We start from the raw sequence: 115,343 nt of genomic DNA on the forward strand, positions 1-115,343 counted from the left end.
TCAAATTTTAACACAAAAATCTCATACAGTGTAGCTGGCGGATACCATGCAATCCAAAGCAAGACCACAATTACAATAATTCCAACAATTTTTCCGACCAGTACTTTTTTCCGTTCAGATGCCTGGTTGTTAATGAATTTTCCATATATGTCATTTGAAATAAGCGCAGAAAAGCTTAATAATACCGAGTCTGCGGTTGAAACAATCGCAGCAACAATCCCTCCAAAAAAGAGAACCATCAACCAATAATATAACCCATTAATAGCGGCAACTTCATTGGCAATCATTCCGATTAACTGCTCGGATCCATCCCTGTCAAGCCCTGGAAAGAGGGCAATTCCTATAATTCCGACAATAAAGACCAAGCCGGTCGTAATCGGAGGCATCCAAGCCATTCGCGCAAAAGAACGCTTTAGAGTACGTTCACTTTCCGCGGAATAAATTCGCTGAACCGCATGGGGATAAATCGCCGCTCCAAATCCAATCAACAGAAACATACTAAACCAATTTATCAATGTCATCATGTCGGGAACACCAACTTTGGCCGGTTCCGATTCTGCGATCATTTTAGTCGTGCTGACAAAATCACCGCCAACTAAATATAATGACCCTGCAAGTAAAGTGATAATACCTGCCATTAAGACGATACCTTGCATCACATCCGTGAACGCGACCGCTTTCATTCCTCCTAGCCACTCGTAAGTTAACATGACGAAAACGAAAGCAACGACGGCAATTTGATACGGTATGGTTCCCCCTGTCAGACCCGACACCGCTTGTCCAATGGCCACTAGTTGCTCAAGCAAATAATTGCCCAGTCCCCAAAGCATGAGAAAAATGCTCAACAATGTAACCGCTTTCGATCGAAAGCGATAATCGATCCAATCCGTAGGAGTAACAAAGTTCTCTCTTTTTGAAATCACATACAGCCTTGGTGCGAAAAGCAAGTACACCCCGATAATAATCGTCATGAACGGCACCGATTGTAGCCATGAAAACCCTGTCCGGTACGCAGTTGGGGCATAACCAACCACCGTATTCCCACTGTATTGTGTGGCATAAAGGGTGAAGAAAAGGGCTATAATCCCAAGATTTTTTCCAGCCAAATAGTAACCGCTTAAACTATTATGTAAATCCTTTTCTCCACGTCCTGACCAATATCCGATCAGCAACATAATAAGTGCGTAAACAACAAGAATAATAATGCCATCCGTACCGGAAAACGTAAGACTCATTCCTTCACCTCCTTTTCCTTTTCTTCGATGTCTTCGACAATATGCCATTCATTCAAACATAGCCAGCTTAAATAAAAAGATAGAATGATCGCAAAGACTGCGGAAATAAATGCCCAAAAAGGAAAACCAAGAATAAACGGTTCAATGGAGCCAGTCGGCAAATACCACGGCACACCCCCAAGCAAGATCAGCACCAGCACAATCCAAATCCACTTTTTTTTGATGGGTTCTTTAATTTGGACTTTTCTCATATCTATCCCCTTTCTTTTCTATTACAACCCTATATGACAGACTTAAAAATTAAAGCGATTTTCCCCCTCCCTCCTTAGCCAATGACAGACCATTAAATAATTGTTTTTTTCATTAATTCGTGAAGTTTTTCCTCACTATAATCAAGTAAACCCTTGTATATTTCTTGATTATGCTTGCCCCTCACTTCAGAGCCGGGATGTTTCACCTTCCCCGGAGTTCTTCCAAGCTTTGGGACGATCCCCGGCATAGGAAACTTTCCCAGCACCGGGTGGTCCACATCAATGATCATTTCTCTCGCCTTATATTGCGGATCTTGCACTATGTCTTTTGCCGAATAAATCAATCCGGAAGGCACACCCTTTTCAGCCAATATTTCAAGAGCTTCACTTGCCGACATTGTTTTTGTCCACTGTTCAATCCTAAAATCGAGTTCTTTCATATTTTGTCCGCGCGCAGCATGTGTCGCAAATTTTGAGTCCGCGGTCAGTTCCGGAGTTCCCATTGCTTCGGCAAGCCTGCGAAATACCCCATCCGCATTCGCGCCCATGACAATATACGTTCCGTCTTTCGTCGCATAAATATTGGAGGGCGCAATGCCGGGTAAAATATTTCCCGTGCGTTCACGAACATGGCCAGCCAGCAAATAGTCCGGAATTACACTTTCCATTACAGAAAAAACAGCTTCATACAAAGCCGTGTCCACAACTTGTCCTTTCCCGGAACGCTGTCGTTCTTGCAGGGCGATCAGACTTCCGATTGTGGCATATAATGCCGCCAGTGTGTCACCTATAGAAATCCCCACTCTTGTAGGCGGCCGATCAGGAAAGCCTGTTACATAGCGAAGCCCGCCCATCGCCTCACCCACGCTTCCAAACCCTGCCCGCCCCTTATAAGGACCCGTTTGTCCGAATCCGGATGTGCGAGCCATAATAATTCCTGGATTGATTTCGGATAAAACCTCATATGATAAATTCCATCTTTCCATCGTTCCAGGCCGGAAATTTTCAATGATAATATCCGACTTTTCCACTAGCTCTTTAAAAATTTCTTGTCCCTCTTCAACCCTTAAATTGAGTGTAATTGATTTTTTATTTCGTGATTGAATCGGCCACCATAATCCGTGTCCATCTTTTTGTTTTCCCCATATTCTCATCGGATCTTCTTTGTCTGGAGCTTCGATTTTGACTACTTCTGCACCAAAATCTCCGAGTAACCGGCCTGTAAACGGACCGGCAAGCAGTGTCCCCAATTCTAGTACCCGTATCCCTTCCAAAGGCAACCTATCTTCACTCTTCATTTCATAAACCTCCATTTTTATCATGTTTGATGCTCGTTAAACACAGCGGTATCGACACATTTCTGATTGTCATGAACATCCGGGGTCTTTCGGGGCGTAACAGGATTGCTGCACTACTTATTCTCTATTTCACTTATCATAGCAGTTTGTATACAAACCAGCAATGCTATTTTTTGTAATATGTAAATTTTCAGATAAACAGCTTATATAATCATCACAACTGTTTTATTTCGTTAAAAATGAGAAGTGTTTACCATTAAAATTTGATGTCTGTTTTCTCATTGTATACAATAAGGTTTATCTACAGCAATGGCGAGGTGTCGGAATGGAACCTTACAACCTAATAAAAGATGCCATTATAACGGGCAGGTTTGAACCGGGTAAAAGATTAACCGAGGAGGCATTGGCCGAAGAATATCATGTCAGCCGGACTCCTATTCGTGAAGCCATTAAAAAATTGGAAAATGATGGTTTAGTCACCCCTCTCAAACGTGGTGTCATTGTTCGAACATTTACCAAAGATGATATTCGCCAAATCTATGATTTACGGGCTCTTTTGGAAAGCTATGTTGCGAGCGAAGCCGCATTCTACCGTTCAGATGAAGATTTATGGAAAATGAAAGAATCCAATTCTTTATACAAAAAAGCAATTGACCAATATACAGAGGCGGATATTTCCAGCATTAAGAAAATTGTTCAAGCTAATAAACAATTTCATCAAGCCATCCTATCAGCGGCGAAAAATGAACACTTGGGTTTTCACTTGGCAAAAGTCGTTGTCGTCCCACTCGTTTTCCGCTCTTTCTACTCGTATCATGACCGTCAACTATACCGTTCGTATGAAGTCCATAACACCATTATGGAAGCCATTCGAAACCAGGAATTTGAAAGGGCAAAATCCGCCATGCAGGAGCATGTTTACGGGGCGCGCGATCATGTGTTGACCTTTTTGGAAAATAATTCAATGGAAAAGTGAAAGGAACGTTTATATGATTCGAATTTGTGAAGTTGGACCTCATGATGGCATTCAAAAAACCAAGCAAGAAGTTCAGTTCATTTCTACACTCAATGCTGGAATCAAAAATTCGAAGCGGTTTCATTTGTCAATCCTAAAGTCGTTCCACAAATGACCGATGCCAGAAGTGATGAAGCTTGTTCCAAGGGGAAACGGAGTTACACATATGCCGGCCTCGTTTTAAGCCGGTCAGGTCTTGAACACGCATTACATACAAGCGTTTTTACCTTGTGGTAGTTGGAAGCCACACCGAGAACAATGTGGCCGTTTTACATATGTTGCCGAACAGGCAGCTTTTTCCGAAATGAGGGAATAAAAAGCCCCGGCTGGTGCCACGCCTGACGGTATGGGCTGCCTGAAATGAATTCATCGCCCGTTTGCAACAGTCGATCAAGCAATTTGACCGATTGTATAATATAGGGACCTTTATTTAACATCACTGCATCCGCCCGCTTTCCGTAAGAAGCGTCTGTTATTTCCGAACGGGCCGGGATGCCCTTCTTCGTCAATCGTTCCAAGATTCCTGTAGCCCATATCACCGGAATATGCGCGGCAGTACACATCGCCAAAATTTCATCCTGTATATGAGATAAATGCTCGGGCCCGGTTTCAATCACCAAGTCGCCCCTGGCGATCATTACAGCGAAACGCTGGAAGTTTAACCCTTCGATGATAATCCGGGCAAGGTGCTGAAAAGCTGATTCTTGAAAGTCTTTTTCCGTAATGGCCGGCACATTCAAATCCACTAGTGAATCCGGCAAATTAATCCCTTTCCCCTCTTTCACTTTCGCATAGCCAATCGTTGGAAATTGAATTTTTACATCAATAAAATCTTTTTGTACTTGATGGACAACACCATTGATTTTGCCATCATCAATAAAAATTCGGTCATCGGGCATCACATTTCGGAACGCTTTTGGCAAAGTAACGGGAACGCCGGCGGGTTCATGTTCGGTTGCCGCGTGTCCAGGACGTGCCTCATTCAGATACAATCGCAATATGTCTCCTCTTTTTACTTTTATTTCAACAGGACTGGGATGGATGGAATGAATCGAAAACTTGCCTGCTTTATGTTGAAAAACAACATGTTCATCAATCAGTGATGTTTGATCCACCGTAACTTTCATGCGGCTGTGACTGACACATTCATCAATTTTGAGTGTTCGCGGCCGATTTTTAACATCACGAAAAAAAATGTCATCTCCCTTTTGCGCTTCTTTGAACATATCCTTATTTCTTACAGCCAACACGAAAGTATTTTGGCCATCTATTCCTTTCATCACCTTCGATTCCGGGGCGGATAGATCAAGAAAACCAGAAACTTCCTTCCATTTTCCAGATAGGTCTGTAGGAACCTGTATTTTTAATGGCTTTTTTTCTTTATGAAAAGCTCCCAGTCTCACTTTGGGCCCTGCTAAGTCCATATATATTTTGCATGGAATGTGAAGCCTTTGTTCAGATTCCCGAACCATTTGTATGAGCGACTCCCAAATGTCCGGATGATCATGGGCACAATTAATCCGGGCAATTTCCATTCCATTGATTAATAAATGGTCCATTATGGATGGTTGATCAAGCATTCGCGAATCAAGGGTCACCATAATTCTTGTATGGCGGCCACCGACAATATTCCCAAGGGCGAGATCGGTTCTGATCCGGGAAATCAGTCTGGCCTCAAACGGTGACAAAGCCGAAAGATGAGATGGAGGTAAAAAATGCACGCCCAGATTTTCCATTATTTTTTGTAACGTATACATGATATGAGGCAGTGACTCCCGAACAGATGAAAGTCCACGCTCCTTTAAAAGCATTTCCAAATCATTGATCGGATGCTTTTGAAGAGCATGGTATGCCAATAAGTTGTTCCTGCTTTTTTCACCTTGGCGTACCGGATACTGGGCAATAGCACGTTCCACTTCGGTCACCACTTGTTCATACAGAGATTGGATGCGGCTTGCCAGATCGGTCATTGTTCATATCACCTCCAGACGATTTCCCTGTCTAACGACATCCTATTTACATCATATGCTTTTCGAATGTTGTCCTTTATCCTTCTGCAAATGACAAACAAAAAAAGAGGCTTTTTTTGGCCTCTATGAATGTATTCACTGTCCGTTATCCCCTTCTGCGCCTTCTTCGTTCATTTTCACTTTTTTACATCCAACATAAATGCAGGAAAACAGATCCAATCCTTCTTGTGCTTTCATCATGCCTTTTAGATACGGTGTAAGCAAATCTTTAAAGTCTGCTTCCACACCTTCTTCCTCCAGAATGCCGTATACGTACATTTTTTTTTCAGCAAATAAAAAAGCAACATTTCCGACGGCGCGTTCTTTTGAATCCACAACATTTAACACTTGAAAATGGGGTGTCATAATCTCCGGTGAAAAATAAATTTCCATCTGGCATACATACTCCTTTACGTAAACTTTAATTGTTCAAACAGCGTATCCCGTTTGTTGGAAGTCTCTTTTTTCCCCACTCTGATGAAAAACAGGCAAAGTATGGCCGCAAATAGCGTTAAACCAGCCGTTGTTAAAAACATTCCCGTCCGTGACCAATCCATTAAGGCACTGTACACGGGAGGTCCGACCGCCACGCCCAAAAATCTGACTGAGCCATACAATGACGTGACAAACCCTCTCCGATTGGCTGACACCGATCCGGTAATAAAGCTGTTGATGCAGGGAAGGACAAGTCCGGTTCCGATACTGCTAAACACGAGAATAGAGAAAAAGGGAATCAAGCTTTTAAAAAAAATCAGTGTGGAAAAAGAAGCGGTCATTAAAATAAGGCCGATGACAATAAGAGTCTTCATCAACTTCATCTTTTTGCCAATTTTGCTTCCCGTAAAATAAGAGGTTGTTGTCATAAACAATAAGGGAATCGCCAAAATCCCGCCTTTTAACAAGCCGTTAATGTCATAATCCTTTTCAAGAATATCTGAAATATAAAACAAAATGCCAAATAGTGTAAACAGGCAGGCTGCCCCTGCAAAGTAAGCAACAAACAACCAGCGCCCTTCCGTTTTGAAAACAGACAATAATCCCTTCACATATGTTCCTGCTGAAGGGGGTTTTTCTTCCTTCTTCTTTTCTTTGACAAAGAAAATGGTTAATAGTATGGAAATGAGACAGAAAATCGGGAAAGCAAAAAAGGCTGCATACCAAATAATGAGTGCCAACAAAGAGCCAAGAATCGGGCTAATCACTTTGCCAAACCCGTTGGATGCTTCCACCAGCCCCAAGACCTTGCTTTGTTCCCCGCCCTTAAACAGATCTCCCGTCAATGCCATCGCAATGGGCGCCGTTCCTGCTGCTCCGACCCCTTGCATTATCCGGCCCGCCAGCACCCATATGTACGCATTGGAAAACCAGGCTGATGCGGCACCGGCTAAAAGTCCCCCGCTTCCATATAAGATCAGGGCCGGGATGATAACGGCTTTTCGGCTGAATCGATCAGATAAATAGCCCAATACTGGAATCGCGATGGCTGCCGCCATGGAAAAGACAGTAATGACAAGGCTGACTTTAAATTGTGAAATATCCAGTTCTGCTTTCATCTTGGGCAGAATAGGTATTAACATGGAATTCCCCAGGACTAAAATAAGCGGGATTGAACTGATGGCAAGGATGGTCAACCCCTTGTTTCTTTTCTCAGGCATTTTCATTGTCCCTCGCTTTGGCGAAAAAAATTGTCCCGGTTATTATTTGATTTCCGCTTTCTTTTTATGCAGACGGCCAATGTCCTATCACCACATAATGATATACACGTTCAACCATATTTTGAATATCCTATCCTAGAATTACGGAGGAGGCGCTACCAATGGAGTTTCTATCTTTACCTGTAAGAACTTCAGGAAAAAGAACCTATGGCATTACATCCATAGCTGATTTTGGAATACCCACTGGACAACTGGAAAACATATTGGCGGATTTCGGACAATTCATTGATATCGCCAAGTTGGCAATCGGCTCGGCCTATATTACTCCCAACATCAAGAAAAAAATAAATCTTTATCAACAATATGAAATCGATGTGTACTGTGGAGGGACATTGTTCGAAAAATGTTTTGTACAACATAAAATCCCCGAATATGCTTCTTATTTAAAAGAATTGGGTATTCACTGGATTGAAATATCTAACGGAACGATCGATATTCCGCTTCAAGACAGGCTGCGCCTCATCCAAGAATTGGAAGAAGAATTCCACATTATTGCCGAAGTCGGTTCAAAAGACGCGAATAAAGAAATGTCGGTATGTGACTGGAAAATGGAAATGGCGCAATTATTAGAGGCAGGCTGCGACTATGTGATTACAGAAGGAAGGGATTCGGGGACATCGGGAATTTACGAAAAAAGCGGGGATATTAAATCTTATTTGATTCAAGAGTTGCTAAAAGAAATTGACAGCAAAAAGATTATTTTTGAAGCTCCCTTGCCCAAGCATCAAATGTATTTTATAAATGAAATTGGTCCGAATGTCAACTTGGGGAATGTGAAACCTGCGGATGTCTTGGTTCTGGAGGCGCAGCGCTGCGGGCTGCGTTGTGAAACATTTTATGTGGAGGAGCGTGCATGCAAGTTAACATTTTAAGGCATCTTCCCACTGAATGGAATACACTGGGGAAGCTGCAAGGCAGACGAGATATACCCATCGCACCGGTAACACGGGAAGTACAAAGACAAATTGCCAAAAACCAAAGAAGCCTTTCTCGGCTCGGACCGTTTAGTAAAGTGCTGGCCAGCACATTGCAACGAACAGTTCAAACAGCCGAGCAATACGGTTATCGACCCACCATTGACCCGTTGCTGGATGAATTGGATTTCGGTCCATTTGAAGGTATGCAAAAATCTATATTATTTGAAACCTTTGGCGATAGATGGACCAGCAATCCGAAAGAGATTCAATTGGGGGAATCATTGAATGATCTAAAACAACGAATTGAATTATGTTTGGAAAAATATAAAAACCAAAAAAACGTGTTGATTTTTGGCCACGGTTCATGGGCGCGAGCTTTGATTTCGTACTATAATACCGGAGATATAAATGAAATGAACAAAATATCTTTTGATAATAATGAGTTTATGACGCTCAATTTCAATCATCGGACATTGGGGATCTTTTAAGATCTCCTTCTTTTTTACACGCGAGTGTCCATGTTCCAGCCAAGCTTTTTATTTTTTTCTCCAATAGGGGGTTAAAGCCAACATTTTGTGAAAGTTCAGCCCGTATATAAAATCAATGATGTTTGTGGATATCAATTGACAGACAATCGCAAAAATGACAATCTTATAATCTATCACGAGCGATGTAAGCAAAAAAATGCCCAAATTAATACACATCATCACTTTTCCAGGGCTCCAGTTTTTATGAAAGGCAATCATGAGTGCCGGTATGACCATTCCTCCGCTCGATGCCCCCGCCCTGATCAGCAGCCCCACTCCCAATCCAAAAAACAAGCTGCCAGCCAATAGATCGATTACAATATGCCCGTGGGGAAAAGTGACTTGGGCTGTTAAAACACTGATGGTCGCTGAGGTCGTGGCAACAGAAAGGATCGTTCGAAACGTCCATGTATAACCAAAATAATTTAAGGCAAACAACAAAAATACGGCATTGGCGAGCCATAGAGAAAATCCGAGTGTTAAATCAAACCAGTGATTCAATAACAACGCTATGCCGGCTGCCCCTCCGGAAGGAATAGAATGTGGAAAAAGAAAGATGGACATGGACATCCCTTGCAAAAAAGCGCCGCCAAATAAACAAGCATATGTTAGGAATAGACGTCTCATAAGAAGTGGTCATTACCTTTTAAACGGACATTTATATCTTCCACATCGTTTCCCCTCCGAAAAAATTTCCTTCCTTGTCCATTTTATGAGCAAGTAAGAAGATTATGAAACATCGAGGAAATCTTACGGCTTTTCTTATTCATATACATCATCGGCGTTTTTGTAGCGCATCTTCTCAGATTGGACAGACTTGCGGTTTTTTCTTTTAGTGTTTGTTGTCGCGTCGTCATGGTGAAATGGTTGTTTGCTTGTTTGCTTTTCACTACCCGCCTTACGTTTCATAAAAAAACCTCCTCCTTTTCGGAATGGGATTATTATTTCCGGTTTTTTTAATTTTACCCATAATCAAAAACCATCACATCAGCAATTTATCGTTTAAGTAGTCCCGAACAGACGACAATACAATGAGTTGTCAAGTATGTTATCTACATGGCGGGAGCCATGTTAATCGTCTTTTGTTCAGAAGCTTTTCCACTATATTTTTGTTAAAAGCATAATAGGCGATTTGAATGATTAAAAAATGAGTATCTCATCCTTGTGAAATACTCATCCAAATTATTTTTCAATAAAATGCAATTTCGTTAAGTTCAATAGTAGCAACAATTCTGGCCGCCAAATCCTTTGAGCTTGGAAAAAAGCGCTTTAAGATTTGTATCTTTCATTTGTCGATGAACATGATTAACCTCATCATCGAGCCTATGGATCACATAGCAATAAACTCTTGCATGCCTGGCAACAGCTTGGATATCTCGGCGTTTGGATTGAGGGCTTATTTTTGCAACGGTGAAAATTCATGTACCCACACTTTCATCTTGGGAGACCACGGCATGCCTGGATGCAGCTTCAATATATTTTCTTTATACTTTTCCAGACTTTCATAGCCTTCTTGTTGCGCATGCTCGTCCTTCATCTCTCCCAGTGATTGGGAATATACATTATGAACGACAAATTGATATCCATTCAAATCCATCACTTCGCCAATGTCTGCATATCGTCCATTTCTTCGTGTTGCGGTTTTGATTCCTTTAATGACATTTTCAACATCTCTTTTTACAGTAACAAGTCTTTCAATCGTACATGTTTTTGGGGGAAGCTCTCGATTTTTATCTGTAGTCGTCATGTCAATCACCTTATTTCTTTTATTATTTAAGATATATTTTAACATAGCCGAAATATAAAGAGTCATTAAACAAAGGGCTATGCTACTCTTAGGCTTGCTACTTCATGTTCCACCTTTTTGATATGTGCGGGTGTTCTCCAGTAGGTTGACCTTATAAGCCGTTTGCCTATTGGCTTTTGGCGGATTTCTTCTATCCGAGCTTTTACTTTTCCAGTTGCGAAAGCAGTTCTTTTAGTTCGCGGTAGATTGCGGCTATTTCAACGATTTTCATGCGGACTAGGCCACTCGAAGAAGGCGCGACAAAATCAATTGTTCCAGGGACAACCGAACGCTGTTGCTTCCCCCAGGGAATGTTCTTTTGCCTGCTGAATTGCTCATAGACTCCCTTCCCAACAAAACAAGCGATCTTCGGCTTATATCGGCTTATTTTTTGGATTAATGCTTTTCTACCCGCCTCATATTCTGCTTTTGTAAGTTCCGCGGCATTTTTCGTCGGTTTTGCCACAATATTTGTCAAGCCATATCCTAAATCAAGAAGTTTGTAATCTTCTTCAGACGAGTATTTCCTTTCCGTAAGCCCCGACAGTTGTAATATAGTCCAAAAGCGATTTGTCGGATTCGCATAATGGTGTCCTGTCTCACCGGAGCGAATACTGGGGTTAAAGCCAATAAACAACACTCGCAAATTTTCTTTTATATGGTCTGGTATCGATTCCAATTACATGCCTCCCTTGAATGGAAAAAGCCTCCGAAGCACATATTTCAGCTTTTTAGAGGCTTTATTTTTTCGTTATTGAACTGTCACTCGCCAACCAAATGGATCTTCGACCTTACCTGTTTGTATGCCGGTTAACGCATCATATATTTTTTTGGCCAACTCTCCCGTTTTTCCATCGTTAATGATAAGCTTTTCGCTTTTCCAAAATAACTCGCCAATAGGTGAAATAACGGCTGCAGTACCGGTTCCAAACGCTTCTTCGAGCTGTCCGTTTTTATACGCATCATAAATGTCGTCAATCGAAATTTTTCGTTCCGATACAGGGACATTCCAATGTTTCAGCAATTCGATGACCGATTTTCGCGTAATACCTTCCAAAATGCTGCCGCTTAGTTCCGGGGTTACCACTTCCCCGTTTATTTTGAAAAATACATTCATGCTGCCGACTTCTTCGATATATTTATTTTCTTTACCGTCCAGCCACAAAACTTGCGAATAGCCGGATTTTCCGGATTGCTTTTGGGCGAGCATGGCTCCGGCATAATTCCCGGCTGTTTTGGCATTTCCCGTTCCGCCCCTGACCGCCCGGACATACTCTTGCTCAACCGCTATCTTTACAGGATTTATCCCCTCTTTGTAAAAAGCACCAACAGGCGAAAGGATGATCATGAATGTATACGATTTTGACGGAGTCACGTCCAAATTGGGCTCCGTAGAAATGATGAACGGACGAATATAAAGGGCCATCCCTTCGACATTCGGAATCCATTCCCGGTCAATGTCAACAAGCTTCTGTAAAGCTTCCAAGGCAATTTCCTCATCGACCTGCGGGATACAGAGTCGTTCACATGACCGATTTAACCTTTTGATATTTTCTTCTGGTCTAAAAAGAAAGACTTCTTCATTTTCTGACAAATATGCTTTTAGTCCCTCAAAAACGGTTTGTCCGTAGTGAAAGATGGTTGCTGCTGGATCGAGCGTGATCGGTTGGTAAGGAACAATTCTTGGATGATGCCAACCTTGATCTTCCGTATAATCCATGACAAACATATGGTCCGTGAACGTTTTTCCAAATTGAAGGCTCGAAAAGGCGGGTTTTTCCTTTCGATTATCGCTAATTTCAACGGTAATTTGATTACTTTTCAAGATACTATCTCCTTCTCTCATAATCTGCTTATCTCTATTTAATCATTTTATTCCCGGATTTGTCCATCTCCATAAACATAAAACTTGGATGAGGTGAGGGCTTTTAATCCCATGGGACCCCGCGCGTGCAATTTTTGTGTGCTGATGCCAATTTCGGCCCCGTAACCAAATTCAAACCCATCTGTAAAACGGGTAGAAGCGTTGTGGTAAACCGCAGAGGCGTCTACGCTGCTTAAAAATTTCTCGGCATTGGCTTCGTTGTTGGTCACAATTGCTTCGGAGTGTTTTGTTCCGTATGTGTTAATATGGGCAATGGCCTCATCTACGGATTGAACAGTCTTTACACTGACTTGCAGGCCCAAGTATTCTGCTGCCCAGTCTTCTTCAGTGGCGCGTTTCGCACTTGGAAAGCTGGAACACACTTGCTCATCACCATAGATTTCCACTTGTTGTTCAGCAAGTTTTTCCAAAATCCCCTTGCCATTTTGCCGCAACCAATGCTCATGTATCAAAATGGACTCGGCCGCATTACATACTGAAGGCCTTTGTAATTTTGCATTTAAGACAATCTTTTCCGCCATAGTCTTATCAGCATGTTCATCAATATAGATATGACAATTTCCGGCACCTGTTTCAATGACTGGCACGGTAGATTCCCGAATGACTGTTTCAATGAGGTTTTTACCTCCACGGGGAATTAATACATCCAAATATTGGTTCAAACGAAAAAGTTCCCTCGCCGTTTCCCTGCTCGTATCCTCGATCAATTGCACCCCATCTGCCGGAATACTGCTTTTGTCAAGTGCTTGATGAATGATCTTGACGAGTGCCATATTCGAATATTTGGCAGATGAGCTTCCTCTTAAAATCACTGCGTTTCCAGTTTTCAGCGAGAGCGTGGCCGCATCGATGGTCACATTGGGTCTCGCTTCGTACACCATGCCGATCACACCGATGGGAACCCGTTTTTTCTGGATGGACAGACCGTTATCTTTTTGAATCGTCTCCAATGTTTCACCAATCGGATCTTGTAATTCAGTAAGCAACCTTACAGCATGCGCCATATCATTGATTCTTTTTTCATTGAGCATGATTCTGTCCAACACGGCATCGGACAAACCATTTTCTTTTCCCACCTGCAAATCCTTGGCATTTTCCGTCAAAATCAAGGCTTGTTGCGCCAACAACTGTTCTGCGATCAACTCCAAACCTTTGTTTTTCTCTGCCGTTGACAAATTCACCATCTTTAGGCTAGCCGCTTTTGCGGCCTTTCCCTTCCTCTTCACTTCGCCCGCTGTTACCTGTTCCATAATATCCATGTTTTTCATCCCCCTTTAAATTGATTAAACACTGACCCAACGGTTTCTATGAATAACCTCAACGGTCGGTATCAATGTTCTTTTGTTTATATTCGCTCGTTTACTTTGAATAAAATCTCGTAACTCATCCGCGGAACATTCCACCTCGCCCCGGCCAAGCAAGCCGCTGACACCAAATACTTCTACAACATCCCCTTTTTGAAATGTTCCTTTTACTTGATCTACGCCTGCGGGCAATAAACTACTGCCCCTATACAAAATGGCTTCCTCCGCCCCTTCATCAACGTAGATTTTTCCAGAAGTCTCGGAGTGGAGCGCGATCCACTGGCGAATCGCATTAATAGAGCCGAGCGATTCATTTGTAATATAAGTTCCGTCTCCGCATCCCTTTAAAATCTGAAGCAGTTTATCTGTTCCTTCCCCTTTGCCGATAAAAACGGGAACTCCCAAAGATAACGCCGTTTTTGCCGCCAACAGCTTTGATTTCATGCCTCCTGTTCCGACCTTCGAACCCGTTCCGTTCGCCAAGGCAAGCAGTTCATCCGTAATTTCCTCGATTTTGTCAAATCTTTTGGCGTGTGGATTCGTCTGAGGGTTTGAATCATACAGACCGTTGATGTCCGTTAAAATAATCAGCATATCCGCATGAATAAAGCCGCTCACGAGGCTTGAGAGCATGTCATTGTCCCCGAATGTCAATTCATCCACAGCAACCGTATCGTTTTCATTAATAATCGGCAATAAACCGCGATCCAATAATTCTGTAATCGTGGCAAACGCATTTCTAAACCGCGATCTGTCCGCAAAGTCGCTCCTCGTTAAAAGCAGTTGGGCAGGAACAATGTGAAATTCGCTCAATTTTTCTGAATATAATTGGATGAGAAGGCTTTGTCCAACAGCAGCGGCAGCTTGGCGGCCTTTGACCGTAACAGGGCGGGTCGGATATCCCAGCTTTTTAAAACCTGCCGCCACCGCCCCCGAAGAAACCAATATAACCTCATGTTTAGCCTTTTTTAAAGCTGCCAATGCGTACACATGATCCATAAACTTTGTTTGATCTATTTCCCCTTGGTCGTTTGTCAAGGAGCTGCTCCCTATTTTGACGACAATTCTTTTCTTTTTCATGATCCTTCTCCTCGTACATGATCCTTCAGTAAATAAATGGAAAATAAAATAGCCCTTCCATCCTTCCATAAGGACGAAAGAGCTTCTTCCGCGGTACCACCATTATTTGAGCGCCCGCAGGCACTCCTCTTACCCTGATAACGCCAGGACGCGCCCGTGTTTGCACGGGACTCGGGAGGCAGGTTCGGCGGTTTTCTTGTGACGAAATCTTCCAGCTTATAAATTTCGCTCTCTTGCACAGAAAGATCCGCTTACTGATCCTCCGTTAACGTTCATAGTTTGTAACTCATTATGATGATTATCACGAAAAAAGTCAAGGGGCATTAGTTGACGAGAGCGCTTTTTTCCTTCTGTTGATCACTTTTCATATTTTATCCAGCAACTGCTTTAGTCTGGATCTCATATCTTCTGCCAGTTCGGGGATGGAGACCGCTCTTTCCAGTTCAGGCTTGTTAGTACGGTCGAAGAAAAACAAATGGTTTAAGTGAGCAACGGTCATCGCTGATTCCAGACGATCAGCCAATTTCACCGGACTATTTTCCGTAACTGTCCCCTCTTTAAGCACCCTTGCAAAATAACCTGTTTTTCCTGTTTGAATCACTTTATAAAACATGCCATTGACACGGTTAAAAATATCGATTTTGGCACATGGTATGCGGCCATGAGTAATTTGGACAGCCGCTTCGCCAATTTCTATTACATCTCCCACACATGCTTCGGTTTCCGGAAAATGGGCAATCGTGATGTTTTCGCCAAAAGCCGGTATGGAAAGCTCTCTTTCAACCAAATCGTTCCATTCTTCATAGTGTTCATATGGATAAAAACAAACCGCCCGATCATCCCCGCCATGATTCGCTTTATCAGCGACATCATCCCCTTGGAATCCGTTTTTTGCAAGGAAGACGGAGGCGACCGGCTTTTTTCGAATGCCAGACTTCACGACTTGTCCCTTTTGATTACTGACCAACTGGGGCAGGCCTACATTTAACGAATAAATCTTCAATTTAAGCACCTCCCGGTCATTTTTTCGACCAAATCGCAAACTATTATTTGATTATACCTTCTTTGGTGCATGAAGACGACATGTATGCTTCCATAAAACAGAAATAGCCGGCAAAAAACGCCGGCGAACGATCTTATGATCCGGAAATCCGCTTAGACGGACGCTTCCGCCCCCTGTTTCCACTTGTTATACCCGCCTGACAAATTAACGACATCTTTGATCCCTTGCGCTTGCAAAATACTGGCGGCTATTGCCGAACGGAAACCAGAAGCGCAATAAACAACAATCGGCTCCTCTTCCGGAATTTCATTCAGCCGTTTTGGCAATTGTCCCAGTGGAATATGAAGCGCGCCGGATATATGCCCCTGCTCCCACTCTTTTACATTACGAACGTCAAGGAAAGCGTATTTTTTAACATTTGAGCTGTTTTGAATATGATCAAGCTCCACGTTATCGAACGTTTCCAATTCTAAATATTTTCTTAATGCAGTGTGAACATTCATATATCCCGCTATAGAATCGATACCAATTGATGAAAGGACTTGCGCGATTTCCGCGAACTTTCCGTCAGCCGCCAATATATATAGCGGTTTGTCATAATCGATCAGCCAGCCTGCCCAATTGGCAAAACTTTGATTGAATGGGAGGTTGATGGAGCCCGGAACATGCCCGTTGCCAAAATCTTCCGCTGGCCTTGTGTCGACTACCGTTCCTTTTTTCAGCCAACTGTATAAAGAGCCCGCGTCATTGACTTTTACAGGAGAGCAAAGGTGCTTTAATAATGGAGGGCCTGATTGGTTCACTTTTTTCATAATAGAAAAATAAGGTGGTGGTTCGGGCTGACCCGCCATCAAATCCTTGGCAAATATTCGGATATCATCATACTGCAAAGCCCAATTATACATTTTTTCATAGCCGACAGTTGAGCTTGGGATCGCGCCCAAAGCTTTTCCACATGCGCTTCCGGCGCCGTGAGCCGGCCAAACTTGTAAATAGTCCGGCAATGCCTTAAAACGTTCAAGTGAACGAAACATTGCTTTCGCCCCATCTAATGCCGCCCCTTCAACTCCTATCGCCGTTTCCAAAAGATCCGGGCGGCCGACATCCCCGACAAACACGAAATCTCCCGTAAATATACCGACCGGCGCCTCTTTTCCATCAGATGTATCTGTCAATATCAAGGAAATACTTTCAGGTGTATGTCCCGGGGTATGAATGACCATTAATTCCAGACTCCCGATTTGCAGTGTGTCTCCTTCCTTTACTAGCTGATGGCTCACATGTTCGAGGTTTTTGTATTGCCAATACTCGCCACCTTCATCTGATAAATACAATGTCGCGCCATATTGATCAGCCAGCTCACGGGAGCCGGAAACGAAATCGGCATGGATATGTGTCTCGACCGCCGCCGTCAATGTCAAGCGCTGCTGCTCGGCCACTGTGACATACGGATCAATATGCCGCGCCGGGTCAATGACAATCGCCTCCCCTGTTTTTTGACAACCGACCAAATAAGAGGCATGGGCAAGGTATTCATCATAAAAATAGCGCATAAACAAGACCATTACACTTCCTTTCTATTTTCTTCCGCTGGAAGAACATAGATCAATGCTTGCACATAAGCTAAAAGCTTTTGCACTTTCGGCTCCTTCATCCATTTCATGACGGTAAACAGGGTGATTTGCTTTTCGTTGTTTTCGGCCATTTGTTTGACTTGTTCCCAAAGTTGCTTCCCTTCTGCCACTTTGTCAGTGGCATCGGACAAATATTCTTCCATATTCCTTTGTAAATAGCTCAGGGACTGTTCATCTTTTAAAACACTTTCGATAAATCTGATGAAAGTCTCTAGCCGATCCGCCACTTCCACAAGAAATGGCAATTTCTCAAGTAAACGGATCGCGGCTGTAATCGTTCCAATATCGAAATTGGAATGATCCAAGAACAATTTGACTTTGTGTAATGTCTCGTCGTCTTTCAGCAGTGTCTCACCAAAAGAGGCGGCCCGATTCATTTTTTCGATATGATCTGCCAGTTCGGGCAGTTGCTTCAAAATGTTTTGCAACGCCTCTTGCGTGTCGGGATCAATTTGATCCAGCCAATCTTTATTCGAAACGATTGTCTTGGCCATCACGCTTCCCCTTTCTACTTTACAACGTTCCTTTCAGCATCCCATTCCAATACATAATGGGTAAAACGTCCTTTTTTAACATATACATGCTCTTCCGTTCCTTCGCCTGATCTATTGGAAATGATTCAACCGGCTCTTTATCATAATTAAATTCAGCCAGAATCAAAGAGTTATATCCCGTTACCAACGGACAAGAAGTATATCCGTCATATGTGGCGGCAGGCACTTCCCCTTTCATCATTGCAATGATATTCTCCGTGACTACTGGAGCCTGCTTACGAATGGCAGCACCGGTTTTCGAAGTTGGCAAATTGGAACAATCACCGAGAGAAAAAATATTCTCATATTTTGTATGCTGGAGCGTACGCGGGTGTACATCGACCCATCCCGCTTCATCCGCGATGGGACTGTTTCTAATAAAGGAAGGCGACCGCATCGGAGGAGTAACATGCAGCATTTCATAGCGAATAACAGCTTCTTCTTTTGTTTCAATATGTTCAAATACCGCCTCTTTTGCATCAGGGCGTACTTCTGTCAAATTCATCAGGAACCGGGCATCGATTTTTTTCCGATCCAAAACTTTTTCGAGCGCTTTCCGATATTTGACAACATCAAATATGGCCGGGTTGGCTGATGCAAAAATGACATTCGTTTTATGCCTAATACCTGTTTGGGTAAAATAATCTTCCGCCAAGTATGCTATTTTCTGCGGTGCCCCTCCGCATTTAATAGGTGTTGCCGGTTGGGTAAACACGGCATTTCCCCCATTAAAGCCGCGAATCACCTCCCACGTATAATCGGTATACTCGTAGGAATAGTTGGTGCAAACACCGCCTTTGCCAATCGATTCTCGCAATCCTTTAATTCCGCCCCAGTCTATTTCAATGCCAGCTGCCACAACCAAATAATCATAAGAAACTTTGGAGCCATCCGCCAGATCAATGACATTCTCTTCCGGATAAAACGAAACTGCCGCATCTTTCATCAAAACGGCTCCATCCGGAACGAGTTGGCCCATGCTTCTGACCGTATCTTCCTTTTTAGCCGCACCGCCGCCAACCAGTGTCCAAAGCGGCTGATAATAATGCTTGTCAGACGGATCAATCACCGCAATCTCTCCGGACAGGTTTTTCAATTCTTTCAACAGCCTTGCCGCCGTACTAATTCCGGCGGTGCCGCCGCCAATGATGACAACCCGATAATGCTCGCCCACATAGTTCCCCCCCAGGCTTTACTTTGAAAAAAAGCTTTGCAAATGAAATCTTGCCTTTACTAATATAGTGGCTGTTACAGAAATTTATGCCGTCTTTGCGTGAAATCCATTTCGATCAAGAAAAGCGCCAACACCAACCCTTTAACTGCTATATGCCGGGAGAAATTTCATGTTTACTTCATTAAATAACTTTTGTGCCAACATCTGCTACCCACTAAAAATCCGTTGCATGCAATGAATGAATAATATTCAATTATGTTTTTTGATTTCAAGGTGATGAATGCAATTCAATTGCATCATGAAGTATTATGACCTACCATAAATATCAGAAGCCTTTTTATGACCTGGTCATGATGCCGCAACTGCCCACCTTCAACATTATATGAAAATAACTTTTCTGTCTTTCTGTTGTTTTCACTCTATTCAAACACCTTCTGGATTTCACTTTTTTATCATAAAGACGAGATGAATTTGCCACACAATATCCGTTCCAAAAAAGAAAATGAGGGTATGATAAGAATAGAGGTGATGTGTTTTGTATAAAAAACATGAACGTTATTTGATCGGACTTGCATTTGGTGTTGCGATCATCATGCTATTATCACTCCTCGGCCGGATATTTAGTTAAACGAAAAGGGTGAATAGGATTGATCAACGAAGATGCGTTATTTTATAGCCGAGTTTTGACGGAGCTTACTCTATCTTTTCACATTATTTATGCCACTATCGGTGTTGGAGTTCCTTTAATGATTATGATCGCCCAATGGGTCGGGATCAAAAAGAACGATGAGCATTATATTTTGCTCGCAAGAAGATGGACACGCGGTTTCGTTATTACGGTCGCGGTTGGTGTTGTCACCGGGACAGCCATTGGTTTGCAATTATCGCTCCTATGGCCCAACTTTATGGAATTGGCGGGCAACGTAATTGCTTTGCCGTTATTTATGGAAACTTTCGCCTTTTTCTTTGAGGCCATTTTCTTAGGGATCTATTTATATACTTGGGATCGGTTTGAAAACCAGCGCAAGCATTTATTGCTGCTCATTCCGGTTGCCATCGGCGCCTCGTTTTCAGCTGTATTTATCACGATGGTAAACTCATTTATGAATGCGCCGCAAGGGTTTGACATTGTGAATGGAGAGCTTGTAAACATCAATCCAATTCTCGCCATGTTCAACCCGGCCATGCCGACGAAGGTGGCTCACGTTGTCGCAAGCGCCTATATGACCTCCGCGTTTGTATTGGCAGCCATTGCCGCATTCCGATTGATAAAAGGCTCCGATCATATTTATCATAAAAAAGCACTTTATTTAACGATGAAGCTTGGGTTGATTTTTTCGATTGCGACTGCAGTGATCGGAGATTTCTCTGGTAAATATTTGGCGGAATATCAACCGGAAAAATTGGCTGCGGCCGAATGGCATTTTGAAACAGAAGCCGATGCACCCCTTATCTTATATGGGACGCTGGAAAATGGAGAAGTAAAATACGCCATTGAAATTCCAAAGGCACTCAGCATTTTGGCGCATGGAATACCTTCTGCAGAAGTGATAGGTCTGGAGGAATTTCCGGAGGATGAGATCCCTCCATTATATATTCACTATCTCTTTGACATTATGGTAACGATCGGCGTATGGATGATGTTTTTGTCCTTCCTCTATTGGTTGGGCACAAAGAGGTCATGGGCATTCATTCATACAAAGTGGTTCCGCTGGTTGATCGTTCTTGGCGGACCGTTATCGATAATCGCCATCGAAATGGGCTGGTGGCTGGCGGAAGTCGGAAGACAACCGTGGGTTCTCCGGGGTATCATGCGTACGGCCGAAGCAGCCACTTCAAGCGACCAAGTTGATTTAATGCTCATATTATTCGCAGGGCTATACGTGATTCTTGCGATTGGCAGTGTCGTCATTTTAAGCCGGATGTTTAGACGAAACCCGGTCGAACGCGAGTTGGAAGACCGCGAGGCGGAAAAAGGCGGTGTCATTCAATGAATCTTGAAATTATCGGAATCATGGTGCTTTGGACGTTTCTGTTCGGTTATGTCATCGTCGCTTCCATAGACTTCGGTGCGGGCTTTTTCAACGCATACAGTTTATTTACAGGAAAGCAGCATATTTTAACCAACATTATTCAGCGTTATTTGTCTCCCGTTTGGGAAGTGACCAACGTTTTTCTCGTTTTCTTTTTCGTCGGTATCGTTGGGTTTTTTCCCAAGACAGCCTTCTATTATGGAACAACACTGCTTGTCCCGGTGAGCATTTCGATTCTGTTGTTGGCGATCAGGGGCTCGTATTACGCATTTGAAACATACGGTTCGCGAGGACATAAAGGATACTCGTTCATGTATGGATTATCCGGCCTGTTCCTCCCGGCTTCCCTGTCGATCGTGCTCACCATTTCTGAAGGCGGGTTCGTATCCATCGAAAATGGCCAACCTGTACTTGATTACTTGGCTCTTTTCAAGAGTCCGCTCACGTGGAGCATCGTGGTTCTTAGTGTCGTGGCCGTTCTCTATATTTCAGCTGTTTTTCTAACCTGGTACGCGAACAAAGCCAATGACACAAAAGCAACAGAATTGATGCGCAAGTATGCGCTCATCTGGTCTTTGCCTTTAATTATCACGGCCTCCGGAATTATCGTTGAGCTTCGGCGTCATAACATAGAACATTTTGACAGAATGCTCGATGTATGGTGGATGTTTGCCCTTTCTTTCTTGCTGTTTCTAAATACAGTATGGCTCATTTGGAAAAGAAAACATTACGGCAGAGCGTTCTGGCTGCTTGTAGGCCAATTTGCTCTTGCATTTTATGCATATGGCATCTCTCATTATCCGTATTTGCTGTATCCGCATTTAACACTTTATGACAGTTTTACAAATGAAGCCATGGCCATTTCGCTGATCATCGCTTTCATAGCGGGCCTTGGATTATTGATCCCATCCCTGTACCTGCTATTGCGGCTGTTCCTTTTTGATAAAAATTATGTAAAAGGCGATAAGAAAAACAAAGCTTAAACGGGGGTTCTAACATGCAACAATTTTTTATCTTTTATGCTCCATTTATCGTTTTGATTGTTTCTATCATTGCTGCCTTTTGGTCGGCGCCAAAAGATGACGCCGTCAAAAAATAATTGAGGATTCGTAGCCCAAAGACGAAGAGGGATTCGTTCTTTGGGCTCATTTTATTTCCCTTTTCACCTGTCACTTAGCCAACGATTGAATTGGATAAATTCCAGCTTGATTCTGACCCTCCCTCCTTTAGCTGATGAAGCTTTCCCGAATAATTGCCAGCTTCGCCGCTCCGTAAAAAAATGAATTACAACACATACATTCATCCTATTGAAATAAAAAAGCTTGCAGAGCACTTTTTCTACAAGCTGAACAATTTTCACTTTTTTATTTTCTAAATGATCTGATGATAATGGATATCCCATTCACTGCCAACAAGGCAACTAATACTAGCGTAAGCAAAGCGATATCAGCAGCAAATAATGTGATCGAATGCCACGGGGAGCCTGTACTATAAATGAACAATGGAATAATGGCAATGGATAAACCTAACAGGATGACTCCGGAAATACGCCACAACTTTCTTTTGCGAACTGTTCCTGATTTCACCTTGACTAACTGATAAATACACATGGCAAGAAGCAAACATATGATTCCAAGCATGATAAATTGAACAGTAGGTGTGTATTCAGGAACTTCAACAGGTTCTTCTCCATGTAAAATGTTGATGATCCCTTGCTTCAGGTAGATGAGTGCCTCTTCTTCTAAAATATGATTTTTATTCGTAAGAATCGCTCCACCCCAACCGGTTTCTGGCATAAAGAACACCTCAGCATGCGAATCAGGGGTTGAGCCTGAATGCCAGATTATTTCTTCTGTAGAATCTGGGTTTGTAATCCTTATTCCAAGACCATAATACCGATGTTCACCGGTTTGAACATAAGGAGTTGTATAAAGGTCCATCGTCTTCTTGCTTAAAAAAGGACTTTCCTGCTGACGAAGCAACGATATAAAATGGACCATATCTTCCGCACTCGCAGTTATGTATCCATAAGGCGCGCCTCCATTATCATAAGCCACGGCACTCTTTCGGGGAATTCCAAACCATGATTGGTAACCGGCCAAATATCCTTTTTCATACGCCGAACGCTTATCAGCCGCTGCATGCTTCATCCCCAATGGCGAAAAAACTTGCTGTTCCATGTACTCAGAATAAGTTTGATCTGTCACTTCTTCAATGATAGCGGCAAGAATTAAGAAGTTGGCATTGCTATACTGGTGTTTTTCACCGGGTTTGGCGGTTAGCGCAACATTCGACAAACTTTTTGTATTCTCCCGGATCATGCCCATATCTTGAGATTCTTGATCCGATATAGATAGACCTGAATATGTACTCATTCCGCTTGTTTGCGTTAATAAATGTTTAATAGTGATTTGCGAGGCGGCTTGGCGATCTTTTAGTGTAAACCATGGAAGATATTGTTGGACCGGGTCCTCCAAGTTCACAGCACCTTCTTCTATTAATCTCATGATGGCTAGTCCAGTCAATGACTTACTGATTGATCCTATCGTAAAAGGTGTCTTAGTCGTTACTTTTTCCCCCGATTCTCCTGTTATACCCCACGCTTTAGAATAAAAGAGGTTATTTTCATGTACAATAGCAATAGCGGCCCCCGGAATCCGTTGTTCTTCTAAATAGGCTTCTACATAATTGTCTATCTCAACCTGAATATCTCGTTCGGCGGAGACATTCGCGACCGGCAGAAATAACATGAACGGATTTAATAATAAGCATACAAAAACGACTTTCACTTGCAGTATTTTCATGCTTTTTTCACCTGTATCCTTTTATTTTTCGCATAGAAAACACCACAAGCGCGGAAACGAGCAAGGATGCAGATATGCTAATCATCATGAGTAAGACATTCCACCATGAATGTTCCGAAATCCGATAAAAAATATGATAATCAAAGGAGTTATATGTTTTTTGCGGGTTAAAGGCTTCTGTTAAAAACATCGATAGTATAAGCTGAGAGCAGAGATAAGCCAGTATAAAAGCAAAGAGGCCTGTCACCCATAACAATCCTGGCCTGCTTTTGAATTTTTGTATTTGCTTCATTTTAGAATGGAGATCTATGCCATTCACTTCTAAAAAATCCTTGACAAATGTTGTCGGCTCCCCCAAATCTTGGATACTGTCTTGGCCGTGTTCACGCGATTCTTGGATATGCTCCAGAAGCTGCAGTCTAATATTTCTTCTATCCTTTGAATGTATTTGATATTGCTTGAGTTCTGTCATCACTTCATGTAAAAATTGCTTTTCTGCCAAGGTTAAGTGAATGTTCATTCTAAAAGCTCTCCTTTCAACCCTTTTCGCAGTAAGGATTTAATATCCATTTGCAGTTCCAACCATTCAATGATCTTCTTTTGAAGGTACAATTTCCCTTTTTCATTGATTTCATAATAAACTCTCACCTTGCCGCTTTCTGTCATTTCACGATGTGTATGGACCCATTCTTGCTCTTTGAGCTTCGTCAAGATGGGATAAATGCTTCCCACTCCTTTCAATTTCAAATTGTGTTCTTCCAACTTTTTCATTATTTCATACCCATAGCTTTTTTCCTTTGATAAAATCGATAATACACACATTTCTAAATGGCCTTTGATTAAACTTGTCCTATCCATGGGATAAATGTAACAGAAATATATATTTCAATCAAGTATATATTTTTTACAAATATATACTATGCTTTTTTTCCATCAAAAAAAGCGCTCCCCTCAGGAACCGCTTCAAGAAAGACTACATAGCTGCCCCAACCTCTTTAACTTCTTCCGGTATGGTTACGTTATGGACAGTAATTTCTGGCCGGCTTCCAATCCGGATATTCACACCTGTTTGGCCGAGGCCTTCGTTGATATAGAACGGCCGTTCTTTGTAGTGGTGCAACCCTTTGACCATATTCATTTTTACTAATTTTCCCATTTTTACAAGATGGTATGGTTTTGGCCAATGAATTTGCCCGCCGTGGAAATGGCCGGAAAGAAGATAGTCGAAATGATATTCTTCTTTCATCGAAAGGACAACATTCGGGTCATGGGTGAAAACGAGATTATATCCATTTCCCACTCCTTTATAAGACTCTTTTAAGTTGCTGCGCTTGGTGCTGAAGTCATCGATGCCAATAATATTGATCCGTTTGTTTCCGATTTGAATCAGGTCATTTTGATTTTGCAGCGTTTTTAAGCCAAAATCATTCAGTATTTTTTTAAGCTGATGAAAGTATTTGTCTTTTAAGACATAATCATGGTTGCCAAAAACAGCATATGAGCCGTATGAGGGATTTAATTTATTGAGAACTTTCAAGTATGGGATGAGCTTTGGAAGGCTGCGCTTTCGGTCTAAAAAATCACCCGTCACCGCAACGAGGTCAATGTCGAGTTTTTTTACACGATGATATAGCGTGTTTGGGCAAATTGAAATATTTTCAAGATGCAGGTCGGATAAATGCAAGATTTTCAGTGAACTGCCGCCAGCACGATCAGCAGAACGATGATTTATATGAATTTCGTTCATAACGACAGAATGAGTATTTTGATAGCCTTTATAGATGACAATCCCGATGAGGATGGCCATCATGATGGTAACAATGAACATTCATGATCCTCCTCTCACCACTCCATTATAAAGAGAAATGAGAGGAGTTTTAACCTGTAATTTATGGATATTTATTGGGAGCAGACGAAACGAACTGTTTCAACGTCGGATCTTGCAGGAAGCGAAAATGTTTGCTGATAAGTTTCCGTTCCTTTTCCAGTGATCACGATCCAGTCTCCTTTACGGGCATTTTTGACAGCATACTCGATGGCTAACGTTCGATCAGGGATCACAATTCCTTTATTCGCCTCATTTAGCAAGTGAAGCTGACCAACCATTTCCTCATATAAAATGCCGTTTAAGTCGTCTAATGTAAGAATGATAAAATCACTTAATCGCGAAGACATTTTCACCATTTGCTGTCTCTTGCTCTCATCACGGCTTCCCCTAAATCCAAACACATGAATAATTCGTTTTGCGCCATTATAACGTGCGGTGTTCAAACAATGAAAAAAAGCGTCGGCTGTATGGGCATAGTCAATCACAATAATCGCTTCACTTTGATGTAGAAACAGTTCAAGTCTGCCGGGAACTCCTTTGAACGACGCTAAAAAGGAAATGATTTCTTCTTCGTTCAAATCCAGCATTCTTGCCGTCCAAAACGCCATCGCAGCATTGTAAAGATTATGGATGCCCAACACGCCAGGCTTTAACTCCAGTGATTTCTCCTTTGTCTTCATCAAAGCGATGGGACGCTCCTTTTGATTGTTACGGATAATTTGCAACGGATACTCTTCGTCGCCAATGACATGGGTGGCTTGTCCTCTGGATCGCAATTCCTGAACGACCTTTTTTCCCCACTCGTTATAGGCATTCACAATCGCTTTTCCTTTTGGCTTTAACTGTTGAAAAAGTTTGCTTTTCACATGAAAGTACTCATCCATGTCTTTATGATAGTCAAGATGCTCATGATCCAGATTTGTAAATAAACAATAATCAAACTCAATTCCCTCAACCCGGAACTGGGCCATTCCATGTGACGAAACCTCAATAATAATCACATCATCCCGGCTGTCTGAAAGCAGCTTATACAGGTTAAGAGGATCTATCGTTGTCAAGGATGAGGCCCGTTTTTGTCCATTTATCATGTTCTGGACACTGGTAAACATGGAGCAGGAAATACCCGCTTGTTCCAATATATGCTTAATCATAAAACATGTTGTTGTTTTTCCGTTCGTTCCTGTTACACCTATCAACACTTTTTTCTCTAACGGCGGCCGATAATAAGCTTTTGCTAATCTGGCAAGAGCCTTCCGGCTGTTTTCCGCCTTCATATACGGAATTGTCCGGAGTCGGAGATCTTTTTCTCCAATAACTGCCGCCGCACCAGCTTTGACAGCTTCCGGTATAAATTGATGGCCATCATGGCGATAACCACTGATCGCAATAAATAAATCGTTCTGTTGTATGAGCTTTGAATTTGTGGCGATGCCATTTACCTCTATATGATGAAATGGCCTCCATTCATCATGTTCGTCTATCGTTTCCAACAATTGACTTAATTTCATTTTTCGGGACTTCTCCCTTTTCGGCATATTTTTATTGATATTTTTGTACTGAAGGAAGAAAATATGAATGGAAATACAAGGGGGTAAAAAAGAATACGATAAGGGGTGCATATCATTGTTCCGTATCCTGTTTTTGCCTTTATTGAACATTCCTTCGGGTCATCACCATGTTGCCGATGTCATGAAAAGGCAATTGGAGACTTGCGAAACAGAGATACAGTGTGAAAAAGTTGATCTATTGTCATTTAGCTACGGAAAACTTGAAAATCTTGTATCCTCCGCTTATCTGTATTGGATTCATCGCTTTCCAAACCTATACAGCTCCCTTTATAAATTTGCGGCGGTAAAAGAAAGAAAAGCGGAACATCGCTTCTTTGCATATGAGTTGTTCTTTTTAGCAAAAATGAAGCAACTGATTGATGAAGCCAAACCGGATGCCATTATCTGCACCCATGCTTTTCCCTCCTATTTGTTATCCCGCCTTAAACAAATGAGGATATGGGACGGACTGGCCATCAATGTCTATACTGATTATTTTGTCAACAGTTTATGGGGGATGAAATGGATCGATTATCATTTCGCTCCCAGCGTTCATGTAAAAAACCATTTGGCAAGAATGGGAATTAAGGAAAGCCAAATTTATATTACAGGCATTCCGATCGATCCCGTGTTCCAGACTCAACGGGAGAACCGGGACAAAAAAGAAAAGCTTACTGTTTTAGTATCTGGAGGAAATATGGGGGCAGGTTCCATACGCCGGTTTATTTTCATGTTGCAGCCATCGGGCAATATTCAATATAAAGTTCTTTGCGGAACGAATGAAAAGCTTTTCCAATATGTTAAGCAACACAACGACCCATACATTGAACCCTTGACTTATATTACATCAAAAGAAGAGATGAACCGGCTGTATGAAGAAGCCGACGCTATTATAACGAAGCCGGGAGGTGTAACAATCAGCGAGTGCATCGCAAAAGATTTGCCCATTTTTGTATATGATGCCCTGCCCGGCCAAGAAGAACAAAATTTGCGTTTTTTAAAAGAGGAATGCTTAGTACAAGAATTAAGCAATTGGGACAGAGGCATCAATCCCGAAAAAGAAATGTTAAGGGTATTAAAAAGCGATATAAAGGATCATCAGTCAAAAAAAGAGCAGTACAAACAGCAAATCGAGCTTACCGATCCACACTCCTTTATTATCCATCATTTAAAGAAGCTGAAAAGAGCCTGAGCCTCATGGACCCAGACTCCCTCTACACTTGTTCATGAAAGCGGGATCTCGCAAACGAAGCAACATCTTCAGGCACTTTATATGTAAGCGGCTCCTGATGAAGCGCCTGGAAAAAGTTGATATCGCTTGTATGTAATGCGCCAATCGTTAACCGGGGAATAAGCCTGGCGTGGATCGGGCTTTTTCCCTTGGGATCAGCCGATAAAATAAAGTTGAAGCTCGAAAAGCCCTGTTCCCGCATAGCAGAAAAAATGGCCTGCAGTCCGGCTGCAAAATGATCCCAGTCAGCTTCTGTAATCGAATCAAAAGTGTGGCACCCCTTAAAAAGAGCCACGTAATCATGATGGCTTTTGGGAGCAAAGGCATGCATCCAGGCAACATTTCCTTTTTCCCCAATCCACCGTTCTCCTATCGTCTTTTCCGCATCATAAAGCGCTGTAAAAAATTCCTTTCCTGTTTCTTTTTCAAATGAATCGGCTTTGCTTCCTGTCAATGCTTGGTAATTTGTCCCGGTCTCTGAAATAATGACATGCAGATGAGGATGGATGATGCTGCCGCCTGATGTCGGAAGATAGTTCCAATTAATGGAAGCATATGTTGCTGTTGGATCGAAGGCTGCGGCTCTTTGTATGTATGTCTGCGCGGCCATGAAGGCATCCTTTATCAATTGGCGTGTAAATTCTTCTAAACGCACATAATGTTGGCGCGACATGACTACAACACCATTATGTTTGCTATACGGAAACAGGTTGGGAAATAAAGTCGCTTCACCTTTTACGATCCGCCCGGTTTCTGTCATTTCTTTTGAAAAGACAGGTGTCATTTTCATAATGTTTTCCGGGCAAAAAGGACATTTGGCACCTTCTGTTTGTTCGGCCGCCTTCTGATAATCAGCCGGGGTAATGTGTAAGCCGGGATCAAAAACAAGCCGGGATGATTCCCCTGTCAACGGATCGAAACGCACCTCCGTTTTGCGCTCAATTGTGTTTCCTTCACCATCATAAAACGTAAATATTTCGGGTTCCATTCTAAACGTAATCGCCACAAAAATTCCTCCTCTCCCTTTTAATATATCATGTTACAATTAAAAAGTCTGTAAATTCAATCTAATAAAAAACCCGCACTTCCTGCGGGTTTGCAAACAATTCAAAAGGTGCTGTAAATATTCGGACATTCTTCTCCCGTCGGCTCATAAAAACAGTGTGATTTATACCGAGCGACAAGCGGCTGGCCATACCATTGAGCGGGACAGTCTCCTTCCGGGCGGAAATACCATAAGCTGTATTTGGCGGGCCATTGTCTCTCCCCCCGGATCGCTCTTCTCGCCAACCTTCTTTCACTTTCCCTTGCCCTTTGGTAAAAATAACCATGTATTACCGCTTCAAACGCATGGGGCTGGTAGATCATTTGCGGAACTGTTCTAATTCCAACAAAATCAGAGCAATTTGCCCGGATTCTGTTCACTCCAACCGCTCCTACATGCAACATGCCTTGGATTCCTTCACCCTCTGCTTCAGCCCTTAAAAGTCTTGCCAGCAAATCGATATCAGACTCCCTGGCTTTTACGACCGCCATGCCATCACCTCCGAATTCACTTTGCGATCCATGAATAGTATATTGACACGCGCCCGGTTTGTTGAATGGTGAAACAGGCTGTTCTTCCTCATGACAGAAAGCATAAAAAACGAGGGACGGTATATTCATCCCCCAACAAATTAAAGCGAAGTCGGATACTCAACTTTGATTTTTCGATCCTGTTCATAAGGAGTTTCTTGGTAAACGTAATAATTTAACCAGTTAGAAAACAGCAAGTGGCTATGGGATCTCCACGTGTTGACAGGTTCTTCGTTTGCATTATTATTTGGAAAATAATTTTCTGGAACGCGAATATCCAGTCCTTTTTTGATGTCACGTTCATATTCGGTTGCCAGTGTGTCTGTATCATATTCAAGATGCCCGGTAATCATAATATGCTTTTCATCCTTCGATATGATTAAAAACGGCCCCGCCTCTCCATCCGAAAGCAAAATCAGTTCGGGATGGTCATGAATTTCTTTGCGGCTGATGCTTGTATAACGCGAATGAGGAGCCAAAAATATATCATCAAAACCTCTGACAAGCTTTATTTTATGATCAGACACCTTATGTTTGTATACACCGGAACACTTGCTCGGCAATTCGAATTTTCCGATTCCGTAATGGTAAAAAAGCGCGGCTTGTGCTCCCCAACAAATGTGCATGACAGATGTTACATGTTCCTTGGACCACTCCATAATCGCTTTTAATTCTTCCCAATAATTCACCTTTTCAAATGGCAGATGCTCAATAGGCGCCCCCGTAATGATCAATCCATCGAAATAGTATTTTTCAACATCGGAAAACGTTTGATAAAACTGTTCCAAGTGCGATTTGCTCACATTTTTAGACTGGTGGGTTTCCATGCGTAAAAAAGTAATATTCACTTGGAGCGGCGTATTGCCCAAAAGCCTTAGCAATTGAACTTCTGTTTTTTCTTTTTCGGGCATCAAATTTAAAATAAGTATATTAAGAGGACGGATATCTTGCGTACTGGCCCTTTCCTCATCCATCACAAATATTTTTTCTTTGTCAAGAATTTCCCGCGCCGGCATTTCCTTCGGAATATTAATTGGCAATCAAAACCCCTCCTGCTTTCACAAGCTAATAAAACTTATTATAAAGCTGAATGAAAATTTCAGCAACGGTTATTCCATTTTAAGTTAAGAATTTTCATTTCTGTTTAACATTTGGAAAAGCTACTAGACGAAAAGCGGCACGTTTTGAGATTGAATGGTTCATTTCAAAGGACGAAGCTTATTTTGATCACCACACTTCAGTCTATGTATTAAAGAGGAAGGAACCAGACATAAAAGGATTTAAAAAGATTAACAAGCTACATATAGAGCTGTTTCGTGCACGGACATTCATCAGGGGTTCACAAAAGGCTGGGTCACAACTAAATCAGCTGATGAAAAAACGAACAATAAAGTGAAACTCCATTCAGTAGGAGTTTTCTTCCATCTCCTACTGGATGTTAGTTGAACCAATCGGGCATTTAGGTGCCGTTTTCTTCCACTTAGACCTTTTGTATTCACTCAAGATTTTGAAGTGGGAGTCTTACGGCACCTTACATGCCGGATAAATTGTCCAGTGTATAATACGCAACGTTTTAGCGTAGTCAAAATAGGTAGACTCCTGCGGGAATAGCTCGAGCTGAAGATCCCGCAGGAAAGCGACTTTTGCTTTCCAAGGAAGCTGAAGAAACCTGCGGAAAGCGAACTATGTTGACGTAGCGATGATAGGGATTTTTTTGAAAGCTGATTCATATTCGTAAAAATCGCGAAAATAAAACCGCGTGAAATCAAGGGGTAACCACCCCGTTTTTAAACTTGATTCCATGCGGTTTATTTCATTTTACAGGGTTTTGTCCCGACCCCTTTTGCTGTTCCGTATTTGCTTATTTCCCAGCACCGTTTGGCAAAATTGATTCGTCAGTTCAAGCAAAACACTCTTGAAGTCGGTTAAATCTGCTCATCAATCCAAGCTACAGGTGGATAACCTATGCACTAGGAACTGACATATTTAGGCATCGATCAAAACTGCACGGTTACCTTCATTCCGTAATTCCCAAGCAATTCTTGCACTTTCTTCTAATTCTTCCAAGCAATAAAACGCGGTCATTAAATCTTTTCCGCCTACAACGGGGCCGTGATTTTGTAAAATATAGCCATCACTATCATGAACCCGATCTCTAAAATGACGAAACAGTGTTTCGGAGCCGGGCTTCCCATATGGAATTAATCCAATTGTTCCGATCATCATTTTTAAATAAGGAGTGTATGATGGCATAATATCTTTTTCATTTTCATGCTTTAAACAAGACCAAAGAGTTGAGTAAATACTATGGGTATGAATGACCGCTTTAGTGGCGGAATCTTTCTCGTAAAGCGTTCGATGAAGAGGAAGCTCCTTACTTGGCTTTACTCCCGCAACATGCTCCCCTTCCATAGTCAATATCGCAAAATCTGATTCATTCAAGTTGCCAAAGCATGTTCCACTTCCCGTAATATACATCTTATGATCGTGTAAAAAACTCATATTCGCGGAAGACCCTGTTGCTTTTCCCCGGTCAAACAGAACTTTTCCAATCCAAATGGCTTCCTCATATTTTGATTGCAAATCAGCCATTTATATCACCTCTTGTCATTTCCACCGCTTTAATGAAAAAGTCCTTATCACCAAAATTGCCAGATTTTAATACAAGACGTACTTTTTTATTTTCAACCGGCACCATAATCGGTACGCCGGGAGCAATACTATCTCCTACATAGTAAGCATTATATCCCAAGATCCTGGTTACTGCGCCGGACGTTTCTCCCCCTGCGACAATAACTCGGAAAAAGCCGTTTTCGACCGCTTTTTTTGCTATGTACGCCGTAGTGCTTTCCAATATGGCAGATATCTTTTCCATCCCGGCTTCTTGCGCTTCCTTCACTTTTTCAGGGCGATCAGAACTATAGATTAATATTTTTTCTTCTTGTAAGCTTTGAATTTCTTTCCATAAATCCTCTTTTGATAGTGTGCCGGAAAGCAATTGTAACGGTTCAATTTTGATTGCTTTGCCTCCAGAATTTATAAATTCTTCGATTTGCCGCAACGTTGCCGCGGAACAGCTTCCAGCCAAAATAATCGCTTTTCCGGAAGTCCCGCTTGTAATAATGTTCGTTTGATCGTTATCTTTTTTATATTTTTTTCCTAGCTCGCCCATCAAGCCGGACCCGCCAGTTAAGAACGGCAAATCTCCAAAAAGCTCTACGATTTTTTGCGCATGCTTTTCTTCCATATAATCAGGGATAACATAAAAATGTTTCTTATCCTTGCCGAATTCATCCATCATTTCCATAATTTCTTCTTTAGAACGCTCAAGACTTTCATAATTGAGCTTAATACTCGGATACTTGCCTTGTGGTTCCAGTAGACGGGCAAGATCTGAATCCCACATTGGTGTTAATGGATGATGTTTCATATGAGTCTCATGTAAAGGGACACCATTCACAATTAATTGCCCGTTTTTAACGATTCTCCCATTGATAGGAAGCGCCGGAGCAATAATCGTATATTTGATTCCATACGTTTCTAATACTTCGTCTATGATTGGCCCGATATTGCCTTCCTTTGTGGAATCAAATGTGGAGCAGTATTTAGCATAAAGCTGTTCTGCGCCATGATCCCGAAGCCATTGAAAAGCTTTCATGGATTCATCGACTGCTTTTTGCTTCTCAGCTGTCCTTGTTTTCAGCGCAATAACAACAGCTACATTGTCTTCCATTTTCTGCTCATGCAGTTCGGGAATCCCATTATACAAAAATGTTTTAATCCCTTGTTTCACCAAGAAAGAGGCTGCATCACTCCCCCCTGAAAAATCATCTGCTACAATTCCTAAAATGATCTTCCCCATAATACATTCCCTTCTTCACTTGATTTTGTTCATCATATTAACTGCCAGTAAGCAACCCCCGCCTAAAGAAGTCGAGAAAAAACACTCATGCAAGTAAGGGGGCAACTGCCGGTAAAAGTTCGATTGATTCGAGGCAAAAGAACAAGAAAAGCTTCGATAGTATCGTGATCGCACGAAAAAAAGCATAAGTTTTTTCGAAGAAGCCGGTCACAAAGAGGTCCAGTACGAGCGCAAGCGAAGCGAGTGGATGTCGCTGCCTAAGCTGCCAACAGGACGTTTGCGATCATAGTCTTAGCTCCCCTTCTCATCACCGGATTAAAGCACCGCATGAATCTTGTCTATTGAATAACCATTGTTGTTATTCCTGGAATAAAGGTAATGAGTAACAGAACAGTGATCATAATAAGCCAAAACGGCATTAATTTTTTTGCAAGCCGCATGATAGGAACCCCTGAAACATTGCTGGCAACATACATGGACGTGCCAACTGGCGGTGTCAATAAGCCAATTGTAAGGTTAATCACCATTATGATTCCGAACTGTACCATATCCACACCTAAACTCTGGGCAACAGGAGCCAATATAGGAGCCAATAACATAATGGCCGGGCCGCTGTCCAAAAACATACCTACGATTAATAACAGTAGATTGATAATAAGAAGCAACAAGATGGGATTATCGGTTATGCCCAATAGAAAAGCAGTAATCTTTTGCGGAATTTGTTCACTGGATAATAACCACCCAAACAAAGATGTAGAAGCAATGATTGTCGATATGACCGCCGTACTAAGTGCCGCATCGTAGAAAATTTTAGGGATGTCTTTTAATTTGATTTCTTTATAAATAAAGGCACTAATGAAAAAAGCATAAACGGAAATAATCGCTCCGCCTTCAGTCGCGGTGAAAACGCCCCCACGAATTCCTAATATGATGATAACAGGCATTAACAGGGACCAGACCGCTTTTTTAAAGCTTGTCCAAACACCTTTAGCACTTACTTTTCCTTCCTTGGGATAATCCTTCTTGCGTGCCACAAAATAGGAATAAATAAAGAAACCCACTCCAATGGCGACACCTGGAATAATCCCCGCAACGAAGAGATCGCCAATGGATGATTGGGTTGTCACACCATAAATAATTAAGGCAATACTCGGTGGAATAATAAGTCCTATGCTTCCAGATGCTGCCACTAAAGCCGCGGAAAAACCAGCATCATACTTTCTTTTTTTCATCTCGGGAACCATCACCGCTCCCAAAGCAGCCGTATCAGCCACCCCGGAACCAGAAATACCACCCATCATGATCCCACTCGTGGCAACAACATGAGCCAACGCTCCTTTAATATTTCCAAATATGGATAGGGCAAAATCCACAATTCTTTTCGTTATACCTCCGTGGCTCATAATGGAGCCTGCCAGCATAAAAAGCGGGATGGCCATAAACGGAAATGAATCCAATGCTGTAAAAAGGCGCTGACTCAATATAACAAGTGGATAATCTGCTGAGAACATGGCGCCGACAGACGATAGTGCCAAAACAAATCCAATTGGCACACCCAGTATTAAAAGCACGAGAAATAAGCCAAACAATATTGCCGCCATTACACGCCATCCTCCTTCCCTATGACCACTTGGATTGTTTCACTTAATACAAAGTAAATGAGCAGCAGTCCGGAAATTGGAATGACTATGTATACAATATCCATTGGCAAACCCAGTGATGGACTATGTTGTCTCGCTCCCAATTCAACTAAGTTAAATCCACTAATCGTTAAAAAAACGGCAAAAATAAGAACAAGCAGGTTATTAAATACCGCAAGAATTTTTCTGCTCAATCCTTTTAATGCTCGTACTAACATATCCAGGGCAATATGTGAACCGATTTTAATAGCTGCCGCCATACCTAAAAAAGATACCCAAACAAAAGTATATCTACCCAGCTCTTCTGTCCAAGAAAATGGATTGTCAAATACATACCTGGAAACAACTTGAGCTGTAACGACTGCGGTCATTAAAAACATTAAAAAGCCACAAATATAAAACAGTAATTTTACAAGAATACCATCAAGTTTTTTCATGGGAAATCCCCCCAACTATCGAAATGAAAAATGAAGGGAGCAAAGATAGACTCTACTCCCATTACTTTTTATCATTCAAGTTCTTTCATGATTTTATGGTAAAGATCCAGGTCAACTGTTTTTGCAAAGTCCTCATGTGTGGCTCTTGCCGCCTCTGCAAACTCGTCAATATTCGGTTTTGTTACTTCCAACCCTTCACCTTTCATTTCGTCGAGTAATTTCTCAGTTTGCTCACTAACTAATTTATTCTCAAATTCCGTAGCTTTCTCAGCAGCTTGCTCAATTATTTTTTGTTGTTCTTTCGTTAGTTTGGACCAAGTGCTGTCACTCATCGCCAATGTGACATACTCATATTTGTGCGCCGTTAAAGCAATATACTTTTGCACCTCATGAATTCGGCCACCATAAATAAATGGAATCGGGTTTTCTTGTGCTTCTATTACGTTTTGTTCCAATCCTGTATAAACCTCATTCCATGCCATCGTGGTCGGAGCAGCGCCCAGTCCTTTCCATGTATGCTCCATTGCTTTTATTTCTGGTATTCTCATTTTCAAGCCTTGCAGATCATCCAATGTATTGATTGGTTTATTGGCTGTAATATGGCGCGGGCCACGTTCCCAAAAGTCCAATATCCGAATATCGGAAGCTTTTAGAACTCGATCAACAATTTCCTGTCCAACTTCTCCATTGACGATTTTTTGATAATCTTCTTCATTGCGGAAAATATAAGGCAACTCCAATAACTGAATTGAGGGTTCAAAATTCCCTAAAACTCCAGCAATCAAGGCAAAGTCAACCGTTCCTACTTGCAATCCTTCTGCCATATCTCTATCTCCGCCAAGGGTAGAGTTAGGATAAATTTCAATTTTGATTTTTCCATCAGAAGCTTCTTCCACTTCTTCTTTAAACTTTTCAGCTCCATCTTGCCATAGGTCATTTTCTGATTGAATGTGACCTAGCTTTAACACTAACACATCATCTTTTCCATCCTTGGAGGATGACTTATCATTAGAACATCCCGCTATGATGAGACCAACCAAAATCATTAATGCGATTAACTTGTAAGATATTTTTTTCATGATGCTGCTTCCTTCCTGATTATTGATTTACTTCAACGATTACTTTTACTACGTTTTCTTTTTTCTCGCTTAGAATATCCAAGGCTTGTTGTGATTGATTTAGTGGCAAACGCTGCGTTATGAAATCACTAATATCAAGCCCCTCATTGATTAGCTTACATGCTTTTTTAAAGTCTTTTGTTTCATAAGTCATAGCGCCAAACAACGAGATTTCGTTAAAAACAAATTGATATGTATTTACTGGGATTTGCTGCGTAATCATGGCCACAATCCCAACTTCCCCTCTTTTTCTCACAATCGACGCAGCTTGATCCACAATCACCTTGGAATCTGCCGCTACAATCGCTACATCTACTCCCCTCCCGTTTGTAAACTCTAAAATCTTAGCCGCCACATCTTCCTCTAAAGGATTTAAAGCCAATGCAGCTCCATGCCTTTCTGCCATTTTCAAGTTAAATGGCTGAGTATCTGTACAAATAATGTGCTTGTACCCTGCTTCCCTCGCAGCAACCAATGTGAGCAGTCCGATCGTTCCAGAGCCAAGAATAGCAATTGTGTCTCTTTCTGGAACAGAAATTCGCTCGATAGCATGAATTCCAACTGCAAGCGGCTCTATTAAAGTAGCAATTTCGTCACTTATATGATCGGCTATTTTATACACTTTGTTTTGGGGAGCGTTAAAGTAATCAGCAAACGTACCACCCCAGCTCTCCGTTCCGGGAACACATTTATTGCTACATAAATTAATGAGGTTTTTTATACAGTACTCGCACTTGCCACAGCCAATATGTGGTTCAACCGTGACACGATCACCCACTTTAAAATTCGTGACATCATTTCCTATCTTAATGATTTCACCTGCTACTTCATGTCCTAAAACCGCAGGAGGCTTTCTAAATGCATGGGTTCCTTTAAATAAATGCAGATCTGAACCACAGACACCAACTGTTTTCACTTTAATTAATACTTCATCACCCTTTATTTCTGGAATACCAATATCTTGGATTTCCACTTTATTCGGTTCAACTACTACTGCAGCTTTCATCCATTTCCCTCCAACACGTACTAGATTACAAAATATATTATGTATGACATGTTTCACAATTTCATTTTAGCACACAACCAAATGCTTTCTAGCACATATACAGTGTTTTTTGTATCAAATTGAAACATTTTGCGATTTTTACTAACAAAATTTTCCATTGATCTGTTTTAATTTGATACTATAATGAAAATATGGTTAGTATGTTACGATAGGAAAAAGTCAAATAGATGGAGGGAGGCAGCATCATGAATAAAATAAAAATTCTGGTAATTGCGCCGTATAACGGAATGAAAGATCTCATTTGTGAAATTGCCGAAGACATGAAAGAGTTGGAAGTTCACGCTTTTGTGGGAGATATGCTGGATGGCGTAAAAATAGCAGAAGAAAAAAAATACGAGGATTTTGATGTGATTATATCAAGAGCGGGAACTGCTGAATTAATTAAAGAAATAACCCACCTTCCCGTGATTGATATTAAACTTTCCGCAATCGACATGATGCGGGCGATTAAATTAGCTAAAAGTTATTCTGGAAAGTTTGGAATTGTTGGTTTTAAAAGTATAACCGATACAACAAAAATCATTAGCCAACTAAATCATGGCGAACATCTGGAAATAAAAACGGTGCATTCCATTTCAGAAATCGATGACTGTCTTCATGAATTAATTGAACGCGGTATCAGTTTGATCATTGGTGATGTTATTACTGTCAAGCATGCCAAAAAAATGGGATTAAATACGATACTTGTTACATCTGGAAGAGAAAGTGTCATAACCGCCTTTACCGATATTATCCAGCTGTTTAAGCATATATCCACATTTAAAGAAAAAATTCTGTTAACTCACAACATTATTCGAAACGTGAATGATCATATAATCGCATTTAATGGAAAAAAAGATATCGCATTTTCCAATGTAGATGAACCAAAAGAAATAAAGGAGATGATCATTTCCGAAGCGGAAAAGCACGTCGATATGTTAACGCAAGAAAAGAAAGTAACGATTATGAAGCCATTGGGAAGTGAGTTATACCTTTTCCATGGAAAAATGATCTCATCGAACGGATTAAGCTATCCCACCTTTTACATTAATAAACAAAAATCGAAAATTAAGCCCGTTGACAAGTCGGTTATTTACACAAATGTCTCAGATGAGCCGACTATTCTACTGGATTCTTTGCCAACATCCAATAAATTATTTAAAAAAGTGATTCAAGACGCAAAAACTGTTTCTAAAACAAACATGCCGATCATCTTATTTGGCAAAAAAGGCACTGGAAAAGATACGTTCGCCAAAGCCATCTACCACGGCAGTAATTATCAGAAACAGCCCATGATTATAATTGACGCACATTATATGAATGAAAAAAAATGGAGTGCCATTTTTGAATCAGAAAACTCTCCTTTTCTCAATGAGAACTTTACATTTTATTTCAAAAATATGCATCTGCTAAATGAAGATAGCCAATTGCTTTTAGAATCTTATTTAACTAACACATACGTCCATAAAAGAAATCGTTTTATTTTTTCCTGTATGAGTGGTTATTCCCATTCCTTTGATCAGGGTTCTTTAATGCAATTTATTCAAAATGAATTATCTGCCTTCCCGTTGACTTTGCCTGCCCTAAATGAAAGAAAGGAAGATATTCCCAGTCTGGTAAGTATATTTTTAAGCGATTTAATGCCCAAATATGGAAAGCAAATTCTTGGATTAGAGCCGGAGGCAATCCACCTTTTGCAACATTTTCACTGGACATACAATTTGATCCAGTTGAAACGAATTATTGAAAAAGCCTTTTTATTAACAGATGATTTTTATATCGCTGACGAAACCATCGAAAAGGTGTTGGCTAACGAAAAAATAGAAGAGACTGAGATCATTAATCCAGTCCTCCATGGACATAAAACACTGGATGAAATAAATAAAGAAATTATTGAAAAAGTGTTATCGGATGAAAATTACAATCAATCAAGGGCTGCCCAGCGACTGGGAATAAGCCGCAGTACCCTTTGGAGAAAGCTGAAATATTAAACAGCCTCTCCTGTCAAGCCGGTTGTTTGCGACCGGCTTCCTGTTTGGGTCGCCCTGCTTGTTTAAGCTTTTACAGCCTCCTTTCCATCGGCCATATAACGGGTATGTCAAATTCGGCGCCAAAAAATATGCGGTCCTATTGATCCATAGTGACGATTGGATGGGAACTGTTGAAACTGTATTTCTTTTGAATGGCACTGTTAAAGATTAGTGTAGATATTTGAACCTTTAATAGCTCTGTTAAAGATTAGTGTGATATTTGATACCTTTTCAAAAACGTTGTTATAATTGGAACGGATATCCGCATTGGAGGGTTTAAAGATGAGTAAGGCGTTAGCAATTTATTACATACAGAGAAAGAACGAGTGTTTCAATGAATAAAACGCTATGTTGAACCTTCCTCTACTTCGCTGGTAAGAAGCACGTTTTAAAGAAGGCTTTGAATGCGAAAGTACAAAACATAACACCAAAGAGTTCTATGGACATTCTTTGTTTTTGAAGTGACAGAAATGTATCGCAGTCTACGCTTATCAAAATTCGCTGTATGGTATTTAGTACTCTATCGGAGCAGGATAGTTTAATCATTTTTACTATAAAATATGGTTAAAACACAAAAACAAATGGGTGATTTGCTGATATGAGAAAAATGATGGTTATTGGGGCGTCTGGGGTTCTTGGTAAATTAATTTGTATTGAATTAATACGGGTATTTGATAATCAAATAAAGCTAATAGTAACCGATTATAAAAACGAGAGAGGGAAACAGTTAGCAAATTCTTTGAAAAATGATGTTGAATTCAAATATTTAGATGTAAATAACATTGAGAATGTAAAGCAAGTTATTAAAAATATTGATGTTGTAGTAGTTGTATTAAAACAAAAAAATCCAACTATTCAAGAAGTTTGTATGAATAACAAGATATTATGTGTAGACGTTACCCCATTTTATGACTTTGTAGAGAAAGTAAATATTGTAAATCAAATGGCGGAAAATAATGATACAGGTTCTATTGTAATGTCAGGATTTTTCCCTGGTTTATCAGGATTAATGGTAAAAAAAGCTGTTTCAAATTTCGATGAAATAATAGAAGTTAATGTTGGATTGTTACAAAATACTAATGCTCAAGCAGGAATAACTGGAATGTTAGATATGTTAAAGATTGTTTCTCAACAAGTAAGCTTTGAAAATAAAATGATACCTGGATTTACTAAAAAGAGAAAAATGTATTTTGCTAATCACCTTAAAGAAAAAGAGCTTAGACTTATACATCATTCAGAAAAAATCGTCTTACAAAACCAATTAGCAATTCATTCTATAAATTATTGGACTTGTTGGAATGTTAATGCTTTCAATACATTAGTTTCTTTTCTAAGACAAATTGGATTTATTGAAGTAATTCATAAGTTAAATCATACATTTTTATCCCAAATAGTTAAACATAATCCAAATAAAAATGAAAATGCTTTTCTTACCGTTGAGGTAAAAGGAATCATTAATAACAAAGAGAAGGTAAAAATAGTATCTTTATCTACCTTTTCTGATTATCATACAACAGCAATGGTTACTGCTTCCTTAACAAAAATTGCTCAACAAAAAAAGTTGCAAGGTGTCATTTATCCTTTTGAGGTAGTACATTTAGATGAACTGTTATCTGAAATAAATTGCAGCAACATTGTAGTGGAGGAATTTGAAAAGTAAATTGCTATATTAGTAGACCTGCTAACGTATCCAGCTTTCGACTGAGACTTTACCGCCTAGTCGTTATAGTGCATTTTTCCAAAGTTGTTTTCTTATAAAAATGGTTTCACTAGTGTGATCTGTCCCCTTGAGTATAACGTAAAAATAAGCCCTGCCAGCGATGCAGACAGGGTTTATTTATATCAAGCTACACATCTGCGTTCGCCCGAGCCATAATCTGGTGAATAATCGAGGTTTTCGCATCCGCGTAATGCTGCACATGCCGCCACTTGCGTTGTGCCAAAGCGCGCTTGGCGCGTGCGTATTTGTCCCGATCAGTATGATTGGTCCGCAGCCAATCACGGAAGCGCAGCATTCGTTCGATCTCAGACACTCCTGCGCTGAATACGTGGAGGTTGATATCAATATCGGGTCCCTTGAACAGACGGTGCTCAAACCACTCGGGCTCGCGGATACGCAACATGTAGCCGGCTTCCTCCAAATCCGGGACATAGGCCGCCTCATCGGCTGCATCCGCCACGACCAGCAGCATATCGATAATAGGCTTGGCGCATAATCCTGGCACCGATGTCGATCCGACATGCTCTACAAGCAATGCTTCGTCGCCAAGTACAGTCCGAATCCGGTTCGCTTCTCGTGCGAATAACTTGGGCCAGCACGAATCATACTCGACAAGAGTGATGGGTGCGTTATGCGGTTGCCGCTCTCCCAGCGTGACCTTCTGAAGCTCTTCATCACTCTTGGCTATAAATCTCGAATCATCCTGCATCGCTGACATCTAAACTCCCCCTGCCGGTAAATTAGCTTTCAAGCGTACCATAATAACTGTTTATTGACAATAAATGAACGAATCCATCTCAATCCTCGACTCCATGGTTGGATTGCAGGCAATTCAATCATGCAGTCCTTTTGGTAAAAAGCTATTTTTCAATGGCGTTTTTTCTTTATGAAAAAGATCGACTGGTTATCTTGTATCATCCGGCATATCCTTTAAAAAGTGGCTCTACCCTTTGGGTGGAGTGAGGTGGAATCTCACCCTTCCCAACACTTGACATAGAACCAAAAAAGTGTGGAGCTGCCGAAAGTGGAAAACGATTGGCAAATACAAAGGTTGAAAAAGTATCCTAGCAGGCCTTCTTCCCAAACGGAATGATGCTTTTTTTATGGAGCATGATAGATTGGAAACAAAGACAAGCACTGTTCCAAAAGAAGTTTCTTTTGAAACAGCGCATTTCAATGGCTATTAAATCGTTACATTTCCGCTCCCAAGCCGGTATTCGATTTTACATCCAACTCATCGAATTTCTCAGCTGAAGATTCTGGCTTTGTGATTAATGTGACCACAATAGAGGTGAGGAAGCCTAACGGTATGCTGATGATACCGGGATTGGCCAGCGGGAATATGGCATTTTCCCCCATGACGCTGGGCCCGATAAATACAAGGGTTACAGCACTTACCATTCCGGCAAGCATACCAGCAATTGCCCCGGCTGTATTGAACCTTCTCCAATAAAGAGAGAAAATGATGACCGGCAAGTTGGCGCTGGCACCGACGGCAAAGGCCAAGACAACCAAATAGGCAACATTCATCCCTTTGGCGACAATGCCAAGTGCGATGGAAATGGCTCCGATTGCAAGAGCTGTGTTTCTTGCCACTTTAAATTGCTTTTTACTATCTACCTTTCCACGTTTAATGACGTTTGTATAAATATCGTGGGCAAAAGCACCGGAACCAGCGATAACGAGCCCGGCAACAACAGCGACGATCGTGGCAAATGAAACTGCCGAAATGAGCGACATAAAGATCTCTCCGCCAAGTGTTCCTTCTCCCCCGCCTATAAACTGCGCCAAAAGTGGAGCTGCCATGTTTCCGCCCTGGTCCGCCGCCCGAATGGCATCCGGCCCGACAAGAACCGACGCGGCAAACCCGACAAGAGCGATCATGATGTAGAAGACCCCGATTAAAATCATTGCCCATATTACGGACTTTCTCGCTTCCTGGGCAGAAGGAACCGTGTAAAAGCGAATTAAAATATGCGGCAGGCCCGCTGTTCCCAAAATAAGTGCCATCCCAAGAGACAACAGATCAACCGGATTTTTATACAGCAGTCCCGGAGATAAGAATTCCGCCCCGTTGCTGGCAACGACTTCTCCGAATAAACCTGATATATTGAACTTAAAAATCATCGCTACAAACAAAACGAGAATAAGCGTAGCAAACATTAACAACACCGCTTTAATGATCTGTACCCAGCTAGTGGCAAGCATGCCGCCGAGCATGACATATAAGATCATTAAGGCCCCAATCAAAATAACCGATATTTCGTACGGTATTCCCACCAATAGCTGGATGATGCCTCCCGCTCCCACCATTTGGGCAACCATATAAAACAATGTTACTACTAATGTGACCGTGGCAGTCATCATTCTGATGGGCCGCTCTTTGAGTCGTGACGCCAGCACGTCTGCCACAGTAAATTTCCCTGAGTTTCTAAGTGGTTCCGCTACGACATATAACACAATGACATAGCCAACCATCCATCCTACGGCATACAAAAAGCCGTCATACCCGTTCAATGCAACCAGCCCGGCAATGCCCAGAAAAGAGGCAGCACTCAAATAGTCGCCGGATATGGCAAGACCATTTTGCCATCCTGTCAGAGAACGGCCGGCTGTATAAAAATCAGAAGTACTTTTATTTCGTTTGGCCGCCCACAGCGTAATATAAATGGTTGCTGCTACAATTGCCACAAATAAAATAATGCCGAATGAATGCGCTCCCATATTTATGCCCCCTTTTGATGCCTGTACTTTTCAACGAGTGCTTTTGCTTTTTGATCAAAGCCTTTTGCTTTCAAGAAATAAACAAAGGCCAGTGCCCAAGCAACAAAATACAGGGACACCCCAAATAAATATCCGAATGTAATATTGCCAAAAAGGAATTTGCTCATTAACGGTTTCGCATATGCGGCCATTAATGGAAACGATAAATACAAACAGAAAAACAAAATAACGATTGGCCAAATAAATTTCATCTTGGAACGCTTTAATTCGACAAATTCTTTTGTGCAGGCGATTTTATCATAATTTGCCACTCTTTTGCACCCCCTATTATTAAAAATTTGTGAAAAAAGATTAATATAACTATATACAAAAAAGGGAGTGTGGTGGCATTATCGTCGTGATTTGCCTGAATATTTGTGCGAGTGGCATAAATATGTTTGCAAACGGTTACATTTATTCTTCAAGAATTTGGAACAACTTTTTTTGGGCATGGCGGCTTACTGGTATGCTCGTTTCTTTCCCATCCTTTAAAATCAAATTATAGGCACCGTTAAACCACGGCTTGATCTCCTGAATATAATCCAAGTTGACTAAATAGCTCCGGTGGGGACGAAAAAAAGGATAGCCTTTCAGTCTGTCTTCCAGTTCTTGAAGTGTCATTCTGCCGTGAAACAGCTCGTCTTTCGTATGAATTTCCACAACTCGCTCTACTCTCGTTGCGTAGCAAATGGTGTCAGGAGACAATACGACTACCCGCTCCCCATCATCGATCAACAACTTGGATTTCGTTTTGGAATTTACCGAACCACGGCTTTTTTCTTTTTGGGCGGCTTCTTGATTCAGCCTGCGCACCACCCTCTTAATCGCTTGCTTTAACCGTTCCTGATCATAAGGTTTTAATAAATAGTCCACTGCTTCCACTTCAAATGCGTCAACCGCATAATCATCATACGCAGTCGTAAATATAAAAAGTGGCGGGATTTTTTCTTTTTTAAAAATTTCTTTTGCCACGTGTACCCCGGACATTTTCGGCATTTGAATATCCAAAAAAACAACATCCGGTTTATATTTTTCATATAATTCCAGCAATTGTTCACCTGTTTCTGCGCTGGGACATAAAACAAGGCCCTCTTCCTGCTGCAACAAGTAAATGAGCTCTTCCCTTGCGAGGCGCTCATCTTCAGCAACCATTACCCTGATCATTAGGCCAGATGCCTCCTTTCTTGAGAAATAAGCGGAATATCAAAAAACACTTCGCATCCGCCCTTTGGGTGATTTCGAATCTGAAGTCTCGAATCCTCACCAAGCATTCCAATTAACCGTTGATTCACATTATACAAACCTGTGCCGCCTTCCCGCTCACTCTCGATCGGCGCATGTCCCGCACGGGAAAGTAATGTGCTCGAAAATCCTATTCCATTATCATACACAGTTATTCGAAGCTTCCCATGCATCTCTTTCATATCAATCCTTATGATTCCTCCTTTGGCAACGTTTTTTAATCCATGATGAATGCTGTTTTCCACTAAGGGCTGGATGGTTGATGGAGGAAGAAGTGCCTCCCCTTTTCCTTCATAAGGAGAAAAACTGATCGTAACCCGATCCAAGAATCGCGCTTGAATAATGGCTATATATGATTGGACATGTTCACATTCCTTTTTCAGTTCAACAAGAGAATTCGCAGCCAGGCGCAGATTAAATCTCATGAAACTTCCAAGCTGCACTGTTAAATGCCTTGCTTTTTCGGGATCCGTCCGAAAAAGAGTGGCGATCAAATGCAGTGTATTAAAGAGGAAATGAGGATTAATTTGGGCTTCCATATTTCTAAGTTCCGCATCACGGATGAGCGTTTGCAACTTTTCGGATCTCGCGACCGCAAGCTGATTAGACAATAATTTGCCGAGACCTTCAGCCAACACAATTTCCACGGCTCTTATATGCTGTGATTTTCTAAAATATAGATGGATCAATTGTATTGTTTTATTTGCTTCTTTTATCGGCAGAACAATGACCGCCTGTAGCGGGCAGTGGGGATGCGGGCAATGGATATGTTCTTTCGTATAAGCCACTTTCACTTCTCCCGTCCGCATCACTTCTTCGGCAACATCATCCTGCAGGGGGTCTCCGGTCTGGTGATGATCGTCCCCAAGGCCCACATAAGCCAATACTTTCTCACAATTGGACACCGATACCGCAGCCACTTTCAACCTTTTATACAACAACTCCGCTATTCCCCGAGCCATGTCAATCTGCGACTCTTTTTTCAAATATGGGAGCGCATCTTCTGCAATGGTAAGCGCCCTTTTGGTTTCTGAAGCTGCCTCCCGCTCCTGTTCATTAATCGCAGCGGCAATCATGGCAGTAAAGATGGCAATGGCAACACTGTTCGAAAAAACAAGCGGCAAGCTTACTTGATCGACAACATGTAAAATAAAAGCGGAATGGGGATTAAATATAAGCAGAAGTCCCATTTGTAAAATAGGTGGAAAGATGCCAATAAAAAGGGCCTTTAAAGGAGAAATGACCCGTTCCTGCGCAAAAAATCTGGCAGTCATTCCAACTAACAGACCTGTAAGAATATTAACCAGGCAGCTTGCCGAATAGCCCATTCCGCCAAGGAAAAAGAGGTGGATGCCGGCAATCCATCCTGCCCCCATACCAACGGCCGGCCCGCCTAACAGTCCGGCTATGACAATGGGAACAAGACTTGAGCTGACAAGTAATTGGTCATCCTCAACAGGGGAAAAGATAAAATTTGAGACGATTTCCCCATCCTCAAAAACGACACCCGATATTGTACCCACAATACCGAACAACCCGTAAATAACCGAATGCACAATTGTCGTTTTGACATCCATTTCCCGATCCAACAAAGATCGAAAGCCGGGAATTCGTGAAACTAAAAAAGCGGATATTAACAAAAGCCCGAGCCGCTGCACCAATATCATTGTCAAGAATCCCACCAGCCACGCCCCCTTGTGTCAATTCCGGTTTGAGCGCGCACGAAAGTTCTGGCAAATTGGTGTGCGTCTTCTTTTTTTCGCGATAAATATGTTCCTGCAACCGCCCCGATAAATCCGGCGGGAATGGCAATGATTCCAGGGTTTTCCAGTGGAATAAGAGCTTCCCTTGCGATCCATCCACTCTCGATATTCATAATATGCGGCCCAAAAGATACAAGAATGATGGATGTAATAAACCCGCAAAACATGCCGGCCAATGCCCCAGCCTCATTAAAGCGCTTCCAGTACAGTGTAAATATGATGACGGGCAAGATACTGGAGGCGGCAATGACAAAAGTCAGGGAGACGAGAAATGTAACGTTGATGTTTTCCAACCCGAGCGAAAATATAGTTGCCACAAGACCAATGCCCACAGCCGCGACTTTTGCCATTCTGAGCTGCTGCTTTTCTGTTGCAGTGCCTTTTTTAATGATATGGTGATATACATCATGCGAAAGAGCAATTGTTGCCGATATGACAAGGCCAGTAACAACGGCTACAATCGTTGTAAATGCCAAAGCAGAAATAAAAGCAAGCAAAAAGTCTCCCCCCAGCACTTTGGCAAGCAAAGGAGCGGCGAGGTTTCCAGTCGGGTCCGCGGCGACAAGCTGCTTCCAATTCACCAATGCCACAGTGCCCAAGCCCAAAATGAGTGTCATCACATAAAAACAACCGATGATCCACGTGGCAGTGATAACAGACTTTCGTACCTCCACGGTGTTTTTCACCGTAAAAAACCTGATCAGAATATGTGGCAAACCGGCGGTACCCAGTATGAGCGCCATTTGTAATGAAAACATTTCCAAAAAATCATGAAATAAGTTTCCTGGAACGAAAAACTGGTCAGCAAGCGGCGTTCCCAACTTTACCTGGCGAATTAGTTCAGCCACTTGCCAATCAAAACGCGCCAACACGAGCAAAGAGACAAGAAATGTTCCTGACATGAGCAGGACTGTTTTGATAATTTGCACCCACGATGTCGCAACCATTCCGCCCAGAATGACATATACAGTCATTAAGCTTCCAATGATCAATACTGATATCGAATAATCAATACCGAGCAGCAAGCGAATCAACAGTCCCGATGCGACCAGTTGCGGTATCATATAAAATAAAGAAACAAAAAACGTTCCCCCTGCCATCATCAGCCGGATTTTATCACTGGGAAAGCGGCTGCAGATGACATCTCCGAGAGAATATTTCCCCAAATTTTTGACAGGTTCCGCAACAAGAAATAACACAAATAAATACGACGCCAGAAAACCAATGGAATATAAAAAGCCGTCATAACCATGAAGAGCAATGGCACCCGTAATGCCCAAAAAAGAGGCAGCACTTATATAATCCCCCGCGATGGCCAGTCCATTTTGCACCCCTGTCAAATGGCCGGACGCCGTATAAAATTGAGATGTTGTTTTATCACGCATTGCGGCCCAGTGCGTAATAATGAGTGTGCATATGATGATACAAAGAAAAAAGAAGAAGTAAATATAATTCATTACCCATTCCCCTGTTTCAACAATTCAACCATCTTATCGTATCTTTTTAATTTTCTGTAATAGATCCAGCCAAGCAGCCAGGTCATGATAAATTGCAAAAAAGCGAAAATCCACCACCATGGAATGAATGAAACCTTATCCCCTACAACAATGAACTGGGGGAACAACCAAATGAACAATGGCAAACTGAAATAAAAAATCATGAAAAATAACGTAACCACTAAAAGAAAACGAGCCTTTTTCTTCATCAATTCCAGAAAGATTTCTTTTTCTTTCAAAGCCTGCACCACCAGACTCTTACATATATTTTACCAAAAAACATCCCAATATAAAGAATTTTTCAACTGTAGCCATTATTAGATTATACCATAATATTGAGAAAAAGAGATTGCTCTTTTCAACCCGAAAGTAAACAGACGAAAAAACAAATCGTCTGAGCCACCGCCTCATTTCGCATTTAAAGAAACTGACGGATGCTACGTCTTTAATCGCCAAAGCTCCCCATCGCTAATAACCAAATTTCTCACCGCCATAAAAAAGCTCCCCTGGTTAGTTTCTCCAAGAGAGACATGAAACAAGGCGTATAATCAGGATGTATACATACAGGTTCTTGCACATGAAGTGGGAAAAGGAGACACTCCGAGAAGTTAGCAACTCGAGTGAACATACAGGTTCTTGCACATGAAGTGAGTGCGGAATGATTTTTAAAACAAGCTGTTGCGGTGGACTCTTGATATATGAAAAATTTGAGGATACTTGGTGCCGATCTTCTTCACTCGTTTCTTCTATCCGTGTAATGCGCAAATGGAGTTCTTAGGGGTTAAAAACGCTCTGCTCACTTCTATTTATGGCCCGGACAGTCAATTTTAGAAATAGGGAAATGGTTATTTTTATCTGAATATCGAACAATACAGCACATATTGACTTTATCGTTTTTGGAATCGTCTAGGTTGGGGAATCGTGTTGTTCATTTAAAAAGAGGAACAATCGCGACTGAACAAAACGAGATGGCGTGAAAATGGTCACCAAGCACAGTTGATAGCCTTTGATGACAGAGGCTGTCCAATAGGTCGATTTTTCGGCCTTTGGACGCCTTCTGTACACTTTTAGGTCAGGTTGTTTTGCCTGGACTTCTTCTGCTGGGCCGCCACTTTCTGAGGCATCAGCTCTTCGGATATTTCGACGAAAGCATTTCGATTATTGAACATTCCACCCATTTTCTCCATTCCGGGAATGTTTTTATCTTTCATAAAGTCCTGGATGCGGCGCATATATTGCCCATTCCGATATTGGGTCAAGCCGTAAATGGCCGCACCGATTCCCAATGTGGCCAATAAAGAAGTCCACATTCTCTTCATAGAAATCCATCTCCTCCGGAATTTGGTCATTCAAAGCTTTTTTGCTTTGACATTTTTATTGTTTCTAGATTCCCGTATCATTATCCGGGTAAGTTCCAGGAGGAATCATCCAGCTTATGAAGAAGTGTGGTCACTTTTTTGAGGATCGATCTGCGGCAACGGTTGATCTGCGGGACCTTCCAGCACTTGTCCGTCATAAGAAAAGCGTGACCCATGGCACGGGCAGTCCCACGTTGTTTCCGCACTGTTCCAATTCACCTCACACCCCATATGGGTACAAGTTGTATCAACAACGTACAGCTTTCCGTCCGGTGTTTTATAAGCCCCGGCCCTTTTACCCTTGATCGAAATCGCCGCACCTTCGCCACTTTGAATATCTTTGATTTCTTTATCCGGCAATTCCAGTTTGCCTCCAACCAATTGGCCGGCAACGTTGATATTTTCCTTGATGATTTTTTTTAGGCTTGGATCGGCTTTGAATCTGGAAGGAGTATAGAGATGTTCATATCTGTTTTCTTTTCCCATTATTAAATCCCTAATGATAAACCCGGAAAGTGTTCCATGGGCCATTCCCCATTTGCGAAACCCGGTAGCGATAAACATATTTGGCTGAGTTTGAGATACCCTTCCAATATAAGGCACTTTATCTGGTGTAATAAGATCTTGCGCAGACCATTTGTACAGGATTTCTTTGGCCTGAAATACATTCATTGCTTCTTGCTTCAATGCTTCATAATGATCTTTTTCGGGAATCCCCTGACCCGTTTTGTGATTCTCTCCGATAACCAGCAGCATTTCTTCCCCATTAATAGTGACACTGCGAAAGGACCGTGTCGGCTTACCGGCAGTAATGTACATTCCCCCGGGAAAAGAAACTTCCGGACGAACTGCCAATACATAAGACCGATCAGGAAAAAGGCGCGCAAAATATCCTTTTCCATCGTGAAAAGGAAAGTGCGAAGCGGAAACAACATATTTGGCTTGTACTTTCGTATTATTTTTCATCCGGATGACAAGAGGATTGTCTTGCTCCATCCTCATCGCAACCGTCTGTTCAAATATTTGGACACCTTTTTTCTCCAAATTTTGAACAAGATGGATTAAGTATTTAAGCGGGTGAAATTGCGCCTGATTCTTCATCACAATCGCCCCAGACGTCTGAACCGGCAGGGGTATTTTATCGACAATGCCGCCTTCAATGCCCAATTTTTCATATGCTTTGGCTTCTTTCTCCAGTTTTTGCCGTTCGCTCTCTTTCGTTGCATAAACGTATGCATCTTCTTTCTTGTAATCACAGTCAATTTGATGCTTCCGGATATAATTTTCTATGAAATGGGCGGCCTCCATATTGGCCTCAAAATACAGCTTTGCCCCACTTTGACCAAAATGACTGATTAGTTCATCATAAATCAATTCATGCTGGGCAGTCACCTTCGCAGTTGTGTGTCCGGTTGTTCCATTCATTAAGCGAGTGGATTCAAACAATGCCACTTGAAAGCCTTCTTCGGCCAATAAATGGGCGGTTGTGATGCCAGTAATTCCTCCACCAATGACCGCCACTTCCACACTCATATCATGTTCAAGCTGGGGATATGAAGGAATATTCGTTGAATCAACCCAAAATGATTTCGGGTCTTTCGGAATGTTTAGCCCCTTTTTTCCTTCATTCATGTTCAAGTCTCCTCCTTCCAACACTCTCTTTAAACAATTCCCCCATTTCACGAGAAATATGTATATTTGGGCAGATTTATCTGTTTTTAAAAACAATGCACGATCAGTTCCCAAACCTTTCGACAATGGCCCAGTTTGGCTTGTATACTAGAGACTGAAGCATGTTCATCCTCTGCACCAATTTGTATATTTCTATCCACAATAAAAAACCCGTCCCGAAATTCAGGACGGATCGTCTAAAACCATTACGTGATAACAGGTAAAACCCTTGTTTCCTGTTCCATTTCCGATTTGCAAATGGGGCAAATCGTTTTATTTTCTGAAGAAAAGGCATCCCTCATCCAACATGAACATTGTTCATTCGTACATGACCAAACAATTGTTTCCTCTTCAGGTACCGGCTCCTGAGGCCCTCTTCTATAAGCCATGATCGCTAGATCCCCTTTCTTATTCATCACTTCTATTATACCCTATTTACGCAAGAAAAAAATGTAGGGTGGAATGGATTCCTTCGGGGATTCTCGACATATCCTGGAAACATGAGCCATTTATGATGAATTATACCGGTACCGCCATTTTTCCAACCTGTCCCTGGCTCATGGTTTAATAACTGAAAGAACCGTCCGGTCTCCTTATTAGCAGGTTATTGATGAACATCTCCGCTGAAAAATAAAAGAAGCTACAGGTTATTGTTCTTCCTCAGAATCATTTAAATCAACCGTTATCTCATTTCGACTAATGAAAAAATTCACATTCCACCTTGGATGGATCTTAAACTCTTGGTTTTCATTTATCTCTAAAATGCGTGTATTTCATCAAGATCTTTTGAAACAAATATCATTTTACTTGTATCGTTATTCATAAAAATATGCATTTCGTTATTGTAATGAATATTCAAGCTTTTGAACTTTGTTTGTTTCATCTTCTCACTTCTCCCCTATGAAAAAAACGATAAAATTTTTTCCATTATCTTCTACAATTTCTTGTTTTTTTAAAAAAGATGATTGCATACGTCTCTCCATAAAATGATGCTTAAGAGGCTTAGTGTCGGCCTATAACCACTTCCTCCATATACATCTTCAGCAGTGCAATATGCCATGCTGATCTTTCGACTGCATCACGTAAAGATGTTTTAATTTTAAGAAGAACCTCATGTGTTGTTTTTCGAGAATGTGTCTTGGCATACTTATCAATCTTCTTCTGTACAACAATATCATTTAAATCTTTTAATTGGATATTTTGAAATAAATTTTGAATAATGCCTAAAGTACGAACATAATTTTGAAATGTCGTTTCTTTAACGTCATTAACCTTTACAAGATAAATCCAATTTTCAAAGAAGTCCGCAAATGTTGTTGTTATGTGAGCAAGTTCTTTTCCTTCTCCTTTCGCTAATTCCATTTCTAAAGCCCAAATTTTTGCTTCCTTCTTAGTCGGAAATGTTTTAGTTAGTTTTTTATGTTCTCCATATTTGTACAAAGAAATTTGTGCTCGATATGACTTTCCTCTTTTTACAATACTAGCCATACTATCAATCCTTTTCAAAAATAAAGTTGATAGATGCTAGTTGAAAACAACTATATTGTATTTCTAACCAGCATCTTATCAACTGTCGACATTTTAAACGGAGTGTTTTTCGATAAAGTGTATTAAAGACTTCATTGTCTAGCGTTCGCGCTTACCAATCATGAAACGATCTAGCTCTTCATGTGGCCGAATATATTTATCAAAAGACTTTGGGTCTATACCTAAAAATCTTATGCTTGTTCCCTTGCTAAAAGATATGGATAATCCTTTGTAGCCATGTTTATGCTCATGTGACATCATCTCCTTTATGCTGAGATTTAATTTTAATATTTATTTAGTTCTTTAGTGCTTGTTCAGCATCACATTTGATTTGTCCTAGTGAATTCGCTCGAAATATCAACTCCATTTTTCTGTCATATTTTGTCGCACCAGAACCTTTTAACCAGTATTGACACTAATAGGGTTGATTGTTATGTTGGTATCAATACATAATCTATGTACTAAAAAGTATAAGGAGTCGAGTCCACAATCTTATGTAAAATAGCCTAACAATTTTTTTGGGGTGCCCCCAAAAAACTTTTCTTAAAATTGACTATATTTTCTTGATGAGCTAGATGAGCTAGGCCTATCGTCATAAATGTCGATAAGGACAGTTCCGATTAATCGATTAGCTGATTCACTCACTAGACCGTTCAATCTGTTGCCTGAATGTATTCTTTCCATCAGTTGGTTAAACGCCTTGTAAGATGTTTTTAGAAAGATCACCTTGAACACATTTTTCAATTAGATTTTGTATTTTCTTTTGTTTTCAATGTGAAATGGATGTGGGCCTTATTGATTTGCCTCCAGAAAAAGTTTTTGTCGTAAAGAACATTGTCACAAAAAGGCAGTCAATATGGACTTTATCAAAAATCCATTCGTACAAATTACTATTTATAATTAATCTTATAGGAGGATATATGCTTAACGTTCAGAACATTGTTTATTTTTATGACAAAAAAAATACGGTTCTAAACAACGTAAGTTTTAATTTAAATAAAGGAGAACTATTAACAATTGCTGGCCCCAATGGAAGTGGAAAAACAACGCTTATTAAGTTAATAGTAGATTTACTTAAGATTCAAGAAGGGTCTATTTTCATTAATAAATCTTTCCATGATAATCCATCGGTTAAAAAAGAAATTATATATTTATCTAGTGAGGATTTTTTACCGGATTTTTTAACAGGTAAAGAATATATAGAAATGATATGTGATTTTTATGATACACCGTTGGATAAAGAAAAGTTATTTCGTTTAGTAGATTATTATTCTTTAGATTCTAAATTAGATCAATTGATAGAAAATTATTCTCATGGAATGAGGAAAAAGATTCAATTAGTTAGTGCATTTATGATTAACAATAAAATTATTATTATAGATGAAACATTGAATGGTATAGATGTGGAAGCAAAAGAAGCAACCAAACTATTATTTGAACAATACAAACGACGTGGTGGTTCCATAATAATGTGTACCCATGATTTAGAATTAGTTGAAGAGATAGGATATAGGGTGTTACTCATAAATAATGGTGTAATATACATAGATGATCTTATTGAAAACATTCTCAAGACTGGTTCTAATTTAACAAATGTTTTTAAAGAGCTTATAGATTATGAGGGCATGAAAAATGAAATTGAAAAATATTTTTAATTTACAAAAGCTATATTTCCTATTTATTTTAAGAAGAATTCTAAGTGTGGGTATATTAAAGGAGAAAATATTTAAAGCTTTCATCTTTATTGCCACAGTAGTAACTATTACGGTAACCACATTTTTTCTATATAATTTTTTAGATGACACCGATGTTTCCGAACAAATGAACTTTATATATTTTATTATTAAAATGCAAGGTGTAAATATTATCGTTTGGACGATGATTATATTCGTTCTTACTAGAATGATTTTCTTGAAAAAAGGGAATTTCTTAAAAATAACAAATCAGTTGCCAATTACACATAATGAAAGAAATAGTTCATTTATTATTTTTGAATTGCTTATGTCTTTAACTATTATTTTTCTAATTAGTATCGCCGTTATTATTGCAGTAGTATTACGCACTAACTTTCAATATATTCCTTTACTAATTTGCACAATTTTTTTTACGAGTCTAACAGGGTATTTATTATTACAACTGATTAATTCCATAATCATATACGTATTAAATTTAATTAAATTAGAAAAAGTAAGTGCACTCGTTTCAATTCTAAGTTTTATTGTTATGTTGGCAATATTATATCTAGATATAATGCAATCTATAAATAATATAAACTTTAAAACTGGAGAATTTAATCATTGGTCCCAATTTTACATAGAATTGTATAGTAATTATGGATTTATTGTTACATCCTTAATTTTTGTAATAATCATTTTTGTACTATTGTTCATTCTTTTTTATATTCCTAATAATTTCGGATCAGAAGATAATCTATATTTAAAAATTAAAAAGCCTACTAAACTTAGACTAACTATGTTTAATTTGTATATTTTACAAATATCGAGAAGAGTGGAAAACATAACAACTCTTATAATTGCATATTTTTTATCGATTTCTTTGCTTATTCTAGATATATTGAATCCGTTATATGCCATGTTTTTAGTTACTACATCAGGACTGTATATTTATACTCAAACTGATTCAATTAGAATAAATTACTATAGATTTAACTATAGTGCAATTAAAGATTATATTAATCTAATTATCAGTCAGTATCTATACATATTAATAACTTCATTACCAATATTGATATTAGGGCTTATTATAAATAAAGGTAACGTTAATCTTTATGATACTTTAATTATTTTTGGTCAATTACTTTTAATCATTATACTTTCAACTTTGATTGGAATTCTATTCCCGGCAAAAAAGGACAATCCATTCTCACCTATTATTGGATTTTTAATAATCGTAATAATTTCAGGATTTATATCATTAATATTACAATTCTTAAATTTTTCAAAACTGTACAATAGCATATTAATGATGATTTTATATATTTTCGTTATATACATAAGTTGTTTGGGATTAAAAAAACTAAAGGAGGAGTTTTTACATGAAGATAGTTAATATTATCATTGGAACTCTAGTGTCAGCTGTGATAAGTACGGTAATAATCTTAGTAATTAGTTTGATCAAGCTGATGTTTACTCATGATGAAATTGGATATACAACATCATTTTTCAATTCGTTATTTGTAAAAGTCGATGAAAATACCGACGGCTGGGATTTATATACAACTCTAGGGGTGAATACCGATAATTTAACACCCATTATTTTAACAATTATCTTTTTTTGGTTTTTCTATTTAATTTTAACTAAGGTCTATATAAATAGAAAAAAGAAAAGAGAAAATGTAAAGTAAAAGATTATGGTAGATAAAAAAATAAATATTAATGCTATCACATTTATTAACGTAATTAAGTACGTTCTAATTTATATGAAATGGTGCAATTATTTCTTTATCCTTTTCTTTATTGTTTCATTATTATTATTTTATATAAAAGTTAACATTATTTTATACACGTTAACCTATCTTTTAGGTGGAATATTATCAATTAGTATACATGAGTATATGCATATATTATTTATAAAAAAAATTACAAATAACAGTCATATTAGAATAAAAATTAGTTCCAATCATTTTAGTATAATTCCTTGCGATGAAATACATGGATTTAAATCCATACTTCACCGAATAGGATCAGCTTTTATTCGCAAAAAGTATTCAACTAACATCTATCATTTTGGTTCAAATTGGCTCAAGTAAGATCATTTTGAATCCTTTTTCATACACTTCCATCAATTTATAAGCGTATAAAAGATTGATATAAAAGGATTCCAATGGATTAGGTTTACTTAGAATTCAACTGTATATTTCTCAAAAATTTGAGACTTCTCGGTGATACTTTTTTCTGCTTCCTTGGTTCCATAGATAGTATATTGGGAATAAAAAATATTAAGGCGGGAGTACTCGAAAACAAAAAAGTCAACGGAATTTTTTGTTGCAGCCTCTTGTACATCATGAAGCAGTTCAGCATCACTTATCCCTTTTTGAGGATATATAGTTGTATTTGGATACTCATTATAAAAATTATTTAATCGAAACATATAACTTTCTCCTATAGCTAGTAAGGCAACGAAAGTTAAAACAAAAAATGACTGCATACTTAATTATTTTCAAAACTCCGCCACTCATTTCTACTCAGTTTTTTACCTCTTATTGAAACCTTATATATATCGATAATTATAAAGGTTCCAACCATCCGAATTCGATGGTTGGAACCATTTCTGTAATTATTTTTGGCTAGTTATGTCCCAGTCCCTCATCTCACAACGTCCAACACATTTATATAGCAAAACAAATGAATCATCATTAGTCATTGTCTTTTGTGATAATCTTTCCCGTTTCTGAATCAACTTTTATTTCTACTTCATTTTTGCCCGTTTGGATTTCAATCTCGTAATAACCGTCTTCTGGATCAAACTCTGAGCCCTCAACTTCACCAGGCGTGTCTTTGACAGCAACAGCGATGGCATCTTCCATTGAGACTTTTGCTTCCTTATTTGTTACAGGTTCGTTATCATGATCGTCATCTTGATCTACTTTGATGACATTGCCTGTTTTTGCATCAATATCGATATCGACTTTACGGCCTTTCTCATCGCTTATTAATTCAATTTCATAGATAAGGCGGCCGTCGTCCTTTTCCAATTCAATTTCTTTTAGTTTTCCACCTGCTTCATTTAACGCAATCTTTTTCGCTTCATCCATAGAAATAGCGCTTCCTGTATTCTCGGGATTTTTGTCACCGGCTATGGAATTGGCTCCAACCCCTATCGCGCCTCCCAATAACACCAACCCGGCTATTCCTGCAAACAAAATGTTTCGTTTTTTCATGATCTAAGTCCTCCTTTTGTCTTTCTGATACTATCGTAAGGTCCAAAGATGAGGACTCCCTTATAATAAAATGAGAAATTGATGAGAAATGACTCATCATATGTTAATCATCCCAAGTAATAGATAGAACTTCTCCCGTAATGCTATGAATTTGAACAGTTGCTTCTTGATCTTGATCACTTTCAATCTCTACTAAATAATACTTCAAGCCATCCGATTCCTTCAAATCCACATCTTCCACTTTGCCCTTTACTTGTTGTAAAGCAATGCCGGCCGCATCCTGTTCAGTGATGCCATTGCTTGTTTTGCCACTAGACTCCACAATGCTTCCGGTTTGGGCATCCACCTTTATTGTTTGATTCGACTGGCCATCATTCAAAACCGCATAATAAAAGTAGCGGTCCCCTTCGCGCTTTTTTTCTAACCGGTTGATTTCTCCTCCATATTGATCATGAATGATTTCTTTAATTTTATCTTCAGGCAGAGTTTGTTCATTGGGAGCTTCCGCTGGTTCCGGATTTTTCTGGTCGACTTTTAAAATGTCTCCATCTTTCCGTTGAACATAAATATCATAAAGCCCCGATTTCGTCTTAACGGTAAACAAATATGCTTCATTCGTCTCGCTGACTTCGGTAATATCTCCGCCATACATATCTTGTACAATTTCTTTTGCTTCCGCTATAGTTAACGAATCTGCAGGCTTTAGTACATTGAAGAAAAGCCACAATAGGAAGCCAAGGAAGATGACGGTGGCAATGACGATGGGGGTTGGGCCTATTTTAACCTTTTTCATTTGGATCTCTCCATACGTTTTTTCCTATTATACCTGTTGTTGATGAGAATTTAATGAGAAGCAGGCATGTCCAGCCAAACTTGCGCTGTTGTTCCCTTTCCTGGCTCGCTTTCCAGCTTTACGTCGGCATGAATTGCGGCTGCCAGTTCCTTGGCAAGCGGGAGTCCCAAACCAAACCCGCCTGTTTTACGCGCCCTTGACTGCTCCACACGATAAAACCGGTCGAACACTTTAGAAAGTTCCTCTTTGGGAATCCCCATCCCAAAGTCAATCACTTCAATGAGAGCCTGATGATGGCGAATTTTCACGTTCACTTTTATTTTTTTGTCACTATACTTTTGCGCATTGTCCAAAAAAATATATAATAACTGTTTTAGTTTTTGCGGGTCGGTAACGACGGTTGCATCCGCTTCTATCAACAGTTCTATTTCCCGTTTAAACCCTTCCCGAAAAGATTTGATTGATTCTTCCACAAATCCCTTCAAAGCGACGTTTTCCATTTCAACGTTCCACTGTTCATCATGCTTGGCCAATAATAGAAGCTGTTCAATCAAATTTCTCATTCTATGGGCTTCTGAATGAATCGCCTCTACTGATTCCTCAAACAGTTCAGGAGTATTCTTACCCCTCCTGAGCAAAAGGTCGGCATAAGCTTCTATAACAGTCAGCGGTGTTTTTAATTCGTGGGATGCATTTTCCACAAACTGCTCCTGTTTTTGGTAATTAGCCTCCAGTTGCGCAATCATGTTATTAAATGTTTCTCCCATTTGATAAAGCTCATCTTTCGATTGTTTTGGGAGTTCAATTTTTTTATAACGGCCGCTTTCTTGAATCTCCTTCATTGTCCGAGTAAGTGAGGCAATGGGAGAAGTGATGAAATTGCTTAAAAGGCGGGACGATAAAAAGACCGGAATGGACGCCAGCAGCATGGCGGCAATTAAGACGGCCCGCAAAGTGTTTAAGTTACGTTCAACCGCGCCCATGCTCTCGGCCAATTGCAGCTTTACGACCTCGCCATCACGCCAAATCATGGGAATGGAAACAACTGCATAGGGAGTGCCGTTAAACGTCATGATTTTCTTTTGTTCATCCTTCGTAACCTTCCCGATTTTCTTTCTGAGTTCACTTTGTTCGGCTGTTGTGACAGAGGCAATCCGTGACCCATCCGCAGTAACGACTTGGAGCATGCCATTTGCCGGGACATAAGCCCTTAATAAATCATCGGCTGGAATGGACCCTTTTACCCTGTTGATTCCTTTAACCGTTTGCTTCGCCTCTCCTGTAACTCTTTCCAGCGCGCTGTCATATAACATTCGGCTAAAAGAAAAATAAATCGCGCTATTGATGAGCAGTAATAACACAATAAACATCGCGGTAGAAAATAAGTTGATTTTACTTTGTAATTTCATTGGCTGTCCTTTAATACATAGCCTACTCCCCGAACCGTATGGATGAGCGGCTCATGATATTTTTTGTCCACTTTATTTCTTACATAACGAATATATACGTCAACAATATTTGTATCTCCCAGATAATCATACCCCCAAACCCCGTTTAACAACTGCTCTCGATTTAAAACCTGGCGGGGATGCTTCATCAAAAAGGCCAGCAGATCAAATTCTCTTTGTGTCAAATTAATCGGTTCCTCCCCTCTTTTTACTTCTCTGGATAATTCGTTTAATTTTAATTCTCCAACTTGTATCCATCCTTCACTGACATGATCATTGGTCATCCGTCTGCTTGACCTCAATGCAACCCGTACTCTTGCAAGCAGTTCTTCCATTTGAAACGGCTTGGTTACATAGTCATTTGCGCCCAAATCCAGCCCCGATACTTTATCTTCCACTGAACTTTTCGCAGTCAGTAATATGATCGGCGTTTGCTTGTCGCTGCTTCTGATTCGCCTCAATATCTCGATTCCGCTCATTTCTGGAAGCATAATATCGAGGATGACCAAATCCCATGATTGTTCCCGAAACATCCTTAAACCGTCTAGTCCATTAAAAGCTTTTCCAATGTCGTAACCTTCAAAAGACAGTTCCAGTTCAATCACGCGAGCTATCTTCTCTTCATCTTCAACGATTAGTATTGCAGACTTATCCATATGCAACCCTCTTTTTTATTGATTGACAAACTCCCCAAACTTTACATTATGATAAATAAAGAATGTAAGTCTTGTAAAAAACATACCGAAAAAATACCGTTTTGAAAAGTCCTGGCAAAGGCCGACAAAGTAAAGTGCCCTGTTATTCTTTATCATCAAGCTCGGTAAAACCGCCAATGACGCAACCTCGTTTCAGGAAATATTTAGTGGAGCCGACAGAAACAGATCCGCGAACTATGCCCGAGGGTGGAATATAACCCTCGCCACCCATTCAATCATTCCATGACCGTTCAGAGAGTGTTGTGTTCCCCGTTTTTTCCTTCAAGGCAAGGAGAGCTTTTTACCGGCGGGATCGGCGACAAATAACGATCAGGCGCCCTGTCATCTGCGGCTTTCTTACTTACTTGATAGTTTGAGTCAAGCAAAAGTCCATCTTTTTTCGCCTGCTCCGCTTAACACACCTGTCGGGATTCAGGCTGCTAACATTAAAAAATAGAATTTTGGCAAGTATTTTTTTTAATATATGTTTCCTTCTATCCAAACGAACAACTAAAAGTGTTATAATGGGTAGGAATTTCTTATGGAGGATTTGATTATAATTGATTACGGTGAATAATGTGGGTCTTCGTTTTGGAGACCGTAAACTGTTCGAAAATATAAACATAAAGTTCACGCCCGGAAATTGTTACGGTTTGATCGGAGCAAACGGAGCCGGCAAGTCCACCTTTCTTAAAATATTGTCCGGTGAGATCGAACCGCAAACAGGAGTTGTAACGATCAACCCCAATGAACGAATTGCCGTTTTAAAGCAGGACCACTTTCAATATGAGGAAGTAGAGGTCATCCAAGTAGTCATCAGAGGCCATGCGCGCCTATACGAAATCATGCAGGAAAAAGATGCTCTTTATATGAAAGCAGATTTCTCCGAAGAAGATGGAATGCGTGCGGCCGAACTGGAAGGCGAGTTTGCAGAGCTGAATGGATGGGAAGCCGAATCGGAAGCCGCCATTTTGTTAAAAGGCTTGGGAATTGCTGAAAACCAGCATGCCAAAAAAATGGCTGAACTTTCAGGGGCTGATAAAGTAAAAGTATTGCTGGCCCAGGCTTTATTTGGAAAACCCGATATTTTGCTGTTGGATGAGCCGACGAACCACTTGGATATTAAAGCGATTCAATGGCTGGAAGAATTCCTTATTAACTTTGAAAACACAGTTATTGTTGTCTCTCATGACAGACATTTTCTAAACAAGGTTTGCACCCATATTGCCGACCTCGACTTCAGCAACATCCAAATTTATGTCGGGAATTATGATTTCTGGTATGAATCAAGCCAATTGGCGCAACGGATGGCGCAAGAAACAAACAAAAAGAAAGAAGAGAAAATAAAGGATTTGCAGGCATTTATCGCGCGTTTTAGTGCCAATGCATCCAAATCCAAACAAGCCACATCTAGGAAAAAACTGCTTGAAAAAATTACCCTTGATGATATTAAGCCCTCTTCCAGGCGTTATCCGTATATTTCGTTCACGCCAAATCGGGAAATCGGCAATGACTTGCTAACGGTTGACGGTCTTTCCAAGAAAATAAACGGTGTCAATGTAATGGATCATATCAGCTTTACCATGAATAAAGGCGACAAAATTGCCCTAATCGGGAAAAATGAGATCGCCAAAACGACGCTGCTGGAAATTCTTTCGGGAAACATGGAGCCTGACAGCGGTTCGTATAAATGGGGAGTGACGACTTCACATTCCTATTTCCCGAAAGACCATACAGACTTTTTTGATGGGGTAGATGTAAATCTGGTTGACTGGTTAAGACAATTTTCACCAGAAGATGAAACTGAAAGCTTCTTAAGAGGTTTTCTCGGCAGAATGCTTTTTTCCGGAGAGGAAGTATTGAAAAAAGCATCTGTCCTTTCTGGTGGTGAAAAGGTTCGCTGCATGCTTTCGAAAATGATGCTTAGCGGCGCTAACGTCCTGTTACTGGACGAACCGACGAACCATTTGGATTTGGAGTCGATCACGGCACTGAATAATGGATTGATCAATTTTAAAGGATCGATCATTTTCACATCCCATGACCACCAATTTATCGAAACGATCGCAAATCGAATTGTGGAATTGACTCCTAAAGGAGTCGTCGACAAGCATATGACATATAATGAATATTTGGAGAACGAACCATTACAGAAACAAGTAGCAACCATGTATTCATAAATAGCTGTTCCACACAACTCACGGGCGCCAAGCTTTTAGCTGCCAAAGTTGCTTTGTATATGAACGCATAGGTTTATCGACGTTAAAAAAGGTCCCTTTCCTCAAGGTGACCTTTTTTATTGTCTCAACAAATGTTCTGACTTCTGAATAATTTCTTCTATTTTCTTAGCGTTTCTGCTATACATTTCCTTTGCTTTTTCATCTTCTGTCGCCAGTGCAAATGTCTCCAAGTCGGCGCCGCACTTTTTCAATGCGCTCAATAACATCAGCCTGTCTTTCGGTTGAGGAACTTGCATGTTATCATCATAAATATCGACAACCAACTGTCCGAACGGATCTACTTGTCCGATATATACATTATCAAGCGCGATATTTCGTTTCTTCAGCTCTACATCCAGCCATTCTCTTGTCATTCCGCTGGCGGACAAACCCGAATCCATGATTTTTCCCTCGAGGATAACAGTGTGTGGAGGCCTTTCCGGCGCAACTTCCATTTGCAAGTCTTTAGGAGTGATCGGCTGCTTTTCCTTTTTGAACATGACATTTAAATCGCCGTTTGCTTCAAGGACTGCAAATTCAACATCAGCAATATTAAAAACGTTTTTCTTCCTGAGAAGATGAAGGAGCTCTTCGACGGTATATTTTTCTTTGGTCAAGCTTTCTTCTTGAATTTTCCCATTCTTAATAACGACTACTTCTTGCCCTTCAATAAAGTTTCTTGCTTTCTTGCTTTTTAGCGCTAATAACCCGGCAATAAACGGAATGCCCGCCCAAACAAGCATGCTGTATATACCAGGGAGCATGTTTCGCTCCAAGCCGGTCGACAGTTCGGCGGCAATGCTGCCCATCGTAATTCCGGCGACATATTCAAAGAATGAAAGCTGGGACAATTGCTTTTTTCCAAGCCATTTTGTCAATAAAAATAAAAAAAAGACTAAAAATAGTGATCGAAGAACAATGTTTAGCCATTCAGGGATTTCCAATCATTTCCCTCCTGTTTACGATTTTCTATACTGCAACTCTTCAGCCTTCAACAATTCGACCCTTAATCTCAAGTCACGGATAATCGGGTCTGTTTGCATCATACATTCATGGAAAATCTGCTTGGCTTTGGTATGGGAAGATGTGAGCGCCAGTTTACTGAACGAAGCCTGAATGCCTTCCAAAGTAGCAAGTGTCGTCTTTACATCTGATATGACCGTCATTTGTATTCACCTCTTGTGGGAAAGGACAGAATGATTCGCCACTCTGCCCCCCTTTTTTACGATTACTCACCATATTGCGGCTCTTCTTGAATCACTTCTTGAATCCTTGGCTCCAGTTGGTCTATCACAGACTGAGTTTGTTGAGCAGCTGTCTTGTACAGCTGTTTTGCCTGTTCATTATCCGTTTGTAAAGCATATCCTTCAAGGCTAGCCTGAGCGCTTTTTAAACCGGCCAGTGTTGTCTTCAAGTTGGTGATAACAGTCATATATGATCCCCCTTAAAAATGTTTTCATGAACGTTCCTATTTTGCGATAATCTGTCCGTATTTATAAAAAGAAAAAAATGACAAAAAAAATACCGCCAAACGGCGGTGTCATTCAAGTTTAACGTAACGGTACATGTGGCTGACAATTACCTTGATCAATGCATAGGCAGGAACAGCAAAAATCAGCCCGAGCAAACCGCCAAACTTTCCAGCGATTAATAAGACAAAAATGATCGTTAACGGATGGATATTCAGTTTTTTTCCCATGACGAGAGGAGAAGTGATATTGCCGTCAATTTGTTGGACGATGACGATGACGAGAATAACTAAGACCGCACGCAATGGGGAGTCTAATAGTCCCACAATCACAGCCGGAAAAGCCCCAATCCATGGACCGACAAACGGAATCACGTTTGTCACCATCGCCACAACTCCCAACACAAGCGAATATTCCAATCCGATAATTAAATAACCGATATAGGCTGTCACACCCACACAGAAGCTTACGATGAGCTGACCTTGGATATAAGCGCTTAATGCCTCATCCATATCTTTTAAAATATTCTCTGCTTCATCATGATGTTTTTTGGGCAATATTTTCAATAAAAAAGTGGGAGCTTGCTTTCCGTCCTTCAACATAAAAAATAAAACGAACGGAACGAGGACAAGCAGCATGACGGTATTGGCTATGAAACCAACTGCGCCGGCAATTCTTGTACCCGCGTCTTGCAGCATGCCTTTGGCGTTTTGCTCAATATAATCGGTGATCTTTTCGATCGAGAAATAATCATTTTCCTGGAAACGTAAAAACCAATCGCTCTGAGTCGTTGAATGAAACCATTGCTGAATATTGCTGGAGTAAGCAGGTATATTGTCGATCAAGAGATTAAATTGTTTTTGCAATTCAGGACCAATGACAAATACTGCCCCCGTCATTACGCCCGCTATCCCCAAAAATACAATAATGATTGCGAGGGTTCGCGGCATTTTTTTAGAGAGGAGATTTACTGCCGGCCTTAACAAATAATAAAGAATACCGCTAAGGACAATAGGAGGAAACAATGATTGAAATATGATCACAAGCGGTGTGAATATAAAACTGATTTTTGTTCCAAGATAAATAATGATGAAAACCATAATAATGGCCGTTAATCCTTTAAACCATTTTTCTTTAAGCATTCGTTCCCCTCTCTTTCACTGTTTGACAACATCTCCATTATCGCATATTTGAATATGTTTGTACCATACCATATTTAAAAACCCGCCACCTGGAAAAGATGACGGGTTTCATTCGTTACACGGAGGATGCTTTTTCCTCTTCCAGCTTTTGCAGCCTGTCCTGTATTTCTTCTTCTGTGAGCTGATGTTCTTTTACATAAAGATTCCTCGGATGTACACGGCATTCATCCGTACAGCTTCTCATATATTTATGTTCATTTTCTTCGGAGCATAGAAACTGTCTGTTGCATTCCGGGTTGGCGCAGTTTACATACCTTTCACACGGCTTGCCGTCAAAATAGTCACGCCCTACGATGACATGTTCTTTCTGATTGACAGGAACCGAAATCCTTTGGTCAAACACATAACATTTGCCATCCCATAACTCCCCTTGCACTTCTGGGTCCTTCCCATATGTGACAATTCCGCCATGAAGTTGGGACACGTCTTCAAACCCTTGCTTCAACAGCCAGCCGGAAAATTTTTCACAGCGTATGCCGCCCGTACAATACGTTAAAATTTTCTTGCCCTCAAGTAAATCCTTGTTTTTTTCAACCCATTCAGGAAGCTCCCTGAATGTTTTAATGTCTGGGCGAATCGCTCCCCGGAAATGGCCAAGGTCATATTCATAATCATTGCGGGCATCAAGGACGACTGTATTGTCATCTTGCATCGCTTCATAAAATTCTTTCGGACTGAGGTATGTGCCCGTCACTTTCCGTGGGTTGACGTCATCTTTCAACCGCAGCGTAACAAGTTCTTTCCGTGGGCGAACGTGCATTTTTTTGAAAGCATGCGTGTCTGCCTCGTCTATTTTGAATACGATATCCGCAAAACGCGGATCTTTTCTCATTGTTTCCATGTACTTGTCTGTTTGCTGGACAGTTCCGGAAACCGTGCCATTAATCCCTTCTTTTGCCACGAGAATGCGGCCTTTCAGTCCCAGCTCTTTGCAAAACTTCAAGTGTTGAGCGGCAAACTGTTCAGGATCATCAATGGTCACATACTGATAATAAAGCAACACCCTAAACTCTTTGGACATGTCAAATACCACCTATCGATTTATATTTGCAAGATATAAATGTATTTAGGCGTTTTTTCCAAGTGCGTGAAGGCACTAAGATATACACTTTACTCTTACACAATGAGTATTTTACATTTTGTCCAATTAAAAATCAAGAGCGTTCACTTTCCTGATCATGAGCCGCGCAGCGGACGTAACCGCCAAATTCTTCTTCAATGATTTCACCAACCGCAAAAAGTTGCTCTTCATTTCCTATTTTGCTGATGAGTTGTACGCCAATGGGCATGCCGTTCTCATCCTTCCCGGCAGGAACTGTTAGAGAAGGAAATCCCCACACATTTGCATACGCAATATACGGCATATACTTTTTAAACGTCTTTTTAATGGAAAATATTTCGGAATACAATTCTCCGTGCGGCGGGGCAGTCCGATGGTAAACCGGCAACAGCAAAATCTTATTTTCAAAGTATTCAGCAATGGCTTTATCTCCTTTTTCGATGATCTTGTGGAGATCCCTGACGCGTTTTTGACTTGGCTTGAACATTTTGGCACCAATGAGCGCCCATGTGAAATAACGGTGGTAATCAGAACGATTGGTGATTGCTTCCTTCACATATTCTTTCACAACTTCCCCATGCCCCTGAAAACCGGCGGCATCCGCAACCGATTTTCCACCATCGACTGACATGATTTGCTGCCAGATGATGGCACTCTCTTTAAAATAAGGAGGGTCTTCAATTCCAACCAAAAATACTTTGTTCAAATGATCCGCAATTTTTTGTATCAATTGTTCGGAAGATTTTTCAAGCGGATAAGCGCCTGCCGGAAGCTTATGAATGATGATATCGGAAAGTTTCTTTGCTGGGCTTTCCTGTCGCTTTGCAATCAACGAGTATATGAACCGGACATCCCTTATGGATTTGGCCATCGGACCGATGCCGAGCATTCTTTTTTGAATGGGGTGAACAATATCCGGAAAACTGCCGATATCGGAAACTTGCGCATTTCCAGACTTGAAGCCGACGACCCCGTTGAAATGTGAGGGAAAGCGAATAGAGCCCCCTATATCTGATCCGATTCCCGCAGCCGCGCCCCCAACAGCCATCAATGCCGCCTCTCCTCCGGAAGAACCTCCCGCGGTTTTCTCCAAATCCCAAGGGTTGTTTGTTTTTCCGAATCGTTTATTAGCTGTTTCCTGGCAAAAACAAAGGGTCGGGGTGTTTGTTTTTCCTAAAATAATGGCCCCTTCTTTTTGCAGGATTGAGACAACCTCCGCATTTTTATCAGCAACGATCCCGTCTCTGTTGGTAAGTCCGCCAGTCGTTTTCATGCCTGCTACATCAAAAGATTCTTTCATGCTGATCGGGACACCAGTCAATGTACCGTTACTGTTTCCGCTCTCCAAAAGACGATCAGCTTCTTTTGCTTCCTCCAGCGCCTCCTCGAAGCGATCTTCGACAAGCATATTCACTCTTGAATTGACATGTTCCAAATGTTTCATGTACGTTGTGACAACTTCAACAGATGACATTCTACCGGAATGTATTAAATCTATTAAAGTAGTAACATCCATATCCAAAATGCGCAGGCTGTTTTCAGGTGCCGTTTTCAACATTCTTGACATAAGCACTCCTTTCGGATTTTCACATATTTTACTAATTATTCGATAAATTCTCTCCAATATCCTTTATTTGATAAATATAAAACCCCGGGACCATCCCGGAGTTTTACACACTACACATGTTTTGTCAGTTCTCTTACTCTATCATCGCTTGGCAGCAACCATGTAAAAATACCGGCCAAAGGAAGAAGACTGCAAAGGATCATGACGAATTTGATGTTATATAAATCGGCAAGCATGCCTAATGCAACTGCACCAACCGCCCCCATGCCAAATGCGAGTCCGACAATCAGCCCGGATACCATCCCCACTTTTTTGGGGAGCAGTTCTTGGGCGTATACAACAGCGACGCTGAAGCTAGAAAGTAAAATAAAGCCGATAAGAAAAAAGATCGGTATAATAAACGAAAGCGGAACATACGGCAAGGCGAGCGTCAATGGTGCCGCCCCGATCATTGACAAGGAAAGAATATTTCTTCTCCCGAACCGATCTGCCAACGGTCCGCCGAAAAATGTACCAAGGACACCGGCAAACATAAAGATAAAGACATATAATTGCGCGTGCCGGACAGTCAATCCGTAATCTTCCATCAAATAAAATTGATAAAAATTGTTGATGCCCGCTACATACCAGGATCTGGCAAAAACAAGAAAAACGAGCAAGGCAATGGCCACTTTAATTTTGGGATGAATCGGATACCCATTCTTATGAACCGTTTTTCCTTTTCTCGAAAAAGCGGCGGTTTGCAGCTGGGCTTTATACCATTTGGATACGAACATCAACATGATAATGCCTACTGTCGTAATGGCTATAAAAGCCAAGGCCCCCTTTTGGCCAAGCGGGACGAAAATGAAGGCCGTAAAAATGGGCGCAAGCGACTGGCCAAAGTTGCCTCCCACCTGGTAAATGGACTGGGCAAGCCCGCGCTTCGACCCGGCTGCCATATAAGCAACACGCGACCCTTCCGGATGAAAAACAGCCGAACCAATCCCAATGAAAAAGACTGATGCCAATATCATATAAAAATGGGACGATAAAGCAAAACCGATGAGCCCCAGCGTACTGACAAACATGCCTGCCGGAAGCAAAAAAGGCGTTGCTTTGCGGTCGGCAAAATAGCCAAACACCGGCTGCATGACAGATGCAGTCATGTTTAACACGAAAGCAATCCAACCAATTTGCGCAAATGACAGATGCAAATGCTGCTCAAAAATAGGATTCATCGCCGGTACAACAGATTGAATGGAATCATTTATCAAATGGCTGCCGCTGATCGCATAAAGCACTCCGTATACGGTCGTTAACTGTGTTTGTTGTTTTGAAGTCAACGCATTATTCATAATAACTCTCTTTCTTAGCCAAAAATAAACTGCTCTTCTATTTTTGACAAATGATAAGGTTCCCCGTTCAATAATATGAGCAGGCCGTAATATATTTGCAAATCTTCGTCGCAAGGATCACAGTAAACATAATCTCCATCTTTCCAAAACGCCACCATGGAGGTATTTTTTATTTTTACGTGATCAAAACGGGAAACGAATAATCTGTATAGAGCACCAAACTTCATAAAGGCGCTGTTCTTGTCCGAACATACATATGTGGCCAATATATCGTTTTTCCAATCAGGAAAAAACCACCAAGGTTCATTTTCACCTTTCATGATTATGACTTCCCATTTTTGAACCATGTTTAATCCCCCAAACTATCATCCACGCTTTTCATTATACTACAAAGACATGTCTTTGATTATACAATTCTCCCGTTTTTGACTCCATCAAAAAGCTCTCTTACTGTTTATTTTTCCTAACAGTTGGACATGGATATTTAGCAAGGAGGTGTTGATTGATGAGAATTGGCGTGGAAGAAGGATTAACGAACGTTACGGAAGCGCTTCAGCAAAAAGGCTATGAAGTTGTTTCATTATCGAATGCGACGGATTTGGACGAATGTGACTGCTGTGTTGTCACCGGAATGGATTCCAACATCATGGGCATGCAAACGACCACGACAAAAGTACCTGTGATTGAAGCGAGTGGATTGAGTGCTGAAGAAGTATGTAAAGAAGTTGAAAACAAATTACATTAAAACAAAAGAAAGACCGGCCTTCATTTCCGGTCTTTCTCTTTATATACATATTGACCCACAAACCACTCCAGAAAAGGTTCCAATTCAGTCAGCAAAAATAAAGGAACATTTGCCCCCAATTGTAATGGCTCCCGGCAAATAATCGCCTCAATGTGATGTAATTCTCCCAGCAAATCCACATCTTCATTGTCCCTTAACAAGACTGCCTTGGGGTAGCCGTGATGCTTATAACCTTCCACTAGAATAATGTCCACTGGGATATCGTTGTATAATTGAATGATTTCCTCCAGTTCCCACGAACTTTTTTGGGCTTCTATATGCAATATACCGTTGCCTTCCACAGCGGTCACATTTGCACCGGCCAGGCGGTGTTTTTCCGAATCTTTTTGTACTGAAATTCTTTCTGGAAAACCGCCGTGACCGTGATGCTTAATCGTCCCCACCGTAAGGCCATGGATTTTACATGTGGCAATCAATCGTTCCATTACCGTTGTTTTGCCGCTGTTTTGATATCCCGTTATTTGGAAAATCTTGGCTCCTGCCATGGCTTGTCACTTCCTTCGGCATCTTCCAGAAGCATCATATCAACGTGATCTCCCGCCTGAAACCCTCTCGTTCCTCCGGGAAGGACAATGAAACAATCGGCCCAAGCAAGGGATGTGACAACACCTGACTTATCAAGCCCAACCGGTTCGGCATACACTTTGCCATCTTCAAACAAGATACGGCTCCGAACAAATCGGCTGAAAGGATTCGGTTTCGGAAAATCACTTTTTAACGTGCCTCGAATCGTCCGTAAATAAGGCCTGTCCGAGTGCAGCCAATATTTAATATAGGGCCCTGCAAACAACTCAAATCCTACATAGCAAGCTGAAGGGTTTCCCGATAGACCAAATAATAGTTTTCCATCCCTTTCCGCACAGCTCGTTACACTTCCCGGCCGCATCGCTATTTTATTAAAAAGGAGGCGGGCACCGATTTGTTCATATATTTCCGGAAGGTGATCATAATCGCCTACGGACACCCCCCCAGTGGTGATGACGGCATCACACTCTTCAGTTGCTTGCATAATCGTGTCGCGCAGTTTTTCCAAGTCATCGGCACACTGTTCATACCTTTTATATTGCGCACCCGCACGCAATATTTGTGATTCGATCATATACCCGTTGCTGTTGCGGATTTTCCCCGGAACCAGGTCATCTTCCGGCCCAAGAAGCTCACTTCCGGTCGCGAGGACGCCGATAAGCGGCTTTTTGGCGACAGGCACTTTGCTGTAGCCAAACGTGGCAAGCAGTGCTTTGATTCCTGGGTTGATACGGACGCCTTTGTCGATAAGCGGAGTTCCTTTTTTCGCGTCTTCCCCTTGAAAGGATATATTATCCCATTTTTTCATCACGCGTTTGATTTCAATAAAGCTTTCTCCATTTTCTTTCAGTTCGTTTACAAGCTCCAACATCACAACACAATCGGCCCCTCCCGGGATTTGCGCGCCTGTCATGATCCTGATCGCTTCCATGGGACCGACTGTTTTTCCGCTCACTTGGCCTGCCCCTATTTCATCAACCACTTGCAGCCGTTGCGGGTTGTCACGGGAAGCATTTTCGGTATCGGATGATCTTAACGCAAACCCATCGTAAGGTGAACGATTGAAGGGCGGAACATCATGATCTGCAATGATCGGCTCCGATAAAAAGCGGCCATCACACTCATCGATGGAGACAAGTTCCGTTTCGCCCCTTTTCTTATATTCCATCATCTTTGCAACTGCATCCCGCACCCAAATCGGCTTTCTGATTTCCATCGGCTTCCCCCTCATCTTCTCACTATGTTATCCACCTATATAAGACATTTCAATTTTCTCTTTGCGCCTTACACTTTCTTCTGTCCGCTCATCTGAATAACGATCTGTTCTTCGTTCCCATACTGAACGGATTTTGTCAACGAGCGGACCTTCATCTGGATAGGTTCTTAAAATGTTCCGCAAATCATGTCCTTTGGAAGCAAACAAGCATGTGTAAAATTTTCCGTCAGCCGAAATCCGCGCTCTTGTGCAACTGCCACAAAAGGATTCCGATACAGATGTTATGAATCCGATCTCCGTTTTTGAATCCTTGTATCTGTACCGCTTGGCTACTTCTCCAAAATAATCGGGATCTACAGGCTCCAATTCAAAGTGTGCGGCGAGCTTGTTGAATATTTCTTTTTTGGTAACGACTTTTTGAAAATTCCAGCCGTTCGTATTGCCTACATCCATAAATTCTATAAAACGAAGCGTGACCCCCATATCCCGAAAGTGCTCGGCCATTGGAATGATCTCACTTTCATTGACGTCCTTTTGTACAACCATATTCACTTTTACCCCTAAACCTGCGCGAATGGCGGCTTCTATTCCACGTAAAACAACGTTGGAACTCACACCCCGGCCATTTATCTTTTTAAATATCTCATCATGCAGAGCATCAAGACTGACATTAACCCTTTTAAGTCCTGCTTGCTTCAGATTTTCCGCTTCTTTCGTCAATAAGACTCCGTTAGTCGTCAATCCGATATCATCAATTCCTTCTATTTTCGTTAAGCGTGATATTAAGGAGGTGATATGTCTTCGAAGCAGCGGCTCGCCACCCGTAATTCTCAATTTCCTGACACCCAATTTGCTGAAGACAACTGCAAGCCTTTCTATTTCTTCAAATGACAAGATTTCCTCTTTGGGCAAAAACGTAAAATCAGGCCCAAATATATCAGCAGGCATGCAATATTGACACCTGAAATTGCATTTATCTGTGACGGAAATCCGCAAATCCTGCAAAGGACGCCTCAATTTGTCCTGTAATCCCTCCATTAAATCTCCTCCAATTCCAACTGTTCGCCGCTATATGGAAATTGTATCATTTTTCTATTGTTTGGACTAACAAACTATATTTGAATGATAAGCTCTTTTTAAGAAAAAAATGAAACCTTATAAGGCTTTATTCGGTATAATGACTAATAAGGAGTGAAAGAAATGAGAAAAAGCCTGAGTGCGATTATTGGGATTGTTGTGATACTCGCCATTATCCTGATCCCTTTATTTGGGAGCTATAATGGATTTGTCAATGCTGAGGAAGAGGTCGAGAAGACACATGCCCAAATTGAAAATCAGCTCCAGCGACGAGCCGATTTGATCCCAAATTTAGTAGAAACGGTGAAAGGATACGCGAGTCATGAAGACAAAGTTTTTAGTGACATTGCGGAAGCAAGATCCAAGTTGATCGGGGCAAAAACGCCTGAAGAGCAAGCAAATGCAGATGCCGAACTGACGACCGCTTTAAGCAGACTGCTCGCCATCTCTGAAAATTATCCCGAATTAAAAGCCGATAAACAATTTACACAGTTGATGGACGAGCTTGCCGGAACTGAAAACCGGATCGCGGTTGCGAGAATGGATTACAACGATCAAGTGACAGTCTACAATAAGAAGGTAAGACAGTTCCCGGGACGCATTACAGCATCCATATTTGGGTTTGAGAAGAAGGAGTACTTTAAAGCAGATGAAGAAGCGCAAAATGTGCCGGATGTAGATTTTGAAAGGAATGGGGAGTAATGAAAAGGGTCCTCTTTTCCCTCCTCTTCCTTTTTCCCATCCTTTTATTTGCCCAAGGACAGCAGGGTTTTGCAGCTAATATACCGGATCCAGTTGGAGATATTTATGTACAAGATTTCGCCAATGTGTTATCAGAAAAGGAAAAGCAGGAGCTTGTGGAACTGGGGAAATATTTGGACGATCAAACGGAAGCGCAAATTGCGGTTTTAACCGTTGAGTCGCTTGGAAAAGAAACAGTCGAGGAATACGCATTGGAAGCTTTCCGCCAATACGGGCTTGGCGGCAAAAACACAGACAATGGGGTATTGTTGCTGCTTTCTCTGAATGACCGAAAAATCCGCATTGAAGTTGGGTATGGTCTTGAAGGGGCTCTTCCTGACGGAAAAGTTGGACGAATCTTGGACAGTTACGCCCTCCCCTACTTGGAAAAAGATGAAGTCAATTCGGCAATCATCAATACGTATAAACAATTGTTTAATGAAGTTGGAAAAGAATACAATCTGGATAAAAAGGCCGATGCAAAAGGGTTTGAATATACGGAAACAGATGACGGACCTTCATTGCTGACGGTCATTATATTTTTCCTGATTTTCGCCGGACTTGTATTTTTAGACTTTCGATTTCTTGGCGGAGCTCTCAGTTTGTCAATGCTCAGAATGCTTGCCGCCATCCTCCAAAGCGGTGGTCGTGGCGGCGGAGGCGGTGGTGGATTCCCGCGATCTGGCGGAGGCGGTTCAAGTGGTGGTGGCGGTGCGAGTCGTGGCTGGTAAAGCGAAAAGCGCTACCATTACAGAGGCGACAAGCGCTGGAGCTTCTGAAAGAGAAATGTTTCGATTGAAGCCGCGAAGCAAACTTACACCCCTGGTGCCTAGAGCAAATCAAACAGAAAAGCGACAGGCGCGGTTTAACCGTGTTAAACTGGACGGAAAGCGCCGGCCATAACGGAAGTGAGGTTCTTACCTGCACTTCCGGTTTTTATATGATTTCAGTTTCGTTCGGTGGGGCATGCTTAATTCTTCAATAGACGGCATTCATTATTTTATCAGATGCTAGTCATTGAGCGATTGATTGAGTAATTTTTTCAGCAACGGAAAAAGGATATCGGGAAGTTGATCCGCTTTTTCCGCCATTATGCTTCTGTTTCCATAAATATTTTTAAATACTTCCTCTTGGCCCGGATCAATTCCGTCATTGGAAAGCAGAATGTTAAATACTTCAATTCCCTTCTTTCTGGCCTCTGCTACGGCTTCATGGGTGTCTATAATCCCATTTTGATGGTAGCCGTATGCAGACGGTTCCCCGTCGGAAAAAACGAGAAGAAACTTTTGCTTTTCCGGCCTATGGATCAGCCTTTCGCTTGTTACACGGATGGAAAAACCGTCACGGTTATCCTCTTTTTCTTCCAGTCTCATTATTTCAGGCCCCGTACTCTCGTTTAGAGAACGGGAAAACGAAATGACCTTGTCAAAATAGTTTGGCTGTTCATCCTTTGTCGCTTCATCCGCATCTTCCCAAAATCCCGTCACTTCATGAGGTACACGAACAGACTTCAACGCTTCGTGGAATAAAATAATCCCCCGTTTCGTTTCCGTCATTTTATCTGACATCGATGCAGAGCAATCAACTAATAAGCTAAAAACGGCATCAATCTCTTTGACAGGTTCGGTTTTTTTATAAAATAAGTTCGGATAATCCTCAATAAAATACGGTATGAGATTTTTTCCGAGCCGTCCTATCTTCCGATTTGTAAGCTGTCCGGTTTTTTTCTTTTCCAACGTTTGTTCGATGATATTTTTTAGTTTTCTTTTATAAAACAAAACTCCTTCCCTGAGTTTCCTGTATTGCTCTCTATCGTTAGCATCAGGTGTTTGGGGAGGTATAAAAATGGCTTTTGCCTGTTTATTCACCTCTCCGTAGCGATGTGGTTCGTCTGTTGTTTCGATTCCTTCGTTTCCTTCAAGTTCTGTATTTGCCCACGCTTTAGAAGCTGACTTTCCGCTTTTTCCCCGAACGATCGTCATTTCAGTTTGGCCCGGCTCTCCCTTTCGCGCATTTCCCTTTGGCAAACTCGATTTCGTTCCCCTTTCCAGGTTAAAATACAAGTGGTTGTCTCCTTCTTTTTCTGTCTCGCGGTGCCACGTTTTCATTTCCTCTTGGAACACGTCTTTATTTTTGGCATCTGCTGGATCATTGTTTTCAAGGAAAGATTTTCTTGCTTTACCTGTTCGAGCCTTCATCAGGGTGTTGCCGGATAATACGGGCAAGTGAAAGTACTCATTGATCATATCATCCGAAAAAAGCAGTTCAGCCTTTTCAACAACTTCGGCACAAAGAATGGCACAATCTTTCGTGGATTGGGCTTCATACATTTTTTCCAGCTTCTCGAGAAACAATGGTATGTGCCTATCGAGTTCAACGGGAAAAGCTGGAAAAGTCGCAAAGGGCTTATTCGTATTCCAAACTGCGTAAATGAAATTAAAAAAAGCGTCTATCCATAAGTTTTTTTCAAGGTTCACATTCATTTGCGATTCAAAGTAATCCATATAAACGGCACGTCTTGTGTGAAACTCCCTATTCATCCCCGTGCGCTTACGCTTACACTCTTCTTCAATCCTTACATCTTCCGCCAACATAAACAATTGTCGGGCGAAGCTTGGAATGTTGGTCTCGGCCGCAAACTTGGAGAAGGGTTCAATCTCGCGAAAATCAGTAAAATGGATGTTTCCGAAAGCCCGCAAAAAGATTTCACTTTTCATTCCATCTATTTTTATTTTTTGGGGACGATCATCCCAAAAATGGCTTACATATATCTTGTTCTCTTGAAAGCTTATATACGATAATTTTCCAAAATCCACCTTGTATTGATTGGTTTTGGCCAGAGTTTTCGCCAAATCTTCCAACTCCAACAAAAGAAAGGAGTTGATTTTTTTGTCGTTGAAATCGATAAAGTGGTATAGCATGAAACCACTCCCTTTAAAATAACGTAGCGGCTATATTCATCACTGCTGCTCTCTCTCTGTCCTCTTCCAGTTTATCGGCAATACCTCTTTGTACTGCGCGAAGCGGCGGCATAAAAACCGCCAAGTCACAAGAATCTAATAACGCCCTGATGGATGCAGCTTCTTCGGGAATTTGGCCGTTTCTTACCTGGAAAAGGAGATCATCAGAAAAACGAATGAATTGTTGAATTAATTTTTCATCTTTTAAAAGACTTTCTTGTTGAATAACTTTTTTTAATACTTCTCCCTGGACATAAGGGATATCGATTACGATAAACCGGTTTTTCAACGCCTCGTTTAAGGGAACTGTTCCAATATATCCCTCGTTAATAGCGGCGATCACACCAAAGGTTTCTTTTGCCTTTACCACGTTTGCTGTAAACGGGTTTGTAAACTTTCTTCTGTAATCGAGGATGCTATTTAAAATCGGGAGTGTCTCCGGTTTGGCCATGTTAATCTCATCGATATATAATAAATGCCCCCTCTCCATCGCTTTTACGACGGGACCCGGAACAAATTCAATGCGGTTTTTCCCCTCTTTTTCGCTTATTGTTTTAAATCCGAGCAATGCTTCAGAATCGGTGTCGACGGAACAATTTACACTATGCAAAGGCTGTCTGAAAATATGGGACAAAGCTTCTGCCAATTTTGTTTTTCCGGAACCAGTCGGACCTTTTAATAAGATATTTTTTCCCAATGATAAAGCGATGACCGCATCACTCAAAATGGAAGAATCATCCGATAAAAAGCCGTTTTCTCCGATTTGTTCTTGATCATAGTGGGAAAATAACTTGTTTCTTTCTTGAATCATTTCTTGAATGTTTTGTGGAAGTTCATTTAATAACATGGGAACAATCCTTTCTTAGTTCCAACTGCTTGGCTTTGTAGCCCTTCTATTTTACCAAACTTCCCGTATCAAAGAAAAAAGCATGCTTTTCAGCAGGCTTTAAGATTCGCTATTCGTCGAATTGTCGTTTTCTTCGCTCCCGAGTATGATGGGACCAAGTGGATTATTCGTCGGCTCTTTATGGTAAGAATATAAGCCCCGTCCGACTTTGATAATTCTTTCATCCGCTTTCATAATGGTGTTCATAAAGGTTGTCATATTGGCGATTTGAAAGCCGGTGCGCTCTTCTATTAATTTTTCCAAATCTATGCCGCGAATGGGAGAAGTTTGTTGCTTCAAAATATTTACCGCGGCTTCGCGCATTTTCGTCGTTTTGCTTCTCCTGGAGGGCCGCGCCCTTCTCATCTTGGATCCAGTCCATTCTTTCTTTTCACCATCTTGTTGGGGAGCTTGCAAATAAGGCTGTGATCTTTCTAAAAATTTTAAATCTTGTTCAGACGTCCCGGTCTCGGCAGATGTTTGGGCATCAAGTTCTCTTAAACGGCTAAAAATATAAGCTCTTTCTTTCTGAATTTGTACGATCAACCTTTCTTCCGCGTCTTTCATTTGCTCCAGTCTAAATCTTAATGCAGCTCTTTCATCAAACATAAAATAAAACCTCCTGTCACAACATTATTATAAGTTGTTTGCATTGAATTAGTAAAGAATTAGTTTTTATATACTAAATATTCTTTTACTAGTAACTATTTGTCGTATCTTGGTAATTTTTGCCTAATTATTTTGTTTGTATATTTCCTATATTCATAGTATACTAATATTTGGAAGCGGTTTCTATTTATATTACCATCCTTGGGAAAATTTTTAAAGGAGGAGTTCAATGAGTCAAGTAGCATTGGAAGTCAACGAAAGAGTGGAAAAGTTTTTACAGGGTACGAAAAAGCTTTATATTAACGGAGAATTTGTTGAGAGTGCAAGCGGAAAGACATTTGAAACCCCTAATCCGGCAACGGGTGAAACTCTCGCAACCCTGTATGAAGGAGAAGCGGAAGATATCAATCGAGCGGTCAAGGCAGCCCGCAAAGCCTTTGATGAAGGCAAATGGCAAAAAATGAGCGCTGCCCAAAGAAGCCGATTAATGTACAAGCTCGCCGATTTAATGGAAGAACACAAGGAAGCGTTGGCCCAACTTGAAACATTGGACAATGGAAAACCGATTCGTGAAACAACAAATGCCGATTTGCCGCTTGCTATTGAGCATATGCGTTATTACGCAGGATGGTCAACAAAGATTACAGGACAAACCATTCCTGTTTCAGGTCCGTTTTTTAACTATACCCGTCATGAAGCTGTCGGTGTAGTCGGACAAATCATCCCTTGGAATTTCCCGCTGTTAATGGCGATGTGGAAATTGGGGGCCGCACTGGCGACTGGATGTACGGTCGTGTTGAAACCTGCGGAGCAAACGCCGCTATCCGCCCTATACTTAGCAGAATTAATTGAAGAAGCCGGATTTCCGCCGGGAGTGGTTAACATTGTTCCGGGATTTGGAGAAACGGCTGGACAAGCTTTGGTAGACCACCCGGAAGTGGACAAAATTGCCTTTACGGGGTCCACTGAAGTCGGAAAGCTCATTATGGAGCGCTGCGCCAAAACAGTCAAAAGAGTTACGCTGGAACTCGGCGGAAAATCACCAAATATTATTCTGCCTGATGCTGACTTGAAAAAAGCCATTCCAGGTGCATTGAATGGCGTCATGTTTAACCAAGGGCAAGTATGCTCTGCCGGATCACGCGTATTTATTCAAAAGAAACATTTTGATAACGTTGTCGCTGATATGGCTTCCCATGCTAAAAGTATTAAGCAGGGATCCGGCCTTGATAAAGATACTCAAATGGGGCCGCTTGTTTCTGCCGAACAACAGAATCGGGTACTTAACTATATTGAGAAAGGGATTAACGAAGGGGCTGAGCTGCTCACCGGGGGCCAACAGCCGCGTGAAGAAGGATTCTTCGTGGAGCCAACCATTTTTGCAGACGTTAAAGACGACATGACGATCGCAAAAGAAGAAATTTTTGGACCGGTTATTGCTGCTTTGCCTTTCGAAGATCTTGATGAACTGATTGATCGCGCCAACAATACGGAGTATGGATTGGCGGCAGGTTTATGGACGCAAGATGTGGCGAAAGCCCATTACGTGGCAAACCGTTTACGCGCGGGTACGGTATGGGTGAACTGCTATAATGCCTTTGATGCCGCGTCTCCGTTTGGAGGATTCAAACAATCCGGTCTTGGGCGCGAAATGGGATCTTACGCCCTGAACAATTATACTGAAGTCAAGAGCGTTTGGATCTCATTAAAATAAAAACGGATATAATACGAAAGAAGCCTTCTGTATTGAGGCTTCTTTTTATCGTCTACAGCAAAAAAATTATAGATAAAAACAATGAAAACCCTTACCTTTTCACCAGAAAAAAGGTATAATGGTAGGTGAAGAACAAGAATTATTCAACTTTCACGAGGAGGTTTTTGCCTGCATGAAAATTTTAAGCAACGAACAGCTTGTAGCAGCCTACCGAGACGCGAAGAAGAATAATCATGGTACAGAATGGATTCGACTATTGAAAATGGAAATAAGGAAACGTGGTTTAAATCCCTAATAAACAAATCATTTATTATTTTTTTAGAAATAAAGCGTGCGATCAAGCACGCTTTATTTGATTCGCGGCTTTGTTGGATCACATTCCGGGCATTGTTCTTTTGTAGATTCAGCCAGTTTCGTCAAATAATAGCATTCTTCCCGAAACATATGGTCAGCCATCAATGCCGGAAAAGTACCGAGTACTTGTGCTGAAATATTCAGTTCGAGCAATTCATTTAAAAACTTTTGAAAAGCCTGGATCTCCAGTTTACTTTCATCGTTCATCCGGTCTAAAGCCGGAAAATCATACTTCTTCGTACGTAAATAAAATACCCTGTGAATTCAACAGCTTTTAAATAAAACTGCTCAAAGTGGACTGTAAATAAATGGCTTTTTTCTTTCAGCTTCTTCACTATGGCATCCAAGTTGACATAAATGGCTTCCGCATGTCCATACGCACTTGCAGCCATAGCAAATGATGATGTAGCTCGTGGAGGATTGGAGGGGATTCATTTTTCTTAAAGTAACTTAAAATGCGTTCATATTCTTCCAATTCATTGATGGTATGGTTAATAAATGTAGGAGAAAGCTGGATCTTCACTTTTTTGGCGAGTTGTTTTTCAAGCAGCGAGAGCTTAAACTTCTTCAATTCCCTGACACTGCCTTCTGAACGCAATGTTAAGTCATAGAACGGTCCGGTGCTTTCAAGTTGGCGTGCTTCAAAAAGAAGCTCATCAAATACCTTTTTGAACCGCTTTGCTTCACCGATCGCCCGATTTTCTTCAGGGCTTAAAGAATCAAGGATAAACGTTGAATGATCTCCCAGGACTTGTAGCCAAAATTCATGTTCAAATTTCAACGCATTAAGGGACCTTTGCTTCCGAGGAAGCTGAAGAGACCTGCGGAAAGCGAATATTTTCGACGTAGCGATGATAGGGATTTTTTAACATAAATAAAGGGACTGTCCAAAAAGTCGGTGAAAATCGATTTTCTCTGTGACAGCCTTTTCCTTTTCACTTCTCCTTTTATCAAAACATATATACAAAAAATCGTCCCATCTAGTAAAATGTAAGTGACCAAACAAACATTAAATATGATCTATGAAGAGATGAAGGCAAAGGCCAAGACAGCCCTTGAATGTGAAGAGATCGCAGAAATCTACTCCCGGCGGAAGAACGAGATAGAAAGTGTGTTCGGTCACATCAAGGGCAATCGGTCGTTCCGCCGATTCTCCCTGCGGGGACTCAAAAAGGTCCACGTGGCATTCGGGATTGTGGCCCTGGCCCATAACTTCCTGAATGTGGCGGGCATTCGCCAGCTGCTTTCAGGGGGAGACCCGAAAAATACAAAATCAGGCGAAAGAAAACAAACCGTTTTCCTCCGCCTGATTTATTTTAGGGGCTTTTTGGACAGTCCCTTTTTGCTATTTTTTATTTACTTATGCCCCAGCCTCAGGTATAAACATCTTATCCTTCTAGCAGGAGGTCTTCCGGATTCTCAAGAAGTTTTTTGACCGTGACGAGGAATCCAACAGCCTCTTTTCCATCAATGACACGATGATCATATGAAAGGGCAACATACATCATCGGACGATTTTCCATGCGCTCTGCATCAATTGCTACCGGGCGGGTTTGAATGGTGTGCATCCCCAGAATCCCAACTTGATTGCCATTTAAGATTGGCGTTGATAACAAGGATCCAAACACTCCGCCATTCGTAATCGTAAAAGTTCCCCCTTGCAAGTCGCTTAAGGAGAGTTTGTTGTCGCGTGCTCTCAAGGCAACAGAAAGAATATCTGCTTCAATTTCGGCAAAGTTTTTCCGGTCACAGTCGCGAATAACCGGAACGACAAGGCCCTCGTCAGTGGAAACAGCGACTCCGATATCATAGTACTTTTTCAAGACTAGCTCGTTGCCATCAAGCTCTGAATTAACTGCCGGATATTTTTTCAATGCAGCGACAACGGCTTTAGTAAAGAACGACATAAAGCCAAGGCGTACATCGTGCTCTTCGAAAAATTTATCCTTTTTCTTTTTGCGAAGCTCCATGACAGCAGTCATATCAATTTCATTGAAAGTCGTGAGCATAGCTGCTGTTTGCTGTACTTCAACAAGCCGCTTTGCAATCGTTTGACGGCGGCGAGACAAGCGGACTCTTTCCACCGGCTTTCCAAATTCCTGCGATTGTGGTGGTTCTTGTTTTGGAGCAGCAGCCGGAGTTGGCGCTGCTTGTGGTTGAGCAGGCTGGTTGGAATAGGATTCTACGTCTTGCTTACGAACCCTGCCCAGCGGATCGACAGTCGGAACAGCCGACAAGTCAATTCCTTTTTCCCTTGCCAATTTGCGTGCCGCAGGGGAAGCAACCGGACGATCTGTTGCAGTTTGAGCCTGCTCTTCTTGTTTTTCTTCTTGGGCTTGCCCTTTTGGCTGTTCTGTTTGGGCAGGCTGAGGGGCTTCCTCTTTTGCCGGAGCCGGAGCAGGTTCACTTGCCCCTGCGGATGCTCCGGCTTCCACGATTGCTATCACATCGCCGACCTGAACCGTCTCTCCCTCTTCCGCTTTTAGCTCTTTAACGACTCCTGCTTCTTCGGATATGATCTCAACGTTTACTTTGTCTGTTTCCAATTCAACAATATACTCGCCCTTTTCCACATAGTCTCCGGGTTTTTTTAACCATTGGGCGATAGTTCCTTCCATAATCGATTCTGCCAACTCTGGTACTTTAATTTCGGCCACTTTGAAATCCTCCTCTAACTTTACGGGTAAATTCAGCTTAGTTGTTTTTTGTCAATGCTTCATTAATAATGCGGCTTTGTTCCTGCCTGTGAACAGTCGGGTCACCCTCTGACGGGCTTGAACGCTTGCGGCGCCCAATATACTTGACATCCACACCTTCAGGGGCTATATCCCAAAGGTAGGACACTGCATGACTCCAGCCCCCCATATTTTTAGGTTCTTCCTGAACCCATACCAACTCTTTAACGTTTGGATAACGCGAAATAATGTTGGTTATTTCTTTTTTCGGGAATGGATACAGTTCTTCTACCCTTAAAATATGGATCCAATCTGTATTGTCTGCATCTTTTAGGCTCTCTTCCAAATCAATGGATACCTTTCCGCTGCAAAGGATGATCCGTTCAACCGTTTCAGCCTTCTCTCCCAGACCTTTTTGTTCAATTATCGACCTGAATTCGCCATTGGTCAATTCTTCAACGTCTGCGGCCGCAAGCGGATGACGCAGCAAGCTTTTAGGTGTCATTAGAACAAGCGGTTTCACTTCATCTTTTTTCAGTATGGCTGCCTGTCTTCGTAAGATGTGAAAATATTGTGCCGCCGTCGATAGATTGGCTACGATCCAGTTATTTTCTGCAGCACTTTGCAGGAACCTTTCCACTCTTCCGCTCGAATGCTCCGGCCCCTGGCCTTCATAACCATGTGGCAACAGCATGACGAGTCCTGATTTTTGCCCCCATTTGGCACGGCCCGAAGAAATAAATTGGTCAAAATAAACTTGGGCCATATTGGCAAAGTCTCCGAACTGGGCTTCCCACAACACAAGCGTTTCTGGTGCGAAAACGTTGTAGCCGTATTCAAACCCGACTACTGCCGCTTCGGTCAAAGGACTGTTATAAACGACGAAAGATGAATTTACATCACTTAAATGATGCATCGGGATGTATTCTTCACCCGTTTTTACGTCGTGTAAAACAAGATTGCGCTGCGCAAATGTTCCACGCTGGGAATCTTGCCCCGTTAAACGGATAGGGGTCCCATCTTTCAAAATAGATCCAAAAGCAAGTGCCTCAGCATGGGCCCAATCTATTTTCCCTTTTTCTTTAAAAACGTTTTCCCTGCGCTGCAATATCCGTTTTAATCTGCCGAATACATGAAAGTTATCCGGCCACTTTAATAATTCATCATTTATATTGGAAAGAATCTTTTCATTTACGGCCGTTTGTACCTTTGGCAGTTTATTGATATACTCCGGAGGATTCATGACGATGTCCGGATTGTCTTTTGTTTTAGGAACTTTGTCGTAAGCTTTTTGTAACGACTCTTGAATTTTTTCATCAATTTGCTTGATTTCTTCCTTCGTTACGTGGCCTTCTTCAAGCAATTGTTCCGCATACTGTTCTTTGATTGTTTTATGGTTTTTAATCATGTTATACATGATTGGGTTTGTCACCATGGGCTCATCCATTTCGTTATGCCCAAAGCGGCGGTAACCGATTAAATCAATAATAAAGTCTTTATGGAAGTTTTGTCTATATTCATGGGCGAGCGTTGCTGCCGCCAGAACCGCTTCCGGATCATCGGCATTGACGTGCACGATTGGCACTTCAAAACCTTTCGCAACATCAGAGGCGTATAAAGTCGAACGCGAGTCTCGGCTTTCGGTTGTAAACCCAATCATATTGTTTGCAATAATATGAATGGAGCCTCCGGTGTTATACCCTCGCAAACGGCCCATATTCAGCGTTTCCTGCACAATTCCCTCGCCAGGAAAAGCAGCGTCCCCATGCACAACAATGGCAAGGCAATTATCCATATCTTGTTCAGGATATCCAGGGACATTGCGATTCTCCTGCGCTGCCCGTGTAAAGCCGTCGACGACCGGATTGACTACTTCAAGATGGCTCGGATTGTTGGCTAAAGTAATTCTCGTTGTTGCGGTGTTCCCACGCTTCAGCTTTCTGTCCGCACCAAGATGGTATTTGACGTCGCCTGTCCATCCGTAAGTAATTCCGATGGAACCTTCGGATGGAATTAACTCTTTATTAGGCGCATGTTGGAACTCGGAAAAAATTAATTCGTAAGGCTTTTCAAGGACATGTGCCAACACGTTAAGCCGTCCTCTATGGGCCATTCCGATATTGATCGTTCGCGTACCCTTTTCCACGTTCAAACTAATGATTTTATCCATTAACGGCACCAGAGCTTCAAGGCCTTCTATTGAAAATCGTTTTTGCCCCACAAAAGTGCGGTGAATAAATTTTTCAAACCCTTCGACTTCCGACAAGCGGGTTAACAAGGCTTTTTTTCGCTCTTTCGTTAATTTCGGATAGAAAACGCCTTCTTCTATCTTTTGTTGAAGCCAGTTTCTTTCGTCAAGCTCATGAACATGGTGGTATTCAAACGCCAATTTTTTTGTATATACCTCTTTTAAATGTTCAATCGCTTCATAGCCGTCCTTTAAACTTGATGGAGCATTGGGAGAAATGAATGATGCCGGTATTTGCTTCAAGTCAGCTTCGGTCAAATTATATTCAGACAACTCGAGCTTTCTTGTGTTTTTTTCCTTCCGCCGGATCGGGTTAATATCCGCAATCAGGTGCCCATATGTACGTATGTTATCCGCATACTTGACGGCTGCAACGATCTTGCTCAACTGGTTGTGGATGGCAGGCATCTGGAATGAAACATCAGCCTGGCCGACCGTTGTTGCGGCATTGGCTGTCGACGGTGCGCCCCACTTGTCGAACACTTCTTTCATCTCAGGATCAACACTGCTTGGGTCTTCCAAATACTTTTCGTACAATTCCATTACATACCCAAGGTTATGCCCCGAAAACTCCTGCCAGGGCGAATCTTGGAAAGATGCTTCGTTACTCATTTGTTTAAACCTCCACCATTTAAACCTCTGATTTTCATCTCTTTTTATGAAGCTTAGATAAATGCACATCCATTTTATCACTCAAATGAAACGAGTAAAAGCGTAATGACATCATTTTGACAAATTTTTATTTAACTGGGCATCTTAAGGTAAAATATCATCATATTTTATCGAATTTTGCTCACGATCCTTCTTTCATTAATATCTCTAAAATCCATATACCATCTTACTACTCTTTAAAAAAAATTCAAATAAATACGCTTTTTTTCTCCCTTGTTGCGCAACTTTTACATAAGCATATAATGTATCGAGTTGTTTCAAGGGAGGGAGGCGGATGTTTCCATGGAGCATGTTTCCATTTAATAACGACGAAATGAAGAATATTGCCGACAAAATGAACCCAGCAGATATTCAATCTTATGTATCGGAAATGATCAAAAAATATGTCCCTCCTCACATGGAAAATTCAAACGTTCCATTCAACTTCCAAACAGCGAACAGCTCCCAGGCGCAAGAAAAGGAACAACAAAAATTTCATGTAGATGTTTTTGAGACATTTGATCATATTTTTATAAGAATTCAATTGCCGGATGAAGAAACTCATAAACAGTTAAAAATATTCCATACGTCCAATCAAGCGATTATTGAAAATATGCCCGAACCAGGTAAGCGCCATACCATCATCTTGCCCAGCCTTGTAAAAAGGAAAGGTGCTACGGCTTTGGTTAAGGATCTCATTCTTGAAATTAAGATCCCCAAAATGGATGATATGCAGTTGACGGAAGTGGATGTGTCCGAAAAATTTTAAAAGACCGGGTAAAAAACAAAAAACGAGAAACAGTAATGGTAATGATTGATCTGAAAGGAAGAGCCATGGAAAAAACTCATACAAACAATGCAACAGCAGACAAAAAATGGGCTATTGTTTCCATTGCATCCATTCCGCTTATCATGACCCTGGGAAATTCCATGTTAATTCCCTTGTTACCCTTAATGGAAAAGAAACTGGACATTTCCAAATTGCAATCCAGTTACCTGATTACGGTTTATTCAATTGTTGCCATCTTTTTCATTCCGATTGCGGGATTTTTATCCGACAAGTTTGGGAGGAAAGTTGTGATCATCCCCTCGCTCGTCATGACAGGGATCGGCGGGCTCATTTCCGGATGGGCTGCCTGGAAAATGGAAAATCCATTCCTTTTAATGCTCGCAGGCAGGGTAATGCAGGGAATCGGGGCAGCCGGTGCTTTTCCGATTGTCCTGCCACTGGTGGGAGACATGTTTAAACGGGATAAAGATGTCAGTGCCACATTGGGCGTAATTGAAACTTCAAACACTTTCGGAAAAGTATTGAGCCCGATTCTCGGATCGTTATTGGCAGGCTTGGTTTGGTTTCTCCCCTTTTTTTCAATCCCGCTTTTTTCCCTTATCTCTTTGCTTCTTATTTTATTTTTGGTCAAAAAGCCTAAAGGGGACAAGCATGAGCTCTCATTTGGCAGATTTATTCATCATACGAAAAGTATTTTTGCGGAACATCGGCACTGGCTGATTGCTGTTTTTTTAATCGGCGCCATTTTAATGTTTGTTTTATTCGGTTTCTTGTTTTACTTATCATCAATTCTTGAGGAAGATTACCACTATGACGGTTTGAAAAAAGGTTTTTTACTTGCCATTCCGCTGGCAGCGCTTTGCATCGCTTCTTTTATTACTGGAAAAATCATGAAAGACAGCTTGCCAAAAATGAAGTGGATTTCCTTTTTCGGGATCGTTTTGGCAGGAGCCGCCGTCATCGCCCAAATGCTTTCAGATCAGTTTCTTTACTCCATCTCCGTTTTTGTATTTTGCGGTATTGGGATTGGGTCGGCACTTCCATGTTTGGATGCCCTTCTTACGCAAACTATCGAGAAAGATATGCGGGGAACAATTACATCTATCTTTAGTTCCATGAGATTTATCGGAGTTGCTGCCGGTCCTCCCGCAGTGGCCCTTCTTATGAAGTACAATAACCAGAGCGTTTTATTTGTGTTGGCGGGCCTTTCCATTATTGCGGCACTTTTAGCGTTAAAAGGAATTAACCCGGAAGGGAAAAAGGAAAAAACAGCGGATGTGAAACCGGCACTAAAGTGAGATTTTCTGTATTTTTACTTCTCTTGCTTGATGCTATTCAGTATGATTATGCGTTGTGTATCATTTGGGGTTAATCAAGGTATGAAAAGCGGTTGCTGATAGAACAACAAAAGCTATATATAATGAAACGGCTGGACACAACTAAATCAGCTGATGAAAAAACGAACAATAAAGTGAAACTTCATTCAGTAGGAGTTATCTTCCATCTCCTACTGATTGTTAGTTGAACCAATCGGGCATTTAGGGGCCGTTTGCTCACACTTGGACTTTTTGTATTCACTCAAGACTTTGAAGTGGGAGTCTTACGGCACCTTACATGCCGGATAAAGTGAAACTTCATTCAGTAGGAGTTATCTTCCATCTCCTACTGATTGTTAGTTGAACCAATCGGGCATTTAGGGGCCGTTTCTCCCACTTAGACCTTTTGTATTCACTCAAGATTTTGAAGTGGGAGTCTACGGCACCTTACATGCGGGATCAATTGTCCCAGTGTATCATACGCAGGCTTTTAGCGTAGTCAAAATAGGCAGACTCCTGCGGGAATAGCTCAAGCTGAAGATACCGCAGGAAAGCGACCTTTGCTTTCCGAGGAAGCTGAAGAGACCTGTGGTAAGCGAAATATGTTGACGTAGCGATGGTAGGGATTTTTTAATACAAATAAACCGAACAATTATAAATGAATTGTTCGGTTTTTCTATTTCGTATTTGCTTATGTCCCAGCCGTTTCAAATTTATTATTTCTTTTTTTTACGTAACTCATTTAAATCTTCAAACTTTTCGAACAGCTCATTTACGCACTCTTTGCTACTGTATTTACCATTACCATACTTGACAATGTCTAACTTTGCATAAATAAGCTTTAAAAAAGATTTTGCCTCTTTCTCGCTTAAATGATTTATCGTCTTTAGGATATCATCGTATAGATTTTCAGCTTCTTCTCCAGCTATTTTTCCTTTGGACATTTTGCACATCCCTTTTAAAGTTTTGCTATTAGATTAACATATTATGGTAAGTTTATAAATCAAAGGAAAATGTTAATGAGCTAATATATGCTCTTTTTCATCCAACAATTCATCACAACGTTGATGACGGAAGAAAAAACATCGTGAACAATCACACCGCTACATTATTGAGCGCCAGGGCGTCTTGTCCATTTTCAAGGGCAGGTTTTTACTGATCGCCAACCTTCCAAAAGTGGCGGGCATCCTCCAGGGGAGGTCCGCCAAATGGAAAATCAGCCGGGAGAAAACGATTTGTTTTCTTTCCGACTGATTGATATGAGGAGGCTTTTAGCCCCCCTTATTCTTCGGTTAACTGTGAAATTTCCACGGTCGTTGGTTCTTTCGTGGAACCCGCCCCCCGTAAATGCACAGTGGCGGTTGTTTCATCATGATGCAATTGATCAATCCATACGGATGTGCCATTGTATGTCACTTCAATATCAGCGGGAGAAGATAGGATTTGCCTCACGCGCTTTGCATCCAATAGTCTCACTCCGATCCTTTTCTACTATCTTTGGATACAGATGAGAATTTTATTCAGACCAAGATTAGAAAGCTTTCTCAACCTCTCCGATCATTTCTTCCATGGATTGTAAACCCCCGCCGGAAAGATACCAATAATCGGCATCTAAATAAATGATCTTTTCATTTTTAAAAGCATTGGTCTTTTTAACAAGGTCGTTTTCAACCGTCTCTTTTGCAGGAGTTGCATCCTCTTCAAGCGCCGCATTGCGGTCAATGACGAATAAAATGTCAGGATTTTTCTCCAAAATATATTCAAATGAAATTCCTTGACCGTGCGTGGATGCCTCAATTTTTTCATCCGCCGGTTTAAAACCGAGCACATCATGAATCAATCCAAATCTTGAACTTGGGCCATAAGCACTTACTTTCCCTTCGTTTGCTAATACCACAAGGGCTTTTTGATCCATTGAAGTTGCTTTTTCATTGATGGCTGTAATTTGCTTTTCAATATCCTCTATTTCGGCTTGAACTTCTGTTTCTTTATCAAAAATCTTGCCGACTGTTTCCATATTCTTTTTGAAGGAATCCATATAGTTGCCATAATCGAAACCGACATAAACGGTCGGGGCAATTTCGGCAAATTGGTCATACAAATCAGCCTGGCGCCCGGAAATAAAGATCACATCAGGTTTTAACGAGTCAATTGCTTCAAAATCAGGTTCTTTCAGGCTCCCCAGATTTTTATAGTCCTTACCGGAATATTTATCCAAATACGCAGGGACCGTTGCTTGAGGAAGACCTGCCACCTTTATGCCAAGCTTATCCAGTGTATCCAAAATGCCAAAATCAAAAACTACAACGTTCTCAGGATTTTTGTTGACTTTCGCTTCGCCATACTCATGCTCGATTGTAATCGTTTCTTCTTTTTTATCAGGTTCCTTCTTCTCTTCACCTTTTGAACCAGATGATTCATTGCTTGCTCCGCAAGCACTTAATGTAAATGCCAGCAAGCCGGCCATCATGAAAAATAACCATTTCTTCATTGTATTCATCTCCTCTTTATCAAGAATAATAAACGCAAATTCTGCAATTATTTACATTTTTAATTGGTATATCCATGTCATATATTTCTCTTAGTGAATCGGACTGTATGATTTCCTTCGTTGGACCATCTTTTACGACTTTGCCATTTTTCATGGCAACAATCCGGTCCGAATAGACGGAGGCAAAGTTAATATCATGAAGAACGATGACAACCGTCTTTCCGAGTTCATCGACAAGTCTCCTTAACATTTTCATAATTTGCACCGAATGTTTCATGTCAAGGTTATTCAACGGTTCATCCAGTAAAATATAATCTGTGTCCTGCGCGATCACCATGGCAATGAATGCCCGTTGCCGCTGGCCCCCCGATAGTTCATCTAAATAGGTATCTTGCATGGTTAATAAATCCATATAAGTTAAGGCTTCATCTACCTTGATTTCATCCTCTGCCGTCAAGCGTCCTTTCGAATAAGGAAATCTGCCAAAAGACACAAGCTCACGAATGGTTAGTTTTACATGTAAAAAATTGGACTGTTTCAGAATCGAAACTTTTTTCGATATTTCATCTGATGAAAGCTTCTTCATATCTCTCTTGTCCAATAACACTTCTCCCGTATCCGCCTCTAATAACCTGCTCACCATCGATAACAATGTCGACTTTCCAGCCCCGTTTGGACCGATAAAAGATGTGATTTGGCCACGGTGAATGTCTACTGTTACATCTTCTACCACTTTCGCTTTTCCATATAATTTCGATAATCCCCGTACCATAATCATGGTGATCGACTCTCCTTTAATAATAAATAAAGAAAATATGCTCCTCCGACAAAGTTAATGATGACACTCAGCGTAGTGGAAAAAGTGAAGATGCGCTCAACAGCCCATTGTCCTCCCACAAGCGCGATGATGCTCATAAAGACGGCTCCGGTAATATGGACCCTGTGCTTATAGGTTGAAAAAAATTGATAGGACAAATTTGCCACGATCAGTCCGAAAAATGTGATCGGACCCACTAACGCCGTAGAAACGGCAATCAAAATAGCTGTTATGACAAGCATATTTCTGGCGATTTTTTCGTAAGCTATGCCAAGGTTCACCGCGATATCACGACCCAGCAACATCACGTCCAAGAAACCAACGGAACGCCAGCCAATGGCAAAAACGATACAAATGATAAAGAACGCGAGCCAGACAAGATCGCCATTTACATTATTAAAACTTGCAAACATCCGGTCTTGAACCATAAGAAATTCGTTGGGATCAATCAGTACTTGCAAAAATGTACTGATACTTTGAAAAAATGTCCCTATAATAATACCGACCAGGAGTAAAAAATAGATTGATTGCTGCCCTTTTTTAAATAACAGCCGGTACAACAACAAGGCAAAAACAATCATGACCCCGATTGACAAAAGAAAATTCACTTGTTTGTTCACTACAGTGATGTGTTCCGAGCCCAGAAAAAAAATAAAAACAGTTTGTATCAACAGGTACAAAGAATCAAGACCGATAATGCTCGGTGTCAATATGCGGTTGTTTGTTACTGTTTGAAAAACAACCGTAGAATATGAAACGGCCGCACCTGTCAAAACCATTGCCAACAGCTTAATAGCCCGACGCGGCAACGCGTAATCATAACTTCCATTCAAATCGTGAAACAAGTATAGGAAGCATAAACCAACGGCGATGAGGAAAAGGCTGCTCATTTTAATGATATTACTACGCATATGCCTTCCTCCGAAAAAGCAAATATAAGAAAATACCGCTGCCTATAATGCCCACCATTAAACTAATGGAAATTTCATATGGGTAAATTAAAACGCGGCCCAAAACATCACATGCCAAAAGAAATATGGCTCCGAGCAATGCCGTGTAAGGCAAGGTTTTTTTCATATGGTCGCCCATAAAGATAGATATGATGTTTGGTATAATCAAACCTAAAAAAGGAATCATCCCTACCGTTAATACGACTGTTGCCGTTACAAGTGAAACGAGTATCAAGCCGATATTGACGGTTTGCTTATAGGAAAGTCCAAGATTTTTCGCAAAATCTTCTCCCATTCCGGCAACCGTGAATCGATGGGCGAAGAAGTAAGCTAACAATATAATGGGTATGCTTATGTACAGCAGCTCATATCGGCCTTTCATGATCATTGAAAAGTCACCCTGCAGCCATGCTGACATGTTTTGGATCACATCGGCCTTATAGGCAAAAAACGTTGTTATGGACGATAATATATTTCCAAACATGAGTCCGACGAGCGGAATAAAAATAGCGTCTTTAAATTTAATGCGATTGAGGATATTCATAAACAAAAACGAACCCGCAAGCGCAAATGCAAATGCCACTGACATTTTTACGAGCATTGCAGCGTTGGAGAACAAAAGCATGGAGACAAGGATCCCCAGTCTTGTTGCATCCAAAGTTCCGGCTGTTGTAGGCGAAACAAATTTGTTTCGGCTTAATTGCTGCATGATCAGCCCACAAATGCTCATACCCGCTCCTGCTAAAATGATGGATATAAGCCGCGGAAGCCGGCTGACCAGAAATACTTCTGTTTCTTCTGATGAAAAATCGAGTAAATCTAAAGGAGTAATATCGCTGACTCCTATAAACAAAGAAAGAGCACATAAAAAAAGAAGGATTAAAACGAAATATGTTATTCTCACGGACCACCCACCAACATTTTCTATCTGTTTTCACCGAAAGTGATAATCATTATCAATTGGTGTCATACTCATTATAGCACTGCAAAAATGGGTGTCAATCACTAATTGAAAATTTTTCTCAATTAATCAGGGCTGTGTCACCAATAATGAATTGCATCACAATCAAAGCCGCGCAAACACAAATAAGGCGTTCCCCCTGAAGAAAACACCTTTCGTTCATTCAAATGGCGAGCCGTCAGACAACCGCCATTCCTTTCGTGTTCAATTTTTCTGAGAATCTCTTGGTCGCATGATCATTCTCACTGTGACAATAATCGCAAGCGATAACAATTTCCGGCTGTCTCACCCAAGCGGTCGAGCAGTTGGTAATTCGCATATGCCCCAAAAGCCGCACCCAATCCGGGAATGAGCTGCAACATTTTAACCAGGTCTATATAATCTCGGTATTCTTGTTGCAGTTTACGCCAATCCATATCAACGAGCCTTTCTTTTTCCTCTTCCCAATTCTCAATCGTATTCATTGTTTCTCTTCTGGTTTCGTCACTTGAGAAAGCAAGTTGAAATATATGCAAAATAAACAGCCGTTCACTATATTCCTTCGTATCAAAACCGTAAATATGGGCCGCTTCAAACAAAAACTTCATTTCAATAGAGAGCAGCAAAGGAAAATCGGCCAAACCGAGCAAGATTCCCCCTGCGCCAGTTCCCGCTCCTTCAGCAACTGCCGTTTTACGGTAAATTGACAGCTTTTCTTCCAGCAGTTGATCCCGTTGAAAAAGGCTTAACTGATCTTTTGGTTTTGATGTTGTCAATATATCTGATCCAAAAATCGTTGCTTTCACCATATTTTTGATACTTTCTGAAATCACCTGGTGGGCTTTTTCAGGAATCAAATCATTCATCTTTGTTTGCGCTTGCTTCGATAAACGCTGTAAAAGGCTCGATTTTTTGTACATGTTCCTTTTCCATGCTTGAACGTCTTCATATACTTTTTTCTCATATTCGTTCATGATTCCCACCCTAAAACTTTATTTGCTTATTTTATACGTATTGAGAAGTCATTTAGTTTCATTGTAATTGGATCAAATATAGCGCAATATCTTTTACAAACTTCAAGCCGTCTTCCATCATATCGTAAAAGCGTTTTCTTGTTTTATTTCCTCGAGCTCATGTCCCTTGCGTCTAAAAAGACCACATGTTCGAAAGTCCGACCGCTGTCAACTTTCTTGTCTTGTCATGAGCGTGGATTGGCAAATTGCTAAAACGGCGATGTATCCGAACATGCGATGACATGCCGCCAAGTTTTTTGTCTGGTGCCACCTCCGCGCGAGTGTTTTTTCGAAACATTTCCGGAAATGGCAACTTTGTGTTTAGGATCACATGCTCACTACTCGTTAACTTTGGAACTCACAAACACTAAGCCTAAAAAAAGATCGCCAAAGCGATCTTCCCCCATTTATTCTTTGTCTTTTTCTCTCCATTTTTTTGCGAATTTCACATTTACGATGCAAGACCCAATAAAAATCAACACTAAACATATGCCAATCAGCGGATAACCCAACTTAAACGCGAAAAAAGAAAAGACAGCCAAACTGATGGCTATAAACCAATTAAATGTCAATGTTGCGATAAAAAAAGTCTTTTCCAAACCACCTCACCACCCTTTACGAAAAAACAAATTCGGTGCTGCTGCCACTTTGTCCTGCCAATACTTCCAAACGGGCGTCAATTCTTTCTTTTAATTCCGGAACATGGGAAATGATGCCGACCAGCCTGCCGCTGCTTTGGATATCCATTAATGCTTCTATCGCTTGGTCTAGCGATTCAGAATCAAGCGTCCCGAAACCTTCATCAATAAACATCGTTTCGAGTGATACACCTCCGGCATGCCGCTGAACGATGTCAGCCATCCCCAGAGCAAGTGACAATGCCGCTTTAAAACTCTCGCCGCCCGATAATGTTTTGACATGGCGTTCCTGTCCGGTATATTCATCAAATATGAGCAATTCCAAACCGCTTTGAATGTTGCCTTTCGATTTGTCTTTTTTTCTTAAAAGCCGATAACGTCCGCTTGTCATTTTCGTCAGGCGATTATTGGCCGACACTAAAATTTCATCAAGGAAGGAAGCCAAAACATATCGTTCAAACGTTAGTTTGTACGCATTTTGTCCTCTCGCAATATCAGCCAGATGACCGATCAACTCATATTCGTCCTCCAGTGACTTGATATGCGCATCCATTTGCAGAATGGCTGTTTTGATCTCTTTATTTTTCTTTATGTTCATAACTAAGCCGGTTTGCCGCTCATTCATTCCTTCAAGAGTCCGCTCCAGTTCCCGGCACTCTTCTTCAAACTGTTTTAAATCGGGCTTTTTAACGTCTTTTAGGCGATGTTCATATTCTTTTAATCGATCTGTTACCGATCGGACATCTTCACCATAAGTTTGTATTTCTTTTTCCAGCTTCTCTACCATGTCAGGCTCTCTTTTTGCCTGTTCATAGTGGCGATAGCTGGAAAAGCCTTCATGTTCAAGTTGTTTTAAAAACGCTTCGCGCTCCACATGCAGCTTTTCTTTTTGCTCATTGATCGTTTCCTGCAAGTTTTTAAGGACTCCCGATAGCGCCGCAAGCTGTTGGTCGAAATGGCGGAAATCTTCGTCGGCTTTTTTCCGGGCCAATTCCATGGCGTTCAATTCTCTCTTGAGAAGCGCCACCTTTTCGTTAAACTTTTCTATTGTCGATAATTCTTCCGGAATGTTTTTAGTGAGTGCGCGCATATGGGCTGACAGCTCCGCAAGCTCGTTTGCTTCCTTCCGCTCCCGATCCATCAAGCTTTCCAATTCTTCATGAAGCTTTCGGCATGCAGCTTCTTTTTCTTTGAACTGCCCTTCGGTTGCGGGAAGTTTGCTAATGGCTGCCTTATGTTTGGCAATCACTTTTGCCATCTCTTCCAGCCTTTCCTTTACTCTCTTGAGCTCGCTATCCATACGGTCTTGCTCAAAGTTCGGAAATAGCCTTTTCACTTCTTCCGTAAGTTTTTCTATGCTTTGTTCCGATAAATGAATCGACGTCTTAAGCTCAATCTTGCTTCTTTCCAATTCTTGGTATTCTTTCTCGAGGGTTTGAACGTCGCTTTTAGCGGCACGAATATCATCCTCGTTATGCATGCTGCCTAACATTTGTGCCGGGTGTGGATGTTCGGGAGAACCGCAAACCGGACAGGGGCGCCCATCAACAAGATGCTTTGCCAACAAAGCGGCCTGTCCGGACTGCCATTGCTTTTCAACATGTTCTAATGTCGTTCGTGCGTCATCCAATTTTTTGCTAGCTATCTTCCATTCAGAGGATTTCAGCTGAAAATGCCGCTGCAAATCATTTTTTTCTTGCCTGGCCCTCATCAATTCACACAATGTTTCGTACGTGTTTTTCAAACGGACTTGTTCCAGTTCCAATTGAACCGTTTCAGTTTGAAGCCGGCCAAATTCTTGCATTTCCTTCTGTAAAAAAGCAATCTCTTTTTCCAATGACTGATTCGTTTTTTTATGATTGTCTATTTGTGCACGGGTATCTTTTACCTGATTTTCCAAGAGGAGAAGGTGATTTTTTTGTTTTTCATAAGAATATACGTCTTCTTGAATGGCATTCAATCGGGCCAGTTCGACTTTTATCCACTCTCGCCTTTCCTCGTTTTCTTCTTCTTTTTCAAGCCGCTTTTTAGCTTCGGATTTTTCCTTTTTAGTGGCTTCCATGTTTGCTTCCAATTGTTTTAATTTGTTTTCACGCTCTTTTAAGTCTTGATGGAGGCGACGGCATATGGCTTCTTGATGCTCCAGGTTGTTGGCTTTATGCGCCATTTTTATTTCCTTTTTTTTGGCTTCTATCACTGGCTGGATGTGGTCCAGTTCTGCTTTTTTCCTTGTTAGTGTTTGAAAAGCTGCGATTTCCTTAAGCAAGTTTTCAGCTTCGTGTACTTTTCTTTTTGCTTCATCTCTTTCACGTTGTTTCTGTTCTATTTTTTGAGCAAGGCTTAATGTTTCTTCTTCCATTTGTTTTGTTACTTGATCCAACAAAGGGAGAACCGTGTTTTTATTAGGTATCTTTTCGGAAATGGCCGTCTCCAATTCTTCATTCCCGTATGTATAAGCGCCTTTGATCGTTTGGCTTCTTAATTCTATTCCGGATAGTACTTCGTTTTTCAAGTCATTTGCTTTATCTTTCAGACTTTCTTCAACCTTTTTATACATTTCTGTATGAAACAATCGTTGAAGAATGACTTCCTTTTCCTTGCTGTTGGAAGTTAAGAACTTGCGAAAATCTCCTTGCGGGATCATCAATATTTTCCTGAATTGATTGGCGTCCAGTTGAATAATTTCCTTTATTTTTTCTTCGGTATCACGAACATTGGCGGCCAAGAGCTTTTTTGATCCTGATTCATCAAATATGTACAGTTCTGCCCTGGCGTTTATAACGGTATACCCGTCACCCCTCGTTTTCTTTTTTAGTTGCTGGGGAGAGCGCCAAATATAGTACGTTTGATTTCTGAGAGAAAATTCAAGAGCAACTTCCGTTGGCACATGATCCTTGGCAAAATGGCTGCGAAGATCCATTCCGTCCCGGTCTTCACCGCTTGCTTTTCCGTAAATGGCAAAGCTGATTCCGTCAAAAATGGACGTTTTTCCCGCACCGGTTTTCCCGGAAATGACAAACATTGTCCTGCTTTCCAATTGGGAAAAATCGATGACCTCCGTATCTGCATACGGTCCGAACGCCTGCATCATTAACTTTAGTGGCCTCATGCATATATTTCCTCCTTTAGCACACTTTCCAATACTTTCTCCATTCGTTCTCTTTTTTGCTCTGTAAACTCTCTCGTTGTCATTTCACTGTAAAACTCCGAAAAAAGCTCCAAGTTTGTTTTCTTTTCATGTGGCTGCTGGCTCGACAAATGTTGCCTTTTCATATCAACCACCTCAATGTTTCTCTCCAAATGCAGCACATTTGGGTAAACCGACCGCAACTTATTCATGGGATCCAGGATCGCTCCTTCATCCAACAGCGTAATTTTTAAATAATCATCTGTCTTTTGGGAATTGTAAAAGCTTGGGTCTAGCAATTCGTCTATAAGTCCGGTTAGCTCCCGCATGTCCTTTTCAGGCGTCAGTGTTTTCTCTTCAATAGAAAACTCCCCGTTCGACCGTAATTGTATAATAGAAACACTTTTTCTCTGGTTTACCTCCGAAAAAGAATACTTCAATAGCGAACCCGAATAGCGGATTGATTCATGTTTAATGGCGTCGGGACTATGCAAGTGCCCCAGTGCCGTATATGTAAAAGGGCTAAAGCAATCCACATCTACACAACCGGAACCTCCGACAGATAATATCCGTTCTGAGTCAGTTGTTTTGCCTCCTGTCACGAAAGCATGGCCGACGCAAATAGCAATGGATTCCTGATCCATATTTTTCTCTATTTCTCCGGAAATGCGCATGGCGGCATCTTGAAATGATTGAATGCTGTCATCTTGAAACAGGTCCCGGACAATGCCCGGTTCAGCATAAGGAACGAGATAAAAATGGACGCCGTTTATATCGACTGGCTGAAAGCAATGATCAAGGCGCCCCTGTATGTAAAATTGACTATGCCGATACCAGGAAGAGCCGAAAGCCAGCCGATCGGGACTGTCGTGATTGCCTGCTATCGCCAATACTGGAGTGTTAAGTTCAACATTTATCTTGAATAAAACCTCTTCCAGCAGCTTCACTGCTTCTACCGGGGGTACAGAGCGATCATATAAATCACCTGATATAATGACCGCATCCGGTTTTTCCACGGCCACAAGGTTGATAAATTGATCTAACACGATCCGCTGCTGTTCCGTCATATATACCCCATGTACGAGCTTCCCCAAATGCCAATCAGCTGTATGAATGATTTTCACCTGATCACCTTGTTTCCTATTTTTGATTATCTATTATTATAGCAAATCGTCTACTCGCCGGTTCTGAAAGAATGAGATTTCATCAGAATAAAGCCATCTGATCGGGAAGTTTTGTCATCGAATCGACAACAGCAAAAATACTTGGTGACAAGCTTTATTTTAAATTCCTCATTATATTTAGCCATAAAAACACCCCCGAAAATGAAACTTTGTGGAATCTACAGACACCACAATTTTGTTAACGCGAGCAAAAAGTCATAACGCTAAAAGCGTGCTTGACGGAATGAAAGACCCAAGCATATACAACCGCGCTAGCAGTATCAACACGGCAGTGTACAGCAAGATAGAAGAACACGAGTGCCGGAAATCCAACTTCACTGGTAAATGGCAGAACTACTGTAACCAGCTCAGTCTTCAAGGTATTGATTTGTTTAACGAGAAGGTTCCTTTTCGTAAATGCCCTCGCTATCCAGAAAACACTGGCTTTGCTCCTTATGTCCATGGTCATTTTCCGACCGGCTCATTCGGAATGTGAGAACGAGCCTGCCCGCTTTTTCGCCATCAGAAACATCTTGTTTCCTCTCCCCTTTTCATCATGAACTGTCTAATATCGCAGTGCTCGGTTCATTCCATCACTAACAGCCCCTGTTTCACAAAAAAACCAATCACGGTCTTATACCATATAACTCACCAGTACCGGAATCACCGCAGCTGTTTGTGAACGTCTCACACTTTTTGATCCGCCTATCATGTAATCCACCCCGTGATTAAAAATTGGTTTTAGCCTGGAACATTTCAAAAAAGTTTACGGCTTATATACTGACGACGGATGAAAAAAGACACCTGAAAACCAAAATCGAAAGGACAGATTATCACTATTCCTTCACATTCAACAATGCAAGCGCTTGTCACCTTCTTTTTTAATTGGCTATAATGAATATAGTTTAGGCAAGTTTTTTCAGGAGGTTAAGAAATGCTTGAAGGTTGGTTTTTAGTATTTATCCTTTTTTGGGTAGTCGTTTTAATTGCGCTCTTTGCCATTGGAGGATTTTTTATGTTCCGCAAATTTTTAAAGCGCCTGCCAAAAGAAGACGGGAAATCGGATATGGATTGGGAAGAATATTATGTGGAAAAGACAAAGTCATTATGGACAGAAGAACAAAAAGCACTCCTGGATGAACTCGTGAGTCCTGTGCCTGAATTGTTCCGGGACGTCGCCCGCCACAAAATCGCTGGTAAAATAGGTGAGGTGGCCCTAAAAGAGAATGTCAAACGGTTAAATTTGGATATCATTATAAAAGGCTATATTTTGGCAACGCCAAAGCGCGACCATAAATTTCTTCGTAAAAAAATGAATGAATTAAACATAGACATTACGCCATATGAACATTTTTTTTGAGGCTTCCAAACGTGATCGGGAGCCTTTCGTTCATATAAAAGCAGGTGAAACATTTGAACTATATCGCAGTCGGAATCGGCGGAATGGCAGGAAGTGTCCTCCGATATTTAATTGGTCTTTACACGATCGAAATATGGCATGGCGGGTTTCCTTATGGAACGTTCATTGTCAATGTGACGGGTGCCTTGATATTGGGTTTTTTGACTGGGTGGCAATACGAGAAAAAACTTCCCTCCTATATCGTTTCAGGACTCGGAACCGGATTCATCGGTTCCTTTACCACTTTTTCGGCTTTGAGCTTAGAAACTGTCCAACTTATTGACACCTCGCCACTGACTGCCTTGTTATATGTTGTATTAAGTAGTGTCATCGGCCTCTTCATGGCTTTCTTTGGGTTGTTGTTGGGAAAAAATGGTTCTCGAAAGGACACTGTCTAATGAAGCTCATATGGCTTATTGCAATAGGTGGATGTATCGGAGCTACAGCGAGGTTTTGTCTGGCAAACAAAGTGAAACCGATCAACGGCTTTCCCCTTTCCACCCTGCTTGTGAATGTAATCGGTTCTTTCCTGCTTGGATTCTTTTCAGGTGCTGTGTTGAACTCGACAATTGCCCTTCTGGTTGGAACCGGCATTTTGGGTTCGTTTACAACTTTCTCCACCCTGAAAGTGGAGATCGTTTCATTGCTTGATCAAAAGAAAATGCGCACCGCCTTTTTTTATATGGCTGTCAGCTATATTGGCGGCATTGTGCTGGCATTTGGAGGATATGCACTGGGAGCGTTTTTTTCTTCCTAACTGTACAGGTAAACTTTTCTTGAATGTAATTGGCCAACCTCACAAATAATACATACAAATAGTGATAAGTAGGAGGGCATATCATTGAGCGATTCTTTAAAGTTATCTGGCAGGCAATACAAGAAGGAAGATGAACATGGAAAAGACATTTTATCAAAAGGTCTTGCCATTACACATGAGCAAGTAAGTGATGTATATACAGAAGGTGTCATAGAAGGTGTTATTGAGAATGAGAACGGGGAAAACATAGCACTTGCCGATATTCAACAACAGGACAGGAGAAAAAAACATGACTGACAAACAGCAATATAAGAATGACATAAAACAATATCAGATGCCAAAAGCACTTCGCCGCAGTAAAAAGTCTGCCTACCGTGTCGGATATACTGCCAGTACAGGCAATGACACCGGAGGAAAGGACGAGCCTGGAAAAAGAACGGATTTGTAAGTGCCAGCCGGGCTTAAAAAGATGGAAAGAGTTGAATAGAGGAATCAACAGATACCACCTTTTTGTTTAACGTTAGCAAAAATCATAACGCTAAGAGCGTGCTTGACGAAAATGAAAGACCCAAGTATATACAATCGCGCTTGCCGGCAGTGACAAACGGAAAGAATGAACAGAAGTCTGCCTCCCTACATCATGATGAACTTTGGGGAAATACCAACTCTTTTGTACAACCGTTGTTTCATCAAACCTAGACAAAGAAGAATATGTTTTAGTAAAAAATGGCTCCGATTTGTCAATTTAGAAGATCGGGGCCATCTTTTTTAACCATGCCAAATGCCCATATGCGAGATTTTGCGGCCATAGTCCTATTTTTACATCATTTATCCTGATATTTGACCAAGAGAGGATCAAAATTTCAGAGATTTTGTTGAAAATTTCAATTTATATTTACAAAAATAGTAGAAAAGACTGATATATATTTGATATAATATGCTTAAATTTTGATTTACAAAAAATATATATAATACACTGAAAATAACAAGAAGGGACGAGACAAGGTGGAGAGTTTACTTTTAGAGATTGAGAAAAAGCGAGAACAATTAATTGCAGTATCAAATCATGCAAACTTGACATCCCAACTTGTATTGCAATACAGTACTGAGCTGGATCTTTTAATCCATCAGTATAATCTTATGACTGTCACGAAACTACAACAGCAGGCGGCTAATTAACAAAAAAACATAACAGACGGGAACGTCTGTTTTTTTAATTTGTTTAAAGAACGTCTGATTCATGTTGAGTCCTGTCACCCCCTTTTTCCTTTATTCACCCCACGCCATCTAGTTTACATAAAATAAATTATCGGCAGTCACGTTGCATATCGCGCAGATAGCAAATTATTATGAATATTACGTGTATTAACACTAGAAAAAGCCACTTCTTCTGCTTGATAATTGTAACAGAAAAAGTGGCTTGAGAAAGCTTAAACATCAAGCTATTTTTTGCAATGTAACAAATGAGTAAATCGGATATACATTGGTAAATCAACGTTTACTTATTATCCATCTGTTTTTTCATCATGGACATCATTTGATTCACTTTTTTCTGGGAAGGTTTCATTCCCATTTGCATCATCATCATTTTAAGCATTTGTTCATTGATTGGCGGATTTTTCTTTAAATAGTCCATCATATATTTACGGGCAATGAAAAACCCTAAAGCAACACCAGCCAAAAGAGCCAGTACGCCCGTTAATACAAATTGCCACCACATTAAGTAATTCCTCCTTCAAGTTGTCTACCATCCAGTTTACTGAACCCCCAAATATTATACAATACTTGATCATGCATTTCATATGTATTTTCTTTCTTTTACAGGTTTCACCCAACCATAGCGTTCATTTTCTCTATCAACGGCAAAAAAATGGCCTTCATATTTTCGAAGTACTTCAAAAAAAACAGACTCTGACTCAAATCCGCCCCAAGCCTTCAAACATAGCAAGTTTTCTTCAATGGCCAGTTCTGCTCCATTTCTCCCTTTGGGATTTCCTGTACAGTATACTTTTCCCTTAATCATTATTTTTCTGTTTTGTATAGACTCCGATAATAACTTATGCAGTTCTAAAAAAGGTAAGGGCCGGGTTATATAGTCGATTTGCTGCTTAATAATCTTCCTCTGTTTGTCTATGTTCGCATCTTGTGCGGTAAATAATTTATAAAATTTACTTTCACGGCCATAAAAGTAATCTGCAAACTCATCTTTTATTAAATAAATTGAGTATTTTCTCACTTGCTTCGTCACTCCCGCCGTTTTTCATTATTATAATGGAGACGTTATAAGAAGTTTGTCAATTCCTCTGTACTCTTTCACAAATCATTTTTTTACATATATTCTAGATGACCTAATGATTTCCCTTTTTTTAACAAAAGATCATTTTTTCAAAAACAAACGAATGTTTCCAAGAAAAAGATGACATTCTCGAAACGTTTTTGTGAATGTTGCTTAAGAGAAGGAGATAGAATTCCGATTCGCGGCGATTACATAGCATGAGCATGTCGAAAAAGGGAGAGCTGTAACGGCAAAAAGCCCCAGCCAAACGGCTGGAGCCAGACACAAAAAAGAATTTCCTAGCAGGAACATTTCCTTTTATTTTTGAAGCAAAGCTTTTACCTTTTGAACGACGTTATTGACTGTGAAGCCATATTCTTCGATCACCTTTTCACCAGGAGCTGAGGCACCAAAACGATCGATTGCCAAGATATCCCCTTCATCCCCTGTATATTTATGCCAGCCAAGTGATGAACCCATCTCGATGGCCAAGCGTTTTTTAACAGTTTTCGGGAGCACAGTTTCTTTGTATTCATCTGATTGCTGTTCAAAGCGATCCCATGACGGCATGCTGACAACGGAAGCATGAATGTCTTCTTTTTGAAGGGCTTTTTGTGCAGCGATTGCCAAGTTTACTTCAGATCCTGTAGCAATCAACAGGACATCTGCCTGCTCTTTATGAGCAGGTGAAATAATATAGGCGCCTTTTTCAACACCGTCTTTGGCTCTTTCTGCCGTAAACGGCAATGTCGGCAGGTTTTGCCGCGTTAAAACGAGCGCAGTCGGCTTATTTTCAGATTCTATCGATAAGCGCCATGCCGCCGCTGTTTCATTGGCATCAGCAGGCCTGATCACAGACAAGCCAGGCATTGCGCGCAACGAAGCAAGTTGCTCGATAGGTTCATGTGTAGGGCCGTCTTCCCCAACAGCGATGCTGTCATGTGTAAATACATAAGTCACTGGGATTTCCATTAAGGATGCAAGCCGGATGGCGGGACGAAGATAGTCCGAGAATACAAAGAACGTACCACCAAAAACTTTCAACCCGCCATGAAGAGCCATCCCATTTAAGGCCGTGCCCATACCAAATTCGCGTACCCCAAACCAGATGTTCCTGCCTTCGTAAGAAACTGGGGAAAAATCTTTTTCTTCTTTGATCATTGTTTTGTTAGAGCTAGCCAGATCCGCAGCCCCGCCAATGAGATAAGGAAGATTTTTGGCAATGCTGTTCATCACTTCACTGCCTGATGCCCTTGTTGCCAGACTGGATCCTTCTACATATGTCGGGATATCTTTATCCCACGCTTCAGGAAGTTTTCCTTCAATGGCGCCTTCCAATTGCCTGGCAAGTTCAGGGAAAGCGGCTTTATAGCTTTCAAAGAGCGTTCGCCACTCTGCCTCTTTTCGAGTTCCGCGTTTGATCGCTGTTTCTTCAAAATGTTCATATACTTCTTTAGGAACATAAAAATCTTCTTCATATGTCCATTTGTAATAGTCTTTTGTAAGCTTCATTTCCGCTTCACCGAGCGGGGCCCCGTGGGCATCTGATTTACCGGACTTATTTGGGGCTCCGTAGCCGATAATGGTCTTTACTTCAATCAAAGTCGGGCGAGTATGATCGGCTTTGGCTAGTTCAATGGCTTCGGAAATCTGCTCAAGGTCATTTCCGTTTTCAACACGGATATATTGCCAATCGCATGCTTCAAACCTGGCACCTACATTTTCCGAAAATGATTTGTCCAGATCCCCATCAAGGGTGATATCGTTGGAATCATACAATACAATCAACTTTCCAAGCTTGAGATGACCTGCCAGTGAAACGGCTTCGGAAGCCACCCCTTCCATTAAATCCCCGTCACCGCAGAGTGTATATGTATAGTGGTCGACAATATTGTAATCTTTTTTATTGTAAACAGCCGCCAAATGGCGTTCAGCCATGGCCATACCAACCGCCATTCCGATTCCTTGTCCCAGCGGCCCCGTTGTCGCCTCTACCCCAGGTGTATACCGATATTCCGGATGTCCAGGCGTTTTGCTTCCCCATTGTCTAAAATGTTTAATGTCTTCCATTTTAAGGTCGTAACCTGACAAGTGAAGGAGACTGTATAAAAGCATTGAACCGTGACCCGCTGATAAAATAAAACGGTCGCGGTTGAACCATTCGGGATTTTTTGGATTGTGGTTCATATATTTTGCCCATAATGTATAGGCCATGGGTGCTGCTCCCATCGGCAAGCCGGGATGACCTGAATTCGCCTTTTCAATTGCGTCGATTGACAGCGTTCTAATTGTATTGATGGCCAGCGCGTCAATCTCGGCCACATTGTTGTTATGCATCTAAATATCTCTTCCTTTCCCATTTTGTTCTATAACATATCATAAAGATATTTTTGCATTTTCACAACTTTTGAGTATAAAAAAACATCGAAGCGGGTCGATGTTTGTAAAGAAATTTTAATGAAGTTTTTTCTTTAGCTGGATAGAGCGAAGTTTTTCAGGCGTTACTTCTTGTCCCGTAGAATCAAACACCCTTACTTGTTCAATTGTCTGTTTCATGGAAGAGCGAAACGCTTTTAAATATTCGCCGCGAAGTCTCGACTGCTCCTTTGCTTCTTCCTTGGACAGGCCTTTTTCTTTCGCTTTTCGGGCTAGCGCATTAATCCTGGCGAGCTTTTCTTTTGAAAGCATACTCAAACTCCTTTTTTACGTTAAGTTAGCTCCAGTTTACTAAAAGCGATGGGTGAAAACAATCTATAAGCCCCTGACTGATAGATGAATCTCACTATCTACATGAAGCTAGAGTTCGCAATGTCAGAGATGGACAACAGTGGACAACACTGTCATGGACCCTGATTATCCTCCTGCTCCATAAACTCTTTGTATCGTCTATGTACCGTTGCTTTGGAAACTTTGAAACCGAACCCCCTCATCATGGCAGCTATCTCTTCAAAGGTCATATTGTTTTGTCTAAGGCGAATGATTTCTTCCACCGGGACCTCTATTCTTTCACGCCCATGCTGGTTCCCCTGGTTTTTCAAGTTTTTCTCCGGTTGATAGCCCTTGGAAACGGCTCTCTTCATGCCCCGTTTAATTTTGATATTATGCAATTTCCTCTGATGTTCTTCGATCATCGCCACAATATCCAATAGAATGGAGTCTGTTTCCGATATTTGCAGTTCTCCGTTATGAGACAGGCTGTACAATGTTACACCTTGCTTAAGAAGAACATGCATGAGGGCTATTTTGGCATTGCCCCGTCCAAGCCTCGTTTCATCCTGGATCAGGACAGCACCAATTTTATCGCCTTCTATTTTGTCGAGCATATCAAGTACGCCGGGACGGTTTAAGTCATAGCCGCTCGCTTTGTCGAGAATGATGTCACTTACATCAAACCCCCACATTTTTGCCGCTTGCACAAGTTCTTCCTGTTGTCTTTCCAATGAGGTTTCCTGTGTGTGTTTGTTTGTACTGACCCTGCAGTAAATAATGGCATGCATTTTTTCAACCCCAAAACAAAAGTCATCTATTTTTTTGATTCATTGTCATTTCACTTTGATCTTGTAGATCATTGTATACATTTGCTTCGACAGTTTTCAAGGAAGTATTCTCTTGTTCCCAACTGAATATCATGACTAATCCCATAATTAATGACAGTATAAAAAAGATAATGACGAATGAATAATGTTTCCATACGGACGCAATCATTCATATTCCCTCCCCGAAAGTTTGTTCGCATCTAAAAAACATTATAATAGGAACACCTGTTTGTGTCAATAAAATTACGAACCCATGTTTGCTTAATGAAAAACCGCATGCTATAATAAGGTCAATTCATCACGGGAAAAAGGGTGTGAAAAGGTGTCAAAACTTACAAAAAGGCAAGAAGACATATTAAACTTTATAAAAGATGAAGTGAAAAAAAAGGGCTATCCTCCGTCTGTTCGCGAGATTGGGAAAGCGGTTGGCCTCGCATCAAGCTCCACTGTACACGGGCATCTCGCCAGGCTGGAAAGCAAAGGCCTTATCAGGCGCGATCCGACAAAACCGAGAGCCATTGAAGTTTTAAACCAGAATGAGGAAACAATCGTTCAAAAAACGGTCAATGTTCCGCTTGTCGGTAAAGTCACTGCCGGGCTGCCGATTTCAGCAGTTGAGAATATTGAAGATTACTATCCGCTTCCGGAATCACTTGTTCCGGCAGACGAGCAAGTATTCATGCTGGAAATCGTAGGTGAAAGTATGATAGAAGCCGGGATTCATGATGGTGATTTTGTCATCGTGCGCCAACAAAAAACGGCCAACAACGGAGATATTGTCGTCGCAATGACCGAAGAAGACGAAGCGACAGTCAAAAGGTTTTATAAAGAAAACGGCTATTTCAGACTTCAACCGGAAAACGCGAGTATGGAGCCCATTATCGTATCCAATGTCGTCATTTTGGGAAAAGTGATCGCCTTATACAGGCGCTTTGTCCATTGATCAAGCCTCCTTCGCTATCCATACACGACGCACGAGCGGCCCAATCCCCCGTATCGCATTGAGCCGCTTATTTTTTGCTCACTTATTTGTGCCCGCTTCCTTTGCTTCACCCCAATAATATTCGCTAAACACTTCCGCCAATACATCGACTGTACGATAGAGTTCCTCCAACGTATTATCCACCCCGCCAATCTCGATCAAGAGCGCATTTTCGGTTAAATCTTGGTTGTATACTCCATTCCCGTCTGCCTTCGTTTTTCCAAAAACCCCTCTTGACAGCCCGGGATATTTTTCTTGAATAGAATGATGCAATCGTGTTGCGAATTCCAGGTTTTTCTGATAGTTCGGATGTTCCTGTCCGATCACAAAATACGGCTTGGCATACGTTTTTCCGTTAATTGTCGCAGTCGTAACCCCTTTTCTCTGCGAATCTCGATGAATATCAAAATAAAAGCGGACTTCCTCTTTTTGTTTCATCGTTTCCACGGCAATCTCACGTGAAAGCTCATATGATTGAAAGAATTTCATATTTCTTTTTTTCAAAAGCGCCTGAATATCGACCTCATTCACCAACGTACTAATTCCCTTTTCTCCCAGTTTTTCTCCCAATCTTTTTCCTAGCAGTGTCACATTTTTCTCTTTGTGCCACGCGCGGTTTGGATCCGTTACATTTGGAAGAAGAGGAAGAAATGACTCCGTATTATGTGAAGAATAGATAAAAACAACGGGCTTATCTATTGTTGTCTGTTCTTTTGTCGGCGGAGATTCCTCCGCAGAATCATCACTCTCTTCCCAAACATCCAAATCATCCGGAGGCGGGGATTCAATCGGAAGATTCGTAAAATCAGTCCCTTTTCCAGCCACAATAATTTTTGGGGTCGCTGCATGCAGTCCCGGAATCTCACTAATTAAAAATGTCTTCATGTTCCGCAGATTGATGTTCGTAAATAATTCGAGAATATCTCTGCCCAAAGTCTGTTCAAAACCTTCGGGAATAACGGATTGTAAAGCGTGGTTTTCCAACGACATGACATATAGGAAAGTTTCTGTTCTTGACGGATCATCACCTATGAAGGACAATAAGCTGATTTTTACACTTGAAAAGGCAATTGCCGAAATTAGGCAAAAAAGTGCGACAACCGTTGCAAAAGATTTTGCTGCGAATTTGAACATCGGGTTCATCCTTTAAGAAAGATTTTGTAATACCATTTATATGAGCGTTGATAGAGTCTATGATTAAAAAGTTGTTCATACCTATAAACTTCGGAAAATAAAAAAAGCCCCATAGGGGCCCACGGTGTTTAAAAAACAATCTATTCTTTTATACATTAGGAATTTTTTAGTAGATCAAACTGTTCGCTCGTGTCCAAACAATTAATAGATTTACCACTTTTACGAACATCCCATTACATGTTAAGTACCTGTAAACGGCTTTCATTTATGGAAAATTTTGAAATATAATGTAATGATGAAAGACTTGATACAAGGGTTGCGGGGCGATTGCAAAGTTCATAGTCAAGAAGGGGACGGGCAACATTTAGTCTGTCTCGTTCATCATGGATGTTTCGTTATTGTCGGGCGATTGCTTTTTATTTTTCTTTTCGCTAAAAGGTTCTTCGACAGTTGCTTCTCCAATGGTTGGCTCTTGCAAGCTTGCCAACTCCGGATCAATTGCTTGTTTTGTATTAGCTTTTATATGTAAAGACCCATTATCGTCAACGGATTGCACATCTTCGCACTCACTTGAAGAAGCAGTAAACATGAATCCGGAAAGCAACATCAATATAAAAGGTTTTTTAAGCATCTTATTACCTCCATCCTTATTCCGTCTATAGGAATCTTATCATTTTTGGGCAAGTATTTTTTTCGTTTCGGTATTTTTTAATCTAATCTAAAACAATGTCAACTGCGTTTAAAAAATGACATGCGCAGGTTACTAAAACCCTATCATAGTAAAGCTTCACAAACTTTTAATTGTTCAAACAGCTTGTGTGTTTAGCTAGTGGTTTATATGACCGTAGTGGCAATGATTCTATTTTAAGCTCCCAAAGCCGGCCCGCTCGTGAAAAAAATTTTTATGCAAAACAAAAACCCCTCCTGTATAGGAAAGGCAGTATGCTTGACAATATATCTGTTATGGTAGAGGTGAAATAATAAATCGTCGCTGGCTGCATCGATCATAAAGCGCGCACTATCTTCAATATTGTACCTTTGTATGAAAAAATAAAAACACCCCGTAGGAGATGTTAAGACTTACGATAGAAATATTTTTTATGTTCCTAAGATGTACCTACAAAAAATAGAAATGGGTCATGAGAAGCGTGAATATAACTCCTGCTTTAACAGCCATTCCGTCACCTTCCTAAAAGGTAGTCTTTTTTTGGGAAATTCATCAAGAAAAGTATGGCGACAATCCGTTTCAGGTTGCCGGTTTCCTTTTGAATTTCAACATCTTTTCACCTCTTTAACTGCAATTTATCACACCCATGTTAATACTGTTTGTAGTATATGTAAAGTTTTCATTTACAAAACAAAAAATGACAGTGCGTAAAGATTCACTTATTTCCCATTTATTAGACATCTGTAAAAATGGCTTTTAGTCATTCAGACAATACAACAAATATTCATTCTTATTGGAAGCTTGAACGGACATGATATACATCCAGTCATCATTAGCCAGTTCTGCAACATTGGCACGCCAGGAAAAAATGGACCATCAAGACAATAAAATGTTGCAAAAACCGGACTGTTATCGGTTTAAGGAAAAATAAATGTACAAAAACCGAAATGTCCCAGTCAGTAAAAAAACCGAAGGAGCCTAACAGCCCCAACGGTTTTATAAATTAATACAGCTTCATGTACTGCTCCCTTTCCCATGGGTGTACCTGGGTCCTAAACATTTCCCACTCAATCTCTTTTGCTTCAATAAAGTTTTCGAGGATGTGCGGTCCTAAAGCGTCTTTCATAACTTCGTCAGCCTTCAGTTCCTGCAATGCTTCGTGGAGATTGTGGGGTAAATCGACAACCCCTTCTTTCTCCCGCTCATTTTTGTTCATGATATAAATGTTGCGGTCTACCGGTTGTGGAGGAGATAGTTGTTCTTTAACACCGCTTAATCCGGCCTTTAATAGGACGGCCATTGCAAGATAAGGATTTGCTGTTGGATCGACGCTCCGAAGTTCAATTCTTGTGCTTTGCCCTCTTGATGATGGTATTCTGACAAGCGGGCTCCTGTTTTGGGCAGACCAAGCAATATAACATGGGGCTTCGTAACCCGGGACGAGCCGTTTGTATGAATTGATCGTTGGATTTGTGATCCCTGTAAAGCCAGGTGCGTGCTTAATAATACCTGCCATAAATTGAAATGCCGTTTCGCTCATTTCCAGCTCACCATTTGGATCATAAAAAGCATTCTTCCCGTTTTGAAATAGAGACATATTGAAGTGCATTCCTGATCCCGCTACACCAAATAGGGGCTTTGGCATAAATGTGGCATGCAGGCCGTGTTTTCGGGCAATTGTCTTTACGACAAGTTTAAATGTTTGGATGTGATCACATGCACTGACGGCATCCGAGTATTTAAAATCGATTTCGTGCTGGCCGGGAGCCTCTTCATGGTGTGAAGCTTCGATCTCAAAGCCCATTTCTTCAAGCTCTAGCACAATGTCACGGCGGCAATTCTCACCAAGGTCGGTGGGAGCCAAATCAAAATATCCGCCGTTATCGTTTAATTCTAATGTCGGTTCACCCTTTTCATCCAACTTAAAGAGGAAAAATTCTGGTTCCGGTCCAAGGTTGAACTCAGTAAATCCATATTCTTCCATTTCCTTTAAAACCCTTTTTAAATTGCTTCGCGGGTCACCTAAAAATGGCTCCCCGGATTTATGGTAAACATCACAAATCAGTCTCGCCACTTTTCCCTTTTCGGCAGTCCATGGAAAAATGACCCATGTATCAAGATCCGGCACCAAATACATATCGGATTCTTCTATTCTTACAAATCCTTCAATGGAAGATCCGTCAAACATCATTTTATTATCCAGTGCTTTCTCTAATTGGCTGATGGGGATTTCAACATTTTTTACTGTCCCCAAAATATCAGTAAACTGCAACCTGATAAACTTCACGTTTTGTTCTTCTGCCAGCTGTGTGATGCTTTCCCGTGTAAACATGCTCATGTGCGAATATTCCTCCTGGAATGACAGATTCAACATGACAAATCATCATGAAGTAAAGAAAAATATCATGTACGAAATGATAAATGCCACAGTTTCATCTGTCAAGAAAAAATTTGAAAAAGACAGCAAGCTATTACTGTCTTCCATATATATATTCACTTAATTTACACGAATCAAACCTTTATCCAGCAAATAATCCACCGCAGTGGAAATGGCAATTTTTACATGGGCATATGTAAGGCCTCCTTGTACATATGCGGCATATGGAGGACGGATCGGGCCGTCGGCCGACAGTTCAATGCTGGCCCCTTGAATAAAAGTACCGGCGGCCATGATGACAGGATCATTATAGCCCGGCATTTCACTAGGATAAGGCATAACATACGAATCCACCGGTGATGCGGCCTGGATAGCCTGGCAAAACGCAACCATTAAATCGGCATCGCCAAACTGGACGGATTGTATTAAATCTGTTCGCGGCGCATCCCATTTCGGCTCCGTGTTCATCCCGATCTGTTGCAGAAAAGCCGATGTAAAGACAGCTCCTTTCAGTGCTTGCCCCGTAATATGGGGTGCCAGGAAAAACCCTTGATACATTTCAAGCAGGCTGTAAAGGGAAGCTCCGGCTTCTGAGCCAAGGCCCGGGGATGTCATCCTATAGGAACAGTCTTCAACATATTTCGATTTCCCAACAATATAGCCTCCCGTTTTTACAATTCCTCCCCCGGGGTTTTTAATAAGTGATCCTGCCATCAAATCGGCTCCAACATGGCATGGCTCACGTGTTTCTACAAATTCACCGTAGCAATTGTCAACAAAAACAATCAGCTCCGGGTTTATTTCTTTTACAAAAGCGATCATTTCAGCGATTTCTGCGATAGTAAATGAAGGACGGTCGTCATAGCCTTTCGATCTTTGTATACCAATTACTTTCGTCTTTGAATTGATTTTCTGTTGAACAGCTTGAAAATCCACTTTTCCTTCCTGAGTTAAAGGGACGGCTTCATAAGCGACGCCAAATTCCTTCAGTGATCCGCTGGATTTGCCGCGAATCCCAACAATTTCTTCCAGTGTATCGTACGGCTTTCCAGTAATATATAGCAATTCATCCCCGGGACGAAGCACTCCAAACAACGAAATAGCGATGGCGTGAGTGCCTGAGACAATTTGTGGGCGGACAAGCCCGGCCTCCCCGCCAAACACATCGGCATAAATGCTTTCAAGTGTTTCCCGCCCCATATCATCATACCCATACCCGGTGGATGGATGAAAATATGTATCGTTCACACGATGCTTTTGGAAGCATGCTAATACGCGATATTGATTTATTTCAATGAGCTTGTCAATTTCTTTGAGCTTACCCGAAATTTTCTCTTCAACAGCTTCAATGACGGGGCCCAATTTCTCTCTATGTGTCAAGTACGTATACATTTTTTGCTGACTCCTTCAAACTTCATATAATTTTAGCGATCCTGTTACAGGATGATCTGGAAGAACGTAACCTTTGCATTTATAGGCCTGTTCTTTCTCCAAAAAAGTTAATTCTCTCAAAATCGTGTCGCTCTTTAATACAGACAAAAGCCGCCCTTCATGTGAGGGAATGATTACATGATAGTACTCCATGGATGCTACGGCCATACTTTCAATTTTTTGTTTTAGCAGATTTCGGTCATTCTCATCAAACGCACTCATTAGAACCGCATCTCCTGAACTTGGAACAAAATCAGAATGAATTTGATCTGCTTTATTGTATACGGTCAATTGGGGCAAGTGTGCTATTTCCAGTTCTTTCAACAGCTCTCG

The 115,343-nt window shown here is 41.1% G+C and carries 110 protein-coding genes and 1 pseudogene (2 of these 111 cut by a window edge); 26 read left to right on the top strand and 85 right to left on the bottom strand.

Going from position 1 to position 115,343, the window contains the following annotated elements; genetic code table 11:
* The 3 genes from NST31_RS00550 to NST31_RS00560 all read right to left on the bottom strand — a co-directional run.
* Positions 1 to 1,235: the 5' portion of a sodium:solute symporter family protein gene (locus NST31_RS00550; RefSeq protein WP_339163303.1), read on the bottom strand. It extends 274 nt beyond the left edge of the window; the window shows 1,235 of its 1,509 coding nt (coding positions 1-1,235); the start codon lies at positions 1,233 to 1,235; its stop codon lies off the left edge, out of view.
* Positions 1,232 to 1,486 carry a hypothetical protein gene (locus tag NST31_RS00555; protein ID WP_339163305.1) on the bottom strand — a complete coding sequence of 85 codons (255 nt, stop codon included), beginning with the start codon at positions 1,484 to 1,486 and terminating at the stop codon, positions 1,232 to 1,234. Before NST31_RS00555 ends, NST31_RS00550 begins: the two co-directional genes overlap by 4 nt.
* A 92-nt stretch (positions 1,487 to 1,578) precedes the next feature.
* Entirely contained in the window at positions 1,579 to 2,784 is a 1,206-nt protein-coding gene (locus tag NST31_RS00560; RefSeq protein WP_339163307.1) for a CoA transferase, read from the bottom strand.
* A gap of 325 nt (positions 2,785 to 3,109) precedes the next feature.
* Between NST31_RS00560 and NST31_RS00565 the strand changes: the two genes are divergently transcribed.
* Positions 3,110 to 3,760 (top strand): GntR family transcriptional regulator, encoded by a 651-nt coding sequence (locus NST31_RS00565; protein WP_077113476.1) that lies wholly within the window; start codon positions 3,110 to 3,112, stop codon positions 3,758 to 3,760.
* A gap of 308 nt (positions 3,761 to 4,068) precedes the next feature.
* On the opposite strand, the gene NST31_RS00570 is transcribed toward NST31_RS00565, so the two are convergent.
* The 3 genes from NST31_RS00570 to NST31_RS00580 form a co-directional block, all read right to left on the bottom strand.
* Positions 4,069 to 5,769 carry a pyruvate kinase gene (locus NST31_RS00570; RefSeq protein ID WP_339163309.1) on the bottom strand — a complete coding sequence of 567 codons (1,701 nt, stop codon included), beginning with the start codon at positions 5,767 to 5,769 and terminating at the stop codon, positions 4,069 to 4,071.
* 135 nt (positions 5,770 to 5,904) lie between these two features.
* Complete coding sequence (locus NST31_RS00575) at positions 5,905 to 6,201, bottom strand: hypothetical protein (protein ID WP_339163312.1); 297 nt, start codon at positions 6,199 to 6,201, stop codon at positions 5,905 to 5,907.
* A gap of 17 nt (positions 6,202 to 6,218) precedes the next feature.
* The gene (locus NST31_RS00580) at positions 6,219 to 7,463 is read right to left on the bottom strand and encodes an MFS transporter (RefSeq protein WP_339163314.1); all 1,245 of its coding nucleotides are present in this window, start codon (positions 7,461 to 7,463) and stop codon (positions 6,219 to 6,221) included.
* Positions 7,464 to 7,624: 161 nt separating this feature from the next.
* Between NST31_RS00580 and NST31_RS00585 the strand changes: the two genes are divergently transcribed.
* Positions 7,625 to 8,395: a phosphosulfolactate synthase gene (locus NST31_RS00585; RefSeq protein ID WP_339163317.1), complete on the top strand. Its 771-nt coding sequence runs from the start codon at positions 7,625 to 7,627 to the stop codon at positions 8,393 to 8,395.
* Complete coding sequence (locus NST31_RS00590; RefSeq protein WP_339163319.1) at positions 8,377 to 8,928, top strand: histidine phosphatase family protein; 552 nt, start codon at positions 8,377 to 8,379, stop codon at positions 8,926 to 8,928. The genes NST31_RS00585 and NST31_RS00590 overlap by 19 nt, the downstream gene beginning before the upstream one ends.
* A 48-nt stretch (positions 8,929 to 8,976) precedes the next feature.
* Here the strand turns inward: NST31_RS00590 and NST31_RS00595 are convergent, their stop codons facing one another.
* From NST31_RS00595 to NST31_RS00645, 11 genes are all read right to left on the bottom strand, one after another.
* A complete protein-coding gene (locus tag NST31_RS00595; RefSeq protein ID WP_077113481.1) occupies positions 8,977 to 9,594 on the bottom strand; it encodes a YitT family protein in 618 nt (205 codons plus the stop codon).
* Positions 9,595 to 9,729: 135 nt separating this feature from the next.
* Positions 9,730 to 9,876: a hypothetical protein gene (locus NST31_RS00600; RefSeq protein WP_339163324.1), complete on the bottom strand. Its 147-nt coding sequence runs from the start codon at positions 9,874 to 9,876 to the stop codon at positions 9,730 to 9,732.
* 487 nt (positions 9,877 to 10,363) lie between these two features.
* A complete protein-coding gene (locus NST31_RS00605) occupies positions 10,364 to 10,714 on the bottom strand; it encodes an ASCH domain-containing protein (RefSeq protein WP_077113529.1) in 351 nt (116 codons plus the stop codon).
* 202 nt (positions 10,715 to 10,916) lie between these two features.
* Positions 10,917 to 11,432: a G/U mismatch-specific DNA glycosylase gene (gene mug, locus NST31_RS00610; protein WP_077113482.1), complete on the bottom strand. Its 516-nt coding sequence runs from the start codon at positions 11,430 to 11,432 to the stop codon at positions 10,917 to 10,919.
* 72 nt (positions 11,433 to 11,504) lie between these two features.
* Positions 11,505 to 12,578 (bottom strand): branched-chain amino acid aminotransferase, encoded by a 1,074-nt coding sequence (locus tag NST31_RS00615; RefSeq protein WP_077113483.1) that lies wholly within the window; start codon positions 12,576 to 12,578, stop codon positions 11,505 to 11,507.
* Positions 12,579 to 12,625: 47 nt separating this feature from the next.
* On the bottom strand, positions 12,626 to 13,897 hold the full coding sequence (locus tag NST31_RS00620; RefSeq protein ID WP_339163327.1) for a glutamate-5-semialdehyde dehydrogenase: 1,272 nt from the start codon (positions 13,895 to 13,897) through the stop codon (positions 12,626 to 12,628).
* Positions 13,898 to 13,921: 24 nt separating this feature from the next.
* Complete coding sequence (gene proB / locus NST31_RS00625) at positions 13,922 to 15,022, bottom strand: glutamate 5-kinase (RefSeq protein WP_339163329.1); 1,101 nt, start codon at positions 15,020 to 15,022, stop codon at positions 13,922 to 13,924.
* 364 nt (positions 15,023 to 15,386) lie between these two features.
* Complete coding sequence (locus NST31_RS00630; RefSeq protein WP_171974008.1) at positions 15,387 to 16,025, bottom strand: MOSC domain-containing protein; 639 nt, start codon at positions 16,023 to 16,025, stop codon at positions 15,387 to 15,389.
* Positions 16,026 to 16,177: 152 nt separating this feature from the next.
* On the bottom strand, positions 16,178 to 17,590 hold the full coding sequence (locus tag NST31_RS00635; protein WP_339163332.1) for an MBL fold metallo-hydrolase: 1,413 nt from the start codon (positions 17,588 to 17,590) through the stop codon (positions 16,178 to 16,180).
* On the bottom strand, positions 17,590 to 18,153 hold the full coding sequence (locus tag NST31_RS00640) for a hypothetical protein (protein ID WP_339163333.1): 564 nt from the start codon (positions 18,151 to 18,153) through the stop codon (positions 17,590 to 17,592). The genes NST31_RS00635 and NST31_RS00640 overlap by 1 nt, the downstream gene beginning before the upstream one ends.
* Before the next feature lie 19 nt (positions 18,154 to 18,172).
* Positions 18,173 to 19,366: an FAD/NAD(P)-binding oxidoreductase gene (locus NST31_RS00645; protein WP_339163335.1), complete on the bottom strand. Its 1,194-nt coding sequence runs from the start codon at positions 19,364 to 19,366 to the stop codon at positions 18,173 to 18,175.
* Between the two features lie 647 nt (positions 19,367 to 20,013).
* Between NST31_RS00645 and NST31_RS00650 the strand changes: the two genes are divergently transcribed.
* Entirely contained in the window at positions 20,014 to 21,360 is a 1,347-nt protein-coding gene (locus tag NST31_RS00650) for a cytochrome ubiquinol oxidase subunit I (protein ID WP_339163336.1), read from the top strand.
* Positions 21,357 to 22,382, top strand: coding sequence for a cytochrome d ubiquinol oxidase subunit II (locus NST31_RS00655; protein WP_339163338.1), 1,026 nt, complete (start codon positions 21,357 to 21,359; stop codon positions 22,380 to 22,382). Before NST31_RS00650 ends, NST31_RS00655 begins: the two co-directional genes overlap by 4 nt.
* Before the next feature lie 381 nt (positions 22,383 to 22,763).
* Here the strand turns inward: NST31_RS00655 and NST31_RS00660 are convergent, their stop codons facing one another.
* The 5 genes from NST31_RS00660 to NST31_RS00680 all read right to left on the bottom strand — a co-directional run bounded on the left by NST31_RS00660 (position 22,764) and on the right by NST31_RS00680 (position 27,539).
* Positions 22,764 to 24,203, bottom strand: a complete 1,440-nt coding sequence (locus NST31_RS00660) for a serine hydrolase domain-containing protein (protein ID WP_339163341.1) — start codon at positions 24,201 to 24,203, stop codon at positions 22,764 to 22,766.
* Between the two features lie 7 nt (positions 24,204 to 24,210).
* Positions 24,211 to 24,723, bottom strand: coding sequence for a hypothetical protein (locus NST31_RS00665; RefSeq protein WP_339163342.1), 513 nt, complete (start codon positions 24,721 to 24,723; stop codon positions 24,211 to 24,213).
* Positions 24,720 to 25,061 carry a PadR family transcriptional regulator gene (locus NST31_RS00670; RefSeq protein ID WP_077113493.1) on the bottom strand — a complete coding sequence of 114 codons (342 nt, stop codon included), beginning with the start codon at positions 25,059 to 25,061 and terminating at the stop codon, positions 24,720 to 24,722. Before NST31_RS00670 ends, NST31_RS00665 begins: the two co-directional genes overlap by 4 nt.
* Before the next feature lie 115 nt (positions 25,062 to 25,176).
* Entirely contained in the window at positions 25,177 to 26,031 is an 855-nt protein-coding gene (locus NST31_RS00675) for a metallophosphoesterase (RefSeq protein WP_339163344.1), read from the bottom strand.
* Between the two features lie 71 nt (positions 26,032 to 26,102).
* A complete protein-coding gene (locus NST31_RS00680; protein ID WP_339163345.1) occupies positions 26,103 to 27,539 on the bottom strand; it encodes a UDP-N-acetylmuramoyl-L-alanyl-D-glutamate--2,6-diaminopimelate ligase in 1,437 nt (478 codons plus the stop codon).
* Between the two features lie 67 nt (positions 27,540 to 27,606).
* Between NST31_RS00680 and NST31_RS00685 the strand changes: the two genes are divergently transcribed.
* Positions 27,607 to 28,770 carry a glycosyltransferase gene (locus NST31_RS00685; protein WP_077113496.1) on the top strand — a complete coding sequence of 388 codons (1,164 nt, stop codon included), beginning with the start codon at positions 27,607 to 27,609 and terminating at the stop codon, positions 28,768 to 28,770.
* Positions 28,771 to 28,792: 22 nt separating this feature from the next.
* Here NST31_RS00685 and NST31_RS00690 read toward each other — a convergent pair whose 3' ends face one another.
* The 9 genes from NST31_RS00690 to NST31_RS00730 all read right to left on the bottom strand — a co-directional run bounded on the left by NST31_RS00690 (position 28,793) and on the right by NST31_RS00730 (position 38,447).
* On the bottom strand, positions 28,793 to 29,815 hold the full coding sequence (locus NST31_RS00690; RefSeq protein WP_339163347.1) for a hypothetical protein: 1,023 nt from the start codon (positions 29,813 to 29,815) through the stop codon (positions 28,793 to 28,795).
* A gap of 101 nt (positions 29,816 to 29,916) precedes the next feature.
* Entirely contained in the window at positions 29,917 to 30,345 is a 429-nt protein-coding gene (locus NST31_RS00695) for a cell wall hydrolase (RefSeq protein ID WP_077113498.1), read from the bottom strand.
* 140 nt (positions 30,346 to 30,485) lie between these two features.
* The gene (gene metA, locus NST31_RS00700) at positions 30,486 to 31,424 is read right to left on the bottom strand and encodes a homoserine O-succinyltransferase (RefSeq protein ID WP_077113499.1); all 939 of its coding nucleotides are present in this window, start codon (positions 31,422 to 31,424) and stop codon (positions 30,486 to 30,488) included.
* Between the two features lie 946 nt (positions 31,425 to 32,370).
* Positions 32,371 to 32,976 (bottom strand): class II aldolase/adducin family protein, encoded by a 606-nt coding sequence (locus tag NST31_RS00705; protein ID WP_077113050.1) that lies wholly within the window; start codon positions 32,974 to 32,976, stop codon positions 32,371 to 32,373.
* Positions 32,969 to 34,246, bottom strand: a complete 1,278-nt coding sequence (gene otnK, locus NST31_RS00710; protein WP_077113049.1) for a 3-oxo-tetronate kinase — start codon at positions 34,244 to 34,246, stop codon at positions 32,969 to 32,971. Before otnK ends, NST31_RS00705 begins: the two co-directional genes overlap by 8 nt.
* 338 nt (positions 34,247 to 34,584) lie before the next feature.
* Positions 34,585 to 35,847, bottom strand: a complete 1,263-nt coding sequence (locus NST31_RS00715) for a TRAP transporter large permease (protein ID WP_077113048.1) — start codon at positions 35,845 to 35,847, stop codon at positions 34,585 to 34,587.
* The gene (locus tag NST31_RS00720; protein ID WP_077113047.1) at positions 35,847 to 36,323 is read right to left on the bottom strand and encodes a TRAP transporter small permease; all 477 of its coding nucleotides are present in this window, start codon (positions 36,321 to 36,323) and stop codon (positions 35,847 to 35,849) included. The genes NST31_RS00715 and NST31_RS00720 overlap by 1 nt, the downstream gene beginning before the upstream one ends.
* Before the next feature lie 71 nt (positions 36,324 to 36,394).
* Positions 36,395 to 37,402, bottom strand: a complete 1,008-nt coding sequence (locus NST31_RS00725; RefSeq protein ID WP_077113046.1) for a TRAP transporter substrate-binding protein — start codon at positions 37,400 to 37,402, stop codon at positions 36,395 to 36,397.
* Positions 37,403 to 37,421: 19 nt separating this feature from the next.
* Complete coding sequence (locus NST31_RS00730) at positions 37,422 to 38,447, bottom strand: alcohol dehydrogenase catalytic domain-containing protein (RefSeq protein WP_077113045.1); 1,026 nt, start codon at positions 38,445 to 38,447, stop codon at positions 37,422 to 37,424.
* A 245-nt stretch (positions 38,448 to 38,692) separates the two neighbouring features.
* Here NST31_RS00730 and NST31_RS00735 point away from each other — a divergent pair, with 245 nt between their 5' ends.
* Entirely contained in the window at positions 38,693 to 40,477 is a 1,785-nt protein-coding gene (locus NST31_RS00735; RefSeq protein WP_077113044.1) for a sigma-54-dependent Fis family transcriptional regulator, read from the top strand.
* 637 nt (positions 40,478 to 41,114) lie between these two features.
* Complete coding sequence (locus NST31_RS00740) at positions 41,115 to 42,176, top strand: saccharopine dehydrogenase NADP-binding domain-containing protein (RefSeq protein ID WP_077113043.1); 1,062 nt, start codon at positions 41,115 to 41,117, stop codon at positions 42,174 to 42,176.
* A 187-nt stretch (positions 42,177 to 42,363) separates the two neighbouring features.
* On the opposite strand, the gene NST31_RS00745 is transcribed toward NST31_RS00740, so the two are convergent.
* From NST31_RS00745 to NST31_RS00795, 11 genes are all read right to left on the bottom strand, one after another.
* Complete coding sequence (locus NST31_RS00745; RefSeq protein ID WP_083717647.1) at positions 42,364 to 42,954, bottom strand: GrpB family protein; 591 nt, start codon at positions 42,952 to 42,954, stop codon at positions 42,364 to 42,366.
* 473 nt (positions 42,955 to 43,427) lie between these two features.
* Positions 43,428 to 44,960, bottom strand: a complete 1,533-nt coding sequence (locus tag NST31_RS00750; RefSeq protein WP_077113042.1) for a cation acetate symporter — start codon at positions 44,958 to 44,960, stop codon at positions 43,428 to 43,430.
* A gap of 2 nt (positions 44,961 to 44,962) precedes the next feature.
* Complete coding sequence (locus NST31_RS00755; RefSeq protein WP_077113041.1) at positions 44,963 to 45,271, bottom strand: DUF485 domain-containing protein; 309 nt, start codon at positions 45,269 to 45,271, stop codon at positions 44,963 to 44,965.
* A 142-nt stretch (positions 45,272 to 45,413) separates the two neighbouring features.
* A complete protein-coding gene (locus tag NST31_RS00760; RefSeq protein WP_077113040.1) occupies positions 45,414 to 46,163 on the bottom strand; it encodes a LytTR family DNA-binding domain-containing protein in 750 nt (249 codons plus the stop codon).
* The gene (locus tag NST31_RS00765; RefSeq protein ID WP_083717646.1) at positions 46,163 to 47,923 is read right to left on the bottom strand and encodes a LytS/YhcK type 5TM receptor domain-containing protein; all 1,761 of its coding nucleotides are present in this window, start codon (positions 47,921 to 47,923) and stop codon (positions 46,163 to 46,165) included. The genes NST31_RS00760 and NST31_RS00765 overlap by 1 nt, the downstream gene beginning before the upstream one ends.
* Positions 47,911 to 49,461 carry a cation acetate symporter gene (locus NST31_RS00770; protein ID WP_077113039.1) on the bottom strand — a complete coding sequence of 517 codons (1,551 nt, stop codon included), beginning with the start codon at positions 49,459 to 49,461 and terminating at the stop codon, positions 47,911 to 47,913. The genes NST31_RS00765 and NST31_RS00770 overlap by 13 nt, the downstream gene beginning before the upstream one ends.
* On the bottom strand, positions 49,461 to 49,739 hold the full coding sequence (locus NST31_RS00775; protein ID WP_083717645.1) for a DUF485 domain-containing protein: 279 nt from the start codon (positions 49,737 to 49,739) through the stop codon (positions 49,461 to 49,463). Before NST31_RS00775 ends, NST31_RS00770 begins: the two co-directional genes overlap by 1 nt.
* Positions 49,740 to 50,567: 828 nt before the next feature.
* Complete coding sequence (locus tag NST31_RS00780; protein WP_077113038.1) at positions 50,568 to 50,819, bottom strand: hypothetical protein; 252 nt, start codon at positions 50,817 to 50,819, stop codon at positions 50,568 to 50,570.
* A 114-nt stretch (positions 50,820 to 50,933) separates the two neighbouring features.
* Positions 50,934 to 52,490 carry an FAD-dependent oxidoreductase gene (locus NST31_RS00785; protein ID WP_077113037.1) on the bottom strand — a complete coding sequence of 519 codons (1,557 nt, stop codon included), beginning with the start codon at positions 52,488 to 52,490 and terminating at the stop codon, positions 50,934 to 50,936.
* 245 nt (positions 52,491 to 52,735) lie between these two features.
* Positions 52,736 to 52,918, bottom strand: coding sequence for a cold-shock protein (locus NST31_RS00790; RefSeq protein WP_077113036.1), 183 nt, complete (start codon positions 52,916 to 52,918; stop codon positions 52,736 to 52,738).
* Between the two features lie 613 nt (positions 52,919 to 53,531).
* Complete coding sequence (locus NST31_RS00795; protein ID WP_236017175.1) at positions 53,532 to 54,017, bottom strand: hypothetical protein; 486 nt, start codon at positions 54,015 to 54,017, stop codon at positions 53,532 to 53,534.
* 959 nt (positions 54,018 to 54,976) lie between these two features.
* Here NST31_RS00795 and NST31_RS00800 point away from each other — a divergent pair.
* From NST31_RS00800 to NST31_RS00810, 3 genes are read left to right on the top strand one after another with little or no spacing between them, the layout of a single operon-like run.
* The gene (locus tag NST31_RS00800) at positions 54,977 to 55,711 is read left to right on the top strand and encodes an ABC transporter ATP-binding protein (protein ID WP_077113035.1); all 735 of its coding nucleotides are present in this window, start codon (positions 54,977 to 54,979) and stop codon (positions 55,709 to 55,711) included.
* Complete coding sequence (locus tag NST31_RS00805; RefSeq protein ID WP_077113034.1) at positions 55,689 to 57,125, top strand: hypothetical protein; 1,437 nt, start codon at positions 55,689 to 55,691, stop codon at positions 57,123 to 57,125. The genes NST31_RS00800 and NST31_RS00805 overlap by 23 nt, the downstream gene beginning before the upstream one ends.
* Positions 57,112 to 57,420, top strand: coding sequence for a hypothetical protein (locus tag NST31_RS00810; RefSeq protein ID WP_077113033.1), 309 nt, complete (start codon positions 57,112 to 57,114; stop codon positions 57,418 to 57,420). The genes NST31_RS00805 and NST31_RS00810 overlap by 14 nt, the downstream gene beginning before the upstream one ends.
* A gap of 494 nt (positions 57,421 to 57,914) precedes the next feature.
* Here the strand turns inward: NST31_RS00810 and NST31_RS00815 are convergent, their stop codons facing one another.
* From NST31_RS00815 to NST31_RS00835, 5 genes are all read right to left on the bottom strand, one after another.
* Positions 57,915 to 58,166, bottom strand: coding sequence for a hypothetical protein (locus NST31_RS00815; RefSeq protein ID WP_339163362.1), 252 nt, complete (start codon positions 58,164 to 58,166; stop codon positions 57,915 to 57,917).
* Positions 58,167 to 58,431: 265 nt separating this feature from the next.
* Entirely contained in the window at positions 58,432 to 58,956 is a 525-nt protein-coding gene (locus NST31_RS00820; protein WP_339163364.1) for a PepSY domain-containing protein, read from the bottom strand.
* A gap of 103 nt (positions 58,957 to 59,059) precedes the next feature.
* Entirely contained in the window at positions 59,060 to 59,749 is a 690-nt protein-coding gene (locus NST31_RS00825; RefSeq protein WP_339163367.1) for a PepSY domain-containing protein, read from the bottom strand.
* A 50-nt stretch (positions 59,750 to 59,799) separates the two neighbouring features.
* Positions 59,800 to 61,158: an ATP-binding protein gene (locus NST31_RS00830; protein WP_339163370.1), complete on the bottom strand. Its 1,359-nt coding sequence runs from the start codon at positions 61,156 to 61,158 to the stop codon at positions 59,800 to 59,802.
* Positions 61,155 to 61,853 (bottom strand): response regulator transcription factor, encoded by a 699-nt coding sequence (locus tag NST31_RS00835; RefSeq protein ID WP_339163373.1) that lies wholly within the window; start codon positions 61,851 to 61,853, stop codon positions 61,155 to 61,157. Before NST31_RS00835 ends, NST31_RS00830 begins: the two co-directional genes overlap by 4 nt.
* Before the next feature lie 599 nt (positions 61,854 to 62,452).
* Between NST31_RS00835 and NST31_RS00840 the strand changes: the two genes are divergently transcribed.
* Entirely contained in the window at positions 62,453 to 64,072 is a 1,620-nt protein-coding gene (locus tag NST31_RS00840) for an ATP-binding cassette domain-containing protein (protein WP_339163376.1), read from the top strand.
* Between the two features lie 116 nt (positions 64,073 to 64,188).
* Here NST31_RS00840 and NST31_RS00845 read toward each other — a convergent pair whose 3' ends face one another.
* The 8 genes from NST31_RS00845 to NST31_RS00880 all read right to left on the bottom strand — a co-directional run bounded on the left by NST31_RS00845 (position 64,189) and on the right by NST31_RS00880 (position 71,093).
* A complete protein-coding gene (locus NST31_RS00845) occupies positions 64,189 to 65,055 on the bottom strand; it encodes a DUF421 domain-containing protein (protein WP_339163379.1) in 867 nt (288 codons plus the stop codon).
* Positions 65,056 to 65,070: 15 nt separating this feature from the next.
* Entirely contained in the window at positions 65,071 to 65,277 is a 207-nt protein-coding gene (locus NST31_RS00850) for a DUF1657 domain-containing protein (protein WP_339163381.1), read from the bottom strand.
* A 62-nt stretch (positions 65,278 to 65,339) separates the two neighbouring features.
* Positions 65,340 to 65,543 carry a DUF1657 domain-containing protein gene (locus tag NST31_RS00855; RefSeq protein WP_077112066.1) on the bottom strand — a complete coding sequence of 68 codons (204 nt, stop codon included), beginning with the start codon at positions 65,541 to 65,543 and terminating at the stop codon, positions 65,340 to 65,342.
* Positions 65,544 to 65,651: 108 nt separating this feature from the next.
* Positions 65,652 to 66,722, bottom strand: coding sequence for an AI-2E family transporter (locus NST31_RS00860; protein ID WP_077112068.1), 1,071 nt, complete (start codon positions 66,720 to 66,722; stop codon positions 65,652 to 65,654).
* A gap of 115 nt (positions 66,723 to 66,837) precedes the next feature.
* Entirely contained in the window at positions 66,838 to 67,803 is a 966-nt protein-coding gene (locus NST31_RS00865) for a rhodanese-related sulfurtransferase (protein WP_077112070.1), read from the bottom strand.
* A gap of 133 nt (positions 67,804 to 67,936) precedes the next feature.
* A complete protein-coding gene (locus tag NST31_RS00870) occupies positions 67,937 to 69,409 on the bottom strand; it encodes an amidase (RefSeq protein WP_339163386.1) in 1,473 nt (490 codons plus the stop codon).
* Positions 69,410 to 69,519: 110 nt separating this feature from the next.
* Positions 69,520 to 70,746 carry an MFS transporter gene (locus tag NST31_RS00875; RefSeq protein ID WP_077112074.1) on the bottom strand — a complete coding sequence of 409 codons (1,227 nt, stop codon included), beginning with the start codon at positions 70,744 to 70,746 and terminating at the stop codon, positions 69,520 to 69,522.
* Between the two features lie 14 nt (positions 70,747 to 70,760).
* Positions 70,761 to 71,093, bottom strand: coding sequence for a DUF1033 family protein (locus NST31_RS00880; protein ID WP_339163388.1), 333 nt, complete (start codon positions 71,091 to 71,093; stop codon positions 70,761 to 70,763).
* 155 nt (positions 71,094 to 71,248) lie between these two features.
* On the opposite strand from NST31_RS00880, the gene NST31_RS00885 reads away from it, so the two are divergent.
* Entirely contained in the window at positions 71,249 to 71,491 is a 243-nt protein-coding gene (locus NST31_RS00885) for a YkuS family protein (protein WP_339163390.1), read from the top strand.
* Positions 71,492 to 71,511: 20 nt separating this feature from the next.
* Here NST31_RS00885 and mobB read toward each other — a convergent pair whose 3' ends face one another.
* From mobB to moaA, 3 genes are read right to left on the bottom strand one after another with little or no spacing between them, the layout of a single operon-like run.
* Positions 71,512 to 72,036, bottom strand: coding sequence for a molybdopterin-guanine dinucleotide biosynthesis protein B (mobB, locus tag NST31_RS00890; protein WP_339163393.1), 525 nt, complete (start codon positions 72,034 to 72,036; stop codon positions 71,512 to 71,514).
* Complete coding sequence (gene glp / locus NST31_RS00895; protein WP_077112083.1) at positions 72,009 to 73,292, bottom strand: gephyrin-like molybdotransferase Glp; 1,284 nt, start codon at positions 73,290 to 73,292, stop codon at positions 72,009 to 72,011. Before glp ends, mobB begins: the two co-directional genes overlap by 28 nt.
* A gap of 27 nt (positions 73,293 to 73,319) precedes the next feature.
* Positions 73,320 to 74,330, bottom strand: coding sequence for a GTP 3',8-cyclase MoaA (gene moaA, locus NST31_RS00900; protein WP_077112085.1), 1,011 nt, complete (start codon positions 74,328 to 74,330; stop codon positions 73,320 to 73,322).
* A 162-nt stretch (positions 74,331 to 74,492) separates the two neighbouring features.
* Here moaA and NST31_RS00905 point away from each other — a divergent pair, with 162 nt between their 5' ends.
* Complete coding sequence (locus NST31_RS00905) at positions 74,493 to 75,071, top strand: LemA family protein (RefSeq protein ID WP_339163396.1); 579 nt, start codon at positions 74,493 to 74,495, stop codon at positions 75,069 to 75,071.
* Positions 75,071 to 75,841 carry a TPM domain-containing protein gene (locus tag NST31_RS00910; RefSeq protein ID WP_339163399.1) on the top strand — a complete coding sequence of 257 codons (771 nt, stop codon included), beginning with the start codon at positions 75,071 to 75,073 and terminating at the stop codon, positions 75,839 to 75,841. The genes NST31_RS00905 and NST31_RS00910 overlap by 1 nt, the downstream gene beginning before the upstream one ends.
* A 279-nt stretch (positions 75,842 to 76,120) precedes the next feature.
* Here the strand turns inward: NST31_RS00910 and NST31_RS00915 are convergent, their stop codons facing one another.
* From NST31_RS00915 to NST31_RS00925, 3 genes are all read right to left on the bottom strand, one after another.
* On the bottom strand, positions 76,121 to 78,031 hold the full coding sequence (locus NST31_RS00915; protein ID WP_077112093.1) for a hypothetical protein: 1,911 nt from the start codon (positions 78,029 to 78,031) through the stop codon (positions 76,121 to 76,123).
* Between the two features lie 13 nt (positions 78,032 to 78,044).
* Positions 78,045 to 78,917, bottom strand: coding sequence for a MoxR family ATPase (locus NST31_RS00920; RefSeq protein WP_077112095.1), 873 nt, complete (start codon positions 78,915 to 78,917; stop codon positions 78,045 to 78,047).
* Between the two features lie 99 nt (positions 78,918 to 79,016).
* Positions 79,017 to 79,565, bottom strand: coding sequence for a hypothetical protein (locus NST31_RS00925; protein ID WP_077112097.1), 549 nt, complete (start codon positions 79,563 to 79,565; stop codon positions 79,017 to 79,019).
* A 229-nt stretch (positions 79,566 to 79,794) separates the two neighbouring features.
* Between NST31_RS00925 and NST31_RS00930 the strand changes: the two genes are divergently transcribed.
* Together NST31_RS00930 and sda are read left to right on the top strand one after the other, a co-directional pair.
* Positions 79,795 to 81,279 (top strand): aldehyde dehydrogenase family protein, encoded by a 1,485-nt coding sequence (locus NST31_RS00930; protein ID WP_077112099.1) that lies wholly within the window; start codon positions 79,795 to 79,797, stop codon positions 81,277 to 81,279.
* A 172-nt stretch (positions 81,280 to 81,451) separates the two neighbouring features.
* Positions 81,452 to 81,574, top strand: a complete 123-nt coding sequence (sda, locus tag NST31_RS00935; protein ID WP_077112101.1) for a sporulation histidine kinase inhibitor Sda — start codon at positions 81,452 to 81,454, stop codon at positions 81,572 to 81,574.
* 53 nt (positions 81,575 to 81,627) lie between these two features.
* Here the strand turns inward: sda and NST31_RS00940 are convergent.
* A pseudogene (locus tag NST31_RS00940) lies at positions 81,628 to 82,414 on the bottom strand (DUF2935 domain-containing protein).
* Between the two features lie 213 nt (positions 82,415 to 82,627).
* Here NST31_RS00940 and NST31_RS00945 point away from each other — a divergent pair.
* Positions 82,628 to 83,068 (top strand): transposase, encoded by a 441-nt coding sequence (locus NST31_RS00945; RefSeq protein WP_077112103.1) that lies wholly within the window; start codon positions 82,628 to 82,630, stop codon positions 83,066 to 83,068.
* Here the strand turns inward: NST31_RS00945 and odhB are convergent.
* Positions 83,022 to 84,290, bottom strand: coding sequence for a 2-oxoglutarate dehydrogenase complex dihydrolipoyllysine-residue succinyltransferase (odhB, locus tag NST31_RS00950; RefSeq protein ID WP_077112105.1), 1,269 nt, complete (start codon positions 84,288 to 84,290; stop codon positions 83,022 to 83,024). The genes NST31_RS00945 and odhB overlap by 47 nt on opposite strands.
* A 37-nt stretch (positions 84,291 to 84,327) precedes the next feature.
* Positions 84,328 to 87,168 carry a 2-oxoglutarate dehydrogenase E1 component gene (locus NST31_RS00955; protein ID WP_077112107.1) on the bottom strand — a complete coding sequence of 947 codons (2,841 nt, stop codon included), beginning with the start codon at positions 87,166 to 87,168 and terminating at the stop codon, positions 84,328 to 84,330.
* Between the two features lie 334 nt (positions 87,169 to 87,502).
* Between NST31_RS00955 and NST31_RS00960 the strand changes: the two genes are divergently transcribed.
* Positions 87,503 to 87,976 (top strand): hypothetical protein, encoded by a 474-nt coding sequence (locus tag NST31_RS00960; protein WP_077112109.1) that lies wholly within the window; start codon positions 87,503 to 87,505, stop codon positions 87,974 to 87,976.
* A gap of 41 nt (positions 87,977 to 88,017) precedes the next feature.
* Positions 88,018 to 89,295 (top strand): MFS transporter, encoded by a 1,278-nt coding sequence (locus NST31_RS00965; RefSeq protein ID WP_236017141.1) that lies wholly within the window; start codon positions 88,018 to 88,020, stop codon positions 89,293 to 89,295.
* Positions 89,296 to 90,029: 734 nt separating this feature from the next.
* Here NST31_RS00965 and NST31_RS00970 read toward each other — a convergent pair.
* The 10 genes from NST31_RS00970 to NST31_RS01015 all read right to left on the bottom strand — a co-directional run bounded on the left by NST31_RS00970 (position 90,030) and on the right by NST31_RS01015 (position 100,413).
* Entirely contained in the window at positions 90,030 to 90,257 is a 228-nt protein-coding gene (locus tag NST31_RS00970) for a hypothetical protein (protein WP_077110327.1), read from the bottom strand.
* A gap of 337 nt (positions 90,258 to 90,594) precedes the next feature.
* Positions 90,595 to 90,780: an H-type small acid-soluble spore protein gene (locus tag NST31_RS00975; protein ID WP_077110326.1), complete on the bottom strand. Its 186-nt coding sequence runs from the start codon at positions 90,778 to 90,780 to the stop codon at positions 90,595 to 90,597.
* Between the two features lie 64 nt (positions 90,781 to 90,844).
* A complete protein-coding gene (locus NST31_RS00980) occupies positions 90,845 to 91,804 on the bottom strand; it encodes a siderophore ABC transporter substrate-binding protein (RefSeq protein ID WP_077110325.1) in 960 nt (319 codons plus the stop codon).
* Between the two features lie 19 nt (positions 91,805 to 91,823).
* On the bottom strand, positions 91,824 to 92,582 hold the full coding sequence (locus NST31_RS00985) for an ATP-binding cassette domain-containing protein (RefSeq protein WP_077110324.1): 759 nt from the start codon (positions 92,580 to 92,582) through the stop codon (positions 91,824 to 91,826).
* On the bottom strand, positions 92,579 to 93,532 hold the full coding sequence (locus NST31_RS00990) for an iron chelate uptake ABC transporter family permease subunit (protein ID WP_077110323.1): 954 nt from the start codon (positions 93,530 to 93,532) through the stop codon (positions 92,579 to 92,581). Before NST31_RS00990 ends, NST31_RS00985 begins: the two co-directional genes overlap by 4 nt.
* The gene (locus NST31_RS00995; RefSeq protein WP_077110322.1) at positions 93,525 to 94,475 is read right to left on the bottom strand and encodes an ABC transporter permease; all 951 of its coding nucleotides are present in this window, start codon (positions 94,473 to 94,475) and stop codon (positions 93,525 to 93,527) included. Before NST31_RS00995 ends, NST31_RS00990 begins: the two co-directional genes overlap by 8 nt.
* Positions 94,476 to 94,774: 299 nt before the next feature.
* Positions 94,775 to 95,485 (bottom strand): EcsC family protein, encoded by a 711-nt coding sequence (locus tag NST31_RS01000; protein WP_077110321.1) that lies wholly within the window; start codon positions 95,483 to 95,485, stop codon positions 94,775 to 94,777.
* 446 nt (positions 95,486 to 95,931) lie between these two features.
* Positions 95,932 to 96,123: a hypothetical protein gene (locus NST31_RS01005; RefSeq protein WP_077110320.1), complete on the bottom strand. Its 192-nt coding sequence runs from the start codon at positions 96,121 to 96,123 to the stop codon at positions 95,932 to 95,934.
* Positions 96,124 to 96,139: 16 nt separating this feature from the next.
* On the bottom strand, positions 96,140 to 99,271 hold the full coding sequence (locus tag NST31_RS01010) for an AAA family ATPase (protein ID WP_339163408.1): 3,132 nt from the start codon (positions 99,269 to 99,271) through the stop codon (positions 96,140 to 96,142).
* Positions 99,268 to 100,413 (bottom strand): exonuclease SbcCD subunit D, encoded by a 1,146-nt coding sequence (locus NST31_RS01015; RefSeq protein ID WP_339163410.1) that lies wholly within the window; start codon positions 100,411 to 100,413, stop codon positions 99,268 to 99,270. Before NST31_RS01015 ends, NST31_RS01010 begins: the two co-directional genes overlap by 4 nt.
* A gap of 973 nt (positions 100,414 to 101,386) precedes the next feature.
* Between NST31_RS01015 and NST31_RS01020 the strand changes: the two genes are divergently transcribed.
* The 5 genes from NST31_RS01020 (at position 101,387) to NST31_RS01040 (ending at position 103,056) form a co-directional block, all read left to right on the top strand.
* Positions 101,387 to 101,812, top strand: a complete 426-nt coding sequence (locus NST31_RS01020; RefSeq protein WP_077110316.1) for a DUF2621 domain-containing protein — start codon at positions 101,387 to 101,389, stop codon at positions 101,810 to 101,812.
* A gap of 53 nt (positions 101,813 to 101,865) precedes the next feature.
* Positions 101,866 to 102,249, top strand: coding sequence for a fluoride efflux transporter CrcB (crcB, locus tag NST31_RS01025; protein ID WP_339163413.1), 384 nt, complete (start codon positions 101,866 to 101,868; stop codon positions 102,247 to 102,249).
* The gene (gene crcB, locus NST31_RS01030; RefSeq protein ID WP_339163415.1) at positions 102,249 to 102,608 is read left to right on the top strand and encodes a fluoride efflux transporter CrcB; all 360 of its coding nucleotides are present in this window, start codon (positions 102,249 to 102,251) and stop codon (positions 102,606 to 102,608) included. The genes crcB (NST31_RS01025) and crcB (NST31_RS01030) overlap by 1 nt, the downstream gene beginning before the upstream one ends.
* An 84-nt stretch (positions 102,609 to 102,692) precedes the next feature.
* Entirely contained in the window at positions 102,693 to 102,905 is a 213-nt protein-coding gene (locus NST31_RS01035; RefSeq protein ID WP_213089103.1) for a YozQ family protein, read from the top strand.
* The gene (locus tag NST31_RS01040; RefSeq protein WP_171973836.1) at positions 102,898 to 103,056 is read left to right on the top strand and encodes a hypothetical protein; all 159 of its coding nucleotides are present in this window, start codon (positions 102,898 to 102,900) and stop codon (positions 103,054 to 103,056) included. Before NST31_RS01035 ends, NST31_RS01040 begins: the two co-directional genes overlap by 8 nt.
* A 1,050-nt stretch (positions 103,057 to 104,106) precedes the next feature.
* Here the strand turns inward: NST31_RS01040 and NST31_RS01045 are convergent.
* From NST31_RS01045 to NST31_RS01070, 6 genes are all read right to left on the bottom strand, one after another.
* Positions 104,107 to 104,328 (bottom strand): YneF family protein, encoded by a 222-nt coding sequence (locus NST31_RS01045; RefSeq protein ID WP_077110312.1) that lies wholly within the window; start codon positions 104,326 to 104,328, stop codon positions 104,107 to 104,109.
* 78 nt (positions 104,329 to 104,406) lie between these two features.
* A complete protein-coding gene (gene sirA, locus NST31_RS01050) occupies positions 104,407 to 104,844 on the bottom strand; it encodes a sporulation inhibitor of replication protein SirA (protein WP_077110311.1) in 438 nt (145 codons plus the stop codon).
* A gap of 357 nt (positions 104,845 to 105,201) precedes the next feature.
* Entirely contained in the window at positions 105,202 to 107,220 is a 2,019-nt protein-coding gene (tkt, locus tag NST31_RS01055; protein ID WP_077110309.1) for a transketolase, read from the bottom strand.
* Between the two features lie 117 nt (positions 107,221 to 107,337).
* Complete coding sequence (locus NST31_RS01060) at positions 107,338 to 107,571, bottom strand: DUF896 domain-containing protein (protein WP_077110308.1); 234 nt, start codon at positions 107,569 to 107,571, stop codon at positions 107,338 to 107,340.
* Between the two features lie 152 nt (positions 107,572 to 107,723).
* The gene (locus tag NST31_RS01065) at positions 107,724 to 108,380 is read right to left on the bottom strand and encodes a recombinase family protein (protein WP_339163420.1); all 657 of its coding nucleotides are present in this window, start codon (positions 108,378 to 108,380) and stop codon (positions 107,724 to 107,726) included.
* A gap of 22 nt (positions 108,381 to 108,402) precedes the next feature.
* Positions 108,403 to 108,588, bottom strand: a complete 186-nt coding sequence (locus NST31_RS01070; protein WP_339163422.1) for a hypothetical protein — start codon at positions 108,586 to 108,588, stop codon at positions 108,403 to 108,405.
* 153 nt (positions 108,589 to 108,741) lie between these two features.
* Here NST31_RS01070 and lexA point away from each other — a divergent pair, with 153 nt between their 5' ends.
* Positions 108,742 to 109,362 (top strand): transcriptional repressor LexA, encoded by a 621-nt coding sequence (gene lexA / locus NST31_RS01075; RefSeq protein WP_077110305.1) that lies wholly within the window; start codon positions 108,742 to 108,744, stop codon positions 109,360 to 109,362.
* A 78-nt stretch (positions 109,363 to 109,440) separates the two neighbouring features.
* Here lexA and NST31_RS01080 read toward each other — a convergent pair whose 3' ends face one another.
* From NST31_RS01080 to hflX, 5 genes are all read right to left on the bottom strand, one after another.
* Complete coding sequence (locus NST31_RS01080) at positions 109,441 to 110,535, bottom strand: stage II sporulation protein P (RefSeq protein WP_077110304.1); 1,095 nt, start codon at positions 110,533 to 110,535, stop codon at positions 109,441 to 109,443.
* A 364-nt stretch (positions 110,536 to 110,899) separates the two neighbouring features.
* A complete protein-coding gene (locus tag NST31_RS01085) occupies positions 110,900 to 111,166 on the bottom strand; it encodes a hypothetical protein (RefSeq protein ID WP_077110303.1) in 267 nt (88 codons plus the stop codon).
* Between the two features lie 1,039 nt (positions 111,167 to 112,205).
* Positions 112,206 to 113,540: a type I glutamate--ammonia ligase gene (gene glnA, locus NST31_RS01090; RefSeq protein ID WP_077110302.1), complete on the bottom strand. Its 1,335-nt coding sequence runs from the start codon at positions 113,538 to 113,540 to the stop codon at positions 112,206 to 112,208.
* A gap of 159 nt (positions 113,541 to 113,699) precedes the next feature.
* Complete coding sequence (locus NST31_RS01095; protein ID WP_077110301.1) at positions 113,700 to 114,971, bottom strand: methionine gamma-lyase family protein; 1,272 nt, start codon at positions 114,969 to 114,971, stop codon at positions 113,700 to 113,702.
* Positions 114,972 to 114,986: 15 nt separating this feature from the next.
* Positions 114,987 to 115,343: the final stretch of a GTPase HflX gene (gene hflX, locus NST31_RS01100; protein WP_339163427.1), read on the bottom strand. It continues 891 nt past the right edge of the window; the window shows 357 of its 1,248 coding nt (coding positions 892-1,248); its start codon lies beyond the right edge, outside the window — the gene reads right to left on this strand; it ends in the stop codon at positions 114,987 to 114,989.

It is taken from the genome of Siminovitchia sp. FSL W7-1587, assembly GCF_037963795.1.
Taxonomy (GTDB): domain Bacteria; phylum Bacillota; class Bacilli; order Bacillales; family Bacillaceae_C; genus Siminovitchia; species Siminovitchia thermophila.

Coding starts and splice junctions, on each gene's coding strand:
- NST31_RS00555 (WP_339163305.1), bottom strand. CDS start 1,486: ATGAGAAAAGTCCAAATTAAAGAACCCATCAAAAAAAAGTGGATTTGG.
- NST31_RS00560 (WP_339163307.1), bottom strand. CDS start 2,784: ATGAAGAGTGAAGATAGGTTGCCTTTGGAAGGGATACGGGTACTAGAA.
- NST31_RS00565 (WP_077113476.1), top strand. CDS start 3,110: ATGGAACCTTACAACCTAATAAAAGATGCCATTATAACGGGCAGGTTT.
- NST31_RS00570 (WP_339163309.1), bottom strand. CDS start 5,769: ATGACCGATCTGGCAAGCCGCATCCAATCTCTGTATGAACAAGTGGTG.
- NST31_RS00575 (WP_339163312.1), bottom strand. CDS start 6,201: ATGGAAATTTATTTTTCACCGGAGATTATGACACCCCATTTTCAAGTG.
- NST31_RS00580 (WP_339163314.1), bottom strand. CDS start 7,463: ATGCCTGAGAAAAGAAACAAGGGGTTGACCATCCTTGCCATCAGTTCA.
- NST31_RS00585 (WP_339163317.1), top strand. CDS start 7,625: ATGGAGTTTCTATCTTTACCTGTAAGAACTTCAGGAAAAAGAACCTAT.
- NST31_RS00590 (WP_339163319.1), top strand. CDS start 8,377: ATGCAAGTTAACATTTTAAGGCATCTTCCCACTGAATGGAATACACTG.
- NST31_RS00595 (WP_077113481.1), bottom strand. CDS start 9,594: ATGAGACGTCTATTCCTAACATATGCTTGTTTATTTGGCGGCGCTTTT.
- NST31_RS00600 (WP_339163324.1), bottom strand. CDS start 9,876: ATGAAACGTAAGGCGGGTAGTGAAAAGCAAACAAGCAAACAACCATTT.
- NST31_RS00605 (WP_077113529.1), bottom strand. CDS start 10,714: ATGACGACTACAGATAAAAATCGAGAGCTTCCCCCAAAAACATGTACG.
- NST31_RS00620 (WP_339163327.1), bottom strand. CDS start 13,897: ATGGATATTATGGAACAGGTAACAGCGGGCGAAGTGAAGAGGAAGGGA.
- proB (WP_339163329.1), bottom strand. CDS start 15,022: ATGAAAAAGAAAAGAATTGTCGTCAAAATAGGGAGCAGCTCCTTGACA.
- NST31_RS00635 (WP_339163332.1), bottom strand. CDS start 17,590: ATGGTCTTGTTTATGCGCTATTTTTATGATGAATACCTTGCCCATGCC.
- NST31_RS00640 (WP_339163333.1), bottom strand. CDS start 18,153: ATGGCCAAGACAATCGTTTCGAATAAAGATTGGCTGGATCAAATTGAT.
- NST31_RS00655 (WP_339163338.1), top strand. CDS start 21,357: ATGAATCTTGAAATTATCGGAATCATGGTGCTTTGGACGTTTCTGTTC.
- NST31_RS00660 (WP_339163341.1), bottom strand. CDS start 24,203: ATGAAAATACTGCAAGTGAAAGTCGTTTTTGTATGCTTATTATTAAAT.
- NST31_RS00665 (WP_339163342.1), bottom strand. CDS start 24,723: ATGAACATTCACTTAACCTTGGCAGAAAAGCAATTTTTACATGAAGTG.
- NST31_RS00670 (WP_077113493.1), bottom strand. CDS start 25,061: ATGGATAGGACAAGTTTAATCAAAGGCCATTTAGAAATGTGTGTATTA.
- NST31_RS00675 (WP_339163344.1), bottom strand. CDS start 26,031: ATGTTCATTGTTACCATCATGATGGCCATCCTCATCGGGATTGTCATC.
- NST31_RS00680 (WP_339163345.1), bottom strand. CDS start 27,539: ATGAAATTAAGTCAATTGTTGGAAACGATAGACGAACATGATGAATGG.
- NST31_RS00685 (WP_077113496.1), top strand. CDS start 27,607: ATGGAAATACAAGGGGGTAAAAAAGAATACGATAAGGGGTGCATATCA.
- NST31_RS00695 (WP_077113498.1), bottom strand. CDS start 30,345: ATGGCGGTCGTAAAAGCCAGGGAGTCTGATATCGATTTGCTGGCAAGA.
- NST31_RS00705 (WP_077113050.1), bottom strand. CDS start 32,976: ATGGCTGATTTGCAATCAAAATATGAGGAAGCCATTTGGATTGGAAAA.
- otnK (WP_077113049.1), bottom strand. CDS start 34,246: ATGGGGAAGATCATTTTAGGAATTGTAGCAGATGATTTTTCAGGGGGG.
- NST31_RS00715 (WP_077113048.1), bottom strand. CDS start 35,847: ATGGCGGCAATATTGTTTGGCTTATTTCTCGTGCTTTTAATACTGGGT.
- NST31_RS00720 (WP_077113047.1), bottom strand. CDS start 36,323: ATGAAAAAACTTGATGGTATTCTTGTAAAATTACTGTTTTATATTTGT.
- NST31_RS00725 (WP_077113046.1), bottom strand. CDS start 37,402: ATGAAAAAAATATCTTACAAGTTAATCGCATTAATGATTTTGGTTGGT.
- NST31_RS00730 (WP_077113045.1), bottom strand. CDS start 38,447: ATGAAAGCTGCAGTAGTAGTTGAACCGAATAAAGTGGAAATCCAAGAT.
- NST31_RS00735 (WP_077113044.1), top strand. CDS start 38,693: ATGAATAAAATAAAAATTCTGGTAATTGCGCCGTATAACGGAATGAAA.
- NST31_RS00740 (WP_077113043.1), top strand. CDS start 41,115: ATGAGAAAAATGATGGTTATTGGGGCGTCTGGGGTTCTTGGTAAATTA.
- NST31_RS00745 (WP_083717647.1), bottom strand. CDS start 42,954: ATGTCAGCGATGCAGGATGATTCGAGATTTATAGCCAAGAGTGATGAA.
- NST31_RS00750 (WP_077113042.1), bottom strand. CDS start 44,960: ATGGGAGCGCATTCATTCGGCATTATTTTATTTGTGGCAATTGTAGCA.
- NST31_RS00760 (WP_077113040.1), bottom strand. CDS start 46,163: ATGATCAGGGTAATGGTTGCTGAAGATGAGCGCCTCGCAAGGGAAGAG.
- NST31_RS00770 (WP_077113039.1), bottom strand. CDS start 49,461: ATGAATTATATTTACTTCTTCTTTTTTCTTTGTATCATCATATGCACA.
- NST31_RS00780 (WP_077113038.1), bottom strand. CDS start 50,819: ATGAAGAGAATGTGGACTTCTTTATTGGCCACATTGGGAATCGGTGCG.
- NST31_RS00785 (WP_077113037.1), bottom strand. CDS start 52,490: ATGAATGAAGGAAAAAAGGGGCTAAACATTCCGAAAGACCCGAAATCA.
- NST31_RS00790 (WP_077113036.1), bottom strand. CDS start 52,918: ATGGCTTATAGAAGAGGGCCTCAGGAGCCGGTACCTGAAGAGGAAACA.
- NST31_RS00795 (WP_236017175.1), bottom strand. CDS start 54,017: ATGGCTAGTATTGTAAAAAGAGGAAAGTCATATCGAGCACAAATTTCT.
- NST31_RS00800 (WP_077113035.1), top strand. CDS start 54,977: ATGCTTAACGTTCAGAACATTGTTTATTTTTATGACAAAAAAAATACG.
- NST31_RS00805 (WP_077113034.1), top strand. CDS start 55,689: ATGAAATTGAAAAATATTTTTAATTTACAAAAGCTATATTTCCTATTT.
- NST31_RS00810 (WP_077113033.1), top strand. CDS start 57,112: ATGAAGATAGTTAATATTATCATTGGAACTCTAGTGTCAGCTGTGATA.
- NST31_RS00815 (WP_339163362.1), bottom strand. CDS start 58,166: ATGTTTCGATTAAATAATTTTTATAATGAGTATCCAAATACAACTATA.
- NST31_RS00820 (WP_339163364.1), bottom strand. CDS start 58,956: ATGAAAAAACGAAACATTTTGTTTGCAGGAATAGCCGGGTTGGTGTTA.
- NST31_RS00825 (WP_339163367.1), bottom strand. CDS start 59,749: ATGAAAAAGGTTAAAATAGGCCCAACCCCCATCGTCATTGCCACCGTC.
- NST31_RS00830 (WP_339163370.1), bottom strand. CDS start 61,158: ATGAAATTACAAAGTAAAATCAACTTATTTTCTACCGCGATGTTTATT.
- NST31_RS00835 (WP_339163373.1), bottom strand. CDS start 61,853: ATGGATAAGTCTGCAATACTAATCGTTGAAGATGAAGAGAAGATAGCT.
- NST31_RS00850 (WP_339163381.1), bottom strand. CDS start 65,277: ATGACGGTCATATCAGATGTAAAGACGACACTTGCTACTTTGGAAGGC.
- NST31_RS00855 (WP_077112066.1), bottom strand. CDS start 65,543: ATGACTGTTATCACCAACTTGAAGACAACACTGGCCGGTTTAAAAAGC.
- NST31_RS00860 (WP_077112068.1), bottom strand. CDS start 66,722: ATGCTTAAAGAAAAATGGTTTAAAGGATTAACGGCCATTATTATGGTT.
- NST31_RS00865 (WP_077112070.1), bottom strand. CDS start 67,803: ATGTCCAAAGAGTTTAGGGTGTTGCTTTATTATCAGTATGTGACCATT.
- NST31_RS00870 (WP_339163386.1), bottom strand. CDS start 69,409: ATGTCAAGAATGTTGAAAACGGCACCTGAAAACAGCCTGCGCATTTTG.
- NST31_RS00875 (WP_077112074.1), bottom strand. CDS start 70,746: ATGAATAATGCGTTGACTTCAAAACAACAAACACAGTTAACGACCGTA.
- NST31_RS00880 (WP_339163388.1), bottom strand. CDS start 71,093: ATGGTTCAAAAATGGGAAGTCATAATCATGAAAGGTGAAAATGAACCT.
- mobB (WP_339163393.1), bottom strand. CDS start 72,036: ATGGCAGGAGCCAAGATTTTCCAAATAACGGGATATCAAAACAGCGGC.
- glp (WP_077112083.1), bottom strand. CDS start 73,292: ATGGAAATCAGAAAGCCGATTTGGGTGCGGGATGCAGTTGCAAAGATG.
- moaA (WP_077112085.1), bottom strand. CDS start 74,330: ATGGAGGGATTACAGGACAAATTGAGGCGTCCTTTGCAGGATTTGCGG.
- NST31_RS00905 (WP_339163396.1), top strand. CDS start 74,493: ATGAGAAAAAGCCTGAGTGCGATTATTGGGATTGTTGTGATACTCGCC.
- NST31_RS00910 (WP_339163399.1), top strand. CDS start 75,071: ATGAAAAGGGTCCTCTTTTCCCTCCTCTTCCTTTTTCCCATCCTTTTA.
- NST31_RS00915 (WP_077112093.1), bottom strand. CDS start 78,031: ATGCTATACCACTTTATCGATTTCAACGACAAAAAAATCAACTCCTTT.
- NST31_RS00920 (WP_077112095.1), bottom strand. CDS start 78,917: ATGTTATTAAATGAACTTCCACAAAACATTCAAGAAATGATTCAAGAA.
- NST31_RS00925 (WP_077112097.1), bottom strand. CDS start 79,565: ATGTTTGATGAAAGAGCTGCATTAAGATTTAGACTGGAGCAAATGAAA.
- NST31_RS00930 (WP_077112099.1), top strand. CDS start 79,795: ATGAGTCAAGTAGCATTGGAAGTCAACGAAAGAGTGGAAAAGTTTTTA.
- sda (WP_077112101.1), top strand. CDS start 81,452: ATGAAAATTTTAAGCAACGAACAGCTTGTAGCAGCCTACCGAGACGCG.
- NST31_RS00955 (WP_077112107.1), bottom strand. CDS start 87,168: ATGAGTAACGAAGCATCTTTCCAAGATTCGCCCTGGCAGGAGTTTTCG.
- NST31_RS00960 (WP_077112109.1), top strand. CDS start 87,503: ATGTTTCCATGGAGCATGTTTCCATTTAATAACGACGAAATGAAGAAT.
- NST31_RS00965 (WP_236017141.1), top strand. CDS start 88,018: ATGATTGATCTGAAAGGAAGAGCCATGGAAAAAACTCATACAAACAAT.
- NST31_RS00970 (WP_077110327.1), bottom strand. CDS start 90,257: ATGTCCAAAGGAAAAATAGCTGGAGAAGAAGCTGAAAATCTATACGAT.
- NST31_RS00980 (WP_077110325.1), bottom strand. CDS start 91,804: ATGAAGAAATGGTTATTTTTCATGATGGCCGGCTTGCTGGCATTTACA.
- NST31_RS00985 (WP_077110324.1), bottom strand. CDS start 92,582: ATGATTATGGTACGGGGATTATCGAAATTATATGGAAAAGCGAAAGTG.
- NST31_RS00990 (WP_077110323.1), bottom strand. CDS start 93,532: ATGCGTAGTAATATCATTAAAATGAGCAGCCTTTTCCTCATCGCCGTT.
- NST31_RS01000 (WP_077110321.1), bottom strand. CDS start 95,485: ATGAACGAATATGAGAAAAAAGTATATGAAGACGTTCAAGCATGGAAA.
- NST31_RS01010 (WP_339163408.1), bottom strand. CDS start 99,271: ATGAGGCCACTAAAGTTAATGATGCAGGCGTTCGGACCGTATGCAGAT.
- NST31_RS01020 (WP_077110316.1), top strand. CDS start 101,387: ATGCTTGAAGGTTGGTTTTTAGTATTTATCCTTTTTTGGGTAGTCGTT.
- crcB (WP_339163415.1), top strand. CDS start 102,249: ATGAAGCTCATATGGCTTATTGCAATAGGTGGATGTATCGGAGCTACA.
- NST31_RS01040 (WP_171973836.1), top strand. CDS start 102,898: ATGACTGACAAACAGCAATATAAGAATGACATAAAACAATATCAGATG.
- NST31_RS01045 (WP_077110312.1), bottom strand. CDS start 104,328: ATGTGGTGGCAATTTGTATTAACGGGCGTACTGGCTCTTTTGGCTGGT.
- tkt (WP_077110309.1), bottom strand. CDS start 107,220: ATGCATAACAACAATGTGGCCGAGATTGACGCGCTGGCCATCAATACA.
- NST31_RS01060 (WP_077110308.1), bottom strand. CDS start 107,571: ATGCTTTCAAAAGAAAAGCTCGCCAGGATTAATGCGCTAGCCCGAAAA.
- NST31_RS01065 (WP_339163420.1), bottom strand. CDS start 108,380: ATGCATGCCATTATTTACTGCAGGGTCAGTACAAACAAACACACACAG.
- NST31_RS01070 (WP_339163422.1), bottom strand. CDS start 108,588: ATGATTGCGTCCGTATGGAAACATTATTCATTCGTCATTATCTTTTTT.
- NST31_RS01080 (WP_077110304.1), bottom strand. CDS start 110,535: ATGTTCAAATTCGCAGCAAAATCTTTTGCAACGGTTGTCGCACTTTTT.
- NST31_RS01085 (WP_077110303.1), bottom strand. CDS start 111,166: ATGCTTAAAAAACCTTTTATATTGATGTTGCTTTCCGGATTCATGTTT.
- glnA (WP_077110302.1), bottom strand. CDS start 113,540: ATGAGCATGTTTACACGGGAAAGCATCACACAGCTGGCAGAAGAACAA.
- NST31_RS01095 (WP_077110301.1), bottom strand. CDS start 114,971: ATGTATACGTACTTGACACATAGAGAGAAATTGGGCCCCGTCATTGAA.